Origin of the sequence: Jiella mangrovi (assembly GCF_017815135.1) — a bacterium.
Taxonomy (GTDB): domain Bacteria; phylum Pseudomonadota; class Alphaproteobacteria; order Rhizobiales; family Rhizobiaceae; genus Jiella; species Jiella mangrovi.
In genome coordinates this window covers 223,224-338,566 of record NZ_JAGJCF010000003.1, presented here as the reverse complement: position 1 = coordinate 338,566, position 115,343 = coordinate 223,224, and the positions used below count along the sequence as shown (strand labels likewise).

General features: G+C 64.9%; 96 protein-coding genes, 2 tRNA genes, 1 other RNA gene and 1 riboswitch (2 of these 100 cut by a window edge). Of the genes, 37 read left to right on the top strand and 62 right to left on the bottom strand.

The window, feature by feature from the left end; translation table 11 throughout:
* Window positions 1-1,868, bottom strand: the 5' portion of a protein-coding gene (alaS, locus tag J6595_RS06795) for an alanine--tRNA ligase (protein WP_209593691.1). The gene continues 796 nt to the left of window position 1, outside the view; the window shows 1,868 of its 2,664 coding nt (coding positions 1-1,868); its start codon is at window positions 1,866-1,868; the stop codon falls past the left edge of the window.
* A gap of 206 nt (window positions 1,869-2,074) precedes the next feature.
* Window positions 2,075-3,148 (bottom strand): recombinase RecA, encoded by a 1,074-nt coding sequence (recA, locus tag J6595_RS06790; RefSeq protein WP_209593690.1) that lies wholly within the window; start codon window positions 3,146-3,148, stop codon window positions 2,075-2,077.
* A gap of 153 nt (window positions 3,149-3,301) precedes the next feature.
* Here recA and J6595_RS06785 point away from each other — a divergent pair, with 153 nt between their 5' ends.
* A complete protein-coding gene (locus J6595_RS06785) occupies window positions 3,302-4,270 on the top strand; it encodes a PfkB family carbohydrate kinase (protein WP_209593689.1) in 969 nt (322 codons plus the stop codon).
* Window positions 4,267-5,187: a pseudouridine-5'-phosphate glycosidase gene (locus J6595_RS06780; RefSeq protein WP_209593688.1), complete on the top strand. Its 921-nt coding sequence runs from the start codon at window positions 4,267-4,269 to the stop codon at window positions 5,185-5,187. The genes J6595_RS06785 and J6595_RS06780 overlap by 4 nt, the downstream gene beginning before the upstream one ends.
* 185 nt (window positions 5,188-5,372) lie before the next feature.
* Here J6595_RS06780 and cckA read toward each other — a convergent pair whose 3' ends face one another.
* On the bottom strand, window positions 5,373-7,910 hold the full coding sequence (gene cckA, locus J6595_RS06775) for a cell cycle histidine kinase CckA (protein ID WP_209593687.1): 2,538 nt from the start codon (window positions 7,908-7,910) through the stop codon (window positions 5,373-5,375).
* Window positions 7,911-8,203: 293 nt separating this feature from the next.
* On the opposite strand from cckA, the gene J6595_RS06770 reads away from it, so the two are divergent.
* Window positions 8,204-10,069, top strand: coding sequence for a flagellar biosynthetic protein FliO (locus J6595_RS06770; RefSeq protein WP_209593686.1), 1,866 nt, complete (start codon window positions 8,204-8,206; stop codon window positions 10,067-10,069).
* A gap of 302 nt (window positions 10,070-10,371) precedes the next feature.
* On the opposite strand, the gene J6595_RS06765 is transcribed toward J6595_RS06770, so the two are convergent.
* From J6595_RS06765 to J6595_RS06710, 12 genes are all read right to left on the bottom strand, one after another.
* Window positions 10,372-11,679 carry a peptidoglycan DD-metalloendopeptidase family protein gene (locus J6595_RS06765; protein ID WP_245197662.1) on the bottom strand — a complete coding sequence of 436 codons (1,308 nt, stop codon included), beginning with the start codon at window positions 11,677-11,679 and terminating at the stop codon, window positions 10,372-10,374.
* Between the two features lie 161 nt (window positions 11,680-11,840).
* Window positions 11,841-12,491: a protein-L-isoaspartate(D-aspartate) O-methyltransferase gene (locus J6595_RS06760; protein WP_209593684.1), complete on the bottom strand. Its 651-nt coding sequence runs from the start codon at window positions 12,489-12,491 to the stop codon at window positions 11,841-11,843.
* A complete protein-coding gene (gene surE / locus J6595_RS06755) occupies window positions 12,488-13,243 on the bottom strand; it encodes a 5'/3'-nucleotidase SurE (protein WP_209593683.1) in 756 nt (251 codons plus the stop codon). The genes J6595_RS06760 and surE overlap by 4 nt, the downstream gene beginning before the upstream one ends.
* Before the next feature lie 3 nt (window positions 13,244-13,246).
* Window positions 13,247-14,524, bottom strand: coding sequence for a serine--tRNA ligase (gene serS, locus J6595_RS06750; protein WP_209593682.1), 1,278 nt, complete (start codon window positions 14,522-14,524; stop codon window positions 13,247-13,249).
* 47 nt (window positions 14,525-14,571) lie between these two features.
* Window positions 14,572-15,390: a twin-arginine translocase subunit TatC gene (tatC, locus tag J6595_RS06745; protein WP_209593681.1), complete on the bottom strand. Its 819-nt coding sequence runs from the start codon at window positions 15,388-15,390 to the stop codon at window positions 14,572-14,574.
* On the bottom strand, window positions 15,387-15,899 hold the full coding sequence (tatB, locus tag J6595_RS06740; RefSeq protein ID WP_342453110.1) for a Sec-independent protein translocase protein TatB: 513 nt from the start codon (window positions 15,897-15,899) through the stop codon (window positions 15,387-15,389). Before tatB ends, tatC begins: the two co-directional genes overlap by 4 nt.
* Before the next feature lie 119 nt (window positions 15,900-16,018).
* Window positions 16,019-16,252: a twin-arginine translocase TatA/TatE family subunit gene (locus tag J6595_RS06735; protein WP_209593680.1), complete on the bottom strand. Its 234-nt coding sequence runs from the start codon at window positions 16,250-16,252 to the stop codon at window positions 16,019-16,021.
* A gap of 43 nt (window positions 16,253-16,295) precedes the next feature.
* Window positions 16,296-17,420 carry an ABC transporter ATP-binding protein gene (locus J6595_RS06730; protein ID WP_209593679.1) on the bottom strand — a complete coding sequence of 375 codons (1,125 nt, stop codon included), beginning with the start codon at window positions 17,418-17,420 and terminating at the stop codon, window positions 16,296-16,298.
* Window positions 17,421-17,594: 174 nt separating this feature from the next.
* Window positions 17,595-18,617: a beta-N-acetylhexosaminidase gene (nagZ, locus tag J6595_RS06725; RefSeq protein WP_209593678.1), complete on the bottom strand. Its 1,023-nt coding sequence runs from the start codon at window positions 18,615-18,617 to the stop codon at window positions 17,595-17,597.
* A 140-nt stretch (window positions 18,618-18,757) separates the two neighbouring features.
* Window positions 18,758-21,109, bottom strand: coding sequence for an SPOR domain-containing protein (locus J6595_RS06720; protein ID WP_209593677.1), 2,352 nt, complete (start codon window positions 21,107-21,109; stop codon window positions 18,758-18,760).
* Between the two features lie 328 nt (window positions 21,110-21,437).
* Window positions 21,438-23,183: an arginine--tRNA ligase gene (gene argS, locus J6595_RS06715; RefSeq protein WP_209593676.1), complete on the bottom strand. Its 1,746-nt coding sequence runs from the start codon at window positions 23,181-23,183 to the stop codon at window positions 21,438-21,440.
* A gap of 171 nt (window positions 23,184-23,354) precedes the next feature.
* Window positions 23,355-24,584 (bottom strand): deoxyguanosinetriphosphate triphosphohydrolase, encoded by a 1,230-nt coding sequence (locus tag J6595_RS06710; protein ID WP_209593675.1) that lies wholly within the window; start codon window positions 24,582-24,584, stop codon window positions 23,355-23,357.
* A 116-nt stretch (window positions 24,585-24,700) separates the two neighbouring features.
* Here J6595_RS06710 and erpA point away from each other — a divergent pair, with 116 nt between their 5' ends.
* Window positions 24,701-25,042, top strand: coding sequence for an iron-sulfur cluster insertion protein ErpA (gene erpA, locus J6595_RS06705; protein WP_209593674.1), 342 nt, complete (start codon window positions 24,701-24,703; stop codon window positions 25,040-25,042).
* A gap of 10 nt (window positions 25,043-25,052) precedes the next feature.
* Window positions 25,053-25,835, top strand: a complete 783-nt coding sequence (gene xth / locus J6595_RS06700; RefSeq protein WP_209593673.1) for an exodeoxyribonuclease III — start codon at window positions 25,053-25,055, stop codon at window positions 25,833-25,835.
* Between the two features lie 66 nt (window positions 25,836-25,901).
* On the opposite strand, the gene J6595_RS06695 is transcribed toward xth, so the two are convergent.
* The 20 genes from J6595_RS06695 to J6595_RS06600 all read right to left on the bottom strand — a co-directional run bounded on the left by J6595_RS06695 (window position 25,902) and on the right by J6595_RS06600 (window position 47,968).
* Entirely contained in the window at window positions 25,902-26,741 is an 840-nt protein-coding gene (locus J6595_RS06695) for a tetratricopeptide repeat protein (protein ID WP_209593672.1), read from the bottom strand.
* On the bottom strand, window positions 26,728-28,452 hold the full coding sequence (ilvD, locus tag J6595_RS06690; protein ID WP_209593671.1) for a dihydroxy-acid dehydratase: 1,725 nt from the start codon (window positions 28,450-28,452) through the stop codon (window positions 26,728-26,730). Before ilvD ends, J6595_RS06695 begins: the two co-directional genes overlap by 14 nt.
* Window positions 28,453-28,788: 336 nt before the next feature.
* Complete coding sequence (locus J6595_RS06685) at window positions 28,789-30,072, bottom strand: outer membrane protein transport protein (RefSeq protein WP_209593670.1); 1,284 nt, start codon at window positions 30,070-30,072, stop codon at window positions 28,789-28,791.
* Between the two features lie 540 nt (window positions 30,073-30,612).
* Window positions 30,613-31,566, bottom strand: coding sequence for a UDP-N-acetylmuramate dehydrogenase (gene murB, locus J6595_RS06680; RefSeq protein ID WP_209593669.1), 954 nt, complete (start codon window positions 31,564-31,566; stop codon window positions 30,613-30,615).
* The gene (murC, locus tag J6595_RS06675) at window positions 31,563-32,981 is read right to left on the bottom strand and encodes a UDP-N-acetylmuramate--L-alanine ligase (RefSeq protein WP_209593668.1); all 1,419 of its coding nucleotides are present in this window, start codon (window positions 32,979-32,981) and stop codon (window positions 31,563-31,565) included. Before murC ends, murB begins: the two co-directional genes overlap by 4 nt.
* 4 nt (window positions 32,982-32,985) lie before the next feature.
* On the bottom strand, window positions 32,986-34,104 hold the full coding sequence (gene murG / locus J6595_RS06670; protein ID WP_209593667.1) for an undecaprenyldiphospho-muramoylpentapeptide beta-N-acetylglucosaminyltransferase: 1,119 nt from the start codon (window positions 34,102-34,104) through the stop codon (window positions 32,986-32,988).
* 395 nt (window positions 34,105-34,499) lie between these two features.
* Complete coding sequence (locus J6595_RS06665) at window positions 34,500-34,640, bottom strand: hypothetical protein (protein ID WP_209593666.1); 141 nt, start codon at window positions 34,638-34,640, stop codon at window positions 34,500-34,502.
* Entirely contained in the window at window positions 34,637-34,936 is a 300-nt protein-coding gene (locus J6595_RS06660; RefSeq protein WP_209593665.1) for a hypothetical protein, read from the bottom strand. The genes J6595_RS06665 and J6595_RS06660 overlap by 4 nt, the downstream gene beginning before the upstream one ends.
* A 3-nt stretch (window positions 34,937-34,939) precedes the next feature.
* The gene (gene ftsW / locus J6595_RS06655; RefSeq protein WP_209593664.1) at window positions 34,940-36,109 is read right to left on the bottom strand and encodes a putative lipid II flippase FtsW; all 1,170 of its coding nucleotides are present in this window, start codon (window positions 36,107-36,109) and stop codon (window positions 34,940-34,942) included.
* Window positions 36,106-37,506: a UDP-N-acetylmuramoyl-L-alanine--D-glutamate ligase gene (gene murD, locus J6595_RS06650; RefSeq protein WP_209593663.1), complete on the bottom strand. Its 1,401-nt coding sequence runs from the start codon at window positions 37,504-37,506 to the stop codon at window positions 36,106-36,108. The genes ftsW and murD overlap by 4 nt, the downstream gene beginning before the upstream one ends.
* 10 nt (window positions 37,507-37,516) lie before the next feature.
* Complete coding sequence (gene mraY / locus J6595_RS06645; RefSeq protein WP_209593662.1) at window positions 37,517-38,599, bottom strand: phospho-N-acetylmuramoyl-pentapeptide-transferase; 1,083 nt, start codon at window positions 38,597-38,599, stop codon at window positions 37,517-37,519.
* Complete coding sequence (locus tag J6595_RS06640) at window positions 38,596-40,077, bottom strand: UDP-N-acetylmuramoylalanyl-D-glutamyl-2,6-diaminopimelate--D-alanyl-D-alanine ligase (RefSeq protein WP_209593661.1); 1,482 nt, start codon at window positions 40,075-40,077, stop codon at window positions 38,596-38,598. Before J6595_RS06640 ends, mraY begins: the two co-directional genes overlap by 4 nt.
* Window positions 40,074-41,522, bottom strand: a complete 1,449-nt coding sequence (locus J6595_RS06635) for a UDP-N-acetylmuramoyl-L-alanyl-D-glutamate--2,6-diaminopimelate ligase (protein ID WP_209593660.1) — start codon at window positions 41,520-41,522, stop codon at window positions 40,074-40,076. The genes J6595_RS06640 and J6595_RS06635 overlap by 4 nt, the downstream gene beginning before the upstream one ends.
* A gap of 157 nt (window positions 41,523-41,679) precedes the next feature.
* The gene (locus tag J6595_RS06630) at window positions 41,680-43,431 is read right to left on the bottom strand and encodes a peptidoglycan D,D-transpeptidase FtsI family protein (RefSeq protein WP_209593659.1); all 1,752 of its coding nucleotides are present in this window, start codon (window positions 43,429-43,431) and stop codon (window positions 41,680-41,682) included.
* Complete coding sequence (gene ftsL / locus J6595_RS06625; RefSeq protein ID WP_209593658.1) at window positions 43,428-43,796, bottom strand: cell division protein FtsL; 369 nt, start codon at window positions 43,794-43,796, stop codon at window positions 43,428-43,430. Before ftsL ends, J6595_RS06630 begins: the two co-directional genes overlap by 4 nt.
* A gap of 4 nt (window positions 43,797-43,800) precedes the next feature.
* Complete coding sequence (gene rsmH / locus J6595_RS06620; RefSeq protein ID WP_209593657.1) at window positions 43,801-44,835, bottom strand: 16S rRNA (cytosine(1402)-N(4))-methyltransferase RsmH; 1,035 nt, start codon at window positions 44,833-44,835, stop codon at window positions 43,801-43,803.
* Entirely contained in the window at window positions 44,835-45,305 is a 471-nt protein-coding gene (gene mraZ / locus J6595_RS06615; RefSeq protein WP_209593656.1) for a division/cell wall cluster transcriptional repressor MraZ, read from the bottom strand. Before mraZ ends, rsmH begins: the two co-directional genes overlap by 1 nt.
* Window positions 45,306-45,970: 665 nt before the next feature.
* Window positions 45,971-46,414, bottom strand: an RNA gene (gene rnpB, locus J6595_RS06610) — RNase P RNA component class A.
* Between the two features lie 73 nt (window positions 46,415-46,487).
* Window positions 46,488-47,258, bottom strand: coding sequence for a peptidoglycan recognition protein family protein (locus tag J6595_RS06605; protein ID WP_245197661.1), 771 nt, complete (start codon window positions 47,256-47,258; stop codon window positions 46,488-46,490).
* Entirely contained in the window at window positions 47,255-47,968 is a 714-nt protein-coding gene (locus J6595_RS06600; RefSeq protein ID WP_209593655.1) for a J domain-containing protein, read from the bottom strand. The genes J6595_RS06605 and J6595_RS06600 overlap by 4 nt, the downstream gene beginning before the upstream one ends.
* Window positions 47,969-48,317: 349 nt before the next feature.
* Here J6595_RS06600 and J6595_RS06595 point away from each other — a divergent pair, with 349 nt between their 5' ends.
* From J6595_RS06595 to J6595_RS06570, 6 genes are all read left to right on the top strand, one after another.
* Window positions 48,318-49,130, top strand: a complete 813-nt coding sequence (locus J6595_RS06595) for a glycoside hydrolase family 25 protein (RefSeq protein ID WP_209593654.1) — start codon at window positions 48,318-48,320, stop codon at window positions 49,128-49,130.
* A 98-nt stretch (window positions 49,131-49,228) separates the two neighbouring features.
* Window positions 49,229-50,416, top strand: coding sequence for a lytic murein transglycosylase (locus J6595_RS06590; protein WP_209593653.1), 1,188 nt, complete (start codon window positions 49,229-49,231; stop codon window positions 50,414-50,416).
* Between the two features lie 826 nt (window positions 50,417-51,242).
* A complete protein-coding gene (locus J6595_RS06585; protein WP_209593652.1) occupies window positions 51,243-51,971 on the top strand; it encodes a helix-turn-helix transcriptional regulator in 729 nt (242 codons plus the stop codon).
* A gap of 490 nt (window positions 51,972-52,461) precedes the next feature.
* Window positions 52,462-53,166 (top strand): acyl-homoserine-lactone synthase, encoded by a 705-nt coding sequence (locus J6595_RS06580; RefSeq protein ID WP_209593651.1) that lies wholly within the window; start codon window positions 52,462-52,464, stop codon window positions 53,164-53,166.
* 48 nt (window positions 53,167-53,214) lie between these two features.
* Window positions 53,215-53,508 (top strand): hypothetical protein, encoded by a 294-nt coding sequence (locus J6595_RS06575; RefSeq protein ID WP_209593650.1) that lies wholly within the window; start codon window positions 53,215-53,217, stop codon window positions 53,506-53,508.
* A gap of 90 nt (window positions 53,509-53,598) precedes the next feature.
* Entirely contained in the window at window positions 53,599-53,889 is a 291-nt protein-coding gene (locus J6595_RS06570; protein WP_245197660.1) for a helix-turn-helix domain-containing protein, read from the top strand.
* A 128-nt stretch (window positions 53,890-54,017) separates the two neighbouring features.
* Here J6595_RS06570 and recJ read toward each other — a convergent pair whose 3' ends face one another.
* From recJ to J6595_RS06545, 5 genes are all read right to left on the bottom strand, one after another.
* Window positions 54,018-55,817 (bottom strand): single-stranded-DNA-specific exonuclease RecJ, encoded by a 1,800-nt coding sequence (gene recJ / locus J6595_RS06565; protein WP_209593648.1) that lies wholly within the window; start codon window positions 55,815-55,817, stop codon window positions 54,018-54,020.
* 97 nt (window positions 55,818-55,914) lie between these two features.
* On the bottom strand, window positions 55,915-56,910 hold the full coding sequence (gene glpX / locus J6595_RS06560) for a class II fructose-bisphosphatase (protein WP_209593834.1): 996 nt from the start codon (window positions 56,908-56,910) through the stop codon (window positions 55,915-55,917).
* Between the two features lie 488 nt (window positions 56,911-57,398).
* Window positions 57,399-58,700, bottom strand: coding sequence for a homoserine dehydrogenase (locus J6595_RS06555; RefSeq protein ID WP_209593647.1), 1,302 nt, complete (start codon window positions 58,698-58,700; stop codon window positions 57,399-57,401).
* 142 nt (window positions 58,701-58,842) lie between these two features.
* Window positions 58,843-60,060 carry an LL-diaminopimelate aminotransferase gene (locus J6595_RS06550; protein WP_209593646.1) on the bottom strand — a complete coding sequence of 406 codons (1,218 nt, stop codon included), beginning with the start codon at window positions 60,058-60,060 and terminating at the stop codon, window positions 58,843-58,845.
* A gap of 63 nt (window positions 60,061-60,123) precedes the next feature.
* Window positions 60,124-60,579: a hypothetical protein gene (locus tag J6595_RS06545; RefSeq protein ID WP_209593645.1), complete on the bottom strand. Its 456-nt coding sequence runs from the start codon at window positions 60,577-60,579 to the stop codon at window positions 60,124-60,126.
* Between the two features lie 224 nt (window positions 60,580-60,803).
* Here J6595_RS06545 and phaC point away from each other — a divergent pair, with 224 nt between their 5' ends.
* The 6 genes from phaC to J6595_RS06515 all read left to right on the top strand — a co-directional run bounded on the left by phaC (window position 60,804) and on the right by J6595_RS06515 (window position 67,732).
* The gene (phaC, locus tag J6595_RS06540; protein ID WP_209593644.1) at window positions 60,804-62,639 is read left to right on the top strand and encodes a class I poly(R)-hydroxyalkanoic acid synthase; all 1,836 of its coding nucleotides are present in this window, start codon (window positions 60,804-60,806) and stop codon (window positions 62,637-62,639) included.
* Window positions 62,640-62,831: 192 nt separating this feature from the next.
* Window positions 62,832-64,049, top strand: coding sequence for a cytochrome P450 (locus tag J6595_RS06535; protein WP_209593643.1), 1,218 nt, complete (start codon window positions 62,832-62,834; stop codon window positions 64,047-64,049).
* Between the two features lie 86 nt (window positions 64,050-64,135).
* Window positions 64,136-64,852 carry a DNA/RNA nuclease SfsA gene (gene sfsA, locus J6595_RS06530; protein WP_209593642.1) on the top strand — a complete coding sequence of 239 codons (717 nt, stop codon included), beginning with the start codon at window positions 64,136-64,138 and terminating at the stop codon, window positions 64,850-64,852.
* Window positions 64,849-65,700, top strand: a complete 852-nt coding sequence (gene map, locus J6595_RS06525; RefSeq protein ID WP_209593641.1) for a type I methionyl aminopeptidase — start codon at window positions 64,849-64,851, stop codon at window positions 65,698-65,700. The genes sfsA and map overlap by 4 nt, the downstream gene beginning before the upstream one ends.
* 9 nt (window positions 65,701-65,709) lie before the next feature.
* Window positions 65,710-66,510, top strand: coding sequence for a RadC family protein (radC, locus tag J6595_RS06520; RefSeq protein ID WP_209593640.1), 801 nt, complete (start codon window positions 65,710-65,712; stop codon window positions 66,508-66,510).
* Window positions 66,511-66,718: 208 nt separating this feature from the next.
* Entirely contained in the window at window positions 66,719-67,732 is a 1,014-nt protein-coding gene (locus J6595_RS06515) for an endonuclease/exonuclease/phosphatase family protein (RefSeq protein WP_209593639.1), read from the top strand.
* Window positions 67,733-67,765: 33 nt separating this feature from the next.
* On the opposite strand, the gene J6595_RS06510 is transcribed toward J6595_RS06515, so the two are convergent.
* The 3 genes from J6595_RS06510 to J6595_RS06500 all read right to left on the bottom strand — a co-directional run bounded on the left by J6595_RS06510 (window position 67,766) and on the right by J6595_RS06500 (window position 70,967).
* Complete coding sequence (locus J6595_RS06510) at window positions 67,766-68,047, bottom strand: usg protein (protein ID WP_209593638.1); 282 nt, start codon at window positions 68,045-68,047, stop codon at window positions 67,766-67,768.
* 264 nt (window positions 68,048-68,311) lie between these two features.
* On the bottom strand, window positions 68,312-69,847 hold the full coding sequence (locus tag J6595_RS06505) for a cryptochrome/photolyase family protein (protein ID WP_209593637.1): 1,536 nt from the start codon (window positions 69,845-69,847) through the stop codon (window positions 68,312-68,314).
* Window positions 69,848-70,058: 211 nt separating this feature from the next.
* On the bottom strand, window positions 70,059-70,967 hold the full coding sequence (locus tag J6595_RS06500) for a LysR family transcriptional regulator (protein WP_209593636.1): 909 nt from the start codon (window positions 70,965-70,967) through the stop codon (window positions 70,059-70,061).
* Window positions 70,968-71,076: 109 nt separating this feature from the next.
* Between J6595_RS06500 and J6595_RS06495 the strand changes: the two genes are divergently transcribed.
* Window positions 71,077-71,820, top strand: coding sequence for a L,D-transpeptidase (locus J6595_RS06495; RefSeq protein WP_209593635.1), 744 nt, complete (start codon window positions 71,077-71,079; stop codon window positions 71,818-71,820).
* 28 nt (window positions 71,821-71,848) lie between these two features.
* On the opposite strand, the gene J6595_RS06490 is transcribed toward J6595_RS06495, so the two are convergent.
* The 6 genes from J6595_RS06490 to J6595_RS06465 all read right to left on the bottom strand — a co-directional run bounded on the left by J6595_RS06490 (window position 71,849) and on the right by J6595_RS06465 (window position 76,760).
* Complete coding sequence (locus J6595_RS06490) at window positions 71,849-72,577, bottom strand: SDR family NAD(P)-dependent oxidoreductase (RefSeq protein WP_209593634.1); 729 nt, start codon at window positions 72,575-72,577, stop codon at window positions 71,849-71,851.
* A 241-nt stretch (window positions 72,578-72,818) separates the two neighbouring features.
* Window positions 72,819-72,895: transfer RNA gene (locus J6595_RS06485), tRNA-Met, on the bottom strand.
* Between the two features lie 307 nt (window positions 72,896-73,202).
* Window positions 73,203-73,745 carry an inorganic diphosphatase gene (gene ppa / locus J6595_RS06480; protein WP_209593633.1) on the bottom strand — a complete coding sequence of 181 codons (543 nt, stop codon included), beginning with the start codon at window positions 73,743-73,745 and terminating at the stop codon, window positions 73,203-73,205.
* 243 nt (window positions 73,746-73,988) lie between these two features.
* Window positions 73,989-74,065 (bottom strand) — tRNA-Pro (locus J6595_RS06475).
* 118 nt (window positions 74,066-74,183) lie between these two features.
* The gene (locus J6595_RS06470; RefSeq protein WP_209593632.1) at window positions 74,184-75,506 is read right to left on the bottom strand and encodes a UDP-glucose dehydrogenase family protein; all 1,323 of its coding nucleotides are present in this window, start codon (window positions 75,504-75,506) and stop codon (window positions 74,184-74,186) included.
* Window positions 75,507-75,680: 174 nt separating this feature from the next.
* Window positions 75,681-76,760 (bottom strand): 2'-deoxycytidine 5'-triphosphate deaminase, encoded by a 1,080-nt coding sequence (locus J6595_RS06465; RefSeq protein WP_209593833.1) that lies wholly within the window; start codon window positions 76,758-76,760, stop codon window positions 75,681-75,683.
* Between the two features lie 112 nt (window positions 76,761-76,872).
* A riboswitch (SAM riboswitch) is annotated at window positions 76,873-76,950 on the top strand.
* A 67-nt stretch (window positions 76,951-77,017) separates the two neighbouring features.
* Between J6595_RS06465 and J6595_RS06460 the strand changes: the two genes are divergently transcribed.
* Window positions 77,018-78,214, top strand: a complete 1,197-nt coding sequence (locus J6595_RS06460) for an O-succinylhomoserine sulfhydrylase (RefSeq protein ID WP_209593832.1) — start codon at window positions 77,018-77,020, stop codon at window positions 78,212-78,214.
* Window positions 78,215-78,626: 412 nt separating this feature from the next.
* Here the strand turns inward: J6595_RS06460 and J6595_RS06455 are convergent, their stop codons facing one another.
* Window positions 78,627-79,232: a CDP-alcohol phosphatidyltransferase family protein gene (locus tag J6595_RS06455; RefSeq protein ID WP_209593631.1), complete on the bottom strand. Its 606-nt coding sequence runs from the start codon at window positions 79,230-79,232 to the stop codon at window positions 78,627-78,629.
* A gap of 226 nt (window positions 79,233-79,458) precedes the next feature.
* Here J6595_RS06455 and apaG point away from each other — a divergent pair, with 226 nt between their 5' ends.
* The 4 genes from apaG to J6595_RS06435 all read left to right on the top strand — a co-directional run bounded on the left by apaG (window position 79,459) and on the right by J6595_RS06435 (window position 82,842).
* A complete protein-coding gene (apaG, locus tag J6595_RS06450; RefSeq protein WP_209593630.1) occupies window positions 79,459-79,851 on the top strand; it encodes a Co2+/Mg2+ efflux protein ApaG in 393 nt (130 codons plus the stop codon).
* A 120-nt stretch (window positions 79,852-79,971) separates the two neighbouring features.
* Window positions 79,972-80,766 (top strand): chorismate mutase, encoded by a 795-nt coding sequence (gene pheA / locus J6595_RS06445; RefSeq protein WP_209593629.1) that lies wholly within the window; start codon window positions 79,972-79,974, stop codon window positions 80,764-80,766.
* 37 nt (window positions 80,767-80,803) lie between these two features.
* Window positions 80,804-81,898 (top strand): histidinol-phosphate transaminase, encoded by a 1,095-nt coding sequence (gene hisC / locus J6595_RS06440; protein WP_209593628.1) that lies wholly within the window; start codon window positions 80,804-80,806, stop codon window positions 81,896-81,898.
* Window positions 81,898-82,842 (top strand): prephenate/arogenate dehydrogenase family protein, encoded by a 945-nt coding sequence (locus J6595_RS06435; RefSeq protein WP_209593627.1) that lies wholly within the window; start codon window positions 81,898-81,900, stop codon window positions 82,840-82,842. Before hisC ends, J6595_RS06435 begins: the two co-directional genes overlap by 1 nt.
* Window positions 82,843-82,905: 63 nt before the next feature.
* On the opposite strand, the gene J6595_RS06430 is transcribed toward J6595_RS06435, so the two are convergent.
* Window positions 82,906-83,487, bottom strand: coding sequence for a TetR/AcrR family transcriptional regulator (locus tag J6595_RS06430; protein WP_209593626.1), 582 nt, complete (start codon window positions 83,485-83,487; stop codon window positions 82,906-82,908).
* A gap of 213 nt (window positions 83,488-83,700) precedes the next feature.
* On the opposite strand from J6595_RS06430, the gene J6595_RS06425 reads away from it, so the two are divergent.
* The 5 genes from J6595_RS06425 (at window position 83,701) to J6595_RS06405 (ending at window position 90,220) form a co-directional block, all read left to right on the top strand.
* The gene (locus J6595_RS06425; protein ID WP_209593625.1) at window positions 83,701-84,198 is read left to right on the top strand and encodes a (2Fe-2S)-binding protein; all 498 of its coding nucleotides are present in this window, start codon (window positions 83,701-83,703) and stop codon (window positions 84,196-84,198) included.
* Entirely contained in the window at window positions 84,195-85,253 is a 1,059-nt protein-coding gene (locus J6595_RS06420; protein WP_209593624.1) for an FAD binding domain-containing protein, read from the top strand. Before J6595_RS06425 ends, J6595_RS06420 begins: the two co-directional genes overlap by 4 nt.
* Window positions 85,246-87,513 carry a xanthine dehydrogenase family protein molybdopterin-binding subunit gene (locus tag J6595_RS06415; protein WP_209593623.1) on the top strand — a complete coding sequence of 756 codons (2,268 nt, stop codon included), beginning with the start codon at window positions 85,246-85,248 and terminating at the stop codon, window positions 87,511-87,513. The genes J6595_RS06420 and J6595_RS06415 overlap by 8 nt, the downstream gene beginning before the upstream one ends.
* 215 nt (window positions 87,514-87,728) lie before the next feature.
* Window positions 87,729-89,246, top strand: a complete 1,518-nt coding sequence (locus J6595_RS06410) for an acyl--CoA ligase (RefSeq protein ID WP_209593622.1) — start codon at window positions 87,729-87,731, stop codon at window positions 89,244-89,246.
* Entirely contained in the window at window positions 89,243-90,220 is a 978-nt protein-coding gene (locus J6595_RS06405; RefSeq protein WP_209593621.1) for a 2-dehydropantoate 2-reductase, read from the top strand. Before J6595_RS06410 ends, J6595_RS06405 begins: the two co-directional genes overlap by 4 nt.
* A gap of 128 nt (window positions 90,221-90,348) precedes the next feature.
* Here the strand turns inward: J6595_RS06405 and J6595_RS06400 are convergent, their stop codons facing one another.
* Window positions 90,349-91,896: an NAD(P)H-hydrate dehydratase gene (locus tag J6595_RS06400; protein WP_245197658.1), complete on the bottom strand. Its 1,548-nt coding sequence runs from the start codon at window positions 91,894-91,896 to the stop codon at window positions 90,349-90,351.
* Window positions 91,897-91,949: 53 nt separating this feature from the next.
* Between J6595_RS06400 and J6595_RS06395 the strand changes: the two genes are divergently transcribed.
* The 6 genes from J6595_RS06395 (at window position 91,950) to J6595_RS06370 (ending at window position 99,753) form a co-directional block, all read left to right on the top strand.
* Window positions 91,950-92,189 carry a hypothetical protein gene (locus J6595_RS06395; RefSeq protein ID WP_209593620.1) on the top strand — a complete coding sequence of 80 codons (240 nt, stop codon included), beginning with the start codon at window positions 91,950-91,952 and terminating at the stop codon, window positions 92,187-92,189.
* The gene (locus J6595_RS06390; RefSeq protein WP_134759306.1) at window positions 92,146-92,484 is read left to right on the top strand and encodes a P-II family nitrogen regulator; all 339 of its coding nucleotides are present in this window, start codon (window positions 92,146-92,148) and stop codon (window positions 92,482-92,484) included. Before J6595_RS06395 ends, J6595_RS06390 begins: the two co-directional genes overlap by 44 nt.
* A 161-nt stretch (window positions 92,485-92,645) precedes the next feature.
* Entirely contained in the window at window positions 92,646-94,055 is a 1,410-nt protein-coding gene (gene glnA / locus J6595_RS06385) for a type I glutamate--ammonia ligase (protein WP_209593619.1), read from the top strand.
* 771 nt (window positions 94,056-94,826) lie between these two features.
* Window positions 94,827-96,731: a calcium-binding protein gene (locus tag J6595_RS06380; protein WP_209593618.1), complete on the top strand. Its 1,905-nt coding sequence runs from the start codon at window positions 94,827-94,829 to the stop codon at window positions 96,729-96,731.
* Between the two features lie 271 nt (window positions 96,732-97,002).
* Window positions 97,003-99,027, top strand: coding sequence for a DNA topoisomerase IV subunit B (parE, locus tag J6595_RS06375; protein WP_209593617.1), 2,025 nt, complete (start codon window positions 97,003-97,005; stop codon window positions 99,025-99,027).
* Between the two features lie 171 nt (window positions 99,028-99,198).
* Window positions 99,199-99,753, top strand: coding sequence for a hypothetical protein (locus J6595_RS06370; RefSeq protein ID WP_209593616.1), 555 nt, complete (start codon window positions 99,199-99,201; stop codon window positions 99,751-99,753).
* Window positions 99,754-99,833: 80 nt separating this feature from the next.
* Here J6595_RS06370 and J6595_RS06365 read toward each other — a convergent pair whose 3' ends face one another.
* Window positions 99,834-100,529 carry an alpha/beta fold hydrolase gene (locus J6595_RS06365; protein ID WP_209593615.1) on the bottom strand — a complete coding sequence of 232 codons (696 nt, stop codon included), beginning with the start codon at window positions 100,527-100,529 and terminating at the stop codon, window positions 99,834-99,836.
* 144 nt (window positions 100,530-100,673) lie between these two features.
* Between J6595_RS06365 and J6595_RS06360 the strand changes: the two genes are divergently transcribed.
* Entirely contained in the window at window positions 100,674-102,236 is a 1,563-nt protein-coding gene (locus tag J6595_RS06360) for a DEAD/DEAH box helicase (protein WP_209593614.1), read from the top strand.
* A gap of 195 nt (window positions 102,237-102,431) precedes the next feature.
* Here the strand turns inward: J6595_RS06360 and J6595_RS06355 are convergent, their stop codons facing one another.
* Window positions 102,432-103,316 (bottom strand): LysR substrate-binding domain-containing protein, encoded by an 885-nt coding sequence (locus tag J6595_RS06355; protein ID WP_209593613.1) that lies wholly within the window; start codon window positions 103,314-103,316, stop codon window positions 102,432-102,434.
* A gap of 114 nt (window positions 103,317-103,430) precedes the next feature.
* Here J6595_RS06355 and J6595_RS06350 point away from each other — a divergent pair, with 114 nt between their 5' ends.
* Both J6595_RS06350 and J6595_RS06345 read left to right on the top strand, forming a co-directional pair.
* Window positions 103,431-103,949, top strand: coding sequence for a phenolic acid decarboxylase (locus tag J6595_RS06350; RefSeq protein ID WP_209593612.1), 519 nt, complete (start codon window positions 103,431-103,433; stop codon window positions 103,947-103,949).
* 146 nt (window positions 103,950-104,095) lie between these two features.
* Window positions 104,096-105,055, top strand: coding sequence for an alpha/beta hydrolase (locus tag J6595_RS06345; protein ID WP_209593611.1), 960 nt, complete (start codon window positions 104,096-104,098; stop codon window positions 105,053-105,055).
* A 160-nt stretch (window positions 105,056-105,215) separates the two neighbouring features.
* Here the strand turns inward: J6595_RS06345 and hflX are convergent, their stop codons facing one another.
* The 8 genes from hflX to dusB all read right to left on the bottom strand — a co-directional run.
* Window positions 105,216-106,607, bottom strand: coding sequence for a GTPase HflX (gene hflX, locus J6595_RS06340; RefSeq protein ID WP_209593610.1), 1,392 nt, complete (start codon window positions 106,605-106,607; stop codon window positions 105,216-105,218).
* Window positions 106,608-106,856 carry an RNA chaperone Hfq gene (gene hfq / locus J6595_RS06335; RefSeq protein WP_083589440.1) on the bottom strand — a complete coding sequence of 83 codons (249 nt, stop codon included), beginning with the start codon at window positions 106,854-106,856 and terminating at the stop codon, window positions 106,608-106,610.
* 183 nt (window positions 106,857-107,039) lie between these two features.
* Complete coding sequence (gene trkA / locus J6595_RS06330) at window positions 107,040-108,416, bottom strand: Trk system potassium transporter TrkA (RefSeq protein WP_209593609.1); 1,377 nt, start codon at window positions 108,414-108,416, stop codon at window positions 107,040-107,042.
* Between the two features lie 55 nt (window positions 108,417-108,471).
* Window positions 108,472-109,836: a nitrogen assimilation response regulator NtrX gene (gene ntrX / locus J6595_RS06325; RefSeq protein WP_209593608.1), complete on the bottom strand. Its 1,365-nt coding sequence runs from the start codon at window positions 109,834-109,836 to the stop codon at window positions 108,472-108,474.
* A gap of 22 nt (window positions 109,837-109,858) precedes the next feature.
* Complete coding sequence (locus J6595_RS06320; protein ID WP_209593607.1) at window positions 109,859-112,072, bottom strand: sensor histidine kinase NtrY-like; 2,214 nt, start codon at window positions 112,070-112,072, stop codon at window positions 109,859-109,861.
* A gap of 80 nt (window positions 112,073-112,152) precedes the next feature.
* Window positions 112,153-113,598: a nitrogen regulation protein NR(I) gene (ntrC, locus tag J6595_RS06315; protein ID WP_209593606.1), complete on the bottom strand. Its 1,446-nt coding sequence runs from the start codon at window positions 113,596-113,598 to the stop codon at window positions 112,153-112,155.
* A gap of 12 nt (window positions 113,599-113,610) precedes the next feature.
* A complete protein-coding gene (locus J6595_RS06310; protein WP_209593605.1) occupies window positions 113,611-114,738 on the bottom strand; it encodes a two-component system sensor histidine kinase NtrB in 1,128 nt (375 codons plus the stop codon).
* 2 nt (window positions 114,739-114,740) lie between these two features.
* Window positions 114,741-115,343 carry the 3' portion of a tRNA dihydrouridine synthase DusB gene (gene dusB, locus J6595_RS06305; RefSeq protein WP_209593604.1) on the bottom strand. Its footprint extends 444 nt past the window's final position, so 603 of the gene's 1,047 nt are visible here — the last part of the coding sequence; the start codon falls outside the window, past its right edge; it ends in the stop codon at window positions 114,741-114,743.

The window sequence follows — 115,343 nt, the reverse complement described above, 5'->3', positions numbered from 1 at the left end:
TTCTGGATGATGATCGTGTTCGCCAGACGCTCCACCTCGGCAATCTCGTCCGCTTCGATGGGCTTGGGATGGGAAAAGTCGAAACGCAGCCGCTCCGGCGCGACCATCGAGCCCTTCTGCGCCACATGGCTGCCGAGCACCTCGCGCAGCGCCTCGTGCAGAAGATGCGTCGCCGAGTGATTGGCGCGGATATGCGAACGGCGGCCATGATCGACCTCGAGGTCGAGTGGCGTGCCGACCTTGATGGAACCCGTTTTGACGCGCGCGCGATGAACGAAGAGACCTTCGGCGAACTTGCGCGTATCCGTCACGGCGATCTCGACGCCCTCGCCGCGCATCACTCCGGTGTCGCCGAGCTGACCGCCCGATTCGCCGTAGAACGGCGTCTGATTGACGACGAGGGAGATCTCGTCACCCTCGACGGCTTCGCTCACCTCGGCGCCGTCCTTGACCAGCGCCACGACGGCGCCCTCGGCCCGCTCGGTGTCGTAGCCGAGGAATTCCGTCGCCCCGACCCGCTCGCGGATCGCAAACCAGATGTTTTCCGACGCCGCCTCACCCGAGCCGGCCCAGCTCGCCCGTGCCTCGGCCTTCTGTCGCTCCATCGCGGTGTTGAATGTGTTCAGATCGACCTCGATCCCGCGCTGACGCAAAGCATCCTGGGTGAGATCCAGCGGAAAACCGTAGGTGTCATAGAGCTTGAACGCGGTCTCGCCGGACAGTCGCTCGCCCGAGCCCATGCCCTCCGTCGCCTCCGAGAGCAGAGTGAGGCCTCTGTCGAGGGTCTGCAGGAAGCGCTTCTCCTCGAGCTTGAGCGTCTCGGAGATCAGCGCTTCGGCCCGGCCGAGTTCGGGATAGGCGCGGCCCATCTCCGCGACCAGCGTCGGGACCAGCTTGAACAGCACCGGCTCCTGAGCGCCCAGCATGCGCGCATGGCGCATGGCCCGGCGCATGATCCGGCGCAGCACATAGCCGCGCCCTTCGTTCGAGGGCAGCACACCGTCGGCAATGAGAAATGACGTCGCCCGCAGATGATCGGCGATCACCCTGTGGCTCGCGACCTTCTCGCCCGTGGCCTGCGAGCCGATCGCCTGCTCGACGGCGGCAATCAGCGTGCGGAACAGATCCGTCTCGTAGTTCGAATGGACCCCTTGCATGATCGCGGCCATGCGTTCGAGGCCCATGCCGGTATCGATCGAGGGGCGCGGCAGATCGAGGCGAGTCGCCCCATCGACCTGATCGAACTGCATGAAGACGAGGTTCCAGAACTCCAGAAACCGATCGCCATCCTCGTCGGCGCTCCCGGGAGGGCCGCCCGCGACACTTTCGCCCTGGTCGAAAAAGATTTCAGAACATGGCCCGCAAGGGCCGGTCTCGCCCATGGTCCAGAAATTGTCGAAGGTCGGGATGCGGATGATTCGATCGTCGGTGAGACCCGCGATCTTCTTCCACAAGGTCGCAGCGTCCTCGTCTTCCGAAAAAACGGTAACGAGCAGCCGCTCCCTGGGCAGACCGAATTCCTTGGTCGTCAGGTTCCAGGCGAGTTCGATCGCCCGTTCCTTGAAATAATCACCGAAGGAGAAATTCCCGAGCATCTCGAAGAAGGTGTGATGGCGCGCCGTATAGCCGACATTGTCGAGATCATTGTGCTTGCCGCCGGCGCGCACGACCTTCTGCGCGGTCGTCGCGCGGCTGTAGGGGCGCTTTTCAAGGCCGGTGAAGACGTTCTTGAACTGCACCATCCCCGCATTGGTGAACATCAAGGTCGGGTCGTTGCGCGGCACGAGCGGAGACGATGGAACCCGCTCGTGCCCGTTCTTCTCGAAATAATCGAGAAAAGCCGACCGGATTTCATTGACGCCACTCATGAGCGAGACCTTCGAGACATTGCGGAAAGAATGTGCCGGCCTGCCTCTTCTCTTTCAGAAGACCGGCGAACCGTCGCGCCTTTTACAAAGGCGAGCCGAGCCTGTCCATCGGCTGCGCGAACGCCGCGAAGCTCCGGTTCAAACGCTTAGTGCTGCAAGGATCTGATCCACGCCACAGCCGCATCGCGCCTCGAAGATCGACGCGATCAGTCGTCGGCACCATCATCTTCGCGGCCATCGTCGAGAAGCTGCTCGGCGAGCAGGCCGGCATTCTGGCGGATCGACGTTTCGATCTCGTCGGCGACAGCCGGATTGTCGCGCAGGAAATTCTTGGCGTTTTCCCGCCCCTGGCCGAGCCGCTGGCTGTTGTAGGAGAACCAGGCGCCGGATTTCTCCACGATGCCGGACTTGACGCCGAGATCGACCAGTTCGCCCATCTTCGAGACGCCCTCGCCATACATGATGTCGAACTCGACCTGCTTGAAAGGCGGCGCCATCTTGTTCTTGACGACCTTCACCTTGGTCTGATTGCCGGTCACCTCGTCGCGATCCTTGATCGAACCGATCCGGCGGATGTCGAGACGAACCGAGGCATAGAACTTCAGGGCGTTGCCGCCGGTGGTCGTTTCAGGCGAGCCGAACATCACGCCGATCTTCATGCGGATCTGGTTGATGAAGATGACCATGCATTTCGATCGCGAGATCGAACCGGTCAATTTGCGCAGGGCCTGACTCATCAGCCGCGCCTGCATGCCGGGCAGCGAGTCGCCCATCTCGCCCTCGATCTCGGCACGCGGCGTCAGCGCCGCCACCGAATCGACCACCAGCACGTCGATCGCGCCCGAGCGCACCAGCGTGTCGGTGATTTCGAGTGCCTGCTCGCCGGTATCAGGCTGAGAGATCAGGAGATTTTCGAGATCGACCCCGAGCTTGCGCGCATAGACCGGATCGAGCGCGTGTTCGGCATCGACGAAGGCGCAGATGCCGCCCTTTTTCTGAGCTTCGGCAATGGTGTGCAGGGCGAGCGTCGTCTTACCCGAGCTTTCGGGACCGAAAACCTCGATCACCCGGCCCTTCGGCAGACCGCCGATGCCAAGAGCGATATCGAGCCCCAGCGAGCCCGTCGAAACGGTTTCGACTTCAACGATTTTCTCGTTGGCGCCGAGCCGCATGATCGAGCCCTTGCCGAAGGCGCGTTCGATCTGCGACAGAGCCGCGTCGAGGGCCTTGTTCTTATCCAATGAATTATCCTCGACAAGACGGAGACTGTTTTGTGCCATGGTGAAAGGACCTTATTTCACGCGTCAATGAGGGGTGCAACATCCGAAATCCGCATCCACATGTACTCTTTTTGTTCTAAGCCTGCAAGCGCATGATCGCGTTTTGTTCCATATTTCGAATCGGATCCGAGCACCGAGATTGATGAACAAGTGATGAAAACCACCCCGAAGGCCTCGGCCACGGCCAAACTCTTGCTCGTCGGCGCTGCGCATATGGACCGCCGGGCGAAGGCGGCGAGCCCCTTCCATCCGAAGGCGTCGAACCCCGGCGTCCTCGTCGAGTCGCCCGGTGGCGCGCTGTTCAACGCCGCGACGGCCCTGCGCGCGCTCGGCTGTCATGTGGGTTTTCTCGGCGCCCGCGGCGGCGATGACGACGGCAGGCGAATCGCTTCTGCCATTGCAGACCTTGCGGTCGAGGATCTGAGCGTCACTTTTCTCGACCGGGCAACGTCGACCTATACGGCGATCATCGACGACCATGGCGAGCTCGTCGCCGGCATCGCCGACATGGCGCTCTACGATCGGCTTGGGCCGAAGCTCCTGCAGCGCCGCAGCGTGCGCGACGCCATGGCCAAGTCGGACGCGCTGATCATCGATGCCAATCTGCCTGGCGAGATGATCGTCGGCGCCGTGGAAGCCGCCAGCAAGCGGCCGGTCGCTGCGATCGGTGTCTCGCCCGCGAAGGTTCGCCGGCTGGTTCCGGTTCTGCCGAGGCTTGCGGCGGTGTTCCTGTCGCGCGCCGAGGCCGCCGCGCTGGCCGAAGTGACGGCCGCGACGAATCTGCGGCTGATCGCCAGCCTGATCGGTGAACAGGGCGTGCGCCGCGCGGTCATCAGCGACGGAGCGCTCGAGGCGGCAATCCTCGTCGGCAAGGATCTGATCTTCCAGCGGCCTCCCGCCGTCAGGCCTCTCGATGTGACCGGCGCCGGCGATACGCTGGCCGCCATCGCCTTCGCCGCCCATCTGCGCGGCGCGCCCTTCGTCGAATGTGCAAGACGCGGCATCGTCGCGGCATCGCTGCGCATATCCGACCCCGACTTTCCCCCGCGCGACCTTGCCGGCGACATCGATCGCCTGCTCCCGCAGCTTTCTGAGCCTCTGACGGACCCATCGAGACCATGACCACCCTTGATCGCCATCTCGCCTTTTCGCCCCGCATCCTTTCCGCACGAGCCGCCGGCAAACCACTCGTCGCGCTGGAATCGACCATCGTGACGCATGGCATGCCCTACCCCGACAATCTGGAGACGGCGCTGGCCGTCGAGGCATCGGTGCGAAAGAGCGGCGCGGAGCCCGCGACCATCGCGGTGATCGACGGTGTCGTTCGCGTGGGTCTCGACGAAAGCGAACTCACCGGCCTCGCCAAGGCCGAGGGCGTGATGAAGCTGTCGCGGGCAGACCTAGCCTATGCCGTCGCCTCGGGTTGCACGGGTTCGACCACCGTCGCGGCGACGATGATCGCGGCAAAAGCCGCCGGCATCGCGGTCTTCGCGACGGGCGGCATCGGCGGCGTCCACCGAGGCGGGGAGACGAGCCTCGACGTCTCCGCCGATCTGGAGGAACTCGCGCGGACCGATGTCATCGTCGTTTCGGCCGGGGCCAAGGCCATTCTGGATATCGGGCGGACGCTGGAATATCTGGAGACGAAGGGCGTGCCGGTCGCTGCCTACAGGAGCGACGATCTGCCGGCCTTCTGGTCTCGCGAATCGGGTTTTCCGGCCCCACTTCGGCTCGACAGCGCGGAGGCTGTCGCGAAGTTTCAACGAACCCGCGAGGCGCTGGGCATCGTCGGCGGCATGCTGATCGCCAATCCGCTCGCGAGCGAAGACGCCATTGCCCGCGAGACGGTCGAGGGGTGGATTGAACAGGCGCTGGAAGATGCGGCGCGAAAGGCCATTACCGGCAAGGCCGTGACGCCCTTCCTCCTTGGCCGGATCGTCGAACTGAGCGGTGGCCGCTCTCTTGAGGCGAACATCGCTCTCATCAAGGCGAATGCAAGACTGGCCGGTGAGATCGCCGTGGCGCTCGAAGCGGCCTGAGGGCCGATGCCTTTCGGTGAGAGCCGGTCCGGCGCTCACCGAAGAGACCATGCGCTTCGACGACGACGCTCGACAAAGCGATCGCGCGTTTCGGGTGAATTCACCTCTGCCCCAAAGGCTCCGGCGCACAAGCTGCGCGCCGGCCGTCTTGTCTGCCGGCCCGTTTCTGCCGGAATTGTGCCGGATCAGTCTTCGTTCAGCATGGTCTTGACCGCGACGGCCAGCTCCTTGAGCGAGAAGGGCTTGGCGAGGAAGCCGAATTTCTCGCCCTCCGGCATGTTCTTGGCGAAGGCCTCCTCCGCATAGCCGGAGACGAAAATGAACTTCAGATCCGGCCGCGTCTTGCGCATTTCGCGCAGCAATGTCGGCCCGTCCATTTCCGGCATGACGACGTCGGAGACGACGAGATCGATCTTGCCGTCGAGTTCCTCCAGAACCTCGAGGGCCTCGACCCCGGAGGCCGCCTCCTGCACGTCGTAGCCGCGCATCTTCAGCGCCCGGACGTTGCCGGCCCTGACATGATCCTCGTCCTCGACGAGAAGGATCGTCTCCGTCCCCGAAAGATCCATCTTGGCGCCGCTGACGACGGCCGCAGTGGAATCCGAGCTGACCCCAAGGGTCTCCGTCGGCACGAAACGCGGCAGGAAGATGCGGAACGTCGTCCCCTTGCCTTGCGTCGAATCAACGAAGATGTAGCCGTTGGACTGCTTGATGATGCCGTAGACCATCGACAGACCGAGCCCGGTGCCCTTGCCGATCTCCTTGGTCGTGAAGAACGGCTCGAATATCCGCTCGGCCACCTCCGCCGGCATGCCGGTACCGGTATCCGTCACCTCGACGAGGACATAGTCGCCGTCGGTGAGCTCGGAATAGCCGAACCCGCTTGCCTCGCTGGCCGGCACGTTGCGTGTGGTGATCGAGATCTTGCCGCCGCTCGGCATCGCGTCGCGGGCGTTCTGGACGAGATTGGTGATCACCTGCTCGAACTGGCCGATATCGGCCATCACCGGCCACAGATCGCGGGCGTGGTGGCGCTCCAGCGCCGCATGGTCGCCGCTGACCCGCTTGAGAAGCAGGTGCATGTCGGCAACGACGTCCGTCAGATTGAGCATTTTCGGCCGCATCGTCTGGCGGCGCGAATAGGCCAGCAGCTGGCGCACGAGCGAGGCGGCACGGTTGGCGCTCTGCTTGATCAGGAGCAGGTCCTGGAAGGAGGGGTCGCCGGTGCGGTGGTTGAGCAGCAGGAAATCGACCGAGGCGGTGATGATCGTCAGAACGTTGTTGAAGTCGTGGGCGATACCGCCGGCGAGATTGCCGATCGCCTGCATCCTCTGGCTCTGGGCGATCTGCTCCTCGAGCGCGCGCTGCTGGGTGATGTCCACCCCGTAGACGATCGCGCATTCATCGCTGTCGGCGCCGATCTTCGGAACGGCGCTGAGATAGAGCCGCACGGTGCGCGGGCCGTCACCGATCACCTCGGCATCGACGGGCAGGATGCCGGAGCGGCCGTCGCTCGCGTCAGACAGCGCCTTCCTGAACGCTTCGTGCCCCGATTCGCGAATGGCCATCTGGAAGCCGGTGGCCCCCTCCGCGGCCTCTGCGCCGAAGATCCGGCGGAAGACGGCGTTGAAACGCACGACGCGGCCGCCGGGATTGAGTGTGGCGATCGCCATGGGCGACGAGTTGAAGAACCGCGTGAACCGCGCTTCGGCAAGTTCGACCGGCGTCGCCGCCTCGTTGTCGCCGCTGCGATCGAGCACCAGCGTGCGAACCGTTCCCGGCGCAGCACTGTCGTCCTGAACCGGGCGGCGGAGCAGCCTGACCGGCAGGCTTTTGCCCGAGCCGGAAACGAGGTCGAGGTCATCGATGCTCTCGGCTTGCGCCTTCGAGCGCTCCACATAGACGGTCCGCGAGGCAGGAGCGAGGAATTCCAGGAACGAGCGCTCATAGGGTTTGACGTCGGACAGATCGAGGTCGAGCCACTCGGCGAGCGTCGCATTGAGATAGGCGATCCGGTGCTCGCCATCGGCGGCGAAGAAACCGGCGGGCGCCTTGTCGAGATAGTCGATCGCGTGCTGCAGGTCCTGAAACGAGCTTTCCTCATGCTTGCGGTCGGCGGTGATGTCGAGGATCTGCCAGGCCTGCATCTGGCCGCCGCGCGTGGCGAGAGGCCGCACCGAGACGCGGTACCAGCAGGGCGAATCCTTGTCCCTGCCCGACGGCGCGAGGCTGTGGGCGAGCCGGAATTCGCGCTGGCCCGAGCGCCCGTCGCGCGCGAGATTGGCGAGGTGATACACCGCTTCGGTCGCCTCGGCCTCGCGGGCGAGCATGCGTTCCAGGGTCCGCACCTCGCCGGCGCGCGCGGCGCCGGTCAGATCGCCATAGGCGCGATTGGCATAAACGACCTGCCCGCGCCGGTCGAGAATCAGCAAGCCGGTGCGCGCGCTGTCGAGATAGTCGCGCGCAATGCCGCCATCATTCGCCCGGCTCGAAAACCGCAGAACCCCCAGGGCGGCGGCAAAGATCGCTCCGATGCCGACGACCGAAAGAAAGCCGAACGTGGCGAGCAGCGCCATCTGACCGTAGCTGCGGCCGAACAAGGCGAGACTGGCGCCGGCGAGAATCAGGGCACCGCCGAGCAGCAGAAAGCGTCTCACGCCCGATGCGGCCGCCGTCCGGTCGATCAACGGTTTGTCAATCGTCCCCCGAGCCGCTCCGTTCATGACAATTCGCCTCTCTTTTGCTTGCGATTCGCTTCGATTGTGAAGGAAATCCCTACCGGAATCGAGCGCTTACGCCACCTTATTCGCCTCGGCCAGCTTGCCGCCCTAGAATCGGTAACATGCAATCCTTGTCCGAACTCACGGGTCCCTTAGCAGGGTGGTGAGCTGCGGGTAATTCTTCATTACGCCCTGGCCGACCGGGCTAAGGGCTTGCCGAGCTTGCGTTTATGCGGCACCGCTTTGTGAGAAAAGCGCCTGCCGAGCGGTTCCCTTGTAACGGAGTTTCCGAAACCATGCCGCAATGGATCGTCGATCTGTTCGGGGCGAGCCTCGCCCCCATTGTCTGGGTCGCATTCGTTGCGGCAATGGTCTGCCTTCTGGCAGTCGCGGTCATCCTGCTCGCCAAGCGACTGGTGGGCAGTGGCGCCGGCGTCGGGCCCAGGGCGAAGGCGCCGCGGCTTCAGGTGATCGACAGCGTGCGCGTCGACGACAAGAGAAAGCTGGTTCTTCTGCGCCGGGACGAGGTCGAGCATCTGGTTCTCGTCGGCGGCCAGACCGACATTCTCGTCGAGAGTTCGATCCTGCGGTTTCCCGCGACCAGACGACCGTCCACGGCGCCGGACGACGGGCGCGCCGATGTTCCGACCGTTTCGTCTTCGCCCAATCGCAGGGCGCAACAGGCACCGCAGGTGATGACCGCCGCACGGAACTGGGATGTGCGACCTGTCGCGGATGACGAGCCGGTTGAGCGTGAGCCGAAAGCCATGCCACGACCGGCCAACGAGGAGCGGCGCGAGCCAAGCTCTCCTACGGTCGCCCGCGGCGCGCCATCGCCCCGCGCCGAGCCTCGCCTGCCCGAACAATCAAAACTTCCGCCCGAGCCGGCAAATTCGGTCACACGGCGCATGGACCCGGCTCCCACGATCGAGCTTGCCGAAGACGAGGGGCGCGACCGGACTGCCCGAAGCGAGACCACGGCTGAGGCGAGGCAGGTGGCCGTGCCATCCGCCGATGCCGGCCGCAGAACCGGCGAGGCGCAGACGCTCAATCCCTCGACCCTCGCCTTCACGCGGGCAACACCGCGGCTGCCGCAAAGGACCGAACCGGAACTGGAGGCGCCGACCCCGGACGAGCGCCCGGCGAGCCCCCGTGCCCAGTCCGAGCCGGCGCCGCAAGCGCCCGTCCGGGCGCCAAATGCCGCGGCTTCGGGCAGTAACGGACAGAATGCGGGGTCACGGGCTTCCGCAGCATCGGTGGACGCACCCGTTGCACGGTCGAACCCGCCAGCAGATAGAGCCGGCCAGACGCAGAGCCTGTCGAAAGCAAGCGGCATGGATGCCGATTCCCGCGAAGAGCCGCGACCGCTCTCGGTGCGCAGTTTCGCCAGCGCCATCCAGGCCAGAAAATACGGCCGCGCCGACCGGCCAGACCCGGCCGTCGCGACGCCGGCAACACCGGTGCGGGAAAACCCGGCGACGGGCCGCTCGACTTCGCAGCCAGCGGCCCGCCGCGATGAGCCCGGCGCCGCCGTCGAGCAGAGCCTGGAAGACTTCCTGTCGGCCGAGCTGAACATGGAAATGCAGGAGGAGACGGCGCCCCCGCCCACAACCGCGAAGGCGCCTCCCCGTCCGGCCGCGGCCCCTGCGCCACAGAAGCCGTCCGGCGAAGCCGAGCGGAAACAGGGCGCCCCCAGCACCGATGGAAGGCAGGCCGAGAAGCCGGCATCGGACGCTGGACGCCCATCTTCCAGCGACGGCGCCGGTCGTGCGCAGGCGACAAATCGGCCGCCTGCTCCGGCGGCCAGAAATGGCGCGACACAAGCTGCGTCCAGGCCCGGAAAGCCGGCGGCTGCGCCGGCGCAGCCCCCAGTCCCGCCGCGCCAGCAGCCGCCTGCCGTCAATGCCAAGCCCGAACCTGAGAAAAAGCCCGCGCCGGAAAGGCAGCCGGCAACTCCTCCGGCAACGCCGGTTTCGCAGCAGGCCAGCGAACCCAAGGCGAATCCCGGAACAGCCCCTGCCCGCGCACCGGAAGCTGATGGACCGAGCCGGCAACCGGCCTTGTCCCCGGCGAACGACGTGGATCTCGAAGAAGAGATGAAACGGCTCCTCGGCGACATCGGCGCCGAGAAGGAGAAAGAGAAGGAAAAAGGCAAGGCATGATGCCTCGCGCCGAGGGACGTAACGCGGGCACCGGCAAGCCAATTTGGCCATACCTCTCGGTCGACACCGACTTATCAGCGGCCCCTTGAGGTCGCCGGGAGGGCAGTTTCCGCGTTCACGACTTTCTTCTGATCGCCCTTCCCTCAGACACTTCCGCAGGCAGCACCAAAAAAAACAGAACGGCCGCGAGAGGGCATCTCTCGCGGCCGTTTTCAGTCAGATCATCGCTTCCCGCGTCTCGTCAGCTGCAACGGGCTTCGCCGCGCCATCAGTCCGGCCAGGCTGCCCGCCGACGAGTGCGCCTACTGGAGATACTTCATCGGATCGACCGGGGTCGAATTCTTGCGAACCTCGAAATGCAGGACCGGAACGTCCGTGTCGCCGCTCATGCCGGACTGGGCGATGACCTCGCCGCGCCTCACGGTCTCGCCCTTCTTCACCTTCAGCGACTCGGCGTGGCCGTAAACGGTGATGAGACCGTTGTCGTGCTTGACCAGAACCGTGTTGCCGAATTCCTTCAGGCCGTCGCCGGCATAGATGACGACGCCGTTCTCGGCGGCCTTGACCGGCGTGCCGCGCGGCACCGAGATGTTGACGCCATCATTGCGGCGACCGTCGACCTTCTCGCCATAGCGGTTGACCACGCGGCCCTGCACGGGCCAGCGGAACTGGTCGATGCCGGTGGAATTCGGGGCGCGCGCTGCGCTGTCGCGCTCCGCTTCCCTGCTGACCGAACCGGTCTTGGTCGTATCGACGCTCGGAGCGGGCGCGGCGATCCGCCCGCCCCTCGCGGCAGCCTCGCTCTGCGTCTCGGCCGGGGCCGTGTCACGCGATGCAACGACGGTGGATGGCGCGGCGGTCTTTTCGGCCGGCTTGGGCTGCGCGGAGGCAACTTCGCTCTGGGTCCTGGCCGGGATCTTGCCGCCAGCCGGGATCATCAGCGTCTGGCCGAGCCGGATCGTGTCGGAATCCAGATTGTTGGCCTGCCGGATCGCATCGGCGGTGACGCCCGTCTTGCGAGCGATGCCGAGAAGCGTGTCCCCGGACGAGACGGTCACGGTGCCGGCAGCCGACCGGGATTGCGCCGGACGAGCGCCCGTCGTGCCGCGGCTATCGTTCATGGGCCGGGACCTGGGCGTCACAAGATTGGACGCCTGGGTCTGCAATGTGGTCGGCGGAGCGCCGCGCGTTGCGGGCAACTGCGTATTCGAAGCCACACCGCGAGGTGCCGGAGCCATCTGGTTCGTCTCGTCGTAGCGGGCCGGCGTCTGCCTGGTCATCGCAACGCTCGTTTCGCTTCGGACGGGCGCAGAACTGCTGCGATAGCTCGGCTCGGGCGGAGGCGGCAGCTGGCTGCGCTGCATGGTCTGGCCGGACGCCGGGTAGCCGGACTGGGGCGGGCTGGAGACATAGCCGCCTCCGGCCGGCGCGATCGCACCGGTCATCGTGCCGTCGACGGCACCGGGATAGGCCTGCGCGGTCGGCGCCTGCTGGACCGGTGGGGTCTGTGGAACCGCACCCGTGTAGAAGCCGTCGTCAAATCGAACGACATCACCACTGCAGCCGGCGAAAAGGCCAGCCACCGAGAGTGCGGCGACGGAGGCGAACATGCGTCGGCGTGAACGACTTAACACTGGTAAGCGCATCACAGTCCCTTTGAAGGCAGTGGATTCTTCATAGGTCATTGAAGCGTGTTAATCTTACCGCCCGGTTAAGTCTGCCGGTCGAAAGGCAAATTTTCCCGATCAGAGAGGCCCGAGAGGGCCAAGCGTCACAAGACGTCGGCCTTGCCGAAGGCGATCGCCTGATAGCGCACGGGGCCGAGATCCTCGCGTTCGAAGCGCGTTCCCACCTTGCGCAGCCGTACCAGCACCTGCTCGCCGTCCCCCGGGCCGATGGCACAGATCAGCGAGGCGTGCGGCGACAGTTGTTCGAGGAACTGCTTGGGCGGAGCCGGGAAGGCGCTGTGGACGATGATCCTGTGATAGGGACTGCCGCTGGCAAATCCCTCGCGGCCATCCTCGAAGATCGGCGTCACATTGCTGATGCCGAGCTCGCGGAACCGCTGCGACGCCCCCTTCAGCAAACGCCGATAGCGCTCGAAAGTGGTGACGTGGCCGACGATGCGGGCCATCAGCGCGGTGACATAGCCGCTGCCGGTGCCGATCTCGAGAATCCGCTGCTCCGGCTCGGGCTCGAGCGCTGCGACGAGGCGCACGGCGAAGAGAGCACCCGGCATCGTCTCGCCGCAGGCGATCGGCGCGCTGCGGTTCTCGTAGGGATCGTCGATGCCGGCCGGCAGAAAGAGCCGCCGCGGCACCGTCTCGACCGCCTTGAAGAGCGCCGGCGGCATCCGCGGTTCGCCCCGCAGCCGGACGAGGAACTCGGCGAGTTTCTCGCGGTCGGGATCGACGGCCGTCATCTCAACGCTTCGGCGAGCTTGCCACGCAGGGCCTCGGCGGTGAGGTCGATCTGTAGCGGGGTGACCGAGATCATGCCGGCATTGAGGGCGGCGATATCGGATTCGGCGACTTCCGGACCGGCCTGGCGGCCGAACTTGAGCCAGAAATACGGAAAGCCCCGGCCGTCCTGGCGCTCCTCGATGCCGAGCGAATAGTCGAGCTTGCCCTGTCGGGTCACGGCGACACCGTTGACGCCGCCGGCTTCGACCGCCGGGAAGTTGACGTTGAGGAGATGGCCGGGCGGCAGGTCGAAGGCAGCGAGCTGCTCGATCACGCGGGGCGCATGGGTCTCCGCCGTCTTCCACAGCGCCTCGCGGTCGGTGCCGGGCGAAAACGCCTGGCTGAGCGCGATCGACCGGATGCCGAGCATCATGCCTTCCATGGCGCCAGCCACCGTTCCCGAATAGCTGACGTCCTCGCAGATGTTCTGGCCGGCATTGATCCCGGACAGGACCAGATCCGGCAGCCCGTCCATGATCTTGCGCGCCGCCATGATGACGCAGTCCGTCGGCGTGCCGCGCACGGCGTAGCGCTTCTCGCCAAGCTTGCGCAGCCTGAGCGGCGAAGACAGCGTCAGCGAATGCGACAGACCGCTCTGGTCGGTCTCGGGCGCCACCGTCCAGACATCGTCGGACATGGCCTGGGCGACCCGCTCGAGCACGGCGAGGCCCTCGGCATTGATGCCGTCGTCATTGGTGATCAGAATGCGCATCGCTCAGGCCGCCGTGATGGTTTCGAGGCCGCCCATATAGGGCCGCAGCACCTCGGGCACCGTGATCGAACCGTCGGCGTTCTGATAGTTCTCCATCACCGCGATCAATGCGCGGCCGAGCGCGACGCCCGAACCGTTCAGCGTGTGAACGAAACGCTGGGCCTTTTCGCCGGCGACCTTGTAGCGGGCGTTCATCCGCCGGGCCTGAAAATCGCCGCAGACCGAGCAGCTGGAAATCTCGCGATAGGTTCCCTGCCCCGGCAGCCAGACCTCGATGTCGTAGGTCTTGCGCGCGCCAAAGCCCATGTCGCCGGTGCACAGCGTGACGACGCGGTAGGCGAGGCCGAGACGTTTCAGGACTTCCTCGGCGCAGGCGGTCATCCGCTCGTGTTCGGCGATGGACGAATCCGCGTCGGTGATCGAGACCAGCTCGACCTTGTAGAACTGGTGCTGGCGCAGCATGCCGCGCTGGTCGCGGCCTGCCGCCCCCGCCTCGGAGCGGAAGCACGGTGTCAGCGCCGTCACCCGGATCGGCAGCTCGGCGGCGTCCAGCGTGCGCTCGCGCACGAGATTGGTCAGCGGCACCTCGGCGGTCGGGATCATCCACCGGCCCTCGGTCGTCTGGAACAGATCCTCGGCAAATTTCGGCAGCTGGTTGGTGCCAAACAGCGCCTCGTCGCGGACGAGCAGCGGAACCGCGGTTTCCTCATAGCCATGTTCGCCGGTGTGCAGGTCGAGCATGAACTGGCCGAGCGCCCGTTCCAGCCGCGCCAGTGGGCCCTTGAGGATGGTGAAGCGGGCGCCGGAGATCTTCGCCGCCTGTTCGAACTCCATCATGCCGAGGGCTTCGCCGAGTTCGAAATGCTCCTTGGCGGAGTTCAGCCGCGGCCGCTCGCCGACCTTGCGGATCTCGACATTGTCGGCCTCGTCGGCGCCGGTCGGCACATCGTCGAGCGGCACGTTCGGGATGCGGGCGAGCACGTCCTGAAGATCGGCGTCGATGCGGCGCTCGGTCTCCTCGCCGTCCTGGATCTCGGCCTTGATCTTGCCGACTTCCTCGATCAGCGCCTCGGCCTGTTCGTTATCGCCGGAGCCCTTGGCCTTGCCGATCGCCTTCGAAGCGTCGTTGCGGCGGTTCTGGAGGTCCTGAAGGATCTTCAGGTGATCGCGCCGCCGTTCGTCGAGCTTGATGATGTCCATCGCAGCCGGCGGAGCGCCGCGCTTTTCGAGCGCTTCATCCAGCTTCGCCGGATTGTCCCTGATCCACTTGATATCGAGCATGTTTCCCTCGTCGTGGGCGGCGAGGGAGAAGGACCGGCACGCCCGGCTCAGGCCGGCGTCTCGGCCTCGCGTTCGGCGGTCTCTTCCGCCTTCTTCTTTTCGATCATCCGCGCCGCCAGAATGGAAATCTCGTAGAGAATGATCGTCGGCAGGGCAAGGCCGATCTGGGACAAGGGGTCGGGCGGCGTCAGGATCGCGGCCGCGACGAAGGCGAGCACGATCGCATATTTGCGCTTGCTGGCGAGACCCTTCGAGGATGTCAGGCCGGCCCGGACCAGAAGCGTCGCGACGACCGGCAGCTGAAAGACCAGTCCGAACGCGAAGATCAGGGTCATGATGAGCGAAAGATACTCCGACACCTTCGGCAGAAGTTCGATGCTCGCCTCACCGCCGGCGCCCGATTGCTGCATCGACAGGAAGAACCACATCACCATCGGCGTGAAGAAGTAGTAGACCAGCGCCGCGCCGAGAAAGAACAGGAGGGGCGTCGCCACGAGATAGGGCAGGAAAGCGCTGCGCTCGTTGCGATAAAGGCCCGGAGCCACGAACCGGTAGATCTGCGTCGCGATCACCGGGAAGGCGAGAAAGAACCCGCCAAAGGCCGCGATCTTCACCTGGGTGAAGAAGAACTCCTGCGGCGCGGTGTAGATGAGCCGCACCTGGTCGCCGTCCATGCCGGCCCAATAGGTCGCCGTCTGGTAGGGAACGACGAGGAAATTGAAGATCGGCTTGGCGAAATAAAAGCAGATCAGAAAGGCGATGAAAAAGCCGACGATCGACCAGATCAGCCGCTTTCTCAGTTCGATGAGGTGATCGATCAACGGCGCGGAGGACGATTCGATCTCGCTGTCGTCGCGTTTGCTCACGCCACGTCCCTCGCCTTGCCGGTCGTCTCGCGGTCAGCGTCTTTGCTGTCGGATTTCACGGATTTCGCGTCGGTTTCCGGCGATGGGCTCGCCTTTGCGCCGTCGCCGGCCTCCGCAACTCCCATCTCGGCGTGGCCGGTCTTGACCGGCTCGCCCTCGGGCTTCGGCGTATCCGACGGGCTCGGCACCCTTGGTTCGGGCGCTGCCGTGGCGCTGTTCAGCGACGAGCGGATATCGTCGCCGATCGCCTTCATCGGGTTCATGGCCTCGCGGATGGAACGGCGCGGGTCGAGCGAACGCACGTCGTCGATTCCCTTGCGCACGTCGTCGAGCTCGGCCTCCTTGAGGGCCTCGTCGAACTGCCTGCGAAAATCGCCGGCCATCCCGCGCAACTGCCGCGAGACGCGGCCGAAGGTGCGCAACATGCCCGGCAGATCCTTGGGGCCGACGACGACCACGAGGACCACCGCAATCACCAGAAGTTCGGACCAGCCGAGATCGAACAGCACAACTCAACTGCCTAGAAGCGTCGCGTCGCCCACAGCGTCACGACTTGGAGAAAACAAAGGCCGGCGCCTCAGGCGCCGACACAAACCGGCATGGACGCGATCGGGACGCGAGCGTCCGATCAGCCCACCGACTTTTCGGTGTTGACATCGCGGCTGACGACATCGCCCTCGCGGCTGTCGAGCGTGCGGCGCTCGGCGGGCTTTGCCTCCGTCTCGTCGTCGGACATGCCCTTCTTGAAGCTCTTGATGCCCTTGGCGACATCACCCATCAGCTCGGGGATCTTGCCACGACCGAAAAGGAGCAGCACAACGGCCAGAACGATGAGCCAGTGCCAAATGCTGAAGCTACCCATAACCTTACTCTCCCTCGAGCGTGTTGATCGCTGTCTATCGTAGCTAGCGATCCGCGGGTGTCTTTTCAAACACGATAACGTCCTGCGGATCAATCGAAACGACGACGTCCCGTTGATTTTCCGGCACGAGGCCGGCTCGCATCCTGGAGCGCAGCGGCATGTCGAGCCCTTCGACGGCGACCGTCATCAGATCGACGCCGCCGAGAAAACGCCGCGCGACGATGCGGCCGGAAACCCCGGCCTCGCGCTCGTTGAGCCTCAAGCCCGTGAGCCTGAGGGCGACCGTCACTTCGCTACCGTCCGATGATGGCGAATCCGCGACCGGGCCGAGCGCGGTGACGACGCGCCCTGCCCGCACCACGCCTTCGACGATGTTGAGTTCGGAAAAGAAGCCCGCGGCGAAAAGATTGACGGGCCGGCCATAGAGTTCGGCGGCCGTCCCGACCTGGACGAGCTCGCCATCCTTGATGAGAGCAATGCGATCGGCGAGCCGCATCGCCTCCTCCGCATCATGGGTGACAACGATCGCGGTCGCATGGGCCTCGCGCAGGATCTGCAGCGTGTCGGTGCGCACCACGTCCTTCAGGCGGCTGTCGAGGCCGGAGAAGGGCTCGTCCATCAGGAGAACCGACGGACGCGGCGTCAAAGCGCGCGCCAGTGCGATGCGTTGCTGCTCGCCGCCCGACAGCATGTGCGGGTAGTCCTGCGCGGCCTCTTGAAGGTTGACCCGCGCCAGCGCGGCCATCGCCTCCCGTTTGGCCGCCCCGCTGCCGAGCTGTTTCAGGCCGAAGCGCACATTGTCGAGGATGGTCATGTGCGGAAACAGCGCGAAGTCCTGGAACATCAGGCCGACGCCCCGCTTCTCCGGCGTGATGAACGTCCCCGGACCGGAGATCTCGCGTCCATTGAGGAGCAGCCGCCCCGCCGTCTGCCGTTCGATGCCGGCGGCGATCTTGAGCATCGTCGTCTTGCCCGAGCCGGAGGGCCCGAGAAGGCAGAGGATCTCGCCCGGCTGGGCGGCAAGGGTGATGCCTTTCAGGATCTCCGTCGAGCCGACGCGGTAATGAATGGTCTCAAAGGCGAGGCTCGCGGCGAAGCTGACACCGGCGCTGGTGCGCTCCCGTGCCGTCTCGCCGGCTCTCGCCGCTGATGAGGGTTCTGCGCGCACACTACGCCTGATGGCTTTGGCTATGCCGGATCGAGAAAAGACAAGCGCGATCCGCCACCGCTTCGAAACACAGGATGGTCAGCCACCGCCGGTACGGTTTCCTGGATGGCGACCAGCCCTCTCGCCCGGTTGCCTAGCCTCTCGCAGAGACCGGCGCAACTACCGGATCGCGCGTCAGCCGACTCGCGACATCAAGTCGGCATATTCGGACCGCAGCGTCTCGAGCGCCGCCGTCTCGGCGCCTTGCGCGATGACCGCCTCACATGCCTTCGCCCGGCGCTCGGCATCGCCGGAAAGCGGCTGCGCGGCGCTGGCGATCCGGCGCATCTCGTCCATGTCGCCATTGCAATGAAGGACGAGGTCGCAGCCGGCCATCAGCGCGGCCACCGAAAGATCGTAGAGATCGCCCGACAACGCCTTCATCGACATGTCGTCGCTCATCAGGAGCCCGTCGAAACCGATTTCCATGCGAATGACGGAATCGATGACGATCGGCGACAGCGTCGCGGGATGGACGGGATCGATGTCCGTATAAAGGATATGCGCCGTCATCGCGGCTGGAAGGGTTCTCAGTGCCCGGAACGGCGCAAAGTCCGATTTCGCGAGTTCCGCCCGGCTCGTGTCGACCCGTGGCAGGGCAAGGTGGCTGTCGGCGTTGCCGCGGCCGTGGCCCGGCACGTGCTTCATCACCGGCAGGACGCCGCCGGCCATCGCCCCGTCGGCGACCGCCCGGCCGAGCGTCGCCACCGTGTCGGGATTGGTGCCATAGGCCCGGTCGCCGATCACCGAATGGGCTCCGGCGACCGGAACGTCGAGACATGGCACGCAGTCGGCATTGATCCCGTAGGCCATGACGTCGGCAGCCAAAAGCCTGCCCTGCAGCCAGGCGGCGCGTTCGCCCGCCTTCGGATCGGCCGCAAAGAGAGCGCCGATCGCCGCCGGCGTCGGATAGGCGGGCGCGAGCGGCGGGCGCAAGCGGGCGATTCGTCCGCCCTCCTGGTCGATGAAGATCGGCGTCGTCTCCCGGCTGCCGACATCCTTCAGCGATGCGACGAGGTCGGCGAGCTGTCCCGGCGATTCGATGTTGCGGGCGAAGAGAATGAAGCCCCAGGGCCGCTCGCCCTCGAAGAAGCGGCGCTCTTCACCGGACAGCGTAAGGCCGGCGGGCGCGGCGATGAAGGCTTTCGAACCGGTCATCCTCGGTCTCGTCTCCAGGAATGGTGAGGAAGCGGCCGACGAATTCCCGTCGTCGGCCGCTTCGCGATGTCTCGATCGGAAGGAAGAAATATTTGCCAGGCGACCAATCGCGGCCGCACCGCAGAAACCGGCGCCTCCGGCTAGCGCGAGACGAAGCAGCTGCCGCCGGCTGATTTCAGGTCGCCGCACAGACGCCCGCCCTCCGTCTTGGAATCGACCGGAACGCGGACCCGGTAATAGGTGCCCTTGCCGGGAATGTCGGCCGACTGGATGACGACGTTGCGCCCCGCGATCACGCTGCTGTAGCGCTGGGTGAGGTTCCGCGAGGATGCCTCCGCCGCATCGCGAGACGGCTGTGACGAGATCTGGACGTAGTAGCCGTCATGGACCGGAGCGGAGGCCGGTGCAGACGCCGCCGTTGCAGGCTGCGCCTCGATGGCCGCCGTGCGGATCGGCTCGACATTTTCAGGTGCCGCCGCAGGCTGGGCAGAAGCGACAGGCTCGGCAGCGGCAACAGCCACGTCACGCGGCTCCGCGCCTTGGCTGTGGGAGGGCCTGATCGTCGGGACCGGAACGTTCGGCGCCGGAACACCTTGATCCGCCGAAGCGGCTTCGACCGGAGCTTGCGCGTCGCTGGAAGCCGTCTGCAGACCATCGGCGCTGGCAGCGTCCGCCGTTGTACCGATGTCCTGTGTCGTGGCGAGCGGCCGCGCCGACGCTTCGATCAACGGACCGCGATTCGACGTGTCGGCGCCGGCGTCGCTGCCGGCATCGCTGACGACGAGCGTGCCGTCGGAGCGGACCGAATAGGTCTTGGCGCGGCGCGGCGACAGCACGCCGATCGGCGACGCTTCGCTGTAGGCGTCGGCTTTCTGTGTCGAATCACCCTGTCGGTCGGCAGCATTGGCCGTACCGACGCCGAGTTCCACGCCCGGAAGATCGGACAGCGGCGGGTTTTCCGTCGGCAGGTCGATCGGGGCTTCTTCGGCACTCACCAGCGTCTTCTGTTCGGGGGTGACGATGGCGTCACCGCTCTCGACCCGGCTGTAGACCATCTTGTTCTGATTGGGGATCTGACGGCCACCGGGGTTTTCCGGCTTGACCTTCACCGGATCGGGATCGGCCCGCACGATCAGGACCGAGCCATCGCCGGCCGTCCCTTGCGTGCCGCCCATGAAGAAATACGCGCCACCGGCGGCAAGGGTCAGCGCGATTGCGCCAATCCCTGCCCCGATGAAGCTGCTGCGCCCGACGTGACCGCGGGCGACGACGGCAGCTGCCGGGCGCGATGCGCGCAGCTCGTCGTCCTCGTCGTCATGCCGCTGCGCCCTTGCATCGTCCTCCGCGCGACCCGCCACCTCGAAGGAGGCCGGCCAATCGGAACTGTCGAACGCCTCGTCCGAAGCCGCCTCGGCAAAGCCGGCGGGCGCGGTCGGCGCTGGCTGCTTGAGCGCGGCGAGCTCACTGGCGATGAGCTCGTCGAAATCGTCGAACACCTGCGCGCTGCTGTCGTCCTCGGCAACGACCGGCTTGCGATCGGGCGCGAAGGCCTCCGCGTGGTGGATAGCCGATTGCCGCGGATTGGCCGGCTCCGACAGGCCGAGCAGCGCCTTTTCGAACTGGTCGTCGAACGCAAAGGACGCGGCCGTGGCGGCGGCAGCAGCCGCCTTGCCCTCTTTGGCCGATGGATGCCGATGCTCCGCAGTAGAAGCGGCATCGTCCTTTTGCGGCTTCGGCGCTTCCGCCTTCGCGGCAACCGGTTGAGGCGCGGCCTTCACCGGGGCCTCCGGCTGTATGGCAGTTTGCTGCGGCTTGGGCGCCGTGGCCTGCGCTGTCGGCGCAGCCGGCTTTGCCTGCGGCTGAGCGGACTGGGCCGCCGGCGCTGCGGGCTTTGCCTGCCGAGCCGGAGCCTCGACCGAACCCTGCGCGGCGGGTTGCTGCGGCTTTGCCGGCTGGGCTGCCTGCGAGGCAGCCTGTGCCTGCGGCCGCACGGTCTGAGCTGGGGTTTGCGGTGCCTTCTGCGCTTGCGCGGCCGGCTTTACGGGCTGCTGCGGAGGCCTTTTGGCCTCGGCATTTGCCGGCGCAGCCGCATTCGGCTGTGGCTTTGCCCCCTGCGCAGCGGTCTGCTGGGCATTCTGGCCCTGCGGCGCCTGCGGCTGAGGCTTTGGCGCCTCGGCATTCGGCGACGGGACGGCGGCGTTGGCTTGAGGCCTCGGCGCCTGACCGGCGGGCCGCGCAGTGACGTGCTGCGGCTTTGCGGCCTCGGCTTTCACGGCCGGCTGAGGCTGGTTGTTCTGTGGGGGCTGCGGCGATGTGGGCTGGCGGTTCGTGGCAACGGCTGCGACCGCGCCGTTGCCGGCGGCCGCCGCATCCCCGGATTCGTCCGAAAGCTCGACGTCGAAATCCGCCGCCGCAAGGTCGAGAGCGTCGGCCAGCTCTTTCGTCAGCGCCGCACTCATCGCAGCATCGCCGAAGGCGTCGTCCTCAGCCATGGCCGCACCGGATCCGGCGTCGAGAGCCGGGGCGCCAGCGTCGTCTTTTGCCATGTTTGCAGAATTGGTGGGCGCAAGACCGGCCGCGCTTCGAAAAGCCTCGGCGGGATCTCGCCCTGTGGTTGACTGCGACTGTAGCGGCCCTTCGAGAATCCGGGCGAGTTCCTCGAACGGGTCGTCCAGCTCGGCCTCGAACGTTTGACCACCCTTTCGGGCGGAACCGTTATGGTCCCCCAGCGACATGATTATCCCCGCTCTTCCCCGCGTGAAGGCCCCATCCTCCACAGTTTCGATGGCTAGGCGAGGAAATTGGCCAAAGCGTGGTGACCTAGCGCATTTCTTCCGGCGCATCGGCGCCGATCAGATCGAGACCGACGAACAGGACGGTCGCGACCGCTTTGACGAGCCCAAGCCTCGCAATCGACAGTTCTGGCTGATCTTGGTTAACAAACCGTAAGTCGGGCAAGTCTTTGCCGCGATTGTACTGGCCGTGAAACGCTGCGGCGAGGTCGTTCAGATAAAAGGCCAGCCGGTGCGGCTCTTTGGCCTCGGCGGCCTGGCCGATCAGCCTTGGAAACTCCGCGAGCTTGCGAATGAGGCCGATCTCGCCAACATCGCCGAGCCCCTGCAGCGCAGCGACCCCGGTCTTGTCGTATTCGGGAATCGTCAGTCCCGCCTCGGCCGCCTGCCGGAAGATCGACGCCGCCCTCGCATAGGCATACTGGACATAAAAAACCGGATTGTCCTTCGACTGTTCCGTGACTTTCTTGAAGTCGAAGTCGAGCGGGGCATCGCTCTTGCGATAGAGCATCATAAAGCGCACCGGATCACGGCCGACCTCTTCGACGACTTCCGCCAGAGTGACGAAGTCGCCGGAGCGTTTCGACATCTTCACCGGCTCACCGTCGCGGTAGAGCTTGACGAGCTGGCACAACACGCAGTCCGCTTTCGCCGCGCCGCCCGAGATGGCCTTCGCCACCGCTTCCAGCCGCTTGACGTAACCGCCATGGTCGGCGCCGAGCACATAGACCATCTCGGAAAAGCCGCGCTCGTACTTGTCGCGGAAATAGGCGACGTCGGCGGCGAAATAGGTGTAGGCGCCGCTCGACTTGATCAGCGGCCGGTCCTGGTCGTCGCCGACTTCGGTCGAGCGCAGGAGGGTCTGCTCACGATCCTCCCAGTCCTCGACGACCTTGCCCTTCGGTGGCTCCAGCGTGCCCTGATAGACGAAGCCCTTGGCCCTCAGGTCGGCGATCGCCTCGGCGATCCGGCCGCCATCGGCGTCGTGCAGCGTCCGCTCGGAGAAGAACACCTCGTGCTCGACGCCCAGAAGCTTCAGATCGGCGCGGATCATCGCCATCATCGCTTCGACGGCCCGGTCGCGAACGATCGGCAGCCACTCCGTCTCGTCCCTGCCAAGGAGCGTGTCTGAGAACTCTTCGGCCAGCGCGGCGCCGACCGGCTTCAGATAATCGCCCGGATAAAGCCCCGCCGGGATCTCGCCGATCTCCTGGCCGAGCGCCTCGCGGTAGCGCAGATAGGCCGACCGGGCGAGAACGTTCACCTGCTCGCCGGCGTCGTTGATGTAATATTCGCGGGTGACGTCGTCGCCGGCGAAGGCCGCAAGCCGGGCGATCACGTCGCCGACCACGGCACCGCGCGTATGACCGACATGCATCGGCCCGGTCGGATTGGCGGAGACGTATTCGACGTTGATCTTGCGCCCGGTCGCAGCCCCGCGCCCGTAATTGCGGCCGGCATTCAGCAACTGTGCGAGATGATCGGTCCAGAAGGCCGGCCTCAGCGTCATGTTGATGAAGCCCGGCCCAGCGATCGACACCGTCTCGATGTCGGGATCCGCGCCAAGCGCAGCCACGATCCTTTCGGCGAGATCACGCGGCTTCATGGAAAAGCCCTTGGCCAGCACCATCGCGGCATTGGTCGCAAGATCGCCATGCGCGGCATCGCGCGGCGGCTCGACGGCCACGCGGGTGAAGTCGGCCTCTTTGCCTTCAGGAACAAGCGGTTGAACCGCTTTCTTCACCCGGTTTTCGAAATCGGCAAAGATATTCATCGATCAATCCTCGGTCGAACGGCCGGCTTGGCCACGGCATCAACGGGTCCGCCGCGTCCAGCATCACCGCCGCGTCCGGCAAGCGTTCCGGCAGCATTGCGAGCCAATCCTGTCGGCAAAATCCACGCGGATCGTCAGGCCCGGCAGCGCATGAATGACGAGCGACGGCGGCTATCGCAAATGCGGCACCGCGTCAAACAGGCGCTCATATTCGTTGATCGCATAGGTATCGGTCATTCCGGACAGATAATCCGCGATCCGCCGTATGAGCTGCTCCTCGCCGAGCCCGTCCACACCGCTGGCCCAGTCGCCCGGCATCAGGTCGGGGCGCTCGTGAAACCGATCGAACAGCGCCTCGACCATGCGCTCGGCCTCGCGCATTACGCTCATCACGCTTTCGCAGCGATAGACGCGCGCGAACAGGAAGCGCCTGGTCTGTCCGACGGCCGCTTCCATCTGCGGCGAGAAGCGCACGAGCTGGCGCCCGGCATTCCGAACATCGTCTGCGCTTTGCGGGCGCAGGTCCTCGAGCTCCTTCGCGGTGGTGGTGATCACGTCCTCGACGAGACGGGTGATATGCCGGCGCATGATCTCATGGATCGTTCGCGCCGGATCGAGCGCCGGGTATTTCGCGCGGACCTCGCGAAGAATGTCGCCGGCGAGATCGAGCTCCTCGATGTCGGCGAGTTCGATCAGCCCGGCCCGCAGACCATCGTCGAGATCGTGGGTGTTATAGGCAATGTCGTCGGAGATCGCCGCGGCCTGGGCCTCCAGATCGGCAAACCGGTCGAGGGCGAGCGGCATGACGGCGTTGAAGTCGAGGATGGGCCTCGCGACCGGGCGAAGCACCCCGTCATCGGCTGCGGCGTGGCGTCCAAGGATCGGCCCGTTGTGCTTGACGAGACCTTCCAGCGTCTCGAAAGACAGATTGAGCCCGTCGAAATCGGCGTATCGGCATTCCAGCGCCGTCACGATCCGCAGCGACTGGGCGTTATGATCGAAACCGCCGAACGCCGCCATCTTGCGGTCAAGCGCCCTTTCCCCGGCATGGCCGAAGGGCGTGTGCCCGAAATCATGCACGAGGGCGACGGCCTCGGTCAGATCCTCGTCGAGACGGAAGGCGCGGGCGAGTGCCCGGGCGATCTGCGAGACCTCGATCGTATGGGTCAGGCGCGTTCGGTAGTAGTCGCCCTCATAGGGCACGAACACCTGCGTCTTGTGCTTCAGCCGGCGAAAGGCGGCGGAATGGACGATCCGGTCGCGGTCGCGCTGAAAGGGCGTGCGGGTGGCGCTCGCGGGCTCGGCGACGAGGCGTCCGCGACTGAGCCGCGGATCCTCGGCGAAGCTGGCAAGGCCAGAGGGGCCGACGGCAATTTCCATCGAACGATGCGTCAAGACCATGGATCGACGCCTTCCTGCCCGAATTCGGCGATTGACCAGCCAGTCCCGCGTCCATACCTAAGAGACATGTTTCAAACAAGGAGCGACACGCGCCGCAACGCCGTGCCGACGATCAGATGAGCGAGACAGTTTCAAAGCCGGTCACCCTTTCGGACAGCGCGACCAGACGGATTTCCTCGATCCTGTCGAAGAGCGAGGGCAATCCGAGCCTTCGCATCTCGATCGAGGGCGGCGGCTGCTCGGGCTTCTCCTACAAATATGATCTCACCGAAACGCGCGAAGACGACGATCTCCTGATCGAACGGGACGGCGCGCGTGTTCTCGTCGATCCGGTCTCGCTCGCCTATCTCGATGGCTCGGTGATCGATTTCGTCGACGACCTGATGGGCCAGTCCTTCCAGATCCGCAATCCGAACGCCGTCGCGTCCTGCGGCTGCGGCACCAGCTTCTCGGTCTGACGGCGACGGCATGCTGATCGCCACCTGGAACATCAACGGCGTCAAGGCGCGCATCGATTCGCTCTGTGCCTGGCTCGAGGCCGCCTCCCCGGACATCGCCTGCCTGCAGGAGATCAAGAGCGTCGACGAGGGCTTTCCGCGCGCGCCGATCGAGGCGCTCGGCTATCACGTCGAGACATTCGGCCAAAAAGGCTTCAACGGCGTTGCACTCCTGTCGAAGCAGGCGCCGGCGGAGGTCCTGCGCGGCCTTCCGGGCGACGATACCGACGAGCAGTCGCGCTACATCGAGGGGCTGTGGAAGATCGACGGGCGGCGGCTGCGCGTCGCCTCGATCTACCTGCCGAACGGCAATCCCCTCGGCACCGAGAAATTTGACTACAAGCTCGCATGGATGGAGCGCCTGATCGCTCATGCCGGAACGCTTCTGGAAAACGAGGACGACCTCGTCCTCGCCGGAGACTACAACGTCATTCCGATGCCGATCGACGTCGCCAATCCCGAGGCATGGCTCGGCGACGCGCTCTTCCAGCCAGAGAGCCGCGCGGCTTTGCGCCGTCTCGTGAATCTCGGGCTGACGGACGCCGTTCGCGCATGCTCCGAGGCGCCGGAGACCTATACGTTCTGGGACTATCAGGCCGGCGCCTGGCAGAAGAACAACGGGATCCGCATCGATCACCTGCTGATCTCGCCCGAGGTTCAGGAGCGGATGGTGTCCGTCGGCATCGAAAAGCATGTTCGCGGCTGGGAAAAGCCGTCCGACCACGTGCCGGTGATGATCCAGCTCGCGGCCTGAAGGCGCCCTCCGGCGAACGCCCGTCCTATCGGCCGTTACCCATCCCGTGAGCCAGCGGCACGAGACTCAGTTCTTGGCGCTGACCACCGGGCCGGCGGGCGGCACCGACTGCTGATCGACATAAAGCTGCGCCTGACGCCGGACCTCTTCATTGGCGACGGAGAAGGTCTCTTCCTGCAGCGGCCGGATCCATTTCTGGTCGCTCGGCCCCGCCTGTTTCAGGGCAAGGGTCAGCATTGCGAGCCCGCGCGTCGGCTCGGGCCGCAGCTGGATCTTCTTGCCGTCGAACAGGAGATAGCCGAGCAGCGCCTTGGCGCCGACATGGCCCTTCTCGGCGGCGAGGTTGAGCCAGCGGGCGGCCTGCCTCGGATTGGCGCGTCCCCCGTCGCCGTCGAGCAGCATCCGGCCGAGTTCGAACTGTGCCTTCGCGTCGCCGAAGAACGAGGCGGCATGGAAGTAGAACTGCCGGGCCCGCGGCAGGTCGGCGATCACCGGGCTGTTGGGAATGCCGGACTTCAGATAGTCGGCGAGCGCGACGACGGCGCTCGCGACATAGGCGGCATTCGAATAGCTGCCGGTCTCGTCGTCCTGATCGCGAACGATCTGCTCGAAGATCTTGAACGCCTCGTAGTCGTTCTCCGGCACGCCGTCGCCCTCGGCATACATCTTGCCGAGTTTCCAGCGCGCGCCGGGATGCCCCTTGTCGGCCGCGTAGCGCAGGGCCTCGAAGGCCTCGAGCTTCTCGCCGCGCTGATAGGCCTTGAAGCCGAAGGAAAACAGCTCCAGCGGCCCGGCGTCAGGGTTCACCTGAGCGTCCGGATCGAGCGCGTAACTCGCCTTGCCGGCCGAAAGAAGCGCGGCAAGGGCGAGTGCAACAGAAAGAGTGGTGCGACTAGATATCCGCATAGCAATGCTTTTCCGCAGCGCCGCCCGGATGGGTGACCGCACCATGGCGCGCCGTGCCGACCTGCTGCGCGTATTTCCAGATCGCGCCGGAGGCGAAATCGGTCTCGCGCGGAGCCCAGCTTGCCGCCCGCTCCTTCAGTTCGTCATCGCTGAGCGCGACATCAAGAGTGCCCTCCACCGCGTCGATGGTGATGACATCGCCATCCCTGATCAGGCCGATCGGTCCGCCGACAGCGGCCTCCGGTCCGACATGACCGACACAGAAGCCGCGGGTGGCGCCGGAGAAGCGACCGTCGGTGATGAGAGCGACCTTGTCGCCCATGCCCTGGCCGTAGAGCGCGGCCGTCGTCGCCAGCATCTCACGCATGCCGGGGCCGCCCTTCGGGCCCTCATAGCGGATCACCAGGACTTCGCCCTCCTTGTAGGAGCGCTCGGAAACGGCCTTGAAGCACTCTTCCTCCGAATCGAAGCAGCGGGCCGGGCCGGAGAATTTCAGGTTCTTCATGCCCGCGACCTTCACGATCGCCCCGTCCGAAGCCAGATTGCCCTTCAGGCCGACGACGCCGCCGGTGACGGTGATCGGGTTGTTGGCCTCGCGCACCACGTCCTGATGCGGGTTCCAGGCGATCTTTTCCATGTTCTCGGCAACGGTGCGGCCGGTCACAGTCATGCAGTCGCCGTGAAGATAGCCGTGCTCGAGCATGGTCTTCATCAGAAGCGGTATGCCGCCGGCCTCGAACATGTCCTTGGCGACATATTTGCCGCCGGGCTTCAGGTCGGCGATGTAGGGCGTCTTCTTGAAGATCTCGGCAACGTCGAAGAGATCGAATTCGATGCCGCACTCATGGGCGATGGCCGGCAGATGCAGCGCGCCATTGGTCGAGCCGCCGGTCGCCGCGACGACGGCGGCAGCGTTTTCCAGCGCCTTGCGCGTGACGATGTCGCGCGGGCGAATGTTGCGGGCGAGCAGCTCCATGACGATCTCGCCAGAGGCGAAGCAGAACCGGTCGCGAATCTCGTAAGGCGCCGGCGCGCCGCAGGAATAGGGCAGCGCAAGGCCGATCGCCTCGGCGACGGTCGCCATGGTGTTGGCGGTGAACTGGGCGCCGCAGGAGCCGGCGGACGGGCACGCGACCTGCTCGATCTCGTCGAGATCGTCGTCGGACATGTCGCCGACCGAATGCTTGCCGACAGCTTCGAAGATGTCCTGAACGGTGACCTGCTGGCCGCGGAAATTCCCCGGCAGGATCGAACCGCCATAGATGAACACCGACGGCACGTTGAGGCGCACCATCGCCATCATCATGCCCGGCAGCGACTTGTCGCAGCCGGCAAGGCCGACCAGCGCGTCATAGGCGTGGCCGCGCATGGTCAGCTCGACCGAGTCGGCGATCAGATCGCGCGAGACCAGTGAGGCCTTCATGCCCTGATGGCCCATGGCGATGCCGTCGGTCACGGTGATGGTGCAGAATTCTCGGGGCGTACCGTTGGCCGAGGCGACGCCCTTCTTGACCACTTGGGCCTGGCGCATCAGCGAAATGTTGCACGGTGCCGCCTCGTTCCAGCAGGAGGCGACGCCGACCAGCGGCTGATGAATTTCGGCCTTCGAGAGCCCCATGGCGTAAAGGTAGGATCGATGCGGGGCGCGTGCCGGCCCTTCGGTCACATGGCGGCTGGGCAACCGCGACTTATCGATCGATTTGACGTCCATGGAGTCCCCCTCGTCTTGCAGCCGACCCCTCCGCCGAGAGTTCAGCCAAGGATCGGGGTGACGATGTTTTGTGGCGGCAACTGGGCGCCGATACCGTCGGCATGACTATAGCCGGTGCAAGCCTGCAATAGTGTTGCCTCGAAATCACACGGCGATTTTCGCAAGAAACCGACGGAACCATCTGCCACCAAACAAAAAAGACGCGCCGTGAAAGGCGCGTCCTTTGGATCAGGTGAAGCTGACGCGGGCGTTGCGGCTGCCGCGAGGCAGGCGCAGCGTACATTGAAAGGTCAGAGCGTCCTTTGTGCGCCCATTCGCACGCACGGCGCTCCGAGATCAGAAGGTCAGCCGCATCGTGGCGTTGATGCCGTAGACGAAGTCGTCGCCGACCGTGGCATCGTAGTAGCTGCCTTCCGAGACGGACTGGCTGCCGCCGGTCCAGTAGCCAAGGAGGCCGCCCAGGCGAATCTCGGCCATCTGGTTCGCCTTGAAAGCGACCCCGCCCGAGAGCGTGTAGAGGTCCGTATAGGTGGTTTCCGATCCGGTCGAGACACCCCGGTCGTATCCGACGGCGATGGCAGCCGAAATCTGATCGTTGAAGGCATGTCCGACACCGACCTGGGCGGTGTAGCCGTCACGCCAGTTATAGGGAGAGTAGGATGAGGAGGTGCCGAGGACCGAGCTGGAAATGGTGCTGACGGAAGCCTGGTTAGTCGACCAGTCGGTCCAGCGGAACGAGCCGAGCACGAGCCAGCCGGGTGCAACGCCGGTCTGCGCCTTGATCTCCAGCGACTGCGGGCTGATCGCTTCACTCAGATAGGAATCGACCGGGAGGACCGTGCCGGCAGGCAGGGTCGGCAAAAGCGACGAGAGGATCGTCACCGTGCCGTCACCGCTGACGTCGTCGTGCTTGACCTCGGACCGGTACATTGCCTGGACCCGCAAGGCATATTCTGGAATTTCGTAGGCAGCGCCGATGCGGAAACCCGGCTTGTAGTCACCGTCGCTCTCGACCTCGATACGGCTGGTCACCGCCGCGATCGGAACACCCGCCGCCGCATAGCGAGTAGCGAAGCTTGTTCCCTCGAATTGGAAGTCCTCGACGAAAACGCCACCGAGCAGGCTGTAACGGCCGGAATCGGCCGTATAGCTGAGGCGACAGGTCAGCCCCAACTCCTTTGAATCGAAGGAGATCTTCTGAGTCCGCGACACTGCTGTCGCTGAGGTGAAGTCGAGGCGGTCGGCGGCGGAAGTGCTCTGCGTCGAGCTTACCTGTTCGGGGAGCGCTCCTTCCGGCAGGCCTGAATAATCAGCGCTGGCGGCAAAGGGCTCAGTCGCCGTTCCGGCGCAGCCGACCATGTCGTTGCCGAGCGAGATCGAATAGCTCGGGATCACATAATCGCCGGTGTAGTAGCCGCCATCGACGCTATCGCCATCGACCGAGGTGAAACCGCGCTGCGGATCGACATAGGTAAGGCCGGCGCGCATGTTGACGGTGCCGGGCTCGAACAGAATGTCGGTATCGGCCGTGCCGCGCTGAAAGCCGCCGGCGAAGGCGCTGCTGCTGGCAAGCGTCGCGATGACCGCTGCGATCGAAATGCTTCTGTGACCCAAGACCATGAATTCCCCCCTTATTTCGACGCCGGGCCGCCACGGCTTGATGACGTCGATTGCGGGGAAAAGCTTAATCCAAAAATGACGATCTGAGGATGGGGCTAATTTGCGGACCTACTCTTGCAGAATGTCTGTAAAAGTTCAATATTTTATAATTTCACTTGTTTTTCCGAAATATTGTTTCGCTCAATATTGCCGCCTTTCCTTGAAAGATGCCCAAAGATCAACGGCAATCAGGCTGTCTTTCTCGCATCGTTGCGGCGCATTCGCGGCGGGCCGTGGCGAAAATGTGACAAATTTTGGCTCTTACGCATACGTCAATCGCGGTGGTGACAATATTCGGCCGCGACAGGTGAAATATTGCCTGTAAAGGGGACGGGATCACTTGCGCTGCGGCGACCTCACGCAACGGGCGGGAGTGCTACGCCGCCGATGTCGTTCAGATGCCGCAAAGGCCGGTGGCCGAGCGTCCCGGCTGCGGGCCGCCGAGCTTCAATGATGAGTGAGCGAGAGGTCGCAAGCGGCGCGGCTTTCTCTATCGCTGTTTCAACCGCGCTCACCCGCCGGCTCGACGACCCGATCCGCCTCGAATCGTCCGAGCCGTTTGATCTCCCAGTCGAGCAGGGTGCCTGAGTTCTCAAGGACACGCCTGCGAACCGTCTCGCCGAGGCTTTCCAGATCGAAGCCGCTGGCCTGTCCGGTGTTGATCATGAAATTACAGTGCATTTCGGACATCTGGGCGCCACCGACCGTCAGGCCCCGGCAACCGGCCTGATCGACCTCTTTCCAGGCGGAGCGACCGGGCGGGTTCTTGAAGGTCGAGCCACCGGTCTTCTCCCGGATCGGCTGCACGGTCTCGCGATGGGTCTGGACCTCGTCCATCTTCGCCCGAATTTCGTCCTGCGGCGCCGAATAGCCCTCGAAGATCGCAGAGGTGAAGATGAGGTCGGCGGGCGCCTGGCTGTGGCGATAGGAATAGCCCATCTCGGCATTGGAGAGGACATGCCGTTTGCCCTTGCGGTCGATCGCATGGACCTCGACGACGCGCTCGACGGTCTCGACGCCGTTGGCGCCGGCGTTCATCCTGAGGGCACCGCCGATCGCGCCTGGAATGCCGTGATAGAAGTGAAATCCGCCGATGCCGGCGTCATGCGCCGCCGCGGCAAGCCGCTTGTCGGGGATCGCGGCGCCCGCGAGGATCCTGGTGTCCGAAATCTGCTCCGCGCGCCCGAACCCCTTGGCCGACAAGCGAATCACCCCCCCCTCGATGCCGCCGTCGCGCACCAGGAGGTTTGAGCCGACGCCAATGGGAAGCACCGGGATGTCATCGGGAAGATTTTGAAGGAAGAGCGCCAGATCCGCCTCGTCCGCCGGCTGGAACAACAGATCGACCGGTCCGCCGACCTGGAACCAGGTCAGCTTGCGCATCTCCGCACCGGCGGTCAGACGTCCGCGAACGCCCGAAAGCCGGTCGCCGAGAGCATCGAGAAGCGAAGTCATCCCCGGCTCCCGGCGCCGAGCTTCTCGAGTTCCTTCGGCAGCGCGTAGGCCCAGCCGGTGATCGAACCCGCGCCGAGAAAGACGACCATGTCGTTCGGCTCGGTTAGATTCTGAACGAGGGGCGCGATCTCCTGTGGCCCGTCGATCAACCGCGCGTCGCGATGGCCCCCGAGCTTCAGGCGCTCGACCAGCATCTCCGAATTGACGAATTCGATCGGCTCTTCGCCCGCTGCATAGACCGGCGCGATGACGACCGTGTCCGCATCGTTGAAGCAGGCAGCGAAATCGGCGAACAGCGATTGCAGGCGCGAATAGCGATGCGGCTGGACGATGGCGATGACACGGCCCTGCGCCGAGGATCTCGCAGCCGCGAGAACCGCCTTGATCTCGACCGGATGGTGGCCGTAATCGTCATAGATCGCGACGTCGCCGACGATCCCGGTCAGGGTGAAACGGCGCTTGACGCCGCCGAAGGATGCAAGCCCGGCACGGATGGCGTCGGCCGGAATGCCGAGACGGTGTGCGACGGCGATCGCAGCCGTGGCGTTCGAGACGTTGTGGCGGCCCGGCATCGGCAGGACGAGATCGGTGATCTTCTCGCTGCTGCCCGTCACCCTGTCCCGCAAGGTCACGTCGAACAGCGACTTGCCGGGTTCGAAGCGCAGATTCTCGAAGCGCACGTCCGACTGCAGGTTTTCGCCATAGGTGATGACCCGCCGGTCCTCGATCTCGCCGACGAGGGTCTGAACCTCCGGATGGTCGAGGCACATCACCGCAAATCCGTAGAACGGCACGTTCTCCACGAAGGCCCGGAAGGCCGCGCGCACGGCCTCGAAGGTGCCGTAGTGATCGAGATGTTCGGGGTCGATATTGGTGACGACGGCAACGTCGGCCGGCAGCTTGAGGAAGGTGCCGTCGCTTTCGTCGGCCTCGACGACCATCCAGTCGCCCTCGCCCATGCGCGCATTGGTGCCATAGGCGTTGATGATACCGCCATTGACGACGGTCGGGTCCATGCCGCCGGCATCGAGAAGCGTCGCGACCATCGAGGTCGTGGTGGTCTTGCCGTGGGTGCCGCCGATGGCGATCGCCTGGCGAAAGCGCATGAGCTCGGCCAGCATCTCGGCCCGCCGCACGATCGGCAGAAGCCGCTCGCGGGCGGCCGACAGCTCGGGATTGCTGCGGCGGATCGCGGTCGAGACGACCACCACCTCGGCCTTGCCGAGATTCTCCGCCGCGTGGCCGACATGAACGGTGACGCCCTTTTCGCGCAGCCGCTGGACATTGGCGTTTTCGCTCTGGTCGGAGCCCTGCACCGTGTAGCCGAGATTGACCAGCACCTCGGCGATGCCGCTCATGCCGATGCCGCCGATCCCGATAAAATGCACCGGTCCGATATTCGGCGGCATTTTCATGGCGTTATTCTCCTACCTTCGATTGGCCCTGTTCTTCGACACCGGGCATAGAGACAACAAGGTCCGCGAGCAAGGCGGCCGCATTCGGCAGGCTCGTCGCCCGAGCCGCGGCAGCCATCGCGGCGGCGCGTTCAGGGCTGCCGGCAATGTCCGCGATCAGACCGGCAAGACGCCCCGGCGGGAGCTCCGACTGCTGAACGACGATCGCCGCACCTTCGGCCTGGAGCTTTGCGGCATTGGCCGCCTGGTCGTGGTCGAGGGCGTAAGGAAACGGCACGAGGATCGCCGGGCGGCCGATGACCGAGATCTCCGAGACCGTGGAGGCGCCGGAGCGACTGACGACGAGATGGGCGGTGCCGATACGCTCGGCCATGTCGGAAAAGAAGGGCGACACGTCGGCTGGAATACCGTGCTCGGTGTAGAACGCACGCACCCTGGCCTCGTCCTCGGCACGGGCCTGCTGCGTGACGGTCAAACGCCTGCGGAGGTCCTCCGGCAGCTGCTCGATCGCACGGGGGACCGCGTCCGAGAAGAAAGACGCGCCCTGGCTGCCGCCGAAGACGACGAGGCGGAAGGGCTCGTCCGGGCCAGCCGCCGCATAAGGCCGTTCAGCCGCCTTTAGAACGGCGGGGCGTACGGGATTGCCGGTGACGATGATCTTTGCGGCAATCGCCGGCTCGGCGCTCTCCTGCGCGATGCCCGCCGCGATCCTGTCGACGCGGCGCGCGAGAAACTTGTTGGCCCGCCCCATCACGGCGTTCTGCTCGTGCACGATCGTCGGCCGGCCGGCACGCGTCGCGGCCATCAGCGGCGGCACCGTCGGATAGCCGCCAAATCCGACGACGACGGCCGGCCTGAGCTTGCGGACCAGGGCGCCCGCCTCGCGGAAGCCGCGCCACAGCGTCCAGAGGGTTTTGAAGATCGCGATGGGGTTTTTCGACGCGAAGGTCGCCGACCGGACGTGATGCACCTCCTTCACCGGAAAGCGTTCGGCAAACCGCCCTGCCCGGTCGTCCGTCACGAGCTCGACGGTATAGCCGCGCGCGATCAGCTCGTGGGCAAGCGCTTCGGCCGGAAACAGATGGCCGCCCGTGCCGCCGGCGGCGAGAAGAATGGTGGTCATGAGAACTCATCGAGAGGGCGATCGGAAGGGCGTTGGTTTTCGTTACCGCAAAATGCGGCGAAATCGACAGTTCCAGATCCGTTTGCGGCAGATTCCAGCGCTCTATCCCCAGGCCGGTCCCCAGGAGCACTTCGAAAACCTCGCCTGCCTCGGCTCCCGAGATGCGTCAGCACCCATTTACGTGGCGCGCATACGCGCCTGTTCGATAACCTTCCGAGACTCTGAGTTGCCTCACAGACCTTCGGAAAGGCGCCGTTCGGCAGCGTGAAAGCCAGAACAAAGAACTCCAGGAGATTATCGGTCGATCTCCCTCATTCATCGCCGCCATCCGACGCACAGCCAGACTGAGTCAGAAGCAAAGCCCTGCCACGATCGCATTTGGGCGCCGGGCGGCCCTACTGCGAGCGTTGCCGAGCCTTCGCTCGTGCGTGCGCCTGTTCCGTGATCCGCCGGGAGTCACGCAAAACCAAAGCAGCAATCACGAAGGCGCCAATCGGCAGCATCGAAGCGAGTAAAATCGTCTCGACCACACTCATCGATCCAGTTCCTTGAGCGAGCTTTTCGCCACTTTATGTAGTCCGAAACTCGCGACAAAGCAAAGCGGAGCGAAAATCGTCGCGAAGACGTAGTTGCCGGAACTGAGGACGATCGACGTCGGAATAGTGAAACCCCCGACGATGAAAACGCCGATTGCAATCCCGTTCATATAGGTCGCCTGCAACTTGATCTGTTCGCGTTCGCCTTCGGTCTTGTCCTTTACGAGGAACGCGCCGCCGGTGCCTTCGCTCTGCGGACTACGCTCCCGAGCTTCGAGCCCATCTTCGTCCGCCACCCCTCAGGCCGCCCCGTGCAACACCCAGGTTCTGTGCACGAGCTGGTCGGTATAGGAGCGGTTCTCGGCGCGCTTGCGCGTGAGGGCGAGGATGAAGCCGGCCGACATGGCGATCGCCAGCATCGAGGAGCCGCCATAGGAGACGAAGGGCAGCGTCATGCCCTTGGCCGGCATCAGCTGCAGGTTCACGGCCATGTTGATGATCGACTGCAGGCCGAAGATGAAGACGAGCCCGCAGATCGACAGCCGCACGAACGGGTCGCGCTGCTTCAGGGCCGTCGACAGGCCGCGCAGGACGATGAAGGCAAAGAGCGCCGCCAGCACCATGCAGGCGATGATGCCGAACTCCTCGGCGAGGACCGAGAAGGCGAAGTCGGTGTGGCTGTCCGGCAAGAGCCGTTTCACGGTGCCCTCGCCCGGCCCCTTGCCGATCCAGCCGCCGTTGAGGATCGCCTCTCTGGCCCGGTCGGTCTGGAAGGTGTCGCCCTCGCCCGTCCAGAACCGGTCGATGCGGCTCGCCACGTGATCGAACATGAAATAGGCGCCGGCCGCACCGACGAGGCCGACACTGCCGAGCATGACGATCCACAGCCAGGACAGGCCCGCCATGAAGACGAGACCGCCCCAGGCGCCGGCGACCAGCATCGTCTGGCCGAGATCGGGCTGGGCGACGAGCAGCGCCGTGACGATCAGAAGCAGGATGAGGGCGTAGAGATTGCCCGGAACGTCCGCACGCTTGACCTTTTCGGCAAGCAGCCAGGCGCAGATGACGATGAAGCAGGGCTTCATGAACTCCGACGGCTGGATGTTCAGCGGGCCGAAGTCGATCCAGCGCCGGGCGCCCTTGATCTCGGTGCCGAAGAACAGCGCCGCGACCATCAGGACGATCGCCCCGATCAGGATGACGAAGGACGCCCGCCTGACGCCGCGGGGCGACAGCAGCGAGGTCCCGAGCATCACCAGAACGGAGGGAACGAGAAAGAGCGCGTGACGCTTGACGAAGTGAAACGGCTCGAGGCCGATGCGCTCGGCGACCGGCGGGCTGGCCGCGAAGGAGAGCATGAAGCCCGCAACGAGAAGAATAAGGAATGCGGCGAGCAGCCACTTGTCGAGGCTGCGCCACCAGTCGGCGATGATCGTGCTCGTCGCCTGCCTCGTCGTTGCGCTCATCATCGCGTCTCTCCGCGCCTTCCTTCGACGTCCGGCAGGGCGGCCACCGCTTCGCGGAAGGCATCACCCCGGACTTCGAAATTACGAAACTGGTCGAAGCTTGCGCAGGCCGGGGACAACAGAACGACTGCCTCCTCGCCGGCCGCTTTCGCGTCGGCCGCCGCATGTTCGACGGCGACATCCAGTGTGCCAGAAATTTCGTAAGGAATTCGTTCACCAAGAGTCGCGGCGAAGGCCGGCGCCGCCTCACCGATCAGATAAGCCTTCGCGATGCGCGGAAAATACGCCTTCAGGGGCGTGATACCGCCCTCCTTGGGAAGGCCGCCGGCAATCCAGTAGATACGCTTGAAGGCCGCGAGCGCCGGGGCCGCGGCATCGGCGTTGGTTGCCTTGGAATCGTTGACGAACAGAACGTTGCCGGCATGGCCGACCTCTTCCATGCGGTGGGCAAGCCCCGGAAAGCTCGTGAGCCCTCTTTCGATCGCCGCGTCGTCGATCCCGAGAAGCGTCAGCGCAGCGACGGCCGCGGCGGCGTTCTGGGCGTTGTGGCGGCCGCGCAGCGAACCGACCGTCGTCAGATCGAAACTCGCCTCCGCAAAGCGCGGCATGCGGCGATGGAGCGCCTTGCCATCGAAGCCGATGCCCCGCGCCGGCACGGCGGCCTGGGAGATCCGCGTCACGAGAGTGCCGTCCGATTCGAGACCGTCGGCGATCTGGCGGCAAGGCTCGGTATCGATGCCGATCACCGCCATTTCGGCGCCCGAGACGAGCCGCGCCTTGATCGCCGCGTAGTTTCCCATGCTTCCGTGCCGATCGAGATGGTCCGGCGACAGGTTGAGAAGCAGACCGACAGTCGGCTCGATCGTTGGCGCAAGGTCGATCTGGTAGGACGAGCACTCGACGACATAGTGGCGCTTTGCAGCCGGCGGATCGAGCGTCAGGACGGCGACGCCGATATTTCCACCGAGCTGGGTGTCCTTGCCCGCGACCTTCAGGCAATGGGCGATCAGGGCGGTGGTGGTCGACTTGCCGTTCGTCCCGGTGATCGCGACGAAGGGCGCCGTCGGCGCTTCGGCGCGGCGCTGCAGGGAGAACAGTTCGACGTCGCCGATCACCGGCACCTGATGAAGGCGGGCGAGATCGACCGTCCAGTGCGGCTTCGGGTGGGTCAGCGGCACGCCGGGCGACAGCACCAGCGCGGCGAAGCCCGGCCACTCGGCGGCCCTGAGATCGGCCGTCGCAATGCCGGCGGCGGCAGCTTTCTCGACGCTTGCGGGATTGTCGTCGAAGGCCGTGACCTCGGCCCCGCCGGCGACCAGCGCCTCGGCCGTCGCAAGGCCCGATCCGCCGAGACCGAACAGCGCGACTTTCTGGCCGGCAAGGCAGGTGACGGGTATCATCGCGTCTCGTTCATCTCAGTTTCAGGGTCGAAAGGCCGACAAAGGCAAGCATGAAGGCAATGATCCAGAAGCGTACCACCACCTGACTCTCGGTCCAGCCCAGCTTTTCGAAATGGTGATGGATCGGCGCCATCAGGAAGACCCGCTTGCCGGTCAGCTTGAAGGACGCGACCTGGATGATCACCGACATCGCCTCGATGACGAAGAGGCCGCCGATGATCGCCAGGACGATCTCGTGCTTGGTGGCCACCGCGATGGCGCCGGTCATGCCGCCAAGCGCGAGCGAGCCGGTATCGCCCATGAAGATCGCGGCGGGCGGTGCGTTGAACCACAGGAAGCCGAGACCGGCGCCGATCACGGCGCCGCAGAGCGGCGAGAGCTCGCCGGTTCCCGCCACATAGTGGATCTGCAGGTAGTTCGAGAAGTTCACATTGCCGGCGATATAGGCGATCAGGCCGAGGGCGGCGGCCGCGATCATGATCGGCACGATCGCAAGCCCGTCGAGCCCGTCAGTCAGATTGACCGCATTGGCGGAACCGACGACGACAAAGGCGCCGAAGGCGACGTAGAACCAGCCGAGATTGAGCAGGAATTCCTTGATGAACGGAAAGGCGAGCGAGGTCGCGAAAGTGCCTGTCCCGGCATAGACGATCGCCCCGACCGCAACGCCGGCGATGAGGAATTCCAGAGCCAGACGCGCCCGGCCCGAAAAGCCCAGATCGCTCTGCTTCGTCACCTTCAGATAGTCGTCGTAAAAGCCGATCGCGCCGAAGCCGACCGTGACGAGGAGAACCGTCCAGACGTATATGTTCTGAAGATCGGCCCACAACAGCGTCGATACGAGAACGCCGGACAGGATCATCAGCCCGCCCATGGTCGGCGTCCCGGCCTTCTTGAAATGGGTCTGCGGCCCGTCGGCGCGGATCGGCTGCCCGCGGCCCTGACGCAGCCGCAAGGCGGCGATGATCGCCGGCCCGAACAGGAAGACCACGATGAATCCGGTGATCATCGCCGCGCCGGTGCGGAAGGTGATGTAACGGAAAACGTTGAAGATCGGGACGGTGTCGGCGAAGGTGCCGAGATAAGCGATCATCGAGCCTCTCCCTCCTTCACCGCCGCAGCGCCGGTCTCGTCAGACGGGGCCTTTGCCTCCGGCTTGGCTTCGTGGCGTGACAGCAGCGTTGCGACCAAGGGTGAGAATCCGATGCTTTTCGAGGCCTTGACGAGAACGACGTCGCCGCCGCGCATGGTGTTTTCCAGATCGGCGAGAAGCGCTTCGTTGCTATCGTGCCAGCGGCAGGCAACGTCGCCGGCCAGCACCTCGTCGAGCGCCTTCATCTCCTCGCCGGCGAGGAACACGATATCGACCTTCGCCGCAAGCACATGCTCCTTCAGGCCGGCATGGAGCTCGCGAGAGAAAGCGCCGAGTTCCAGCATGTCGCCGAGAATGGCGATGCGCCGACCGCCGTCCCGTGTCTCGGCCCGCGCCAGGACGTCGAGGGCAGCCCCCATCGAGGCGGGATTGGCGTTGTAGCTGTCGTCGATAAGGGTGACGGCCGAGCCGTCCTTCAGCGTCATGCCGTGCCGGGCGCCCCTGCCCTTGACGGCCCGCCAGTCGGACAGGGCCGCAGCCACCTTCCCGACGTCGGCGCCGATCCGCTCGGCCGTGCCGAGCACCGCGAGAACGTTCTGCGCCATGTGCCGGCCCGGCATGGACAGACTGACATTGACCGCCTCGCCGGCGATCTCCGCATCGATCCTGGCACCCTCGCGGGTCGCCTCGAAGGCGATCAACCGGAAGTCGGCATTATCGGCCTCACCGAACCTTGCGATCTTCGAGACGCCGGCCTTACGCGCGTAATCCTCCAGGAGTCCGCATTTCGGATCGTCGGCGTTGACGATCACGGTTCCGTCCGCGACGACCCCTTCGAAGATCTCCGCCTTGGCCTCGGCGATCTCGTCGAGATCACGGAAATGGCCGAGATGGGCCGGGGCGATCAGCGTGACGATGGCGACGTGGGGACGAACGAGGGCGACGAGCGGGCGGATTTCGCCCGGGTGGTTCATGCCGATCTCGAAGACGGCATAGTTCGTTTCGGCCGGAAGCCTGGCGAGCGACAGGGGCACGCCCCAGTGATTGTTGAAGGACGCGGCGCTCGCATGGACGCTCCCGACGGCTGAAAGCCCGTGGCGCAGCGCCTCCTTGGTCGTGGTCTTGCCGACACTTCCCGTCACCGCGACGACCTTGGCCCTGGAGCGCGCGCGCGCCGCTTCAGCCAGCCGCGAGAGCGCCTTCAGAACGTCGTCGACGACGAGCATCGGCGCCTGGACGTGGCCAAGGGCGGGAAGCTTGTGTTCGGCGACGACCACGAGGCCGGCCTCGGCCCGCTGGGCCGTCGACAGGAAGTCGTGTCCGTCGAATTGTTCCCCCTTGATGGCGAAGAAGGCGTCGCCTGGCTCGAGGGTGCGTGTGTCGATGGAGATGCCTGTCACGCCCTGCGGCAGGCTGCCCATCGGGCGCGCCTGCATCGCGTCGAGAAGGACGCTCGTCTCCCAAAGCATTTCGTTCATTCGTGAAGCTCCGCGATCGCCGACCGCACTTCTTCGTGGTCGTTGAAGGGATGCACCACGTCGCCGATCTTCTGGCCGGTTTCGTGTCCCTTGCCGGCAATGATGACCGTGTCCCCAGCCTTTGCCGTGAAAATCGCCTCGCGAATCGCCTCGCGCCGGTCGCCGATCTCCCTGGCGCCCGGTGCCGCCGCCATGATCGCGGCGCGGATCGTCGCCGGATTCTCCGACCGCGGATTGTCGTCGGTGACGATCACCACGTCCGCAAGACGCGTTGCGATCTCGCCCATCATCGGGCGCTTGGCCCGGTCGCGGTCGCCGCCGCAGCCGACGACGATGATGATCTTGCCTGTGGTGAACGGCCGGACCGATTCGATGACGTTCTGCAAGGCGTCCGGCTTGTGGGCGTAGTCGACGAAGACCGGCACGCCGTGGGGCGTCGTTCCGGTCAGTTCCAGGCGGCCGCTGGCGCCCTCGAGGCTTTCCAGCGCGGCCAGGGCTGTCGCGACCGGAACGCCTGCCGCGATGGCGAGCCCGGCGGCAACGAGGGCGTTCGACATCTGAAAGCTGCCGGCGAGCGGCAGGACGACCCGGTGGATACGCCCCTCCGCCTCGACTTCCGCGACTTGCCGGCTGCGCTCGTGTTCGAGCCGCTTCAGCGTCAGAAAGCCGCCCTTGCGTCCGACGGTCAGAACCTGCGCCGAAACGCCTGTGGCGACCTCGATCGCCCGGCCGGACCAGGCGTCGTCGGCGTTGATCACGGCCGGCGCGCCCTTCGGCAACCGCATCGTGAAGAGCCGCATCTTGGCCGAGAAATAGCTTTCCGCATCCGGATGATAATCCAGATGGTCGTGGCCCAGATTGGTGAAGGCGGCCGCGCTCAGCCTGATTCCGTCGAGCCGGCGCTGATCGAGCCCGTGGCTCGATGCCTCGATCGCGGCGTGGGTGACACCGTCCTCGGCAAGCTGTGCCATCAGTTCGGCAAGCGCGATCGGATCGGGCGTCGTCAGCGTTCCGTCGATGACGCGCTTGGGCGATAAGACGCCGGTGGTGCCGATCGAAGCGCTCACATGACCGGACTTCTCAAAGATCTGGCGCACGAAGGTTGCGACCGAGGTCTTGCCTGCCGTCCCGGTCACGGCAACGACGTGCTCCGGCTGAGCCCCGTAGAAACGGGCCGCCATCACCGCGAGGGCATGGCGAGGATCGGTGCTGCGAACGACCGGCAGCGCGGAGGAAACCGTCGCCGCCTCGTCGCACAGGATCGAGACCGCCCCGCGCGACTGCGCATCGGCGACGAAGGCCGTGCCATCGGCCTTGGTGCCCGGCAGGGCCGCGAACAGCGCGCCCGGCTTCACTTGCCGCGAATCGGCCGTGATCGCGGCGATCTGAGGATCAGCGTCGCCTTCGACCGCGCCGAGGCCATCTGCCAGAAGGGAGAGCTGCATGAACCCCAGTCCTTGCTTCGTCTACGGTCGACGAAAGGCCGGCCGGTTCCGAGATCTTCTAGTGGAGCGAGGTCGACTTTTGAATGCCGTCGACGCAACCACACGGACCAAATTTCAAATTCCCGCCCTCTGCCCGCCGACGCGGCATCTGAACGATCTAGTACGAGACGAGCAGCGACTTTCCCGCATCGCCGAATTGCGGGTGCACGCCGAGGAAGGTCGCCGACCGCCGGATGATGTTGCCGGCCATGACGGCCGCGTTCATACCCGCCGTCGCGTAGTATTTGCCCTTTTCGGGCTTGGGTTCGTCGATGACCGTCAGGACGATGTAGCGGGGCTTGTTCATCGGGAACGCGGCCAGGAAGGCGTTGAACTTCTTGGTGTTGGAGTAGCGGCCATGGACGACCTTGTTGGCCGTACCGGTCTTGCCACCCACCAGATAGCCGGGGACGTCGGCATTGTTGCCGGAGCCGCGCTGATCGGCGACGTTGAGGCGGAAGAGATAGCGCATCTCGTCACTGGTCTTCTTCGAGACCACCGTCTTTGCCAGGGCGTCGGCCTGTTCGGGCGTGCGCGGCAGGAATGTCGGCGGGATCAGCCGGCCGCCATTCATCAGCGCCGCGGCGGCGACAGCCGTGTTCATCGGGGTCGTCGAGACGCCGTGGCCGAAGGAGATCGTGATCGAATTGATCAGCTTCCAGACCTTCGGCTGGGTCGGCGTCGCGACTTCGGGAAGCTCGGTCTTCCATTTGCTGAGCAGGCCGAGCTTGGTGAGGAAGGCCTGATGCCCCTCGATCCCGACACGCTCGGCTTCCTGCGCGGTACCGATGTTCGAGGAGTAGATGAAGATCTCGGGCACCGAGAGGACACGGCGCTTGCCGTGGAAATCGCTGATCGAAAAGCCGCCGATCCGGATCGGCTTCGAGGCGTCGAAGGAATCGGTCAGCTTCACCTTGCCCGAATCGAGCGCCATCGCCGTCGTGAAGGTCTTGAAGGTCGAGCCCATCTCATAAAGGCCCGCGGACATGCGGTTCAGCCGGTTCTTGTCGAGCGCCTGTGACGGCACGTTCGGATCGTAATCCGGCACGGAGGACATGGCGATGACCTCGCCGGTCTCGACGTCGAGGACGATGCCACCGGCAGCCAGGGATTGGTAGCGCTCCATGGCTTTCGTGATCTCGTCCTGGACGATGTGCTGGACGCGCAGATCCATGGAAAGCTTGACGGGCGTCAGATCGGCCTCGCTGGCAAGCCCCGTATGCTGCAACGCCCGGAAGCCCTGGTCATCGATCCACTTCTCCATCCCCGCCGTGCCCTGATTGTCGACATTGACGTGGCCGACGATGTAGGCGGCGGTGCTTCGACCGGGATAAAAGCGGCTCTTTTCGGACCTGAAGCCAATGCCGGGGATGCCGAGATCGAGAATCGCCTGCTTCTGGCCGGGCGTCAGCTCACGCCGCAGCCAGGTGAAGCCCTGCTTGCCCGAGAGGCGCTTGTAGAGCCACTTGGGATCGAGATCCGGCAGGACCGTCAGGAGAAGTTCGCTGGCCTCGTCGGGATCGATGATCCGGCGCGGCTCGGCGAAGAGCGAGAAGGTGGTGATGTCGGTGGCAAGAACCCGGCCATTGCGGTCGAGGATCTGCGGGCGCGCCGACATGCTCTGGTTGGCGCTGCGGAAATAGGTCGCCGTCTCGGCCGGCTCGACGCCCCATTCAACGAGGCGCGCACCGATGACGAGGTAGACGGCCGCGAATAGACCGATGGCCAGAGCAAAGCGGCCCGAATTTCGCGGCGTTTCGGCGCCGCCCCGGCGACGGCCGAAGCGATCGTATTTCGAAACGCCGGGCTCGGTGCCGGCAGCCGGCGCCGGACGCACGGTCCGCGTCAGGAAGGCCTTGAAACGCTTCATTGTCCAGCCACTCCCGTATTGTAGGCATAACGCCCGGCGGGAGAGACCGGGACAGGCACGGAGCCGGGCGCCGGAAGAGCGCTCGGCGCCGGCAGCTCGTCCGGCTGTACGATCTGGTCAGGCTGAATCGGCTTCAGCTCGAGTTCGGCCGAATAGACGTCGATCAGACGCTGCAGCCGCCCGGGCTGATCGAGCAGCGTCCAGTCGGCCTGAAGCAGCGAAATCGTCTCGCGCTCGAGGGAGATCTTGCGATCGACCTTGGCGATCGCCTCTTCGAGCAATTCCGCATCATGCTTGATCTTGTAGGTGTAGGCCGCCGCCCCGAGCATGACCAGGATCAGAAGGATGTTCAGCGTCTTCAGCATGGTCTCAGTCTCCCCTCTGCGGCAGGTCGGCAAGGCTTGGCAGGCCGGCAAAATCGAGCGCACCTGCCGCCTCGCGGGACGCTGCATCGGTTCTGACGCCAAGCCTGAGCTTGGCCGAGCGGGCACGTGGATTTCGCTCCGCCTCCGCCTCCGTCGCCGCGACCGCCTTGTTGCTGGCCGTGAAGGTCAGCAGCCGGGTGGCGGCATCCGGCAGATGCCGCGAACCCGACGGCTGCGACGAGCGATCCTTCAGGAAGCGCTTGACGATCCGGTCTTCCAGCGAATGGAAGGTCACGACGACGAGCCGGCCGCCGGGCCTGAGGATCCGTTCTGCGGCCACGAGCGCGCGGGCCAGCTCGCCGAGCTCGTCATTGACGTAGATTCTCAGCGCCTGAAAACTGCGGGTGGCGGGATCGATCTTGTCCTTGGGCGAGCGCCCGACGACCCGACCGATCACCTCGGCGAGGTCGAGCGTGCGCTCGAACGGCCGCTCGGCGCGCCGCGCCTCGATCGCCCGGGCGATGCGACCGGCCTGGCGCTCTTCGCCGTAAAAGCCGAGAACCCGGGCGAGATCGCCGGGCTTCAGCATGTTGACGACATCGGCCGCCGTCGGCCCGTTGCCGCCCATGCGCATGTCGAGCGGCCCGTCCTTCTGGAAGGAAAAGCCGCGCTCGGCCTGATCGATCTGCATGGAGGAGACGCCGATATCGAGCACGACGCCGTCGATGCCATTCGGATGGCGTGCCTGCACGATCTCGCCGAGATCGGAAAACCGCCCTTCGACAAGGACGAGGCGGCCGCCAGCTGCGTCGACGATCGGCTTTCCGGCCGCGATTGCGGTCGGATCGCGATCGATCGCGATCACCTCGGCGCCGGCATCCAGAAGCGCGCGCGTGTAGCCGCCGGCACCGAAGGTGCCATCCAAGATGACCTGGCCAGTGGCCGGCGCGACCGCGCCGACCACTTCTGGCAGTAGCACCGGAACATGACGGACTGGTCCGCCAACGCAGGGATCCTCGGTCCCTTTGTCGCCCGCCATTATTCCGGTGTTTCGACGGGAGCCGCGGCCCCACGAAGACTTGGTAGGCGCTCCCTGAGCTTCTCCCGCAGCGCACCGCGGAAGGCCTCGAAGCGCTCGGGAGCCCAAAGCTGGAATGAATTCTTCACGCCGACGAAGGTGACGCGGTCCGTGATCCCAGTGTGGGACCGAATGAAATCGGTCATCAGGATACGCCCCTCCGAGTCGGTCTTGAGATAGGCGCCGTCGCCATAGGCGTAGATCGCCAGCTCCTGGTAGAGATCGCTGAACGGATCGACGGCCTCCATCCGCTTCTCGTAATGCTCCATCAATTCCGGTCCGCCAACGTCGATCGCCGGCTGCGACAATGAGCGCATTGCGAAGAGTTCGCGAATGCCGCGGTTGTGGATCACCTGACGGAACGAGGACGGAATCGAAACCCGGCCCTTGGCGTCGACATTGTGGACATAGCTCGAAAGAAACCGGTCCATCGACGCCTACTCGATCCGCTCTGCCACATATCGAAGCCTTCGCATCGATCATCCCGCCTCCCCCGACCCTCAGGTCGAAGCCACGCGAACAGACCCCGACCGTAGCTTGCGACGAAGCCAAGACCGCCTCTTCCGCCACCTGGAAGCACGCAATGCACTGTTTGATTTTGGGCCCGAACCGGCCCTCTCGATGATGCATTTGGGATAACATGGGCATCCATGGGCGTCAATGGGAACACGCCTGCGGCAAGGCTTCCGAGAGCTGGTTCACACCTTACAGCGACGCCGTTAACGGCTTACTAACGCTAATAAATTACCTGGAGGTGATGGAATGATCTTTTTTACTTATAGTAGCAAGTGCAAGGAAAATTGGCCGGCGAGCAGGCCTCAGGCAAGGTTCACAGTGCCAGCCCGACAGTGCCGCAAATTTTTGGCTTTGAAGTTGCGTTGCGGCTAACAAGTCTCGGCCGCTCAGGGAGTGCCGGGCGGCTTCGTTCTCGTCGCAGACGAAGGCAGGTCCGTCCGCCCCACGTGACGAAAGAGCCGACGCTCGGACTGTCTGCAAAGACAGAGCGTTTTCGCTTGGCGGCGCGATGCCACGGGGGCGCCTGCGCATGTCCTTTCCAAACGTGGTGAGCTCGGGCGAACGGGTCTTTTTGGAAAAGAGTGTCAGCCGGCCTGTAAGCCGGGTTCTGTAAGCGGCAGAGCCGCCTGGCGACCATTCCTCTGGGACGGCCCTTGCGGACCGCCTCTAGCAACCTACCCGGACGACTGACCCGGAGAGAGGCCGGCGGTGGGACGAAATCCCACGCCACGTCGTCCCTATTCGGTCTTGCTCCCGGTGGGGTTTACCTTGCCGGCCCTGTTGCCAGCACCGCGGTGGGCTCTTACCCCACCCTTTCACCCTTACCCCGCCGACGGCCCGGCTCTTTCTGTCGAGGCTCTAGCCCGGCAGAGCCGGACTGTAGGCGGGGCGGTTTGCTTTCTGTGGCACTTTCCCTGGGGTCGCCCCCGCCGGACGTTATCCGGCACCGTCTCTCCGTGGAGCCCGGACTTTCCTCCCCCGCCGTCTTTCGACACATGACGGGAGCGGCCGCCCGGCCGGCTGACGGCGCTTCACTCGGCCAACCAGCCCTCCGTGTCAATCATCACGAGGCGCCTCGAGGAGAGAAAGCGCCAAAATCAGGCGAGCAATACGTCATCGCGCGCGACGAGCGCGGCGCTGAGCGCCCTCAGCGTCTCGACCGTCGAGACGTCGGCGACGCCATCAACGCGCAAAGGACGAAAATGGCGCTGGAAGGCGATGGTCGCGCACCGCGTCGGCGGGTCGAACCGGCCCGTTGGCAGAACGTCGTAGCCATAGGCGGCGAGGCGCTTCTGCCAGGACAGAACCGCCGGGCCTTCGTCGTCCTGCGAAAGCGTCTCGCCGTCGCAGATCGCCGCCGGAGGGACGAAATGGCCGACCCCCTCGCGATGCAGCCGCGCCCAGGGAAACTTCTCTCCGGGGTCCTGCTTGCGCGCCGGCGCGACGTCGGAATGTCCGAGCACGCGCTCGGGCGGGATCGTGTGCCGGGCGAGAATGTCGGCCGACAGCCTGATCACCGCTTCGAGCTGCGTCTCGCAGAAATCCGGCAGGCCGCCAGCATGGCCGGGATTGACGATCTCGATGCCGATGGAAAGCGAGTTGATGTCGGAAACGCCCTGCCAGCTGCCCTGCCCCGCATGCCAGGCGCGGTGCGCCTCCCGCACCATCTGGACGACGCGGCCGTCCTCATGGACGACATAGTGGCAGGAAACCTCGCTTGCCGGATCGGCCAGCCAGCGCACGGCACCCTCGCCGCTGCCCATGCCGGTATAGTGCAGGATCAGCATGGTCGGCCCGCCGGCAAAGCGGCGCTCGTTGAAATTGCCGGAGGGCCGAAGCTCGCCGACGAGCGCGCTGTCAGGGCTCAAGCCGCGTGCCTCTTGGCGATCTTGGAATAGGCGTCGTTGATCGCCTTCATCCGCTCCGAGGCGATGAACATGAACTCGTCGGGAACGCCGCGCGACGCCAACCGGTCGGGGTGGTTTTCCTTGACCAGCGAGAGATACTGCGTGCGGGCCTCGGCCGGCGTTGCGTCGGCATCGAGACCCAGCACGGCGAAGGGATTGTCGGGACCGGCGATGTGGCGCTCGCGCAGCCGCGTGAAAGCTTCCTCGTCGAGCCCGAAGATCGTCGCGATCTCCTCGAGATAGGCGAGCTCGCGCTCATGCACGAGCCCGTCGGCCTTGGCGATGTGGAAAAGCGCGTCGAGGACGTCGCCGAGAAGCTGGCAGTTGCCGTTCTCGTCCTCGCAGAGCGCCCGCAGCCGCGCCGCATAGACCTCGAAGCCCGCCACGTCCTCCTTGGCGATGTCGTAGAGCCGGAAGACGTTCTTCATCTCGTCGGGCGGAATTTCGAGAATCTGACGAAAGGCAGAGATCTCGGCGGCCGAGACCACGCCGTCGGCCTTGGCCATCTTGGCCGAAAGCGCGATGATCGCGACGGAGAAGGCCACCTTGCGCCGCGTCTCGCGGTCACCGGCAAAAAGGGACCTGACGGCTTCCAGAATGGCGCCGAGCGTCGCCCGGCCGCTGGCGGGGACCTGCTGCAGGAGGGCACTCAAGCTCGAGAAGATCGCCATCGGTACGCACCGGTCCGCTTCGCGTCCTTCGCCCGATGTCCGCCGTGGGGGTCCTCTCCCGCTCACGCACCGCGCTCGAACGCCGACTTTGAGCCTTTCAGGCTTCCTCGAAGCGGTGAAAGGGCGCTGCGGCACTATCGACGATGGCGTGCCGCGACGCAAACGAGCTTTTGCTATCGCGCCTCCGCAAGGCCCGGTCAAGTTGCCCGTGTGAGGTTCCGCCGGGCCAGGCCATCCGTCGACTGCGCACGACTGCGCTGGATTCTCGCGGCTTTTTCCGCAATTGCGCCAAGCTTTTCGTCACACAAGAACCCGTGATGGGTCGGCAGATCGGGGAGGATCACCAGCGATGCATGGTCGAAATGTCCAGCGGACGGGGACGGTCGAGACACAAACCGCAAGGCGCGCATCGCGGCGCGCATTCCTCGCCGGACTTGCGGCGACGGCCACCCTCGCCGGCTGCCGCTCGACGGCGATCAGCGTCGAGGATCTCGGCCTCTCCGACTTCGCGGCAACGGCTGCGCATCAATATCCGATCCATGGCATCGACGTCGCCAAATATCAGGGTGACATCGACTGGGCGGCGGCACGCGACGGCGGGGTCGCCTTCGCCTGGCTGAAGGCGACCGAGGGCGGCGACCGCGTCGACGATCGTTTCGACGACAACTGGCGCGGCGCCGGGGCCGCCCGCATCCCGCGGGGCGGCTATCATTTCTGGTATCACTGCCGGCCCGGCCACGAGCAGGCCGAATGGTTCATTCGCAACGTCCCGAAAGAGCGGGGCGCGCTGCCGCCGGTGATCGACGTCGAGTGGACGCCGTTTTCGCCGACCTGCACGATTCGTCCGCCCCGCGACGAGATCATCCGCGAAGTCGGCGCGATGTCGAACATGCTCGAGCGCCATTATGGCCAGCGCCCAATCCTCTACATTCCGATCGACGTCCACCGTGAGCGCCTGGTCGGCGCCTTTCCCGATCACGAATTCTGGCTGCGCGCCGTCGCCGACCATCCCGACAATGTCTACGAGAACCGCAAGTTTCGCTTCTGGCAGTATACCGCCACAGGAAGGGTTCCGGGCGTCAAGGGCGACGTCGATCGCAATGCTTTCGCCGGCACGCGGGATGACTGGATCAAGTGGTTGAGAGCACATCTGGCGAAATAACTTCTTCAATCCGCCATCTAGACGCGGTATCGGCGCGACATGAAACCGTCTTGTGGCAATGTGCTGCCACCCATCCGAGCGTCCGGAGTGCCTGCCCGATGACAGTTCTGCCCCGCCTTGCCGCCACCCTCGCCCTTCTCGCCGCAGGGACCACCGGCGCGACCGCCCAGCAATGCGGCGGCGACTTTCAGAGCTTTCTGGAAGGTGTCCGGCAGCAGGCTCTCGCCGAGGGAATTTCCAAGACCGCGGTCGATGCGGCCGTGGCCGACATGCGGATCAACCCGAAGGTTCTCGCGGCCGACCGTGCCCAGGGCGTCTTCGCCCAGGACTGGCGGCAGTTCGCCACCCGCATGGTCAGCGGCTACCGGCTGAAATTCGGCCGGCAGAACATGCAGAAATATGCCGACGTCTTCCGCGACGTGGAAGCGAAGACCGGCGTCCCAGCCGCGGTGATCAGCAGCTTCTGGGGCCTCGAGACCGACTACGGCGCCGTGCTCGGCGACTTCGAGACGCTGCCTGCGCTGGCGACACTCGCCCATGACTGCCGGCGGCCGGAGCTCTTCCGCCCGCATCTGATGGCGGCGATCGAAATCGTCGACAAGGGCTATCTGACACCCGCCGAAATGCGCGGCGCCTGGGCCGGCGAGATCGGCCAGACCCAGCTTCTGCCGGAAGAATACGTCAAGTTCGGTACCGACGAAGACGGCAATGGCCGCGTCGATCTGCGCAAGGACGCGCCGGACGTCCTGATGACCACCGGCAAATACATCGCCTCGCTCGGCTGGCGGCGTGGCGAACCATGGCTCGAGGCCGTCAATGTCCCGGCCGATTTTCCCTGGGACCGCGCAGCGCTCGTCAACAAGGAGCCGCGGTCGAGCTTCGCGTCGCTCGGCGTCACCAAGGCGGACGGCTCGGCTCTGGAATCGGACGATCTGCCCGCCGCGCTGATCATGCCCATGGGCCGCAAGGGACCGGCATTTCTGACCTTTCCGAATTTCGACATCTATCTCGCCTGGAACAAGTCGCTCGTCTATTCGCTGACCGCCGCCTATTTCGCGACACGGCTCGACGGCGCCGAGCCGATCGACATGGGAAACCCCGAGCCCGGCCTTTCGGTGGATCAGACCAAGGCGCTTCAGCAAAGGCTGGTCGATCGAGGCTATGACGTCGGAGGTATCGACGGCATCATCGGCGAGAACACGCGTGCTGCCGTCCGCCAGGAACAGCTGCGGCTTGGCCTACCCGCCGATGGCTGGCCGACGGCGAACCTGCTCTCGGCGATGTAGCGTAGATCGCTTCCGACGCCTCCGGCGATCCGTCAAAGGCGCCCATGCCGCCCTTTGCCGGATCCAGCGACCGGTCCTGGCGAACAAGGCCTGCCTCGGTCCGCTCGGCGCTCTTCTCCGTGCGCCGTCTCTGCGAAACCGAAACGGAGCGTCCTGCCGGATCGTCTATCAGGGCGAAAGCAGCCCACTCGCCTGCCCAGACCAGAGCGGGGACCAGCCAGAAGCCGGCAGCAATCGCTCGGCCGGTTCATGCCCGGCATAGACCAGGCCATCTAAAGGGCCTTGCGTCCATCCGGACGACCAAGGAACGCTCCGCTCCATCCCTGAGAAGGAAGCATTCCTGCGCATCCGCGCCCACAGGCCCGTCACCGCGGCGAGATCCGCCTGCCCGCCCCGACGACTCCCGCTTTCGTGCCAGCGACGAAGACGGCTGACGCAATGATAAATCACAGCAACCCGCGCTTTGCGCATCGGGGACGGCCGCAGAGCACATGAAATGATTCCGCCTCTGCGCGTGCTCACTGCGCATTTTGCTATCTACTTAGGTAGCTGAATATATTATGCGACAACATTTTGGACCGTACGAACCGTAAGGGAATGAACACGTCAGCCCCAATGTCCGGGCCTTGAATGAAACGCAATACCATCCCTACCGCAATCGCAACACGCTGAAAAACCGCCATTAGCTTTATCGCAATGCGAAACGAAGTGGAGCAATACTTCTCCCGCCTGCGCTCATTTGCGGCGTAACAGCGCAAAGTGCCGTTGACGAAAGGCAAAATTCATAGTTGTCTTGCCCGGAAAAAATAGAGCACCGCAGGATGCTATGGGCCAATCCACCTCGGACGCTATGTTCAGGTTCATCGATTGCATACAACATCTGGAAGACCAACAGGCCATCGCGACTGAGTTGTTGCGAACCGCCGGGGCTTTCGGATTCACGGGCTTTGGCGTTTGCGGAATTCCGAAACCCGGAGAATCGATCGAGCCCTATCTGATCTTGCCGGGATGCGATCCCGAATGGCTCGCGCGCTATCTCGAGAAAGGCTACATCCATTGGGATCCGGTGATCGGCAACGTGCGCAGGACCGATACCCCATTCACCTGGGATGAAGCCTGTCGCGGCAAACTCGACCCGAATGCGCAACGCGTCATGGACGAGGCAAGCGAGTTTGGAATGCGCGACGGTCTGATGGTCCCGATTCACACGCTGGAGGGTCTGTCTGCTTTCGTGACCTTCACCGGCGAGCGCATCGAGCTGTCCGAACGCGATCGTGGCGCCCTGCACATGATCGCCATCTACGCCCATAGCAGGATCAAACAGCTCCTGGTCAATCACGCCGAGGACTTGGAGGCGAGCGTGCCGTTTTCCCTTCGTGAGCGCGAATGCGTGCTCTGGTGCGCCGCCGGCAAGACCAACTGGGAGATCGGTCGCATTACCGGGCTGGCGGAAAAGACCGTCGAAGCCTATCTGCGCAATGCCAGCTCCAAAGTCGGCGCGATCAACCGTGCGCAACTGGTCGCAGAAAGCCTGCGACAGAAACGGATTCACTGAGCCTGGTCACGCAATTGTGACAAGGCCTTCGACCAAGCAATCTCGACTTTCGCGGAGAGTGCGTGGCCAGCATCGGCCTCCGGGTCAAGATCGACACCATCGTGGGACCGGCGGCGAGCTCGCCGAGCAGATCGAAAACCAACACGGCAACTTGAAACTTTGCGATGCGCGACCGAAAGCGTTCGACCCGCTTCGGTTGCCGAAGTCGAAGTGGAGCGACCACCTCCAACCCGCTCGGTCGGATTTGTATAAAAGGCTTACAATAAAATAAACGGCGCTGTTACGGTGGGGTGCGGTCGGGATACGGCAATACTATCGGCCTATTTCCAACCGATGGCTTCGACATTAACGTTAGCCTGCCCACGATATTTAGACGCATTGACTCCGTTCAGATGATGGAGGTGGGCACCCGTCAATACCGGGAGATTCCCAGATAGGAATTCCGCGCCCCTCGCCGCAAAAACAGCGTGCAGGGGAAGGAGAACCGGCAATGATGACGATGATCACGGCCGCCAATATCGCCCGCCATGGACCAACCATGGAGGATGTCTGGTCATTTCGGCATCGTCAGTTCGTCGATCGGTTCCGATGGAACAACCTGCGCAAGTCCGACGGACGTGAGATCGACGAGTTCGATACAGAATGCGCGATCCATCTTCCACTGCTCCTGGGCGGCAGTGTCGTTGGCTATACGCGGTTCCTGCGGACGGACCGGCCGCATCTTCTTTCGGAAAACTATCCCGAACTGATGGGCGGCGCGCTGTGGCCGCGCGGCGACGACATCGTCGAGTGGACGCGTTGCGTCGCAGAGCCGGGGGCGGCGGACGCCGAGGGGATCAGCGCGATCAGCCTGGTCTATACCGGCGTTGCGGAAGCGTTCCTGGCGCTTGGGCTGCGTGGCGTGATCATGCGCACGCACCCCAAATTCGTCTCGCGCCTGATCGAGGCGGGCTGGAACGTGCGGCCGCTGAACGTCCCGTGCAGTCTGGAAGGCAAGCCGCTGGCGGTGATCTTCGCTGCAGCCACCGCCGAGACAGTGCGCATCAGCCAATCCATGTGCCGGCGGACGAAGCCGGTACTCGCCATCGAAACGGATATTCCTCACCCGACACAACCCGAGGCTTCAATCCGGATCGTTTCGCATGCGACATATGCGCGCATGTCCGGTCCGAAATTGCCGCCATGGCGAGCGTGAGTCGACACTGAAACTGGGAAGCGAATAGTGATGATATGCGAGAACAGCATGCGGTTGTCACCGGACCGAGAAGCCGCGCATTTTCTTATCTCAAGCCTGTCGGCAGTGCGCGGATTGTCCCCCGCGGCGGCCTGCGCGCTGGAGGCTGCAATCGTCGAGTGCGACAGCCGGCTGGTGATCCCGCAGCGTGCTCTGCCGGAGGACGCCATAAACCGAAATGCCGTCCTGCATACTTTGATTTACGCAATTCCTGAGTTAGAGCAGGACCGTCCAGAAGCTGCCGCTGCGGTGACTTTGGCTGTCACGATTCTGCTTCAGCAGCCGGAGCGGCAAAACCAGTAAGATAGTCGAACTATGCGTAATTCAAAAGCAGCATCCGATATAGACAGACAGATCGCCGCCCGCATCAGGCTCGCACGCCTCGAGACAGGCATGTCGCAAGAGAAACTGGCCGAAGCGCTGGGTATCACCTTCCAGCAGGTCCAGAAATACGAGAAGGGTCTGAACCGCATCTCCGCCGGCCGCTTGCGGGAAATTTCCGATACTTTGGGTCGCGAAGTAACCTGGTTCTTCGAGGAAATGCCGACATTCGAGGCGTACCCAACGCTTTCGAAAGCCGATCTTCGCATTCTGCGAAACCTCAAGGCGCTTTCTCCGGAAACTCGCCGTGCGCTCGACGCGCTTCTCGTTTCGCTGGCCCCGGCGGTCGAAACGGCTGAATGAGGCCAGATGCACGTTGTCATCGGGGCCTTCCCGTGAGGCGCCTCGGCATGAGCCGTGCAACACAGTGCAGTACGCGAAGTTGGACGGGCTTCGCCACTTTTCCTTCGAGGCTTCACGGCTTCGACAGATCACCCGAAGTTTGCGAGCGCAGCATCGTGAATTCGGAAGCTCACTTCCTGCTCGCCGCGAAAATGATCGGCGGAAGCACTCCCAGCGACATGCAGAGGCCTGCCTTGCCCGGCGTGGAGAAGGTCTCCCAGCTCGCTTCCTGCAGCCTTGAAGGCGATCGCGCGCATCTTGACGCCATCTTCGCCCATGAGCCGCACAGCAACATGCCCATTGCCGACGATACGAGCATCGACGATCCGGTGACGGGCCACTGCCAGAACCGGCGGTTCGTGTCCCGCCCCGAACGGCCCGGCCTTTTCGAGCATCTCGCACAATTGAACGCTGAGGCCCGCCGCGCTGATCGTCCCATCGATCTTCAACACATCCGAATTGCGCAGCTCCGCGACGTCCGTGCCGGCTGAGGCTTCCAGATGCGCCCGCAAATCGCCGAGCCGTTCCCGTCTGACGGTCAGCCCCGCGGCCATGGCGTGGCCACCGCCCTTCTCGACGATAGCCAGATCCACCGCCGCGCGCACGATGCGGCCGAGATCGACGCCGATCACGGACCGACCGGATCCCGCCCCCTTGCCTGATGCGTCGAAAGCGATGGCGAAAGCCGGCCGGCGATAGCGCTCCTTGAGGCGAGAAGCGATCAGACCGACGATGCCGGGATGCCAGTCCGCCGAAGCGGCGACGAGGACCGGCGGCCCCTCGCCGTTTCCGATCTCGGCCGCCATCTCGGCGTCCGCCTCGGCCAGCATCCGCGCCTCCATCGCCTGCCGCTCCTGATTGAGAGCGTCGAGCTGCGCGGCGATTGCGTCCGCCGCCGCAGCATCGTCGAGGCAGAGGAGCCGGCTGCCGAGGGCGGCATCACCGATCCGGCCGCCGGCATTGATCCTCGGGCCGAGCAGGAAACCCAGATGGCCGGAACGCACCGGCCCTGACAGGCGCGCGATGCGGCAAAGCGCCCGGATCCCCGGATTGTCCTGGCGCCGCATCACCGCGAGACCCTGCACGACAAGGGCGCGGTTGAGCCCCTTGAGCGGCACGACGTCGCAAACCGTCGCCAGGGCCACCAGATCCAGCATCCCCATCAGATCGAGGGGCCGGTCCGGCAAAAGAGCGCGCGCGCGCAGAACCCGCTGCGTCGCGACGAGCGCCATGAAGACGACGCCGGCTGCCGCCAGGTAGCCGAGCCCGGAGAGGTCGTCCTGGCGGTTCGGGTTGACCAGCGCCGTCACGCGCGGGATTTCGACGCCCGCCTGGTGATGGTCCAGCACGACGATGTCGAGGCCGAGTTTACAGGCATGATCGAAAGGATCGAAACTCGCGGTGCCGCAGTCCACCGTGACGAGCAGCGTCGCCCCGCCCGCGGCAAGGCTCTCGATGGCCTCTCGATTGGGGCCGTAGCCCTCCGTGATGCGATCGGGGATGTGGATGACAGGATCGAGGCCGCAACCAGCCAGGAAACGCCAAAGCAGCGCCGAGGAGGCTGCGCCATCGACGTCGTAATCCCCGAAGATCGCCACACGCTCGCGCCGCGCGACGGCATCGGCGAGCCGCGAGGCCGCGACATCCATGTCGGTCATCACCGAAGGATCGGGCATCTCGTTTCGCAGCTTCGGCTCGAGAAAGCGTGAGGCGTCATCCGCCTCGACCCCGCGGGCCGCAAGCACGCGGGCGACGATGTCCGGCAGGCCGAGCTTTTGCGCCATGGCGAGCGCCTGCGCCTCGCTGCGCGCGTCGAGAGCGGTGCCCCAGCGCCGCCCCGTCGCGGACTTCTCGACGCCCAGAAATGTCTTGCTCGAAGATGGTGGCATGTCGTCTCGTCAAGCTGGCGAAGGCGGCACGGTCCTTGCGCGGCTTTTGTGGCAATTTCCTCCAGCCTGCAGCGCGGACCGCAAACCGGCCGCGAGCTCAGCCGCCGTCCTGCGATGTGCCATCGGCGAGATCGCTCACATGGTGGTGGGCCCGCACCTCGCGGATGGTGCGTGAGAACGAGCGCATCAGGAGCGTGTGGGTGGTCACCCGGTCGCGATAGAAGCGCACGCCGTCGAGCAGGTTGCCGTCGGTGACGCCGGTGGCCGCGAAAATGACGTTGCCCGAGGCCATCTCCTCGGCGGTGTAGATCTTGTCCGGGTCGCCGACCCCCATGCGCTCGGCCCTGACGCGCTTGTCGATGGTGTTGAGCTGCAACCGGCCCTGCATCTGACCGCCCGTACAGCGCAGCGCTGCCGCCGCGAGGACGCCCTCGGGAGCGCCGCCGATGCCCATATAGATGTCGATACCGGTCTCTTCGGGATCGGTCGTGTGGATCACGCCCGCCACGTCGCCGTCGCCGATCAGCCGGATCGCAGCGCCGGCCTCGCGCACCGCTGCGATCAGCGCGGCATGACGGGGCCTGTCGAGAATGCAGGCGGTCAGATCGGCGACCTTCACGGATTTTGCGTCGGCGAGGGCCTGAAGATTTTCGCGGGGCGAACGCGACAGGTCGACGACGCCCTTCGGATAGCCGGGGCCGACCGCGATCTTTTCCATATAGACGTCGGGCGCATTGAGCAGGCTGCCGCGCTCGGCCATCGCGACGACCGCCAGCGAATTGGGAAGGTTCTTTGCACAGACCGTCGTGCCCTCGAGGGGATCGAGCGCGATGTCGACGGCAAGGCCGCCCTTACCGACCTTTTCGCCGATATAGAGCATCGGGGCCTCGTCGCGCTCGCCCTCACCGATGACGACCGTGCCCTCGACATCGATCTGGTTCAGCGCCTGTCGCATCGCATCGACCGCCGCCTGATCGGCCGCCTTCTCATCCCCCCGGCCGCGCAGGCGCGCAGCAGCGATCGCCGCCTGCTCCGTGACACGGGCTAGTTCGAGAGAGAGGACGCGGTTCAGATTGTCGCTGATGTCGGCCATGGTCCCGGTCACCGTGATTTGCTCTTTGTCTGGCCCAATTCGTCTGGCCCGGTCTCGGGCAGAGCGCTCCGTGCTGTAGCAGAGATCGCCGCCAATTGCCTTCGATCGTCCGTTGCCTGGCGAAATTTCGACGTTTCCATGCCAACGGGCGCGAGCCACCCATCAGACCATCATAGTCGAAACTTCGCCTAAAATCCTGATTTTGCGAGCGGATCGCGGATCTCGGCGCCGGCCTCGACGCAATCCCGATGACGGGCCGTTCTGCGACCATCGCCCCCGGGCCGTAACGCCAGGAACTTGCGAGCCTCCTGCCCCGCGGCGCCAGGATCGGCCGCCGATATGCGCCAATCGCATGTCACGCCGATGTCAGGACCGCCCGGTCCGATCGCTCCGCGATGCGACGGCTGCGACGCGCGAGGCGGCAAACGCGCGATAGGCGGAGCGGGGTCACAGTCGGCAGCCAGCGCCCGGCGGCAGCCGACAGCCGGTCACTCGAGATCTTCGATCCGAATCATCTGCGGCTCGCCGGACAGATACCCGTCGCGCGAAAGCGCTTCGAGGGCGCTTCTGATCGCCGCTTCGGTCGTCTCATGGGTGACCAGCACCACCGGTGCCGTCCCCTCGCCCTTGTGGTCCGCCTTGCGCTGGACGATGGATTCCAGCGAAATGCTGTTTTCGGCCATCCGGTTGGCGATCGAGGCGAATGCCCCGACGCGGTCGTAGACCGCCAGGCGAATGTAGTAGCCGCCCTCATGGGCGCGCATTCTCGCCCGCTGATAGGGCTGCAGCCGCGACGGCGGCAGACCGAGCGTCGGCGGCACGAAGCCGCCGGCAACGTCCATGACGTCCGACAGGACGGCAGACGCCGTCGCGGCCCCGCCGGCCCCGGGCCCCGCCAGCAGGATCGACCCGAGAAGATCGGAGTCGATTGCCACGGCATTGGTCACACCGTCGACCTGGGCGAGCGACGAGCGCGCCGGGATCATCGCCGGATGGACGCGCTGCTCGATGCCGCTGTCGGTGCGGACCGCAACGGCAAGCAGCTTGATCCGGTAGCCGAGTTCTTGGGCGGCCGTGATGTCGTCGATCGAGATCTTCGATATCCCTTCGATGAAGATGCTCTCGAGCGAGATCTCCGTTCCGAAGGCAAGCGAAGTGAGGATCGCCAGCTTGTGGGCGGCGTCGTAGCCGCCGATGTCGAAGGTCGGATCAGCTTCGGCATAGCCGAGGGCCTGAGCGTCGCGCAGACAGGCGTCGAAGCCGATTCCCTCTTTCTCCATACGTGTCAGTATGTAGTTGCACGTGCCATTGAGGATGCCGTAGACGCGGCTGACGTCGTTGCCCGAAAGCGCCTCCCGCATGGTCTTGATGACCGGGATGCCACCGGCGACGGCCGCCTCGAACAGCAGCTCGGTTCCGTTTTCGGTGGCAAGCTTTGCAAGTGCGACGCCATGATGGGCAAGCAGAGCCTTGTTGGCGGTGACGACCGGAATACCGCGCTTCAGGGCCGCCTCGACCGCTTGAAGAGGGATCCCCTCGGAGCCGCCGATCAGTTCGACGAAAGCGTCGATTTTAGCTTCCCGCGCCAGCGCCACCGGATCATCGAACCACTGCATGCCATGCGTGTCGAAGCCCCGGTTGCGGCTGCGGTCACGGGCGGAGATGGCGGTGATCCTGAGGTCGCGACCAACCCGCTCGGCCAGAACGTCGGCCTTGCGCTCGATCAGCTGCGCGACATTCGCGCCGACAGTGCCAAGCCCGGCAATGCCCAGCCGCAATTCGGTTTTCATGACATATCCGTCTCAAGGCATGGTGCGGGGACCGGACAAGGCCAGCCCGACGACATCATGCGGCAATAGCATTTTCAGTGGCCGGAAAGGTGGCCCAGCAGGACCGTTTCCGACCGACCCGTCGAGCCCTCGGCGCAGCGCTTCAGGACTGCGCCCGCAGGGAAACGACGTTCTGCCCCGCTTCGCCGCCGGACGCAAGGAAGCGGCGGATGTTGCGTGCGGCCTGACGGATCCGGTGCTCGTTTTCGACGAGGGCGATGCGCACATGATCGTCGCCATGCTCGCCAAAGCCGATCCCCGGCGCGACGGCGACCTGCGCCTCTTCGATGAGGAGCTTGGAGAATTCGAGCGAGCCGAGATGGCGATAGGCCGGCGGGATCGGCGCCCAAGCGAACATGGTCGAAGCCGGCGGCGGCACGTCCCAGCCGGCGCGGCCGAAGGAATCGACCAGAACGTCGCGGCGCTTGCGATAGATCGCCCGCACCTCGTCGATCGCCGCCTCGCCGCCGTTGAGGGCTGCCGTCGCCGCGACCTGAATCGGCGTGAAGGCGCCGTAGTCGAGATAGGACTTGACCCTGGCGAGCGCCGCGATCAGCCGCTCGTTGCCGACGGCAAAGCCGATGCGCCAGCCCGGCATGGAGAAGGTCTTCGACATGGAGGTGAACTCGACCGCGACGTCCATCGCCCCCTCGACCTCAAGGATCGAAGGCGGCGGCGCGTCGTCGAAATAGATCTCGGCATAGGCGAGATCGGACAGGACGACGATCTCGTTCTTGCGGGCGAAATCGACGATCTCGCGATAAAAATCGAGATCGGCGACATAGGCCGTCGGATTGGACGGATAGTTCAGGATGATCGCGATCGGCTTGGGGATCGAGTGGCGCACCGCACGGTCGATCGCGGCGAAGAAGTCGCGATCGGGCTTGGCGGGGATCGCGCGAATCGTGCCACCGGCCATCAGGAAGCCGAAGGCGTGGATCGGATAGGTCGGGTTGGGGCACAGCACCACGTCGCCCGGCGCGGTGATCGCCTGGGCCATGTTGGCGAAGCCCTCCTTCGAGCCGAGCGTCGCCACGATCTGCCTGGCCGGATCGAGCGTCACCCCGAATCGACGCTTGTAATAGGCCGCCTGGGCACGCCTCAGCCCGGCGATGCCCTTCGACGCCGAATAGCGGTGCGTGCGCTGGTCCTGGATGACCTCGCACATCTTGTCGACGACGAATTGCGGCGTCGGCAGATCGGGATTGCCCATGCCGAGATCGATGATGTCGGCACCGCCGGCCCGCGCGGCCGCCTTCAGGCGGTTGACTTCCTCGAAGACGTAAGGCGGCAGACGCCGGACTTTGTGAAATTCTTCCATCGTTTCTCGTCCTCCGGCGCCATGCCGGGAAATCATTCTTGTAACGACGCTCGAGCCCGCGAATTACTGGCTGGACTGGATCTCGCGCAGCACGTCGTCGGGCGATCGGCTCGGCTTGGCCTGGGTGCCGACGCGCACGGCGTTGCCGCTCGGTTTCTGCGCGAGCGCGGTATCGACCTCCTCGGCCTGCCGGCGCTTCACCCGCTGCATGCGGGCAATCTCGGCGTCGTAGCTGCGCGTCGACAGCGTGCCCTTGCGACGGCTGGCAATGGCCGCGGCGCGCCGCTCCTGTGCCGTGACCGTCGCGTCGTCGACTTGGCGCGCAGCGCTGTTGGGATAGGCGCCGAGCAGCGGATAGCCGTCCGGCCCCAGTCGCTGCCCGGAGCGACCGTCGGGCGCGACGCGCTGATAGGCGACGGCTTGCGGCGAAACCGCCTCGTCATAGGCCGACTGGCAGCCCGACACGAGGCCTGCCATCGCAACTGCCGCCATCACCCGAGGCGCGATCAAACCGATCATCCCGCTCTTGCCTTCCCAACGACCGGCCATCTGCGCTCCGGCCGCTTCAATTCCGCGATCGCTGTGTCATATCCCACAGATAGTGCAATTACAAAGAAGACAGCGTTCGTTTCATGTCGCCGTTGCAATAAAAGCGCTTGGAACCGAACCTGCACTCGTTCAGCAACGAGCCGCGCCGCAGAACGTGGCCGAGACAGCCGGAAATCCAGGGAGGACGAACGACCATGGCCACCAAAGCGAAAAAGCCGGAAAACTGCGCGAACGAGGCAGGCGCGGAGGACTTCGTGGTCAAGGATCCGGAGGCTTTCGGCCTCAACATGGCGCGCATGCTGGAGCAGATCGGCAAGGCCGCAGCCGCCTGGGTCGGCCCGCGAGAGAAGGGTGAGGTCGTCGAAAGCAGTCCGATGCAGATGTCGGAGGTCATCCAGACTCTGTCCAAGGTCTCCGAATACTGGATGACAGACCCGGCGCGGGCGATGGAGGCGCAGACCAACCTCTTCGCCAGCTATATGACCGTCTGGAACAACTCGATCCGCAAGCTTGCGGGCGACGTGCCGGAAACGCCGATCAACGCTCCGAATGGCGACAAACGCTTTGCCGGCGACGGCTGGAACCAGCACCTGTTCTTCGACTTCATCAAGGAGACCTATCTCCTCACCACCCGCTGGGCCGACGATCTCGTGGAGCGCGCCGACGGGCTCGATCCGCACACACGCCAGAAGGCCGCCTTTTACGTCCGCCAGATCTCCAACGCTCTGGCGCCCTCCAACTTCGTCATGACCAATCCGGAGCTGTACCGCGAGACGGTCGCCTCCAACGGCGCCAATCTCGTCAAGGGCATGAAGATGTTCGCCGAGGACATGTCGGCCGGCAACGGCAATCTGAAGCTGCGCCAGTCGGACTATTCGAAATACGAGGTCGGCCGCGACATGGCGGTGTCGCCCGGCAAGGTCGTCGCCGAAAACGAGCTGTGCCAGATCATCCAGTACGCACCGACGACCGAGACGGTGTTCAAGCGCCCGCTGATGATCGTGCCGCCCTGGATCAACAAGTTCTACATTCTCGACCTCAACCCGGAAAAATCCTTCATCGGCTGGGCGGTGGAACAGGGGCTGACGGTCTTCGTCGTGTCCTGGGTCAACCCCGACGAGCGCCATGCCGACAAGGACTGGCACGCCTATATCGAGGAGGGCATCCGCTTCGGCCTCGACACGGTCGAACAGGCGACGGGCGAGAAGGAAGTGAACGCCGTCGGCTACTGCGTCGGCGGCACGCTGCTCGGCGCCTCGCTGGCCTATTTCAAGGCCGGCGGCGACGAGCGCATCACCTCCACCACCTTCCTCACCACCCAGATCGATTTCACCCATGCCGGCGATTTGAAGGTCTTCGTCGACGAGACCCAGCTGAAGACGCTGGAGAAATCGATGGAGCAGAAGGGCTATCTGGAGGGTTCGCAGATGGCGACGGCCTTCAACCTGCTACGCTCCGGCGATCTCATCTGGCCCTATTTCGTCAACAACTATCTGCGCGGCAAGGAACCCCTGCCCTTTGACCTTCTCTACTGGAACGCCGATTCGACGCGGATGCCGAAGGCCAACCACCTGTTCTATCTGCGGAACTGCTACCATGAGAACCGGCTGTCGCGCGGCAAGATGGAGATCGGCGGCGTCCGGCTCGACCTCTCCAGGGTCACCATGCCGATCTACAATCTCGCCACCAAGGACGACCACATCGCCCCGGCCCGCTCGGTCTACCGGGGTTGCGGCGCCTTCGGCTCGAAGGTCGACTTCGTCTTGACCGGCTCCGGACACATCGCCGGCGTCGTCAACCCGCCGGCCAAGAACAAGTACCAGTTCTGGACCGGGCCAGCGCCGAAGGATACCGGCTCGTATGAAGACTGGCTGCTGGCAGCGAAGGAAACGCCCGGTTCGTGGTGGGGCCACTGGCTGGAATGGCTGACGCCGCTGTCGGGCGACCAGGTCAAGGCGAGAAAGCCCGGCGGCCGCAAGCTGAAGCCCATCGAGGACGCGCCGGGGCGCTACGTGAAGATCAAGGCGTAAGCGCCGGACTGCCCGGAAACGACAGGATCATGCCGCCTGCGATTGCCCGGCGGCGGCGTCCGCTCGCGCGCTGAACCAGCCCGCTGTCATTCCCACACCACCGACATTCGCGGTGATCGAGATCACTGCACGACGACCCCGAACTGCCGCAAGCGATAGGCCATCGCAACCATCCGTTACAGGATCAGACTCATGGCCACGCAACTCGACCCCGCCCGCAATGCCCCGTTGCGGGTAAACCCTATCGCCCTGATGAGGGAGCCACACTCGTATCTGGCGCATCTTCGCGCCGATCATGCGATCGTCGAGCTCGGCGACAGCTACGTCCTGGCGCTGCGGGCGCAAGACGTGCTCGCCCTGCTCGCCGATCCGCGCACCGAGCAGATCGATGGCCCGGCCTATGCGCAGCTCCACAAGGTTCCGGCCGGGGCCGTGTCGCGCTTCCTCACGGAGATCTTCGTCTTCGGCAACGGCGCGTCGCACAGGGCCAAACGCAGCCTCTTCGCCCGAGCCTTCTCGTCCAAGACCATGCGGGACAAGACGGACGACATCCGCGCCGTGGCCGACAGGATCGTCGCGGAGTTGCCGCGGGGCGAGACCTTCGACTTCGTCGAGGCGATGGCGGCGCGCCTGCCGTCCGAGATGATCGCAAGCATTCTCGGGCTGCCACTGAGCGACGCGACCTATTTCGCCAAGCTGGTCGCAGACCTCGCCCTGGCGATCTCCCCGGTCTACCCCCACGCCGCTCACCCGGTGATCGAAGCGGCGGCATCGGAGCTTTCCGCCTATGTCAGCGACGAACTGCGCAATCGATTGCACTCTCCGGCAGGAGATCTGCTGTCGACGGTTGTCAAGGATTGGGCGGCAAATCCGCTGATCACCTTCGACAGCCTCGTCCAGCAGGTCATCGCCCTGGTGATCGGCGGCACGGATACGACGCGGGCAGGCTTTGCCATGCTGGTGTCCCTGCTTCTGCAGCATCCCCGGCAGTGGCGGGCGGTAGGGGAAGACGCCTCGCTCATTCCAGGCGCGGTGAACGAGGCGTTGCGCTACGAACCCCCGGTCGGCACGATCACGCGCCTGACCGTCGCTCCGCTCGAAATCGACGGCGTCTTGCTGCCGTCCGGCACCGTCATCAAGCTGAGCACACTGTCGGCCCTTCGCGATCCGATGCTCTACGCCGAGCCCGACAGGTTCGACATCCACCGCACGGACCATCCACGCATCCATCCGGTCTTCGGCAGCGGGCCCCATCGATGCATCGGCGAGATGCTGGCAAGGCTGGAAATCCGGGAGGGTCTTGCAGCGCTCGCCGAAAACGCGCCGCAGATCGCTCTGGTGGAAGCAGCGACGATGTCTGGCTTCGGCGGCATCAGGCAAATCTCGCCGATGAAGGTTCGGATCGACTGAGGCCGTCTGATGCCCGCACTGGCCTTCCTGTTCGCGGGCCGCTCCTCGGAATTGACCGGCGGGGGCCGAGAGGCTACCCGCCGGCCATGCTGTTTCCCTCCCCGCTGATCCCCGGCCGCCTGATCCAGCGCTACAAGCGCTTCCTCGCCGACGTCGTCATCGACGGCGAGGACGAGCCGGTTACCGTCCATTGCCCCGATCCTGGGGCGATGATCGGGCTGAAGGCGCCGGGCTCGCGCGTCTGGCTGTCGCGCTCGGCCAATCTGAAACGCAAGCTTCCGCTGACGCTGGAGATCGTCGAGGCGGACGGCACGCTCGTCGGCATCAACACCTCGCTTCCCAACCGCATTGCCGAGGAGGCGATCGCCGCCGGGCTCGTGCCTGCCTTGGCGGACCTCGGACCGGCCCGCCGCGAAGTGCGCTATCAGGCGAATTCGCGCGTCGATCTTCTTTATCAGGAGGCAGCCGGCAGGCCGGTCTATGTCGAGGTGAAGAACGTCCACCTCATGCGCACTCCCGGCCTTGCCGAATTCCCCGATTGCGTGACGACCAGAGGCGCCAGGCACCTCCTCGATCTCGCCGCCGAAACCCGGGCCGGCAACCGGGCCGTGATGCTCTATGTCGTCCAGCGATCCGACTGCGACCGGCTGGCCTTTGCCGCCGATCTCGATCCCGCCTATGCGGCCGGCTTTGCCGAGGCGCGGCGACGAGGGGTTGAAGCCTACGCCGTTCGGTGCGACATCAGCCTGAACGGGATCACTCCTGTGACACCCCTTCCGATCGTCGAAACGAAGCTGCCATGACAACCTATCTCGAGGCCGAGGCGAACCCGATCCGCAACACCGGCGCCATCAGGATCTATGGTCCCGACGCGTTCGAGGGCATGCGCCGGGCCTGCCAGCTCACGGCCCGCTGCCTCGACGGTCTGGCCGAACTCGTCTTTCCCGGCGCCCTCACCCAGACGCTGGACGATTTCGTCTATGATTTCGCCATGGCGAACGGCGCCGTTCCGGCGACGCTGAACTATCGCGGCTATACGAAAAGCGTTTGCACCTCGATCAATCACGTCGTCTGCCACGGCGTGCCGAACGACAAGCCGCTGAAGGAAGGCGACATCGTCAATATCGACGTCACCCTGATCGTCGACGGCTGGCACGGCGATTCCTCGCGCATGTATCCGGTCGGCAAGCTGAAGCGCGCCGCCGAGCGGCTTTGCGAGGTGACCTACCGCTCGCTTCTCCTCGGCATCGACGCCGTGAAGCCCGGCGGCCATATCGGCGATATCGGCCATGCGATCCAGACCTATGCCGAGGGTGAACGCTGCTCGGTGGTTCGCGACTTCTGCGGCCACGGCGTCGGCAAGCTCTTCCATGACGCGCCGAACATCCTGCATTACGGCCGCCGCGGCGAAGGCCCGGAGATGAAACCCGGCATGATCTTCACCATCGAGCCGATGATCAATCTCGGCCGCCCGCATGTGAAGATCCTCAATGACGGCTGGACCGCCGTGACGCGGGACCGCACGCTCTCGGCCCAATACGAGCACACGCTGGGCGTGACCGAGGACGGCTGCGAGGTCTTCACCTATTCGCCCGGCGGGCTCGACACGCCCGGCATCGATTTCAAGCGCGATCCGGCGACGGCCGAATAGGCAGGGGCGATGGCGTCTTCCGGCGGAAACGACGACGACGCAGCGCCCGAGGCACGACGCAGCGGCCTGTTCGGGCTCGAAGAGCGGCCGGAGCGCGTGCCCCGCAAGGCCGACACCAAACCCGGCGAGGCAAGCGCCCCGCGTCATCACGACGGCCACCGCGACCGGCTGCGCGAGCGCTTCGCCAATGCCGGCGCCGACGCCCTCGCCGATTACGAACTGCTCGAACTCATCCTATTCCGCACCATCCCGCGCCGGGACGTCAAACCGATCGCCAAGGCGCTGATTGCCCGCTTCGGCTCGCTTTCCGAGGTGCTCGGCGCGCCGCATCGGCGGCTGACGGAAGTGCCCGGCGTCAAGCATGCCGTCGCGCTCGACATCGCCATCGTCGCGGCGATCAACCGGCGGGCGATGCGCTCGGCCGTGAGGCAACGCGAAGTGCTGTCATCCTGGGCGGCGGTGATCGACTACTGCACGGCGCAGATGGCCCACGAGGCCCGCGAGCAGTTCCGCATCCTCTTCCTCGACAAGAAGAACGCCCTCATCGCCGACGAGGTGCAGGGAACCGGCACCGTCGACCACACGCCGGTCTATCCGCGCGAGGTGGTGCGCCGGGCGCTGGAGCTGAACGCGACCGCGATCATCCTCGTCCATAATCACCCCTCCGGCGACCCGACGCCGTCACGCGCCGACATCGAGATGACCAAGACGATCATCGAGACGGCGAAGTCCCTGGGGATCTCGGTTCACGATCACATCATCATCGGCAAGAACGGCCATGCCAGCCTGAAGGGGCTACGGCTGATCTGACTTTCGGGGGTTCCAATCCGGTCCGTCGCGCATCGTTCCCGTAGCCGGCGAGGCTGTCGCGCGGCATCCGCGATAGTTGAAGACCTGCGAAAAGCTGCCCTCCCCAGCGTGCAACCGCCAAAAAGCATCACCTGAAATTGTATTAAACTCGTCATGCTTGAGTGCGACGCTGCTGCGGTGAGCACGGGTTTGCAGAGGCGAGATCGCAATGGCCAAGACCTTCAGCATCGCCACCTTCAATCTGCGAAATCTCAACGAGCCCGGTCTCGAAATGTATGGCCGCGCTGGTTGGAGCCAGGACGAATACGATCGCAAAATCGTGTTCACTGCCCGGATGCTGCAGACACTTCCCGCCGATGTCTGGGGTTTTCAGGAGCTTTGGCATGCCGAGACGCTATCGAAGGTCCTCGAAGGTGCCGGACTCCACACGGAGTATGTTGCCGTGGCGCCGGAGGGCCACGACGGCGGCATGATCATGTGCGCAGCGGCGCTTCGCCGCTCAATGCTCGTCGGCGAGCCGGAATGGATCAGGGATTTTCCGGACGAAATGATTCTGAAGAGCGGCGGCGACGATCCGCAGACCGAAAGCATCGCAGTTTCGCTCCGGTCCTATTCGCGCCCGGTGCTTCGTTTCCGCTTTCAGCCGGACGAGCGGGCCGACCCGATCCATGTCTTCGTCTGTCATTTCAAGTCCAAGGGACCAACCTGGATCTCGCGCGAGGAATGGTATGATCGCCAGCTGCACAAGCCTCATCAGGAAGCGATCGGCGCTGCGATATCCACAATACGGCGTACCGCCGAGTCGGCAGCACTGCGGGTTCACCTGACCAAGCTGATGAAAGACACGGACGAACCGGTGATCGTCATCGGCGACATCAACGACGGAACGCTTTCCAACACCATGAACATTCTGACCGGCCAGCCCAACTATCTGATGGGCGAGAGCACGGGCGGCAGCGACGTCGATCTCTATACCGGCCAGACACTGCAGGACTACCGCTCGACCCGCGACGTCTACTACACCCATATCCACCAGAACAATTTCGAGTCCCTCGACCAGATCCTCGTCAGCCAGGAGCTCTACGACAACAGTCGCAAGCGGGTCTGGGCCTTCAAGAAGCTCGACATTGCCAACGATCATCTTCACTACGATCCCGACCATGAGGCGGGAACCAGCGATCACGGCATCGTCCGCGCGACGTTCAAACTCGATCCAGCCTGAGGCTCTACGCTGCCGGGAACGACATCCAGTTGTTCAGTGCAGCTCACCGCCATCCCTCACGAGCCGAATCTCCTTGGGCGCGATCAGGCCCCGATGCATGACCCGGACGGAGTGGATCATCGCCTCGATCTCCCGTTCCCAATGGTCGAGGAAGCGCTTCAGCCGCGGATAGTCCGGCGCCATATCTTCGAACTGCCAGAAGAACGTCTGCAGCAATGTCGGGTGATCGGGCATCCGGTAAAGAACTTCCGCCGACGTGAGGCTATGCCCCTCAAGCATCCGGAGGAACGAAGCGTCGACAGGTCTTGCAGTCATCGGCACACCTCTTCGTCGAGCGGCGGCCGGCAAAGGACCGACGCTTGGAATGTGTCGATCCTACTGGTCCCATAAGACATGGGGCAAGTGGATCGACATCATCGATGCTGCGCCTCGTCGGTTAACGGAACCTTAACCGGCAGTCGCGCAACAAGGCCGGTTTGCCGAGTTAAGGCGCTTTGCATGGGGGCTGGCAAGCGACCAATCGCCGCATTTGAAGGCAGACGCAGCTTTCGCACAACAAAAGTGCATGTCGGCTGACAATCAGTAATCCCCGCTCGCCACCAGCCCGTCGAGAAATTCGGCCGCCTCCTTGCGGATCGTCTCGACCTTGCCGGCGTCCATGCGCTCGAGCGTCGCATAGGTGCGGTTCATCCGAGGATTGCCCTTCAGCCGATCCTCGTTGCGGGCGACGAAGTCCCAATAGAGGAGGTTGAACGGACAGGCGCCCTCGCCGGTCTTCACCTTCGGCGAATAGCGGCAATTGCCGCAATAGTCGGACATCTTGTCGATGTAGTTCGCCGAGGCCGCATAGGGCTTTGAGGCGAAGAGACCGCCGTCGGCATAAAGGATCATGCCGACGACATTCGGCATTTCCACCCATTCATAGGCGTCGTGATAGACGGTCAGATACCATTCCTGCACCTCGCGCGGGTCGAAGCCGCAGAGAAGGCAGAAGTTGCCAAGCACCATCAGCCGCTGGATGTGATGGTTGTAGGCGCTCGCCTCGACCTCGCGGATGCATTGATGAAGACAGTTCAGCTCGGTCTCGCCGGTCCAGAAGAAGTCCGGAAGCTTGCGCTGGGCGAGAAGCTTGTTCGAGCGCTCATAACCCGGCATCTCCCGCCAGTAGACGCCGCGCACAAATTCCCGCCAGCCGATGATCTGGCGGATGAAGCCCTCCACCGCATTGATCGGCGCGTCGCCCGCGCGCCAGGCCGCCTCGGCGCGATCGCACGCTTCGCGCGGATCGATCAGCCCGCAATTGATCAGGCCGGAGAGATGGGAGTGGAAAAGGAGCGGCGCGCCCTCACGCATCGCGTCCTGATAGGTGCCGAATTTCGGCAGCGCCTCGTCGACGAACCAGTTGAGGTAATGCAGCGCCTGGCGACGCGAGACCGGATAGTCGAAGTCGTCGAGCTTGCCGAAGTGATTGCCAAACCGTCCGGCGACGAGATCGAGCACCTCCTGCGTGATCTCGTCGACGGAATAGGTCGGCCGTTCCGGCGGCGTGATCCCCTGTTTCAGCGGCTCGCGATTGGAATGGTCGAAATTCCACTTGCCTTCGACCGGCCCGTCTCCCTCCATGAGATAGCCCGTCTCCTTGCGCATCTCGCGATAGAAGAACTCCATGCGCAGTTCCTTCAGCCCCTCGGCCCATGCCTCGAAGCGCTCATGGCTGCAGACGAAGCGATCGTCGGGCCGGATCTCGACGGGCACGTCCAGCTCCTCGCGCCAGTCTTCCATCATCTGCAGGACCCGCCACTCGCCGGGCTCGGTGACGACGACAGCGTCCGGCGAGTGGCGCGCCACCGCCCGTTTCAGCTCGCCTGAAAACGAACCGGTGTTGTCACCATCGTCGAGCGTGACATAATCGACTGTCACGCCGCGATCGCGCAGATCTTCCGCGAAATGGCGCATCGCGGCGAACAGAAAGGCGATCTTGCGCTTGTGATGGCGCACATAACGGGTCTCGTCGGCGACCTCGCACATCAGGACGACGTCGCCCTCTTCGAGGTCCTTCAGCGAGGAAAGCTCCCGGCTGAGCTGATCGCCAAGCACGAACCGAAGTGTCGCCATCCGATCAGACTGGCGTGGAGCGGGTCTTCCAGACCCGAAGGGTGCTGAAGGCAACGACGTCGATCTTTGAGCAGCGCATGGGGCTCCCGTCTCCGATCAGCTTGAGGCCGGACGCCGGTGTCCGCCATCTATCAAGAGATCTGTGTCAGCGAGGACCGTCCGACAGGGCGAGCGACGGCGTGGCGGGTGCGACCGATCGCAGCCCTTCGGGTCACCGGCAGACGATACCCTCCACCGATTTCACCTCCTCGACGAGACGGTCGGCGAAGGCGCGCACCACCGGGCGCATGAAGCGCACCGAGGGATAGGCGAGCATCATTTCCGCCGATTTCACCTCATATGCCGGGAGGATGCGCCGCAACCGGCCATCCTTCAACGCCTCGCCGGCAAAGAGAGCCTGGATCGGACCGCAGGCATGCCCCGTGAGCAATGTGTTGAGGATGACATTTGCATCATTGGTATGAAGGAACGGGCGAACCGGGATCTGATGCTGTTCATTGCCCTTCGTCAGCGTCAGGGACCGTCCCGGCGAAAGCACCTGAGCGGTGGTCACCAGCGGAACGGCGCCGAGCTTCAAAGGATCGTCGATCCCTCCGACACGCTCGAGAAAGTCCGGGCTCGCCGCGAGAATGCGCTCGACGAAGCCCAGCCGGCGGATGACGACGTCCTGGCTCTCCGGCCGTGAATAGCGGATTGCCATGTCGAAATTGTCGTAGACGAGATCGATCGCGCGGTTCTCGAGCACGAGCTCGATGCGCACCTCGGGATGATCGCGCTGGAAGTCCATCACGATCGGATGGATGACCTTGCCGCCGACGCAGGTCTGGGCATGGATGCGCAGCTTGCCTTCGATCGCGCCGCCCTCGATCCGAATGCCTTCCATTGCCGCGTCGATCGCCGCCAGCCCGGAGCGCGTCGCCTCATAGAGCGTCTCGCCGGCAGACGTCGCGCGAACATGGCGCGGCGAGCGCTCGAGAAGCCGTGCCTGCACGTGTCGTTCGAGATTGGCGAGATGCTTGGAAATTGCGGGTTGGCTGATGCCGAGATCGGCAGCCGCACCAGTCATGGAACCGCGCTCGATCGTCCGCGCAAAGGCGCGCAAGGCAGCCGTGACGTCCATCATCATTCCAAACAGCTATGAATATCATATCATCATTGCCGTTGCTCATATCTCAGCCGGATGATGTTCTCAAGCCGCGATTCGACGGACAGCCACAACGAGGCGCTTCATGACAACCACCCCCATTTCCCTGTCGCGGCGATCCTTTCTCGTCGCATGCGGCGCCGCCGGCCTCGCCGGCTGTTCGACTGCTGGCCGCAATCCCGCCCTAGAGCCTGAGCCCATGGCCGATGTCGCAGCAGCCGAGCCACTCGCTTCGTCTCGTCGAACCGCGGAACTCGACACGCGCTACGGCGCGCTGAATGACGGTGGCCACGAGCTGCCTGCCGTCCCCTACTGGAAGATGGACCGGAAATACTATCGTCAGCGCGTTGCCGATCCCACAGGAGAGTCCCCGGGTACGGTGGTCGTCGATACGCCGAACCGGTTCCTCTATCTCGTCGAGAACGACGGCATGGCGATGCGCTACGGGGTCGGCATCGGACGGGCGGGTTTCGAATGGGGCGGCGAAGGCGCGATCCACTGGCGACAGCACTGGCCACGCTGGAAGGTTCCTGCCGAGATGATCGCGCGCAAACCGTCGCTTGAAGTCTATTCCGTCGAAAACGGCGGCATGGCTCCCGGCGTGACCAATCCGCTGGGTGCCCGCGCGCTCTACATCTTCAAGAACGGCAAGGACACGCTCTACCGCCTGCACGGGACGCCCGAGTGGTGGACGATCGGCGGCGCCAATTCCTCGGGCTGTGTTCGCCTGGTCAATCAGGACGTGATCGACCTTTACGAGCGCGTCCCCTATCATGCCCGGATCGTCGTTCATCAGGCACCGATGAACGACCGTGTCGCGGGGCTGTGAGCCAGAACCAATGCGCCGGCTCGCCCGCCTAGCTCCGCATGACCCGGATCGCCGATCGGCCACCATCGACGCCGATCACCTGACCGGTGATCCACGAGCCGGACTCGGTGAGGAGGAGTTCGGCCATGGCGGCGATGTCGTCGGGTTTGCCGAGACGCGGCACCGCGTGCATCCTGGCGATGGCCTCCGCCATCTTTTCGTTGCCGGCCACCGTCTGGCCGAGCGGCGTGTCGACGAGCGAGGGGGCGATCGCGTTGACCCGGATCTTCGGCGCATATTCGGTGGCGAGCGTGCGCGTCAGGCCGACGACGGCGCCCTTGGCCATGGCGATCGAGGCGTGGGCGGCAAAGCCCTGCTCGACGGCGACCGTCGAGAAGAACAAGGCGCTGGCGCCGTCTTCCGCCTTCAGCAACGCCGGCAGCGCCGCCTGGAAGGCGAGAGCGGCACCGAGGGAATTCAGCCTGAAGTCGGTGAGGAAGTCCTCCGCGTTCGCCTTTTGAAACGGCTTCAGATTGATCGAACCAACGGCATAGACGAAGCCGTCGAGGCGATCGGGCATGTCGCGCGCCGCATCGGCGATCGCGTTCGGCTCCATCACGTCGCACAAGATCGTGTCGGCTGAAAGCTCGTCGGCCAATTTGCCGAGTTCGTCGCGATTGCGTCCACAAAGGACGATCTCGTGCCCCGCTTTCGTCAGTCGCCGTGCGATCGCCTGCCCGACGCCGCCATTGCCTCCGAAGATCAGATGCCGACCCATGCCTGTCCCTTCGCTGTTTTCGCAGCCGTGACGCGGCCGCTCATCGAGAGCGAACTTCAGGGCGTTGGAAGGGTTGCAACTTGCGCTCGGGCTGCGGCGAATTGTCAGCCCGGCTTTGCTTGCGACCCGCGCGAGGGACCCGGCGAATGGCGCCTGTGCAGCCGCAGTGTCGCCGGGCGCCTATCAGGCATTTCAACAGAAAACGCCCTCCCGAGCTTATGCTCGAAAGGGCGTCTTGTCTTGGTTGCGGGGAGAGGATTTGAACCTCTGACCTTCAGGTTATGAGCCTGACGAGCTACCGGGCTGCTCCACCCCGCGTCAGCAACGGTGCGTCTCTGCGCCGCCGGTGACCGCTATGTATGCGACAGCTGGATGAATGAAAAGGGGGTCTGGCCATTCAGCGGGAGTTTTTTGCAGAAATCGGCAAAAGCCCCTGAAATGGCTGGATAATATCAGCTTGCGCATTTCGGGCCGAGGATCGTTCCAGCTCGAATTGGCGACAGATGGCGATCGAATTTCGCCCTGGCGAGGCACTCGGCCGGGAATCGGTCCCGCGATCACCACCGACAGGGCGCCGCAGCGGCCGGGCCGTTCTCGAACGAGCGGCCCGGCCGAATCGCTGGGCTCAGGCCTTGGCCTTCTCGGCATCGGCCCGGGCGACCGCCTCGATGATCAGCTTGCGCGCCATGTCACTGCCGCCCCAATCGCCGATCTTCACCCACTTGCCGGGTTCGAGATCCTTGTAGTGCTCGAAGAAGTGCTCGATCTGCCTGAGCGTGATCTCCGGCATGTCCGAGGGCTCGAACACCTTGGCATAGCGCTGGGTGAGCTCGGGCGACGGCACGGCGATGATCTTCTCGTCCTGGCCCTTGTTGTCCTCCATGACCAGGACGCCGATCGGCCGGCAATTGATCACGCAGCCCGGAAACAGCGGCCGGGTGTTGCAGACGAGAACGTCGATCGGATCGCCGTCGTCGGAAAGCGTATGCGGCACGAAGCCGTAGTTCCCGGGATAGGTCATCGGCGTATAGAGAAACCGGTCGACGACGAGGCAGCCTGCGTCCTTGTCCATCTCGTATTTGATCGGATGGCCGCCGACGGGCACCTCGATGATGACGTTGATGTCTTCCGGGGGATTGATGCCGCGCTGGATGGCGTCGATACGCATGAGAGCTCCTTGCAACTGGATCGACCCGGCCGCTGACGCTGTTCTCGCGGCTTTCGGGTCCGATTGAGACGCCGATGAGCCCAGACCGCGCAGGTGGCCGCTGGCAGGCTGCTTACCGGCTGGACGCTGGCGTTGCAATGTTTTCGCATCGACGCCGAAGCAACGGCCTTGATCGGCCGAAGGCCGCAAAGACGACGCGGACCGCCGGAGCGAAGATCAGCTTCGTACGCAAAAATATGGAAATGGTCGGAGCGAGAGGATTCGAACCTCCGACCCCCTGGACCCCATCCAGGTGCGCTACCAGACTGCGCTACGCTCCGCCGAGAGACTGCCTATCCAAACGGGGCAGCCGACGCAAGATGTTTCCGCGCCCTGCCGGGACGCTTTATCCGAAAGGGGCGGGCGACGTCGCGTGAAATCGCCCTGCCCTGCTGGCGTTCAGGCGCTGGCGCGCATCAGCGGCGAGCCGATCCGCTCGATATCCCAGCGCGGCACCCAGGACGCGGTGATGTCGACGATCCGCCGCATGTCGAAAATGTAGCGACGATCGACCAGCGCCTCGACCGAGGCGAAGTCGAAGGTCCTGAACGCCGCCCATTCCGTGGCGACGAGAACCGCGCTGACACCCTTACAGGCCTCGGCGATCGTCTCGCACTGGCTGTAGCCGCGATGATCGACGGCAAGCCTTGCCACCGGATCGAAGCTCTGCACGTCGGCGCCCTCTTCGAGAAGGGCGTGGACGAGATCGACCGCCGGGCTGTCGCGCACGTCGTCGGTATCGGCCTTGAAGGCGAGGCCCAGGACAGCAACGCGCTTGCCCGAAAGCTTGTCGCCCATCGCCGCTTCGATCCGCTTGAGGATGTGGAACCGGCGCGAATCATTGATGCGGATGACCGTCTCGACGATCTGCTGCTGCACGCCGTGACGCCGGCCGATCGTCGCCAGAGCGAGCGTGTCCTTGGGAAAGCAGGAACCGCCATAGCCCGGGCCGGCCTTGAGGAATTGCGGACCGATGCGGCTGTCGAGGCCGATGCCCCTTGCGACCTGATCGATGTCGCCGCCCACCGTCTCGACGAGATCGGAGATCTCGTTGATGAAGGTGACCTTGGTGGCGAGGAAGGCGTTGGCGGCGTATTTGATCGTCTCGCTGGTCGAGGTGTCGGTCACGATCATCGGCACGCCGCGATCCTCGAAGGCGGCGTAACTGTCGCGCACCTTCTGCCGCGCGGCCTCGCTGGTGCCGCCGATGACGATCCGCTCGGGATTGAAGAAATCCTTCAGCGCCGTTCCCTCGCGCAGGAACTCCGGGTTTGAAACGATCTCGAGGCCCTTGCCCGGATGATTGCGGTCGAGCCGAGCCTGAAGGCCGGCACAGGTGCCGATCGGCACCGTGGACTTGACGACGATGACGGCCTCGGCAGGTGCGATCTCGGCAATGCCGGCGACGGCGGAATCGAGATAGTCCAGCCGGGCATTGCCCGTCCGCTCGCTGGTGGGCGTGCCGACCGCGACGTAGAACAGTCCGCAGTCCCTGGCCTCGCCGATGTCGGTGGTGAAGACGATATTGCCGCGGGCGATCACCTCGCGCAGGGCGTCCTCGAGCCCGTCCTCGAAAATCGGCGGGATGCCTTTCTTCAGCATCGCGACCTTGCTCGCATCGAGATCGACGCAGGTGACCTTCAGGCCCAGTTTCGCAAGTCCGACGGCTTGAATCAGTCCGACATAGCCGACCCCGACCACACAGATGGTTTGTGCCTGCACTTTTGTGATCCTAAACGTTTTACCCCCCGGCGGAGGCGTTATGCCTTTTCGCTTGTCAGTCAAGCAGAGTTTGCCGGCGGTCCTGTGTTGCATGGCAAGCGCGGCAATCGTGCAACCCCGCCTCACGGAGAGGTTGTCGGACCGCCGGGCTCGCAGGAGAAGAAGGCGGAAAACTCACACGAAATGCTTCGAGAGTTTCAGCCCCTGAGCCTGATAGTTCGAGGCGAGGTCCGTTCCGTAAAGCCGTTCCGGCTCGGCCGCCATCTTTTCGTAGACGAGGCGCCCGACGATCTGGCCGTCTTCCAGAATGAACGGAACGTCGTGGCTGCGCACTTCCAGCACCGCCCGGCTGCCCGCGCCCCCGGCAGCCGAATGACCGAAGCCGGGATCGAAGAAGCCGGCATAATGCACGCGAAATTCGCCCACAAGCGGGTCGAAGGGCGTCATTTCCGCCGCGTGGTCCGGCGGCACGTGCACCGCTTCCTTGGAGACGAGGATGTAGAATTCGTCCGGATCGAGAACGAGCTCGCCGGTGCCGCGCCGCGATATCGGCTCCCAGTACTCGGCCAGCGGATAGGCGGCGCGCCGGTCGACGTCGACGAGCCCTGTGTGGCGTTTGCCGCGATAGCCGACGAGGCTTCCGGGCTCGCCGGAAAGATCGATCGAAAGGGCGATGCCGGCATCGGAGATGTTGGCGTTGTCGCCGGAGGTGAGACGCGACCGCTCATGCAGCGCGGCGAGTTCGGCCGCAGATAACGTCGGCTCGCCGCAGCGAAAGCGGATCTGCGACAGGCGCGAGCCCTCGCGCACCAGGATCGGAAAGGTTCGCGGCGAAATTTCCAGATAGAGCGGGCCGTGATAGCCGGCCGGCACCTTGTCGAATTCCTGGGCGTTGTCGGCGAGGACCCTTGTGAAGATGTCGAGCCGGCCGGTGGAGGATTTCGGATTGGCCGTCGCCCTGACGTGATCGGGCAATGCCAGCCCTTCGAGCAGCGGCACGACATAGACGCAGCCGGTCTCAAGGACAGCGCCCCCTTCGAGACTGAACTCGTGCAGGGCAAACCGCCTCAGCTTGTCGTCGACCGAATGGGAACCGCCGGGCAGAAAGCTCGCGCGCACCCGGTAGGCGACGGGGCCGAGCCTCAGATCCAGCGAGGCCGGCTGGATCTGATCACCGTCGCGCTCGCGCGTCGCCGACAGGGCGCCAGCCTCGAACAGCCTCGCGATTTCCCGATCCGGCAGGATCCCCTGCATTGCAGCGCTCACCGTCGAGCCGTCCTTCTCATCATCGTCACTGCCCGGCACGGTGCGCGCGGGGCATCCCAAGTTTTCGCGGATTGACGCCTAACCCCATCGGAGCTATTTGCAAACCCATCGTGGTGATTTGGCCGGCCGGCTTGCAGCCACGTTAAACAACTCGCTAAAGGGCCGATTCCGAAGACGGGACCATGTTTTCGAACCGGCGTTGCGCGATCGCAAGGGCCGGTTTTTTGCTGTTCGGAGACCAGACGATGCTGAAGCGCACCCATGACAAGAAGCCCCTCAAGCCCGCGACCCTGATGGTCCATGGCGGCACGATGCGCTCCGGCTTCGGCGAAATGTCCGAGGCGATGTTCCTGACCCAGGGCTTCGTCTACGAGACCGCCGAGGCGGCCGAGGCCCGCTTCAAGGGCGAGGAGCCGGGCTTCATCTATTCGCGCTACGCCAATCCGACGACCCGCATGTTCGAGGAGCGGATGATGGCGCTGGAAGGCGCCGAGGACGCCCGCGGCACGGCGTCTGGCATGGCCGCCGTCGCTTCCGCCATCCAGTGCCAGCTGAAGGCCGGCGACCATATCGTCGCGGCGCGCGCTCTCTTCGGCTCCTGCCGCTACGTGGTGGAAACGGTGATGGCGCGCTGCGGCGTCGACTGCACGCTGATCGACGGCCGCGACCTCGACCAGTGGCAACAAGCGGTCCGTCCGAACACCAAGGTGTTCTTCATGGAGACGCCGACCAATCCGACGCTGGAGGTGATCGACATCGCCGCCGTCGCCGAGATCGCCCATGCGGCCGGCGCGACGCTCGTCGTCGACAACGTCTTCGCGACACCGATCCACCAGAAGCCGCTGGAACTGGGCGCCGACGTCGTCGTCTATTCGGCGACGAAGCACATCGACGGCCAGGGCCGCTGCCTCGGCGGCATCATCCTCTCGTCGAAGGACTGGATCGACGAGAACCTCCACGATTTCTACCGCCACACCGGCCCGGCGCTATCGCCCTTCAACGCCTGGACGCTGCTGAAGGGGCTGGAAACCCTGCCGCTGCGCGTCGCCCAGCAGACAGCCTCGGCCGCGACGCTCGCCGATCGTCTGGCCGAGCGGCCGGAGATTTCCCGCGTGCTCTATCCGCACCGCGAGGACCATCCGGACCATGCCATCGCCAAGCGCCAGATGGCGGCGGGCTCGACGCTGATCGCTTTCGACGTCGCCGCTGGCAAGGAGGCGGCCTTCCGCTTTCTCAATGCCTTGGAGATCATCCTGATTTCCAACAATCTCGGCGATGCCAAGAGCATCATCACCCATCCGGCGACGACGACCCACAAGAACCTGTCCCCGGAAGCGCGCGCCGAACTCGGCATCAATGACGGGCTGATCCGCCTGTCGCTCGGGCTCGAGGATGTCGAGGATCTGTGGGACGACATCGAGGCCGCGCTGTCGGCGGTCTGAGGGCCGCGGTCTTTCTGCGAATGACGGTCAAATCTGCTCGATGCGGCAGCCCGGGTGATTCAGCAGCTCGCTTCTCTGCGCCTCCCATCCTGACGTCGGAGTGAGGGCGGGCGGGCGACATCAGGCGATGCGCCAAGCGCCCCTCGCCCTTCGAGGCCGCCTTTGGCGGCACCTCAGGATGAGGGGCTATGGTGGCGTCGCGCGGCTCGGCTTTGCCTCATTCCAGCAGTTGCTTGAATCGCATACGCTTTTTCCGGCTGACCCGCCTGCCCTAACGCGGCAGAACCGAGCGTCCTCATCCTGAGGTGCCGCCGCAGGCGGCCTCGAAAGGCGAGGACGCGGGGCGCAATCGGGAGAAAGACTGCGACCGCAGAAAGGCTTCGACGGGACGCACTCGTCATTCTGCGCCCCCTCACCCGAAGGTCCTAACCGCCAGCCAGACCCGCGCCGCAAACGTCCACGCCGTCATGGCTGCAAAGCCATAGGCGATCACCGGAAACCAGGCGGGAAACAGGCAGAACAGGCAGAACGCGATGATCGTCTCGCTGGCCTCGGCGAGGCCCGTCGTGAAAAAGAATGCCTTGCGGCCCCTGACGTCGGTGGTGATCCGCCGCTTCTCGGCAAGGATCGCATAGGCGAGAAAACTCGCGCCATTGGCATAGAATGTCAGCAGGAGGACCGCCGCGGGAACGGCATTGCTGGCCGGATCCAGAACCGCGAAGGCGAGCGGGATCGCGCCGTAGAAGACGAAGTCGAAGACGATGTCGAGATAGCCGCCGAGATCGGTCGGCTGTGTCTTCTTGGCGATCGCGCCGTCGAGGCCATCGCACAGCCGCGACGCTAAAAGAAGAAAAAGCCCCAAGAGAACGGCGCCAGAAGCGATCGCGACGGCGCCGAGGAGACCGATGCCAAGACCGGCGACGGTGACGGTATTTGCGCCAACACCCCACGCGACGAAGCGCGCCGCCAGACGCTCGACGGGCGGGTCGATCCGCCGTCTCAATATGGAATCGAACACCTCAGATGAGCCCTTTGAGAACGAAACAGCGGCCGTTCTTCAGCCTATCATTGCCGGACAACCCGCGCGAACATCCCTCCCACCGGACCCGCGAACAGTTGCAAACGCCTGCCATCGGATCATATGCGGATTTGCCGCGCAGGAATTCCGAAAGGTGAGTCCGCGTTTGAATTGCGCTATAGCCGTGGAACGTGACTGTCATCTTGTCTGAAAGGCCATGTCTCCGATGTACCAGGCGACGACCCGCCAAATCGTCGTGACCGTGAAGCCGGCTTATCTGGAGGACCAGTCCGACCCGAGCGAGCGGCACTGGGTCTGGGCCTATCAGGTCGAGATCGAGAACTGCGGCGAAGTCGCCGTGCAGATCGAGTCGCGCTACTGGCAGATCACCGATGCGACCGGTCATGTGGAGGAAGTGCGCGGCCCGGGTGTCGTCGGCGAACAGCCGGTGATCCTTCCGGGCGACAGCTTCACCTACACGTCCGGATGCCCGCTCCCGACGCCGTCCGGCATCATGCGCGGCACCTATCAGCTTCGCGCCGACGACGGCGAGGCCTTCGAGATCGAGATCCCGGCCTTCTCGCTGGATCTGCCGACGCAGGACCGCGTTCTCAACTGAGATATCCATCACGACCTGACGCGCCGCTCCTCTCCGGTTTGTTGGCGTCGTCCTGCCGGCGACGTTTTGCCAATGGCGCGTTCAGGGTCTAGAAGCGGCGCGCAACGAACGGAGGGGGCAATGGAAGAGCCTCAAAAGGCCGATCCCTCGAGGCTGGGGGAACTGAGAGCAAAGATCGACGCGATCGACGAGTCGGTCCATCGTCTCTTGATGCAACGGGCCGTGGTGATCGACGAGCTGATCGCGGTTAAGGGCACTGCCAAAAGCGGCGCTGCCTTTCGCCCGGGCCGCGAGGCCGACATGATGCGCCGGCTCGCCGAGCGCCATTCGGGCCATCTGCCGCTCACCGCCATCGAGCATCTCTGGCGCGAGATCATCTCGACCTTCACCGCCCTGCAGGCGCCTTTTGACGTCTTCGCCTGCGGCGAGCCGGTCTCGGCCATCGACACCGCCCGGTTTTATTTCGGCTTCACGGTCCCGCTGACGCTTCTCGATTCGCCGGCCGCCGTCCTCAGTGCAGTTCAGGAAGGCGGCGATGACCGGCTCGGCGTCGTCGGGCTCACCGGTGACGACGGTGCCTGGTGGGACGAGCTGACCAGCGCGCATGTCGTGGCGCGTCTGCCCTTCTTCGACATGGCCGGCCGGCCGGCGGCCTCGCCGAGCCTCGTCATCGCGCCGCCACTCGCGGACCCCGTGCCGCCCGAAATCGGATGCTACGCCGTCCAGGGTCTCGGGGAGACTGACGATCTCGGCGAAGGGATTGCCATCTTGGCCTTGGCCAGGTCGCGATCCGGGACCAGCGCTCTCGTTGCCTCGCGTCTTTCCGGCGAAGACCTCGCCATTCGCCTCGGCTCTCACCTCGACATCCGTCCCGTTGGCGGTTATGCGGCTCCTTTGGCGTTCCCAGCTCCCTGAGAGCCAGCGAAGCGCTTCTCAATCAGGGTTTGCGACGATGAAACCGGTTCCCAAGAACGGCGTGCTCGACATCGAGATCTACGTCCCCGGCAAGAGCCGGGCGCCGGAGGGAATCAAGCTGCACAAGCTCTCCTCCAACGAGACGCCGCTCGGCCCCCCGCCGTCGGCCGTCGAGGCGGCGCGCCAGGCAATCGGTGACCTCGCGCTCTATCCGGACGGCCAGGCGAGCCAGCTGAAAGCCGCGATCGCCGAGGTCCACGGCCTCAACACGAAGAACATCATCTGCGGCAACGGCTCGGACGAGCTGCTCGGCCTTCTCTGCCAGTGCTATCTGGCGCCCGGCGACGAGGCGATCCACACCGAGCACGGCTTCCTCGTCTACGCGATCCAGATCAAGGCCGCAGGCGCAACGCCCATCGTGGCTCCCGAGAAGAACGCGACCGCCGATGTCGACGCCATTCTGGAGCGCGTGACCGAGAAGACCAAGCTGGTCTTCCTGGCAAACCCCAACAACCCGACCGGCACCTACCTGCCGTTCGACGAGGTTCGCCGGCTGCAGGCCGGCCTGCCGGGCCATGTCGTCCTCGTTCTCGACGCGGCCTATGCCGAATATGTCCGGCGCAACGACTATGGCGCGGGCATCGAACTCGTCTCCTCGGCCGACAACGTCGTGATGACGCGGACCTTCTCGAAGATCTACGGTCTCGCCGGGCTGCGCATTGGCTGGCTCTACGGGCCGGAGGCGATCGTTTCGACTCTCGACCGGGTGCGCGGACCGTTCAATCTCAACGCGGCGGCCATTGCGGCCGGCACGGCGGCGATCCGCGACCGTGCCTTCATCGAGGAAGCGGCAAGCTTCAACGCCCATTGGCTGGAATGGACCACCCGCGAAATCGAGTCGCTGGGCCTGACGGTGACGCCGAGCGTCGGCAATTTCATCCTGATCCATTTCCCCGACGAGGACGGCAAGGGCGCGGCCGAGGCCGACGTCCATCTCTCGGCACGCGGCTATATCCTGCGCCGCGTCGCCGGATACGGCTTCCCCAATGCCCTGAGAATGTCGATCGGCAGCGAAGAGGCCAATCGCGGCGTCGTCGCCGCGCTCGCCGAATTTCTGAAGAGCCCTTCCTGATGAGCGAACCTCTCTTCGAGCGCCTGGCGCTGATCGGCATCGGCCTGATCGGTTCGTCGCTCGCCCTCAATGCCAGGACGAACGGCCTCGCACGCCACATCGCTATCGCCACGAGGCGCAAGGAGACGCTGGACAAGGCCGAGGAACTCGGGCTCGGCGACAGCTATCATCTGGAAGCGAGCGAAGCCGTCGCGGACGCCGATTTCGTCATCCTGTGCGTTCCAGTCGGCAGTTGCGGAGCGATCACACGCGAGATCGCACCGCATCTCAAAGCCGGCGCGATCGTCTCCGACGTCGGCTCGGTCAAGGGCGCGGTGATCGCGCAGATGGCGCCGCATCTGCCGAGTTCGGTGCATTTCGTGCCGGCGCATCCGCTGGCCGGCACCGAGCAGTCCGGCCCGCAGGCCGGCTTCCTCGAACTCTTCACCAACCGCTGGTCGATCCTGACGCCCCCCGAGGGCACAGATCCAGCTGCGGTCACCAGGGTCGAAGCCTTCTGGCAGGGCTGCGGCTCGAATGTCGAGACGATGACCGCCGAGCATCACGACCTGGTGCTGGCAATCGTCTCCCACGTGCCGCATCTCATCGCCTACAACATCGTCGGCACGGCCGCCGATCTCGAGACGGTGACCCAGTCGGAGGTGGTGAAGTTCTCGGCGTCGGGCTTCCGCGACTTCACCCGCATCGCGGCCTCGGATCCGACCATGTGGCGCGACGTCTTCCTGACCAACCGCGACGCGGTGCTGGAGATGCTCGCCCGCTTCTCGGAGGATCTGGCAACGTTGCAGCGGGCGATCCGGTGGGGCGACGGCGATACGCTGTTCGACCTCTTCACCCGCACACGGGCAATCCGGCGCAACGTCATCGAGGCCGGCCAGGACACGGCCAAGCCGAATTTCGGCCGCGAGCCGGCCAGCGGCGAGCGGGCCGGCACCAAGGGCTGAGCAGGCCGCGCGAAGTCGCAGCAAACGTGGTTTGCACGATGGCCGGCGAGAGACCTGCGGGCCTCAGTCGCCCGCGCGCAGCCCGTCAACGAACACGTCGATCAGCCGGATGACGGCCGGCTCCCAGCGCTCCTCGCGGCGCGCGAGGCACATCCCGATGACGGTCTGGAGAATGTCGTCGGCGGAGATGTCGTCGCGCAACCGTCCGCTTGCGACGGCCGGCCCGTGCAGCCGTTCGATGGCGGTCGACAAACTCGCGAGCGAGAAGCAGGCGATCTCGGACGAGCCGTCGATGGCGACGGCGAGCGCCGCGATCATCCCCTTTTTCGTCGCCACCATCCCGACCATGCCGTGCAGGAACGAACGCAGCGCCGCGACGGGATCCTCGGCACCTTCCAGCTCCTCGGAAAGCTTCGCGAGCTGCTCGATCTCGCGTCGATAGACCGCCTCGAACAAGGCTTCGCGCGTCGGGAAATGCCGATAGAGCGTGCCGATGCCGACGCCGGCCCTGCGGGCCACGGCCTCCAGCGTCCCGCCGCCGCCCGTCTCGCGAAACACCACCGCGGCCGCGGCGATCAGCTTCTCACGGTTTCGTAAGGAGTCGGCGCGCGGTCGGCGCATTGCCGTCGTCAATTCGCGTTCCATCTCGGAATTTATAATCCTTCCACACTTGAAAGCGGAGGGTCCCTCCGTATAATAGGCACGGACAGGCTCTCCCGTCGACCGCAGACCGTCTTTCGAAACCGGCTGGAGCGACAAGTCAAATCGCCGGACACCCGCCCGGCGGCGCCCCGCGATCCAGCGCCACGGCGGCGCGAACGCCTGTCCCGACATTTTCATTCCTCGAAAGGTAACCCGATGAACCTTTCTCTCACACTCACCATCAATGGCGAGACACGCGAAATCGTTCTCGACGATCCCCGCGTCACCTTGCTCGACCTTCTGCGCGAGCGGCTCGGCCTGACCGGCGCCAAGAAAGGCTGCGATCGCGGCCAGTGCGGAGCCTGCACCATCCTCGTCGATGGCCAGCGCATCAATTCGTGCCTGGCGCTGGCGATCAGCTACCACGGCTCGTCGATCACAACTGTCGAGGGGCTCGCCCAGGGCGGGACGCTGCATCCGGTCCAGCAGGCCTTCATCGATCACGACGGCTTCCAGTGCGGCTTCTGCACGCCGGGCCAGGTGATGAGCGCCGTCGGCCTGATCGCCGAAGGCCAGACCGGCGACGATCCCGAGCGCGTGCGCGAAGCCATGAGCGGCAATATCTGCCGCTGCGGCGCCTACATGGGCATCACCGAGGCCGTCATCGAGGCGCGCGGCAAGATGTCCGAAACCAAACCGGAGAAAGCGGCATGAACCTTTTCGAGTACATCCGCCCGACCTCGGTTGCCGAGGCGATCGCAGCGGCTGGCGAACCCGGCTCGGCCTATCTCGGCGCCGGCACCAATCTCCTCGACCTGATGAAGGGTGGCGTCACCAGCCCGAACCGGCTGATCGACCTCACCCACCTGCCCGATCTCGGCAAGATCGAACAGCTCCCCGACGGCTCGATGCGCATCGGCGCACTCGTGAAAAATGCCGCCCTCGCCCACGACACGGCCTTCTCGAAGGCCTATCCGGCGGTCGCCGAGGCTCTGCTTTCGGGCGCGTCGGCACAGTTGCGCAATGCCGCCACGGTCGGCGGCAATCTGATGCAGCGGACCCGCTGCGCCTATTTCGCCGACCCTGCCAGCGCCTGCAACAAGCGCGAACCGGGCTCGGGCTGCGATGCGATCGGCGGCGAGAACCGGCATCACGCCATTCTCGGCTGGAGCGAAAGCTGCATCGCAACCCATCCCTCTGATTTCTGCGTCGCGCTGACAGCGCTTGACGCGACGATCGAGATCGAAGGCGCTGGCGGCCGGCGGGAGGTTCCGATCACGGACTTCTATCTCCTGCCCGGGGACACGCCGCATGAGGAGACCGTGCTGGAAGCCGGCGAGATCATCGTCGCGATCAAGCTTCCGGCAAACGCTGCCGGCTTTGCGGGACATCAGCGCTATCTGAAGGTTCGCGAGCGCACATCCTATGCCTTCGCCCTCGTCTCGGCGGCGGCGGCTCTCGAAATCGAGAACGGCACGATCACCGAGGCCCGGCTGGCGCTCGGCGGCGTCGCCATGAAGCCCTGGCGGTCGGCGGCGGCGGAAGCCGCGCTCGCCGGCCTTTCGCCGACCCGCGAGGCCTTCGAGAAGGCCGCCGAAGCGGCTTTTGCCGATGCCCGCCCCTCCGGCGAGAACGCCTACAAGATCGAGCTCGGCAAGCGCGTCGTCGCGCGCGCACTCGCCATGGCGGCCGCCGGAACGCCGGAGCGCATGCCGGCTCTGCCCGCTTCTCCCTTCGCCTCCGACACGGGAGCCATCGCTCATGTCTGATACAATCTCCCTGCCGGGCGGCAATGCCCGCTTCGGCTCCAACAGCGGCCAGCCGATGACCCGCCGCGACGGCGTCCTCAAGGTCACCGGCGCCGCCACCTTCGCGGCCGACAATCATCCCGACGGCATGCTCTATGCCGTCACCGCCAATGCCACGATCTCCCGCGGCAGGGTCACCTCCCTCAACGTCGAGGCGGCCAAGGCCCATCCCGGCGTCGTCGAGGTGATCACGCCAGCCAACCGGCCGCCTTTGGCGATCACCCCGGAGGCAAAGCCCTACCCCTTCGCCTTCAACATCGAGGTGCTGCAGGACGACACCGTGCGATATGCCGGCCAGGAAATCGCCATGGTCGTCGCCGAAACGCTCGAGGCCGCGACCGAGGGCGCGCGTCTCCTCGCGCCGACCTATGAAGCCGAGACGGCCCGAGTGGGCTTCGACGACGTCGACAGCTTCGATCCGGACGCCGTCGGCGTCGGCGCTCCGCCGGTCGCCGAGAAGGGCGACATCGACGCCGGGCTGGCGAAGGCCGTCAATCGGATCTCCGCCAGCTATGAGACCCCCGCGCAATATCACAACGCCATGGAACCTCACGCCATGGTGGCCCAGTGGGACGGCGACCGGGTAACGCTCGACACGCCGAACCAGGCACTCGTGATGTCGACGGGCGCCTTCGGGGCATGGTTCGGCATCCCGCCCGAGAACGTCACGATCCGCAGTCCGTTCCTCGGGGGCGGCTTCGGCTCCAAGGCGATCGTCTTCGGTGGCCAGGTGCTGACGGTGCTCGCAGCGAAGATGCTCGGCCGTCCGGTCAAATATGCGCTGAGACGCGACCAGATGTACGGCCCGGTCGGCCATCGCGGCGCCACGCGTCAGGCTTTCAGGATGGGGATGGACGCCGAGGGCAAGTTGACGGCGCTTGAACATCTGACGACGTCGACGACCTCGACCTTCGAGGACTTCATCGAGCCCGCCTCGAACGCCTCCCACGATCTCTACGCATCGCCCGCCCTTTCCTCGCGCCACAAGGCGGCGCGGCTCGATATCGGCACGCCGGGTCCGATGCGCGCGCCCGGCGAGGCCTCCGGTTCGGCCGCTCTCGAATCGGCGATCGACGAGGCGGCGCTCGCCGCCGGCCTCGATCCGCTGGAGTTCCGCCTCAGGAACTACGCCGAGACGGCGCCGATGTCTGATAAGCCCTACTCGGCCAAGGCCCTTCGCGAGTGCTATGCGCAGGGCGCCGAAAAATTCGGCTGGTCGAAACGGCCGATGCAGCCGCGGCAGATGAAAGACGATGCCGGCCGCCTTGTCGGTTGGGGCATGGGCACGGCGCTGTTCCCGGCGCCGATGTTCCAGGCAAAGGCCAAGGCGACGCTGCGCGCCGACGGCTCGGCGCTCGTCGAGACTGCTGGTGCCGACATGGGCCAGGGCGCCTGGACGGCGCTGCATCAGATCGCGGCGGACGGGCTCGGCCTCGACATCGCGCAGGTCGAGTTCCATTCCGGTCATTCGGGCCTGCCGGATGGCGGCATCGCCGGCGGCTCCGGCCATACGGCGACCGCCGGCAGCGCTCTGCATGCCGCCGGCAAGGACGCCATCGCCAAGCTCACCGAGCTTGCGGTCAACGACGAGGCCTCGCCGCTCTTTGGCGCCGGCAATATCGGCGTGACGGCGCGGGACGGACGGCTCCACCGCGCCGACGATCCGAGCCGGTCGGAGAGCTACGGCGAGATTCTGGCGAGAGCCGGCGTGTCGGAGCTCGGCGGCGAAGGTCAGGGCGCGCGCGATCCCTCGAGCGCCGAGGAATACGCGATGTTCTCCCACGGCGCGGTCTTTGCCGAGGTGAAGGTCGATCCGGAACTGTGCCAGATCCGCGTCAGCCGCCTCGTCGGTGCCTTCGCGGCCGGCCGCATCATCAATCCGCGCCTTGCGGCGAGCCAGCTCTATGGCGGGATGATCTGGGGCATCGGCTTTGCGCTGCTCGAGGAAGCCGTTCACGACAGACGCTCGGGCCGGATCATGAACGCCAATCTCGCCGAATACCACGTGCCGGTGAATGCCGACGTGCCGCCGATGGACGTGATCCTGGTCGACGAGGACGACCGCTACGTCAACGCTCTCGGCATCAAGGGCGTCGGCGAGATCGGCATTACCGGAACCGTCGGGGCGATCGCCAATGCCATCTGGCATGCGACGGGCGTCAGGGTACGGAAATTCCCGATCGGCATCGAGGCGCTCTTGGCCGAGACCTCAGCCCACTGACGCGACGAGGTCGCCGGTCGCCCGGTGACATGACAGACGAGCGAAGCCGCCAGGGCATGGGCCTTGGCGGCTTTGTCGTCCCGGCTTGAAGCAAGGGCGGTCCGACCCGGTCATCCGGGCCTGCGCGATTTTTCGCTTAGCGAGCGGGTGATTTCCGCCTATGTCACCCTTGGACCGTTCATGGTGGTGGACGCGGATCAAGGGAGAAGGACATCATGCTGGCTGTGCTCGACGCGGGCAAACCGGAAGATCCGGCGATCGGAGCGACGGACCGGGCGGCCCTGACATATCGAGGGCTCTCCGATATCGCCGAAGCGACGGTCGCGCAGCTCAACAAGCTCGGCATCGGCATCGGCGACCGGGTCGCGATCGTCCTGCCGAACGGACCGGAAATGGCTGCCGCTTTCGTCGCGATCGCAGCCGGCGCGAGCGCCGCCCCGCTCAATCCGGCCTACCGGGCCGAGGAGCTGGAATTCTATCTGTCCGATCTGAGGGCCAAGGCCCTCGTCGTCGACACCGCCGGTCACGAGGCGGCCGAGGAGGTCGCCGCGAAGCTGAACATTCCGATCCTCACCCTTTCCGTCGAAGCGGGCGGGCCTGCTGGCGCCTTCACCCTTTCCGGCGAAACGATCGGCGAGACCGCTCGCCCCGGAATGTCGGCAGACGAGGACGAGGCCCTCGTCCTCCACACCTCCGGCACCACCTCGCGCCCCAAGATCGTGCCCCTGAGCCTCGGCAATCTGAAGGCCTCGGCGCGGCACATTCGCGGATCGCTCGAGCTGAAAGCCGCCGACCGCTGCCTCAACATCATGCCGCTCTTCCACATTCACGGGCTGATCGCGGCCGTTCTGTCTTCGCTCTCGGCGGGGGCCGAGGTGATCTGCACCCCCGGCTTCAACGCCCTCAAGATCTTCCAGTGGATGGATGAAGCCGCCCCCACCTGGTACACGGCCGTTCCGACCATGCATCAGGCGATCCTGTCGCGCGCGCCGCGCAATCCCGACGCCGTAGCGCGGCTGCGGCTGCGCTTCATCCGCTCCTCCTCCTCTTCCTTGCCGCCTCAGGTGATGGCGGAGCTAGAAAAGACCTTCGACTGCCCGGTGATCGAGGCCTATGGCATGACGGAGGCCTCCCACCAGATGACGTCGAACCAGCTGCCGCCGGGCGCCAGGAAGCCCGGCAGCGTCGGGCCGGCGGCCGGCCCGGAAGTGGCGATCCTTTCGGCAGACGGCCGCCCGCTCCCGGCCGGCGAGATCGGCGAGGTCTCGATCCGCGGGCCGAACGTCACCGCCGGCTACGAGAACAACGAGGCGGCGAACGCCGAGGCCTTCGCCCATGGCTGGTTCCACACCGGCGATCAGGGGCGGCTCGACGAGGACGGCTTCCTGTTCCTGACCGGCCGCCTCAAGGAGATCATCAATCGCGGCGGCGAGAAGATTTCGCCCCGCGAGGTCGACGAGGTTCTGATGGACCATCCGGCCGTGCAGCAGGTGGTCTGTTTCGCCATGCCCCATGAGAAGCTCGGCGAGGACGTTGCGGCGGCCGTCGTCTTGCGTGACGGGGCCACCGCCACCGAACGCGAGATCCGCGATTTTGCGGCAACGCGGCTCGCCGACTTCAAGGTGCCCCGCAAGATCCTCTTCCTCGATGAGATCCCGAAGGGCGCGACCGGCAAGCTGCAGCGGATCGGCCTCGCCGAAAAGCTCGGCCTCGGCGCGGGGCCGGCGAAATGAAGGTCGCGATCTTCGGCGCGGGCGCGATCGGCGGCCTGATCGGCGCGCGGCTCGCTGAGCGCACTGATGCCGAAATCGGCCTCGTTGCGCGCGGCCCGCACCTCAAGGCTATGCAGGAGAACGGGCTGACGGTCAGAGCCGAGGACGGCGAAACGACCGTCAAAGTCCGCGCCTGCGAAGACCCGGCAGAGCTCGGGCCGCAGGATTACGTGATCATCGCGCTGAAGGCCCATTCGGTGCCCGCGATCCTGCCGTCGCTGCAGCCACTGCTGGGCCCGCACACCGCCGTCGTCACGGCACAGAACGGCCTGCCCTGGTGGTATTTTCACAGGATCGGCGGTGAGCATGAAGGCCGGCGCATCGAGGCCGTCGATCCGGGCGGGGCGATCTGGGAGGCGATCGGGCCCGAACGGGCCATCGGCTGCGTCGTCCACCCGGCGGCCGACATCGAGGCTCCCGGCATCATCCGTCACATCGAGGGCGAGCGGCTGCCGCTCGGTGAGCCGTCCGGCGAGAAGAGCGAACGGGCGCTGGGCCTGTCGAAGCTTCTGGTCGAGGCCGGATTTCGCGCTCCCGTGCGACCGCAGATAAGGTCCGAAATCTGGGTGAAGCTTTGGGGCAACCTCTCCTTCAACCCGATTTCGGCGCTGACCGGCGCCACACTCGCCGGCATCTGCGCCGATGACGGTGCCCGTTCGGTCGCCCGCGACATGATGCTGGAGGCCGAAGCCATCGCTAAGGCGCTCGGCATCACCTTCCCCATCGACGTCTACAAGCGCATCGCGGGCGCTGCCGCCGTCGGCGAACACAAGACGTCGATGCTGCAGGATCTGGAACTCGGTCGGCCTCTGGAGATCGACGCGCTGGTCACCTCGGTTCAGGAAATGGGCCGACTGACGGGCATCGCGACGCCGACGATCGATATGGTGCTCGGCCTTCTGCGCCTCAGGGCAGCGACGCCTCTCGGCGGCTGAGCCCGGAGCATTTTTCCAGCGAAAGCCGGTTCGGCTTTCACGCGCGGACGATGCGGCAGGGCACAGCGATAAGGGTTTCCGGTGAACGCGTGTTCGCCGGAAACGCTCTACGCCGGTATGCCGGCCTTTCAGAACGCGATCAGATCGGCCAAAACCTTCGGCACCATCGCGGGAAGATCCTCCGCAATCAGTCCCGGGCCGAAAGCCTCGGCCGCCTTTCCATGCATCCAGACAGCGGCGCAGGCCGCCTCGAAGGTCGGCGTATTCTGGGCGAGCTGCGCGGCGACGAGGCCGGCGAGAACGTCGCCCGAACCGGCGGTCGCAAGCCATGCCGTGCCGGTGGCGTTGATCGCGGCCCGCCCGTCCGGCGCGGCGATCACCGTGTCGCGGCCCTTCAGGATGACGACGGCGTTCGAGCGGGCGGCGGCCTTGCGGGCCCGATCGGCTTTTCCAAGCTCTGCCTCGGCAAGGTCGGGAAACAGCCGCTTGAACTCGCCGGCATGGGGCGTGAGAACGAGCGCGGGGCCATCGTCCTCCCGCCCGTTCCCTGCCGCCACGGCTGCATCGAAAAGCGCGTCTGGCATGTCCTGAAACGCCGTGATGCCGTCGGCATCCAGCACCAGCCGACGCCCGGCCGACAGGACGGCCTCGGCATAGGCCCGGGCGCCCTCGCCGGCCCCGAAACCCGGCCCCAGGACGAAGGCGTTCATCCGCCCGTCCTCGAGCAGAGTTTCGAGTTCGGCGGCGTTTTCGCATCGCTTCAGCATCACCGCCGTCAGATGGGCGGCGTTGACGAGGATCGCGCTGGCCGGCGAAAACACCGTCGCCAGCCCTGCCCCGCCCCGCAGCGCCGCCATCGCCGCCATTCGCGCCGCGCCCGTCTGCGAGGCCGGGCCCGAGAAGACGACGGCATGGCCGCGATCGTATTTGTGGCCGGCCTGCGTCGGCAGCATCAGGCGGTGGCGCCAGAGCGCCGGCCGGTTTTCAAAGCTTGTGGGAGCGATCTCGGCGAGGACGTCCGCCTCGATACCGATGTCGGCGATGGCGACCCGGCCGCAACGGGACCGGCCGGGCTCCAGCAGATGCCCGGGCTTCCTGCGGAAGAACGACACCGTCGCCTCGGCCTCGATCGCCGCTCCAAGCACGGCGCCGCTCGTCCCGGAAATGCCGCTCGGCAGATCGATGGCGAGCACCGGAACCGCGCTGGCGTTGAGCTGATCGACCAGATCGACGACTTTCCCTTCCAGCGCCCGCGACAGGCCGGCCCCGAACAGCCCATCTACCACCAGATCGAACTCCTGCGGCTGAAAATCCGCAAGCGGGGCGGCCTGCCCTCCATAGGCCTTGGCCGCGATCGCGGCGTCGCCGGTCAGCTCCTGCGACGGAACCAGATGAAACAGCCGGACGTCACGGCCATGCCGCTCGAGGATCGCGGCCGCGGCATAGGCGTCGCCGCCATTGTTGCCCGGTCCGGCAAGGAGGGCGATCCGTGCCGCGTCACCGAAACCGGTCTCGACCGCATCGGCCACGGCCTTCGCCGCACGCTCCATCAGGACGATGCCGGGCGTCCCGGCGGCGATCGTCAGGCGGTCGGCCTCGCCCATTTCGGTCGGCGTGAGCAGCGCGGCATCCATTGCACTTTTTTGCGCCAGCATCGTTGCGCTTTTCTTGCTCATTTTGCGTATTCCCTGTTCATTCCAGCCAGCCGCCTTATCTCGAAAGGCGGTCGATGACCGCAGCGTTGCAAGAACGGTGGAAAATGCCGCTCTTCGGCAACGCCGATGGCTTCGCCTCCATTGCCCCGGACGGGATTCAAGCTATTTCCGGTAAGGCTTCGTCGTCAGGCTGTTGGCACGACACCTGCATCGTCAATGCCGGCGGGCAAGAGGCTCGGTCGAAGATGAAAACCACGAAAAGGGCAGTCGATGAAAAAGGTCGAGGCAATCATCAAGCCGTTCAAGCTGGATGAGGTGAAGGAGGCGCTGCAGGAAGTCGGCCTCCAGGGCATCACCGTGACCGAGGCCAAGGGATTTGGTCGCCAGAAGGGCCACACCGAACTTTACCGCGGCGCCGAATATGTCGTCGACTTCCTCCCCAAGGTGAAGGTCGAGATCGTTCTTTCCGACGAAACGGTCGAGGCGGCGGTCGAGGCCATCCGCAAGGCGGCCCAGACCGGACGCATCGGCGACGGCAAGATTTTCGTGTCGCCGATCGAGGAAGCTATCCGCATTCGCACCGGCGAATCGGGCACCGACGCGATCTGATCGCATCACGAGCCGCGATCGCGGGTAGGAAATGACGCACAGGCCCCTATAAAGGCGGCGAACCGGGACGGATCGTCGGGCAGACTGAAAAAAGCTCGCAGCGATCCACCGGGGACCCGGTAGGCAACACGCAACGGGCAGATGAAACGGGAAGGAACGCCATGACGAGCGCCAACGAGATTATGAAGCAGATCAAGGACAACGACATCAAGTTCGTCGACCTGCGCTTCACCGATCCCAAGGGCAAGATGCAGCATGTCACGATGGACGCCTCCATCGTCGACGAAGACATGTTTTCGGAAGGCTCGATGTTCGACGGATCGTCGATCCAGGGCTGGAAGGCCATCAACGAATCCGACATGGTGCTGATGCCGGATCCCGAAACCGCCCATATGGATCCGTTCTTCGCCCAGGCGACGATGGCGATCACCTGCGACATCCTCGATCCGATTTCCGGCGAGGGCTACAACCGCGATCCCCGCTCGACGGCGCGGAAGGCCGAGGCCTATCTCTCCCAGTCCGGCATCGGCGATACCTGCTTCTTCGGTCCGGAAGCCGAGTTCTTCGTCTTCGACGACGTGCGCTACAAGACCGATCCCTACAACACCGGCTTCAAGCTCGATTCGACCGAGCTGCCGTCGAACGACGACACCGAATACGAGACCGGCAATCTCGGCCATCGTCCGCGCACCAAGGGCGGCTACTTCCCCGTCCCGCCGATCGATTCCTGCCAGGACATGCGTTCGGAAATGCTGACCGTAATGGCCGAAATGGGCGTCGAGGTCGAAAAGCACCATCACGAGGTGGCGGCGGCCCAGCACGAGCTCGGCATCAAGTTCGACACGCTGACCCGCAACGCCGACAAGATGCAGATCTACAAATACGTCATCCACCAGGTGGCGAACGCCTACGGCAAGACGGCGACCTTCATGCCGAAGCCGGTCTTCGGCGACAACGGCTCGGGCATGCACGTCCACCAGTCGATCTGGAAGGGCGACAAGCCGGCCTTCGCCGGCAATGAATATGCCGGCCTGTCGGAGAGCGCGCTGTTCTACATCGGCGGCATCATCAAGCACGCGAAAGCGATCAACGCCTTCACCAATCCCTCGACCAACTCCTTCAAGCGGCTGGTGCCGGGCTACGAGGCGCCGGTGCTGCTCGCCTATTCGGCCCGCAACCGCTCGGCCTCCTGCCGCATTCCCTTCGGCCAATCGCCGAAGTCGAAGCGCATCGAGGTCCGCTTCCCGGATCCGACGGCGAACCCCTATCTCGCCTTTTCGGCCATGCTGATGGCCGGCCTCGACGGCATCAAGAACAAGATCCATCCGGGCGCCGCCATGGACAAGGATCTCTACGACTTGCCGGCCGAGGAGCTGAAGGAAATCCCGACGGTCTGCCGCAGCCTGCGCGAAGCCATGGAAAGCCTCGATGCCGACCGCGACTTCCTGAAAGCCGGCGGCGTCTTCGACGACGATCAGATCGACGCCTTCATCGACCTGAAGATGGCCGAGGTGCTGCGCTACGAGATGACGCCGCATCCGGTCGAGTTCGAGATGTACTATTCGGTCTGAGACCGGCCGCAAGCCTCGCCGGTCAGGCCCGCCGCATAAGGGCGGATCGGGAATTGGTCGCGCCACGAATGAAAGGCCCCGGCAGACATGCCGGGGCCTTTTTGTTTGCCATGCCGAGGGTCGGCGATCGATGACGAGCAAGGCTCGAAGCGCCCGATGGCCTCGGGTTCGCGGAGCCGCCAAGCCAACGCTCTCACATGGCGCCAACGGCAACGCTGACAGACGGGGCGCGGTTCAACGTCCCTTGTGAAGCGAACCCGGTGCCTGCCTCCTTCGAAAGCGGCGCTCTCGATCGCCGGAGCGGCGCCGGTCTCATCTCAGTCACGACGATCCCTTCCACGGGGAAGCCGCGGCCCTCTCGACCTCATCGCAGCCAATCCACTGTTACGTGGCGCGCAAAAGAATTTCTGGAACATTTCTTCGTTGTTTCATTCAACATAGACTTTCAATCGAATTGATTGATCACGCGCAATATCAAGAATCTGTTACCATTCTCATAGATTCATTTCATATTGACGCTGAAATTTACGCAGCGTAATCCTTGATCACCTTGCGCCAGTCGACGCCCACCTGACGTCGATGAACGGAGTGGCGGCTCGTCACAAGAGAGTTTCGCCAAGCGGCGCTTCGGTGCCGACAATCAAGGTGCAAGGCTGTGCTCCGTCCTTGAGGGGGCGGAGTTCCATCATGTCGCGGCCGCGTCTCGATCGGGCTGCAGCCAGGATTATCAAGCCATCCATCCCAAACGCTCCTAATTGAAGGACTACGACAATGGCAGATACACTCGTCTCCTCGGACTCCAGCACTGCCCGAACCCTCTCTGCGGGTGACGACCTTCTGGTGACGCAGGATGCGACGCTGACGACCTTCGATCCGTCAGCGCCGATCACGACCACCGGCGGCGCCAACCAGATCACGATTCTCGGCGGCCTCGTCGGCTTCAGCGGGCAGGATGCCCTTTCGACGACGGGCGGCGTCACCTTCCTTCAGTTCAATGTCGGCAGCCTCGGCAATGTCGTCAGCACCAATGGTGGCGGCCTCGACATCGACAACATCACCACCCTGTTCGAATTCAACAATGCCGGCTCGGTCCAGGCCGACTTCGACGCAATCAACATGTCGAGCGCCAATGGCAGCGCCGCCACGGCTGAAATCATCAATACCGGAACCATGACGGCCTCCGCCGACGCGGTGGATCTGAACAACGCGGGGACCGTCTATATAACGAACGGTCACGGCGCCACGATTGGCAGCTCGAATGAGTCGGCGCTTGAGATCAACGCGCAACGTTTCGAACTGACCAATGCCGGCTCGATCCAGGCCCGCAGCACGGCGGTGGACGTGCGGCCCAACACCGCGGTGACCACCGCCGTTCCCGTCGACATCTTCAATTCCGGCTCGATCCAGTCCTCGGTGTCGAACGGCATCTTCGTTTCAAACGGCAACGGAACGACGATCGACAACAGTGGGCTGATCGCCGGAGAAGGCAGCGGCATCTACCTCTCGTCGGGGCTCAGCGTCGCTTCGATCACGAATACGGGCACGATCTCCGGCAGCACGAGCAACGGCATCTACGCGTTCAACGCGTCGGCCAACATCAACAATTCCGGCACCATCTCGTCGGCTGATACATTCGCGATTTATCTCAACGAAAGCACGTCCGACGCGCTGGAATATACCATCACCAATACCGGAACGATCTCGTCCAACGAAAACTTCGACGCGATCCTGGTTTCCGGCAACACCGCCGCGGCGATCAACAATCTGGGCCTGATCGGCGGCGGGATCACGCTGGACGAAGGCAGCGACACGGTCAGGAACAGCGGCGTCATCGGCCGCGCCATCGAACTCGGCGATGGCAACGACAGCTACATCGCCTCGGGCAGCGGTGACGTCCTCGGCCGCGTGGCCGGCGAAGGCGGCACCGATCTCCTCATCGGCGCCTCCGCCGCCGACACCTTCAACGGCGGCGACGGCAACGACACGCTTCTCGGCGAAGGCGGCAACGACATTCTCGTCGGCGAGGCCGGCACCGACACGATCGAGGGCGGCGACGGCGAGGACGAGATCTTCGGCGGTGACGACAACGACACCCTTTCGGGCGGAGACGGCGACGACATCATCTTCGGCCAGAGCGGCCTCGACACCATCAATGGCGGCGCGGGCGCCGACATCATCTCGGGTGGCGACAATGCCGACGTCATCAAGGGCGGCAGCGGCGGCGATGTCATCGAGGGCGATGCCGCCAACGACGTCATCTTCGGCGATGCCGGCGACGACGAACTCTTCGGCGGCAACGGCGCCGACGTCATCCTCGGCGGGTCTGGCGACGACCTGATCGACGGCGGCCTCGGCCGCGACGTCATGCGCGGCGGCAGCGGCACCGATACGTTCGACTTCAATTCGACCGCCGATAGTCCGAATGGCGGCTCGCCCGACATCATCACCGATTTCGAGGCGGGGATCGACCTTTTCGATCTGACCGATGTCGCGCCCGACCTCTCCTTTGTCGGCACGTCCGCCTTCTCCGGCGGCGGCAGCCAGGAGGTGCGGATCTTCGAAATCGCCGCCCAGAACCGCACGCTGGTCTTCGTCGACAGCGACGGCAATGGCGGCGCCGACATGCAGATCGTCGTCAATACGCTCGGGCTCAGCGCCGACGACTTCCTGCTGTGACAAGCGGGGCGGCACAACGCCACCCCTGCCCCTTCACCACAGGGCCGGCCGCATCGCGATGATGCGGCCGGCCTTTCAGCATGTCGGGGCGAAAAATTCGGGATCACCCGTCCGGGCACCGTGTTATCCGTGGAAAACGGGCAAAGCTTGCGCTGAAACGCGCGTTGCGGCAAAACCGCGGCTTGAAGAACATTTCGTGAAAGTATAGCACTAGGGCCGTGATCGCGGCGCCGCGTGAGACCCCTTCGAACGCACGAGGAACCTTCAGCCGATGAGCGACGACCTGTTTTCGGGCAACGCCGCGCGTCAGCCACGGGCGGCCAAGCCCGCCTCGCCGACCCGAAAGCCACCCCAGGAGTTCGTCCCCGGCGCGGATTACACCGCCGCCGACATCGAGGTTCTGGAAGGGCTGGAGCCGGTTCGCCGCCGGCCCGGCATGTATATCGGCGGCACCGACGAGAAGGCCGTTCATCACCTCTTCGCCGAGGTCATCGACAATTCGATGGACGAGGCGACGGCCGGCCACGCGAACTTCATCGAGGTCCAGCTGGAAGCCGACGGCACATTGGCCGTCAGCGACAACGGCCGCGGCATTCCGATCGACCCGCATCCCAAATACAAGGACCGCTCGGCGCTCGAAGTCATCATGACGACGCTGCATGCCGGCGGCAAGTTCGATTCCAAGGTGTACGAGACCTCCGGCGGCCTCCATGGCGTCGGCGTCTCCGTCGTGAACGCTTTGTCGGAGCATCTGGAAGTCGAGGTCGCCCGCAACCGCAAACTCTACCGCCAGACCTATGCGCGGGGAATTGCGACCTCGAAGCTCGAAGAGGTCGGCGACATTCAGAACCGGCGCGGCACGAGAGTGCGCTTCCGGCCCGATCCGGAGATCTTCGGTGCCAATTGCCGGTTCCGCCCCGAGCGGCTGATGGCGATGGCGCGCTCCAAAGCCTATCTCTTCGGCGGCGTCGAGATCCGCTGGTCCTGCGACCCGTCGCTGCTGGCCGCCGATTCCGGCGTGCCGGCCCGCGAGACGTTCCACTTTCCCGGCGGCCTCAAGGACTATCTCGACGTCACCCTCGGCTCCGAGAGCCGGGTGACCTCGCAGATCTTCGCCGGCCGCACCGAGAAGCTGACCGGCCACGGCGCTGTCGAATGGGCGGTCTCCTGGACGGCCGAGGACGGCTTCGTTCGCTCCTACTGCAACACCATCCCGACGCCGGAGGGCGGAACTCACGAATCCGGCCTGCGCTCGGTCCTGCTGCGTGGCTTGAAGGCCTTCGCCGAAGTCTCTGGAAACAAACGCGCTTCGATCATCACCGGCGACGACATCATGCAGACCGCATCGGCCATGCTGTCGGTGTTCATCCGTGAGCCGGAATTCGTCGGCCAGACCAAGGATCGCCTCGCCACCGCCGAGGCCCAGCGCATCGTCGAGCAGTCGATGCGCGACAGTTTCGACATCTGGCTCGCCTCCTCGCCCCAGGATGCCGCGCGCCTGATCGACTGGGTCGTCGACCGCGCCGACGAGCGGCTGCGCCGGCGTGCGGAAAAGGAGGTCAGCCGCAAGTCGGCGACGCGCAAGTTGCGACTTCCCGGCAAGCTCGCCGACTGTTCGCAGACCGGCGCATCCGGCGCCGAGATCTTCATCGTCGAAGGCGATTCGGCTGGCGGCTCCGCCAAGCAGGCGCGCGATCGCAGGGTCCAGGCGATCCTGCCGCTCAGGGGCAAGATCCTCAATGTCGCGAGCGCCGGCCGCGACAAGCTCGGGGCCAACCAGCAGCTCGCCGACCTCACACTGGCGCTCGGATGCGGCACGCGGTCGAAATACCGGCAGGAGGATCTGCGTTACGAGCGGATCATCATCATGACCGACGCCGACGTCGACGGGGCGCATATCGCCTCGCTCCTGATCACCTTCTTCTACCGCGAGATGCCCGAGCTGATCCGGGGCGGCCACCTCTTCCTCGCCGTGCCGCCGCTCTACAAGCTTTCCAGCGGCGGCAAGACGTTTTACGCGCGCGACGACAAGCATCGCGAGGAAATCGTCGCCCGGGAGTTCAAGGGCCGCAAGGTCGAGGTCGGCCGGTTCAAGGGTCTCGGCGAAATGATGCCCGGGCAGCTCAAGGAAACGACGATGGATCCGAAGAAGCGCACGCTGCTGCGTGTCGTCGTCGATGAGACGCCGGAGGCCGGAACATCCGGCGCCGTCGACGCGCTGATGGGCAACAAGCCGGAATCGCGCTTCCGCTTCATTCAGGAACGCGCGGCCTTCGTCTCCGACCTCGACATCTGACGCGGCAGCCGTATCTGGACCTCGAGCCCTTGCTCCCGAGTTTGAGAAGAGATGTTCAAGAGGCTGCGGATCGTCCGGACGGACCCAAGCGGCTTCGAGCTTGCCCCGGCGCATCGCGACAAGCGGAGCCCACCCCAACAACGACGGCCGAGCCGCGCAAAGGTAAAAACGATGTCGAGCCCTTCCCGTTCTCAAATCGCCGGCATTCTGGCGGCATCCCTGCTTTTCGCAGCTCCCGCAAGCGCGCAGGACGGGGCCGAGCCCCCCGCGGCGCAGCCTGCCGCGCCGCAGCAGGCCCCGGCGGCAGCCGGCACCGACGCCGCGGCTCCATCGTCGAGCGAGTTCGCCTCCGCCATCGAGAGCCTTTCACCCATGGTGCAGGACGTCCAGGTGGTCGGCCCCTGGTCGGATGGTGACGCCCAGGGCGTCTGGCGAACGGTGATGGTGCAGCCCGCCGGGAACGATGCCCAGACGTATTTCTTCATCCAGCAGCTCGAAGCCTCGGGCGAAGGCGCGCTGGCCGTGCGCTCGTCGGCGGAAATCCCGGAAATCGGCAAGATGGATGGCCAGGTCGTGGGCTACCGGGCCGACGACCCGAGCGACACCGAGCCGAACAGCCTGACGCTCTTCTTCGAGGTCGTCCCGAGCGACGGGGAAATCAGCGAGACCTACGAGCTGCATTACGTGCCGGGCCAGCCATATGTCTTCGGCCCGGCCTCCAACTGAGCGGCTGTGCGGATCGAATTGTTCGGCAGTCCGGCAAATGCGCGACGCTGGTCGCACTCTGCCAAGGGGACGTCTCGCAGCTAGATCGTCCGGGCGAGCAGCGCGGCGATCGCGGCAGTCGTCGCGTCAGGCGCTTCGACCGGGACCATGTGGCCGATGCCCTCGATCGTGACGAGCTCGCCCCCCGGTATCGCGGCGGCCATCTCCTCTGACCGTTCCGCCGGGATGATCTCGTCGTCGGAGCCGGTGACGACGACTGTCGGGGTTGCGATCCGCTGCAGCTCCGGCCGCTGATCCCGCCGCCCGATGATGGCCGCCTGCTGCCTTGCGAAGGTCTCGACGCCGCAGGCGATGGACATGTCGAGGTTAAGCCGTTTCAGCGCCGGGCTCGCCGTCGGCGGCGAGAACAGCTTCGGTTCGAGGAGCCGCGCGGCGGCCTCGATGCCCTGCGCGCGTGCCATGGCGACGAGCCGATGACGGATCGCCGTCTGCTCCTGCGTGTCCGGCCACGCCGAGGTGGCGATCAACGCCAGGCCCCGAACGCGCTCGGGCGCGAGCCGCACGACTTCCAGCGCGACATAGCCGCCCATCGAGTGGCCGCAAAGAACAAATCGGCTCGGCGCCTCGGCGAGAATTCGCCGGGCCATGGCTTCGATCGTATCGTCAAGTCGGGTTTCGGCAACGAGGACTTGGTCGCTCAGTGCATCGATCTGCGGGCGATAGACCTCGCCGGTCGATAACAGCCCCGGAACCATGACGATCTGCGAATTTTCCATGACACCACCTTCAAAAGCTTGCGAAACGGGCCCATATCACGGGAAACGGTTGACTCAGACGACCGGTCACCCTATCGCCCCATACAAGATGGGCTCACAAAGGCGCCGATGCGCCGTCATCTCCATTTGAAGAGACACGCCAGCTTGACACTTTTTTCCGAACTCGGTCTCAGCGCCAAGGTGCTGGCGGCTGTGGAAGCCACCGGATACACCGAACCGACGCCAATCCAGGAACAGGCCATTCCGCATGCGCTTGAGCGGCGCGACGTGCTTGGAATCGCCCAGACCGGAACGGGCAAGACGGCCTCCTTCGTGCTGCCGATGCTGACACTTCTGGAAAAGGGCCGGGCCCGGGCGCGCATGCCGCGCACGCTGATCATCGAGCCGACGCGCGAACTCGCCGCTCAGGTCGAGGAATCCTTCGCCCGTTACGGCAAGGACCAGAAGCTCAACGTCGCGCTTCTGATCGGCGGCATGTCCTTCGACGAACAGGACAAGAAGATTGATCGCGGCGCCGACGTGCTGATCGCCACGCCGGGGCGCCTGCTCGACCATTTCGAACGCGGCAAGCTGCTTTTGACCGGTGTCGAGGTTCTCGTCATCGACGAGGCCGACCGGATGCTCGACATGGGCTTCATTCCGGACATCGAGCGGATCTGCAAGCTCCTGCCCTTCACTCGGCAGACGCTGTTCTTCTCGGCGACGATGCCGCCGGAAATCACCCGGCTGACCGAGCAGTTCCTGCAGAACCCGGTTCGCGTCGAGGTCGCCAAACAGGCGTCGGCCGCCCTCACCGTCACCCAGCGGCTCGTCGCCACGGGCGGCAAGGAGTGGGACAAGCGCGAGACGCTTCGCACCATCCTCAAGGAAGAGGACGAGCTGACCAACGCGATCATCTTCTGCAATCGCAAGCGTGACGTCTCCACCCTTTTCCGTTCTCTGGAAAAGCATGGCTTTTCTGCCGGTGCCCTTCATGGCGACATGGACCAGCGCTCGCGCATGGCCATGCTGCAGGGATTCCGCGACAACAAGATCACCCTGCTCGTCGCATCCGACGTCGCAGCGCGTGGTCTCGATATTCCCAAGGTCAGCCACGTCTTCAATTTCGACGTGCCGATCCATGCCGAGGACTATGTCCATCGCATCGGCCGCACCGGCCGCGCCGGGCGCTCGGGCAAGGCGTTCACGCTGGTGACGAAGTCCGACAAGAAGTATCTCGATTCGATCGAGAAGATGCTCGGCGCTTCGATCGAGTGGCAGGGCACGACGGTCGCCGACCTGCCGGCCGACACCGAAGAGGACGATCGTCCGAAGCGGCGCGGAGCGCGCAAGGCGGCGGGCGACAAGCCCGAGCGCCGACCGAGGCGTTCCAAGAGCCAGCCGCGGCCCGAGGCGGAAGCTACGGCCGAGCCGGTTGCCGACGCCGCCGTCATGGAGCGCGCCGAGGCCGGCGAGCTTGACGTCCCCGTGGAGGCGATCGCCGAGCGGCCGGTCGCCAGCGAGGCCGGCGCGCGGGCGGCAAGCCAGAGCGCGTCTGCGCCGAGCTACGCCCGTAGCAGCGGCACGAGCCGCGGCCGGAGCAAGCGCGGGTCGGAAGGATCGAGCGGCAATTCCCGCCAGCGCGGCGGCAACGACGACGGCGGCAAGCAGCCGGTCGGCTTCGGCGACGATATCCCCGCCTTCATGCTGATCGAAACCGGCACCTGACGGCCCGAGGCGCGGACTAGGACGTCCCCGCCTCTCTGACTGCTTCCCACCGTCATGACATTGCGGCCACGGCGATACCGGCGTGCCACGTGACGGCGCCGTCGCAAATCGCCCGGTCGCCTCGGTCTTCGAACAGGCATATCCTGCCTGGGAGTGCCTTTTCTCGAGAAGGCTTCGGCAAATCCGTCCGTCGCCTCAGCCCTCCCCCCGCGTCTTCAAGAACACCTTCAGAAACGAATTCAGGGTCCGCGAGGAATTGGCGGGGTGCCAGGCGAGCGAGAGCGCGATCGTCGGCGCATCCGGCGGAAGCGCGACGGCAACGACGTTGCGCGGAAACAGCTTGACCGCATGTTCCGGCACGATGGCGAGACAGCCAAGGCTTGCGACCAGTGACAGCGCCATTGCGAGGTTTCCGGACGACGAGACCGTCGGCACCGTAACCTGCCTCGGCTCCAGATAGCCGGCGATGGCCTCCGCCAGGACCGGCGCCTGGTCCGACGTGACCTCGACCATCGGCTCTGTGGCGAATTCCTCCGGTGACACCATCTGGCGGCCAGCAAGGGCATGGTCCGCGCGCATCGCAAGGATCAGGCGCTCGCTTCGCAGCGTGCGCAGGTTCAGGCCACTTGCCTGCTGCGAGGGCCGCACGAAACCCAGATCGATTTCGCGATCGATGATCTTCTGGATCACCTCCGGCGAGGACAGGTTTCGCAGCACGATGTCGGTGTCGCCGATCTCTCGCAGGGCGGTGATGACACGGTCGAGCTCCTCGGCCTCCATCCCCTGAACGAAACCCAGAACCAGCGTCCGGGCCTTCGTGCGCGCAAATTCGCGGGTCCTGACCGTGGCATTCGTCACATGGTCGAGAATGGACCGTGCCTCTTCCAGGAAGATCGCGCCCGCTCCCGTCAACTCGACACGGCGGCTGGTCCGTTCGAACAGACGAACACCGAGATCTTCTTCCAGATCGCGGATCTGCCGGCTCAAGGAAGGCTGGGCCGTATGCAGCCGTTCGGCCGCGCGGGAAAAGCTCGCCGCCTCGGCGACGGCGACGAAATAGCGCAAATGCCGCAGCTCCATTGTCGTCGATCCATGCCTTTGAAGCATCAATTCAGCCGTCGAATGACTTGGCCATGAGCCTTGCGTCTATCCTATATCAGTTTCGAAAATGATGATATTTCACAGGAGTTTGTCATGTCAGATCCATTCGAGTCCACCAAGCCGGAACAACTCGCCGGTTTCGTCGGCAAGCACCTCATCTATACATACGACAATGGGTGGCAATATGAGCTATACGTCAAGAACCCCTGGACTATCGACTACCGGATCCATTCCGGCATGGTCGGCGGGCGCTGGGTTCGCGACCAGAAGGCCCATATCGTGCGCCTCAGCGACGACGTCGTTAAAATCTCCTGGGACGAGCCGACCGGCACGACCGTCTCCGTCGCGGTGAACTTTGCCGAGCGGCGCATTCACGGGGTGATCTTCTTCCCGCGCTGGATCGCCGAGGAGCCGAAGAAGACCGTCTGCTTCCAGAACGACCATCTCGATTTGATGCGGAGCTATCGCGATGCGGGGCCAACCTATCCCAAGCTGGTCATCGACGAATTCGCCACCGTGACCTTCGTCGAGACCTGCGCCGAAAACGACGAGACGGTCGTCTCATGCGGCCCGGAAGAGCTTCCTGCCGGTTACGCCGCACGCCGCAACTAGGGCGTGATCCTCACAATGCGGGAACCGCATTCCCGTTGAGATCTTGCGCTAGCAACGAGATCGGGCGGCCTTGCGATCGAAGGCGATCGCGAAGGCCGCTCGCACCGGCCTGCCGAGACTTCATCCGGCCATCAAGGAGAAACGCAATGCAACTCGATCCCCATGTTCTGGCCCATCTGAAGGCGATGCAGGAAAACGGCGCTCCCGACATGAGCAAGATGTCGGTCGAGGAATGCCGCGCCGCCTATCGCCAGCAGAGTGAGCTTTTCGGTGGGCCCGTGCGTGAGATGGCCCGCGTCGTGAACACCGCGGCAAAGGGTCCGCGCGGCGAAGTTCCGCTGCGGGTTTACCGCCCAGAGGGCACGCCGGAGAAGGAGGCGCCGGCGCTCGTCTACGTCCATGGTGGCGGCTGGGTGATCGGCGACCTCGATTCCCACGACAAGGTCTGCCGGCAGATCGCCGCGCGGGCCGGCTGTGTCGTCGTGTCGGTCGATTACGCCCTTGCGCCGGAACATCCGGCGCCCGCAGGCGCGGACGATGTCCGCACCGCCGTCTCCTGGATTTTTGAAAATGCCGGCGCCCTCGGCCTCGACCGCCAGCGGATCGGCGTCGGCGGCGACAGTGCCGGCGGCGGCCTTGCCGCCGTCGCCGCCATTCACTGCCGCAACGAAAGCCTGCCGCTGGCCTGCCAGGTGCTGATCTATCCCGGCCTCGACAACCGCGAAACGGCCTGGGCCTATCCCTCGCGGATCGAGAACGCGCAAACGCCGCCGCTCGATCGACCGATGATGGACTACTTCATGGCCAAGGTGCTGCCGGACAAGGCGATTGCGGGCGACTGGCGGATCTCGCCGATCACCGTCACGGACAGTGCCGGCCTTGCGCCCGCACTGATCATCTCCGGCAGCTGCGACGCGCTTCACGACGAGAACAACCTTTATGCCGCGCGGCTCGACCACGCCGGCGTGCCTGTCGTGAAGCGGAATTTTCCTGGAATGATCCACGGCTTCATAGAGTTGGCCGGCGTCCTGCCGGCCACGATCGAGGCGCTGGACCTCGTCGCGACGTTTCTGCGCGAGCGGCTGGCGATCAGCCCCGCCGGGTAACGCACGGTCCCGAACGGCCGGAACCGGGTTTGGCGAAAGATCCTGCCACGGCTCGAAGATCGGGGCAGGACGATGGATCGAGACGGACGAGCGGCGCCCATCTGGTCATGCGTCACACGTCTTGCGCCCTGATCGCCGGCGGCGGACGGTGCCGCCGGCATCAGCCCGCGATGGTGATCCCGTCCGATGTCGCGCCGAGGCGGCGCAGCTCGGTCCGGGCCTGCGCCGTCATCTCGGCCTTGAGATGCACGACGCCGTCTTCCCCGTCCTCGCGCTCCAGCACCGTTGCATTGTCGTAGAGCCAGGGCAGGACGCTCATGCCCTCCGGCGCCACGTCGAGGGTGACGCCGGTGAGGTTGCCGGCGATCCGGCGCTCGACGTCGGCGAGCAGCGCGCCGGTTCCCTCGCCCGTGACGGCGGAAACGAGATAGGCGGCGTTCGGCTCCGCCAGCGAAGCCTGCGCCGCGCCCATCAGGCTCCGCGCATCCTCGTCGAGCCGGTCGATCTTGTTCCAGACTTCGACGACATGGCCGGTGTCCTCGGTATCGACGTCGAGATCGCGCAGGATCTGGCGAACGTCCTCGGCCTGGGCAAGCGTGTCGGGGTCGGAGACGTCGCGGACGTGCAGGATGAGATCGGCTTCCAGAACCTCTTCCAGCGTCGCCCGGAAGGCGGCGACGAGATGGGTCGGCAGGTCCGAGACGAAGCCGACCGTGTCGGAAAACAGGATCTCCGTTCCATGCGGCAGGATGGTCTTGCGCAAGGTCGGGTCGAGGGTCGCGAAGAGGAGATCGCGGGCCATGACGTCGGCGCCGGTCAGGAGGTTGAACAGCGTCGACTTGCCGGCGTTCGTATAGCCGACGAGAGCGACGATCGGATGCGGACGTTTGCGGCGCTTTTCGCGATGCAGCTGGCGGGTGCGGCGGACCTGGTCGAGCTCTTTTTCGAGCCGCTTGATTTTCTCCTGCAACTGTCGGCGATCGGCCTCGATCTGCGTTTCGCCTGGGCCGCCCATGAAGCCGGCGCCGCCGCGCTGGCGTTCCAGATGGGTCCAGGAGCGAACGAGCCGGCCGCGCTGATAGTTCAGATGAGCCAGCTCGACCTGCAGCCGGCCCTCCTTGGTGCGCGCCCTGCGGCCGAAGATCTCGAGGATCAGGCCTGTCCGGTCGAGCACCTTGGTGTCGAGCTCTTTTTCGAGATTGCGCTGCTGCACCGGCGTCAGCGGATGATCGACGATGACGAGGCCGACGGCCTCTGCCGCCACGAGCCCCTTCAGCTCTTCGACCTTGCCGCTGCCGATCAGCGTCGCCGGCTGAGGCTTCTGGCCGGAGACGATCTGGGCGGCGACGATGTCGAGATCGATCGCTGCTGCAAGGCCGACAGCCTCATCCAGCCGCGCCTCGTCGCTGCGGCGGACCGCCTCGGAGCCAGTTACGCCGCGGCTGTCGGCGTCGCTGCGCTGTTTGAAGACCGGCACGAACACGGCCGCCCGCGTCGGCACCTTCCGGTGCTCGATCGGTCCGCGCGGCGCTTTGTCTGAAAATTCCGCCAATCAGGCCTTCCCGCTCTCGTCGACGCCTTCATACATCTGCACGGGCTGCGAGGGCATGATCGTCGAAATCGCGTGCTTGTAGACGAGCTGCGAATGGCCGTCGCGACGCAGAAGGACGCAGAAATTGTCGAACGACGTGACGACGCCGGTGAGTTTTACACCGTTGACCAGAAAAATCGTCAACGAAATCTTTTGCTTGCGAACCGTGTTGAGAAACAGGTCCTGAAGGTGCTGGGTCCGCTCTGGCATGCAGAGATATCCTTTTTGATTTGTGCTGCAGCCTTGATTGCTCGTAGTCGCGGCCGGTCTCTTGCGGACGCTTTCTCATTGATACCGCAGGTGCGAATGACTTCGAAGCCCCATCCGTTGCGAATCACGACGCAATTTTCTGGCGAAGCGCGAGTTTGACATGCGCGCTGTAAAAATCACCGGTCAAAAGAACTCCAGCGACACCCGGAACATCTGCTCGACATGACGTACGGCGGCCGCCGCCGCGAAGATGACGACCCTGTCCTTGGCCCGGATCTTCGTCTGGCCGCTCGGTTTGACATAGGCGCCGTTCCGGTAAATCGCCCCGATCCTCAGATTGTCGGGAAGATCGAGGTCGCGCAGCGGCTCGCCGACCAGCGGCGAGGTCTCGAGCGCCTCGGCCTCGATCACCTCCGCAACGCCGTTCTGGATCGAATGCACCGCCCGGATGCGCCCGCGCCGGACATGCTGGAGAACGCGCGAGATCGTCACCGAGCGGGGATTGATGAAGGCGTCGATACCCAGCGTCCGGGTGAAGCCCTGATAGTCGGCATTGTTGAGCAGCGCCAGATTGCCCTTGCAGCCCAGCCGCTTGGCCATGACGCTCGACAGGATGTTGACCTTGTCGTCGTTGGTCAGAGCGACGAGGAGATCGCTCGAGCCGATGTCCGCTTCCTTGAGGATCGACTGGTCGAGGCCGTTGCCATGCAGGACGATCGTCCGCTTCAGCCCGTCGGCGATCGTCACGGCGCGGTCGTGATTGTCCTCGATGACGCGGATCTTGGCCCCGATGCTGCGCGTCTCGATCTGCTGGGCGACGAAGTAGCCGATATTGCCGCCACCGACGATGACGATGCGGCCAGCCTCCGGTTCCTCGTGGCCAAACAGGCCGAGGGCGCGGCGCACATGGCCCTTTTCGGCCACCACATAGGCGACGTCGCCCGGCACCATGTGGTCGGTCGATGAGGGAATGAACAGCCGGTCGCCGCGCCAGATGCCGACGACGGTGGCGTTGAGATCGGGGAAGAGGTCGGTCAGCTGGTCGAGCGGCGTGTTGACGACCGGGCAGTCCTCCGAACATTCGATCGCCACCATGGCGATGTTGTCGTCGGCAAAGCGCACCGCGTCCATCGCCCCGGGCAGGGCAATGCGCCGCAGCACCATCTCGCCCACCTCGACCTCCGGCGAGATGATCACGTCGATCGGCAGATTGTCGGTCGAGAAGAGGTCCTGCCAATGCGGCCGCAGATAGCTCTGGGAGCGGATGCGGGCGATCTTGGTCGGCACGTTGAAGAGAGAATGCGCGACCTGGCAGGCGATCATGTTGACCTCGTCGTGCAACGTCACGGCGATGATCATGTCGGCCTGTTCGGCGCCCGCCTCGGCCAGAACGTCCGGCTGCGAGCCGTGGCCGACGAAGCCTCTGGCATCGAGATTGTCGCGAATCGCCTGGACGAGCGTGCGCGAGGTGTCGATCACCGACACGTCGTTACGCTCGGAGGCCAGCCTCTCGGCAATGCCGTAGCCCACCTGCCCCGCGCCGCAGATCACCACCTTCATTCTGGCCGCTCCATCGCCATGAGTTCCAGGGGCGCACCCTTAAAGGAAAGGCAGCTCAAATGCCGAGAGATTTCAGCTTGCGGTGCAGCGCCGAGCGTTCCATGCCGACGAATTCTGCCGTGCGCGAGATGTTGCCGCCGAAGCGGTTGATCTGGGCGACGAGATACTCCTTCTCGAACACCTCGCGCGCATCGCGCAAAGGCAGAGCGAGGATCTGGCCATTGGCCTGGCTCGGCGTCCTCGGCAGCATGTCGCCGACCTCGTTGGGCAGCATGTCGGCGGTGATCGGATGGTCGGCGTCGGTGTCGCGGGACAGGATCATCAGCCGCTCGACGTTGTTGCGCAGCTGGCGCACATTGCCCGGCCATTCGCTGGCCTGAAGAACGGCCATCGCCTCGTCGCTGATTCGCTTCGTCTTGATGCCGGTCTGCTCGCTGATCTGATTCATGAAGGCCTCGATCAGCATCGGCACGTCCTGGCGTCGATCGGCGAGAGGCGGGACCTGGATCGGCACCACGGCGAGGCGATGATAGAGATCCTCGCGGAACAGGCCCTCGGCGATCAAGGAATCGAGGTTCTGCGAGGTCGAGGAAATGATCCGCACGTCGACCTTCACCCGTTTCGAGCCGCCGACGCGCTCGAAGGTCTGCTCGGTGAGAACCCGCAGGATGCGGTTCTGCGTCTCGCGCGGCATGTCGGCGACCTCGTCGAGGTAGAGGACGCCGCGATGGGCCTCCTCCAGAGCGCCGATCTTGCGCTCCGTGCCCGGCGGCGTCTCGTTGCCGAAGAGTTCGAGCTCCATGCGGTCGGGCGTGATCGCCGCGGCATTGAGCGCGACGAACGGGCCGGAGGCGCGCGGCGAGGCCGCGTGGATCGCCCGCGCCACCATCTCCTTGCCCGATCCCGAAGCGCCGAGGATCATCACCCGGCTGTTGGTCGGCGACACCCGCTCGATGACGCTGCGCAGCTGGTTCATCGGCTGCGACTTGCCGATGAGCTCGGCGAAATCGGTGGAACGGCGCTTGAGCTCGAGAACCTCGCGCTTGAGCTTCGAGGTCTCCAGCGCCCGCTCGGCGATCAGCACCAGCCGGTCGGCCTTGAAGGGCTTCTCGATGTAATCATAGGCGCCGCGCCGGATCGCCGAGACCGCGGTCTCGATGTTGCCGTGGCCGGAAATCATCACCACCGGCACCTCCGGGTGCTGGGCCTTGATGGCATCGAGCAGGTCGAGCCCGTCGAGCCGGCTGCCCTGCAGCCAGATGTCGAGAAACACCAGCCGCGGCACCCGGTCGGTGATGGCCTGCAGGGCCGCGTCCGAATTGCCGGCGGTTCGGGTCTCGTGCCCCTCGTCCTCCAGAAGCCCCGCGACGAGTTCGCGAATGTCGGCTTCGTCATCGACGATCAGAATATCCGATGCCATGGCTCACCACTCCTTCTTTTTCTCAGTCTTTCAGTGCGCTCGCGTCGTGCGGAGCAGGGCCTGCCGGCAGCACGATCCGCACCAGCGCGCCGTGCGGCTGATCGGGTGCATCTTCGAGTGAAATCGTGCCGCCATGGTCTTCGATGATCTTGCGAACGATCGCGAGGCCGAGGCCGGTCCCCTTCTCGCGCGTCGTCATGTAGGGCTCGAGCAGCCGATCGCGATTCTCCTTGGGAAAACCACGACCGTTGTCGACGATGTCGATCCGGTACACGTCACCTTCGGCCGTCGCCCGGATGACGATCCGCCCCTCGATGTCTTCGCAGGCTTCCAGCGCTTCCACGGCGTTCTTGACCAGATTGCCGAACGCCTGGGACAAAAGCCTTATATCGTATGAGCCGAGCATCGGCGTGTCGGGAATCTGCGCCGTGAACGCGATCCCGTGATCGCCCATCTCGCGCATGAACACCGCCTCGCGCAGCGCGTCGCGAAGATCCATCCGCTCCATTGTGGGCTTCGGCATGCGGGCGAAGGTGGAAAATTCGTCGACCATGCGGCCGATGTCCGAGACCTGCCGGATGATGGTTTCGACGCAGCGGTCGAAGACCTCGCGGTCGTCTTCGACGCGCTTGCCGTAGCGCCGGCGGATGCGCTCGGCCGACAGCTGGATCGGCGTCAGCGGGTTCTTGATCTCGTGGGCGATGCGCCTTGCGACGTCGGCCCAGGCGGATGTGCGCTGAGCATCGACGAGATCGGTGATGTCGTCGATCGTCACCACCGACGAATGATCGCCGTCGCTATCCTCGGACGAGGTGATGCGGATCGCAAGCGTGCGCTCGCGTTCGCGGATCCGAAGCTTGACCTCTTCGAGATGCTCCGCACGCCGCGAGGCTCCGACGGACTTGTGGATCTGCCCGATCTCGGGAAATGCGACCTCGAGCTTCTTGCCGGTAACGCCGTCGGCCTCGACGCCGAGTATGCGTTCGGCGGAGGGGTTCAGCATGGAGATCGTGCCGTCGCGCTCGATGCCCATGACGCCGACGGTCACGCCCGACAGCACCGCCTCGATGAAACGGCGGCGTTCGTCGATCACGTCCTTGGCGTTGACCAGCTCCGAGCGCTGGCTTCTCAGCTGCAGGATCATGTTGTTGAAGGTGTTGGAAAGCGATCCGACGTCGCCATCCGACACGCGGACGGGCACCGACACAGAGAGATTGCCCTCCGACACCTCGTCCGCCGCGCCGATGAGCAGCCTGATCGGCCGGACCAGCCGATCGGCGACGCCGATTCCGGTCCAGATCGCCGACAGAAGGACGATGAGCGTGATGCCGAGATAAAGCAGCGCGAAAGCCAGCTGCAGGCCAAACCGGTTGTCGGACAGGCTCGAATATTCCGCCGAGCGCTCCTCCATTTCGCGCAGCGCCTTGATCACGTCGGGATCGACGGCGCGCACGGTGTAGAGATAGGCATTGGCGATCTGCCGGAGGCGAATGATCGAGCCGACGAGATTGGTCACCCCCGGCGGGATGAAGACAAGATTGCCCGCCGCCGCCTGTTGCAGAGCGTCCGCCGGCGGCACCGGCAGCGGCTTCTTCTCATCGACATCGGCTTTCAGGATGGGCTTGCCGTCGAGACGCAGGATCTGGGCGCCGAGCAGCGCCCGGCCCCGCGCCTGCTCGGTCATCAGATCCTGAAATCCGCCCCGGTCAAGATCGAAAAGCTGGCGCTGCTGATCGAGATCATAGGCCATCGACAGCGTCGTGCCCTGCAGGTTGCGGGCGTTCTCGTTCACATAGGCCTTCGCGACACTGATCGAGGATTCGACGATCGCGCGGGTGCGCATGCCGAACCAGCGGTCGAGACCGAGATCGAGGGTGACGCTGGCGACGATGGCGACGAGGAGCGCCGGCAGCGCGGCGACGATCGAGAACAGGACGACGATGCGCACATGCAGGCGTGAAGCCGCCCTGCCCTGACGCCGCGCCCTCAGCATGCGCAGCACCTCGCGGCCGATCAGGACGCAGAGAAGCAGGACGAATCCACCGTTCACCACCGTGGCGATGGTGACGATCGTATCGGTCGGCTCGATCGGCGTGAGGCCCATCAGGACGACGAAGGAGATCGCGCCGGTAATCAGCGCTCCCGCCACGGCGAGAAGACCGGGGAACAGAAGGAAGCGGCGTCGCTCCATCAGGAACGGCACTTCGGAATCGGTATGGATCGGGTGTGTCGTCATGTTTTACGGACAATTCGAGTTCCGTTGCCACTGAGCAACGGAATGTGTCCAAACTGCAACGAAACTCCGAAAAAAGCGAGTCAGCGGATCGAACGAACCACTGAAATATCGAGATCGCGGATCTTCTTGCGCAACGTATTGCGGTTGACGCCGAGGAGATCGGCGGCCTTGACCTGATTGCCCCGCGTCGCCGCAAGCGCTGCCGCGATCAGCGGATATTCCACTTCCCGCAGGATACGACCATGCAGGCCCGGCGGCGGCAGATCGTCGCCGAAGGACGAAAAATATTCGCTGAGATAGCGTTCCACCGCAGCACTGAGATCAATGGGTTTGCTGCCGTCCGTCTCGATTCCCGGGCTTTTGATCGGGTCGCTGGTAAGCTCGTGCTCGAGGATCTCCGCGGAGATCTCGTCCTGCGGATAGAGCGCCGCCAAACGGCGGATGAGGTTTTCCAGTTCGCGGACATTGCCCGGCCAGGCATAGCGCCGCATGACGTCGAGCGCGCCCTGACTGAGCGTCTTGCGGGGCAGCCCTTCCTTCTCGGCGGATGCGAAAAAATGCCGCGCCAGATCGGGCAGGTCCTCGATGCGCTCACGCATCGGCGGCAGGCGCAGCGGCACGACATTCAGCCGATAGAACAGATCCTCGCGGAAAAGACCCCGGGAAATCAGCTGGCGCAGGTCCTTGTTGGTCGCGGCGACGATGCGCACGTCCGTCGCGATCGGCGTCCGGCCGCCGACGATGGTGTATTCGCCCTGTTGCAGGACGCGCAGGAGGCGGGTCTGCGCCTCCATCGGCATGTCGCCGATCTCGTCGAGGAAGAGCGTGCCGCCTTCGGCCTGTTCGAAGCGGCCGCTGGTGCGCGCCTGGGCGCCGGTAAAGGCGCCCTTCTCATGGCCGAAGAGTTCCGATTCGATCAGATCGCGAGGGATCGCGGCCATGTTGATGGCGACGAACGGGCCTTTGCGCCGGCGGCCGTAATCGTGCAGCGCCCGTGCGACGAGCTCCTTGCCCGTGCCGGATTCGCCGGTGATCGTCACCGTCAGGTCGGTCTGCATCATCCGCGCCAGCGCGCGATAGATGTCCTGCATGGCCGGCGAGCGGCCGACCAGCGGCATCGATTCCTGCAGGTCGTCCTGAGCGCCGGCACGCGGACCGGGCTTGGGTTCGGACAGGGCGCGGCGCACGATCGAGACGAGCTCGGTCAGGTCGAAGGGCTTCGGGATATAGTCGTAGGCGCCCCTCTCCGACGCCTTGATCGCCGTCATGAAGGTGTTCTGCGCGCTCATCACCACGACCGGCAGTTCGGGCCGCGAATTCTTGATTTTCGGCAGGGTGTCGAAGGCGTTGCCGTCGGGCATCAGGACGTCGGTGATGACGAGGTCGCCCTCGCCGGCCGAAATCCAGCGCCAAAGCGTCGCGATGTTCGAGGTGACCCGCACTTCGAAGCCGGCACGCATGAGTGCCTGTGAGACGACCGTCCGGATCGCGGCGTCGTCGTCGGCTACGATGATCTGCATTGCCATTCGGTATCAGCCCTATTCGTCGGTCTCGCCGGGCACGGAAAGCTCGCGCCAGGCCGGCATCAGAATGCGAAAAACGGTATGGCCCGGCTGCGACTCGCATTCGATGACGCCGCCATGATCGCCGACGATCTTGGCGACGAGCGCGAGGCCGAGGCCGGAGCCGCTCGGCTTGGTGGTGACGAAGGGATCGAAGATGTGCTCGCGAATGTCGTCCGGCACGCCATCGCCATTGTCCTCGACGGCAAATTCCAGGGGCAGCGTCACCCGGTCCCGCGTCCCGGGGACGGAAAGCCTGACGCCCGGCTTGTAGGCGGTGGTCAGCCGGATCTCGGCGCCCTCTTTCCCACGCACCGCCTCGGCGGCGTTCTTGACGAGATTGAGGAACACCTGGACGAGCTGGTCACGATTGGCGAAGACCGGCGGCAGCGACGGATCGTAGAGTTCGACGATCTTCATGTCCCGCGCGAAACCGTTCCGGCTCAGGGTCTTCACGTGTTCGAGCACGGAATGGATGTTGACCGCCGAGCGCTCGATCGGCCGCTGGTCGGAAAACACCTCCATCCGGTCGACGAGTTTGACGATCCGGTCGCTCTCTTCCTGGATCAGCCGCGTCAGCCCGCGGTCCTCGTCGCTGGCGGAGGTCGCCAGAAGCTGCGCCGCGCCCTTGATGCCCGAAAGCGGATTGCGGATCTCGTGGGCGAGCATCGCGGCAAGCCCGGTGACGGTGCGGGCCGCCGAGCGGTGCGTCAGCTGGCGGTCCATCTTCTCGGCAATGGAGCGCTGCTGGATCATCACGACGACGAGCTCCGGCGCCTCGTTCATCGACGAGACGTAGAGATCGACCAGCCGCTCGCCTCCGAGCCGCGGCGAAGAGATGTCGACGCGATATTCGCTGATCCGCGCCTGCTGCTCGCGCGCCTGCTCGATCAGGAAGAACAGCGGGCTGTCGCCGGGGACGAAATCCTGCAGCGTCTTTCGGGCGAGATAGGCCGAGCCTGCCGAAAAGAACTGCTCGGCATCGGAATTGGCAAAGCAGAACCGCCCCGCCTCATCGACGACGATGACGGGATGGGGCAACGCGTTGAGAACCTGGGCAGCCGAGGCACAGACCGGCGTCTCGTCTTCGGATGAAGCTGCCATCGTCACGCCGCCTCCGCTTTGACTTCAGTCGCCGCCAGCTCGACATCGGCGAGCGTCGTGCCGGCAAACAGACGAACCAGCCGCCGCCTCACGTCGTCCTGATTGGTTGCGGTCATGACCGCCTTTCTTTCACAGGAAGGAACCGGTGCGCCCGTCGCCGCAAAGCGGTCGAGGTACCAGCCCAGATGTTTGCGGGAATGGCGAATGCCCGTCGCCGATCCGTAATGGGACAGCATCGCCTCGTAATGCTCGACGACGAAATCGGACAAGTCGATCCGCGCGAGATCGGACAGGCCGATCGCCCGTGCCATCAGCCCGGGAAGCCAGGGACGACCGTAGCATCCGCGCCCCACCATCACCGCGTCGGCGCCGCTCGACCGCAGCATCTCCTGCAGGCGGTCATCAGAGGAGAGGTCGCCATTGGCGACGAGCGGAAGCCTCACCTGACGGCGGACGGCCGCGATGGCCCGCCAGTCGGCGACGCCGTCGTAAAATTCCATCCGGGTCCGGCCATGGACCGTGATCATCCTGACGCCCGCGTCCTCGGCGCGCGATGCAAGCCAGGGGGCATTCATGGTCGAGCGATCCCAGCCGAGCCGCATCTT

Coding starts and splice junctions, on each gene's coding strand:
- recA (WP_209593690.1), bottom strand. CDS start 3,148: ATGGCACAAAACAGTCTCCGTCTTGTCGAGGATAATTCATTGGATAAG.
- J6595_RS06785 (WP_209593689.1), top strand. CDS start 3,302: ATGAAAACCACCCCGAAGGCCTCGGCCACGGCCAAACTCTTGCTCGTC.
- J6595_RS06780 (WP_209593688.1), top strand. CDS start 4,267: ATGACCACCCTTGATCGCCATCTCGCCTTTTCGCCCCGCATCCTTTCC.
- cckA (WP_209593687.1), bottom strand. CDS start 7,910: ATGAACGGAGCGGCTCGGGGGACGATTGACAAACCGTTGATCGACCGG.
- J6595_RS06770 (WP_209593686.1), top strand. CDS start 8,204: ATGCCGCAATGGATCGTCGATCTGTTCGGGGCGAGCCTCGCCCCCATT.
- J6595_RS06765 (WP_245197662.1), bottom strand. CDS start 11,679: ATGTTCGCCTCCGTCGCCGCACTCTCGGTGGCTGGCCTTTTCGCCGGC.
- J6595_RS06760 (WP_209593684.1), bottom strand. CDS start 12,491: ATGACGGCCGTCGATCCCGACCGCGAGAAACTCGCCGAGTTCCTCGTC.
- surE (WP_209593683.1), bottom strand. CDS start 13,243: ATGCGCATTCTGATCACCAATGACGACGGCATCAATGCCGAGGGCCTC.
- serS (WP_209593682.1), bottom strand. CDS start 14,524: ATGCTCGATATCAAGTGGATCAGGGACAATCCGGCGAAGCTGGATGAA.
- J6595_RS06735 (WP_209593680.1), bottom strand. CDS start 16,252: ATGGGTAGCTTCAGCATTTGGCACTGGCTCATCGTTCTGGCCGTTGTG.
- nagZ (WP_209593678.1), bottom strand. CDS start 18,617: ATGACCGGTTCGAAAGCCTTCATCGCCGCGCCCGCCGGCCTTACGCTG.
- J6595_RS06720 (WP_209593677.1), bottom strand. CDS start 21,109: ATGGCTGAGGACGACGCCTTCGGCGATGCTGCGATGAGTGCGGCGCTG.
- argS (WP_209593676.1), bottom strand. CDS start 23,183: ATGAATATCTTTGCCGATTTCGAAAACCGGGTGAAGAAAGCGGTTCAA.
- J6595_RS06710 (WP_209593675.1), bottom strand. CDS start 24,584: ATGGTCTTGACGCATCGTTCGATGGAAATTGCCGTCGGCCCCTCTGGC.
- erpA (WP_209593674.1), top strand. CDS start 24,701: ATGAGCGAGACAGTTTCAAAGCCGGTCACCCTTTCGGACAGCGCGACC.
- xth (WP_209593673.1), top strand. CDS start 25,053: ATGCTGATCGCCACCTGGAACATCAACGGCGTCAAGGCGCGCATCGAT.
- J6595_RS06695 (WP_209593672.1), bottom strand. CDS start 26,741: ATGCGGATATCTAGTCGCACCACTCTTTCTGTTGCACTCGCCCTTGCC.
- ilvD (WP_209593671.1), bottom strand. CDS start 28,452: ATGGACGTCAAATCGATCGATAAGTCGCGGTTGCCCAGCCGCCATGTG.
- J6595_RS06685 (WP_209593670.1), bottom strand. CDS start 30,072: ATGGTCTTGGGTCACAGAAGCATTTCGATCGCAGCGGTCATCGCGACG.
- murB (WP_209593669.1), bottom strand. CDS start 31,566: ATGACTTCGCTTCTCGATGCTCTCGGCGACCGGCTTTCGGGCGTTCGC.
- murC (WP_209593668.1), bottom strand. CDS start 32,981: ATGAAAATGCCGCCGAATATCGGACCGGTGCATTTTATCGGGATCGGC.
- murG (WP_209593667.1), bottom strand. CDS start 34,104: ATGACCACCATTCTTCTCGCCGCCGGCGGCACGGGCGGCCATCTGTTT.
- J6595_RS06665 (WP_209593666.1), bottom strand. CDS start 34,640: ATGAGTGTGGTCGAGACGATTTTACTCGCTTCGATGCTGCCGATTGGC.
- ftsW (WP_209593664.1), bottom strand. CDS start 36,109: ATGATGAGCGCAACGACGAGGCAGGCGACGAGCACGATCATCGCCGAC.
- murD (WP_209593663.1), bottom strand. CDS start 37,506: ATGATACCCGTCACCTGCCTTGCCGGCCAGAAAGTCGCGCTGTTCGGT.
- mraY (WP_209593662.1), bottom strand. CDS start 38,599: ATGATCGCTTATCTCGGCACCTTCGCCGACACCGTCCCGATCTTCAAC.
- J6595_RS06640 (WP_209593661.1), bottom strand. CDS start 40,077: ATGAACGAAATGCTTTGGGAGACGAGCGTCCTTCTCGACGCGATGCAG.
- J6595_RS06635 (WP_209593660.1), bottom strand. CDS start 41,522: ATGCAGCTCTCCCTTCTGGCAGATGGCCTCGGCGCGGTCGAAGGCGAC.
- J6595_RS06630 (WP_209593659.1), bottom strand. CDS start 43,431: ATGAAGCGTTTCAAGGCCTTCCTGACGCGGACCGTGCGTCCGGCGCCG.
- ftsL (WP_209593658.1), bottom strand. CDS start 43,796: ATGCTGAAGACGCTGAACATCCTTCTGATCCTGGTCATGCTCGGGGCG.
- rsmH (WP_209593657.1), bottom strand. CDS start 44,835: ATGGCGGGCGACAAAGGGACCGAGGATCCCTGCGTTGGCGGACCAGTC.
- mraZ (WP_209593656.1), bottom strand. CDS start 45,305: ATGGACCGGTTTCTTTCGAGCTATGTCCACAATGTCGACGCCAAGGGC.
- J6595_RS06600 (WP_209593655.1), bottom strand. CDS start 47,968: ATGGCGATCTTCTCGAGCTTGAGTGCCCTCCTGCAGCAGGTCCCCGCC.
- J6595_RS06595 (WP_209593654.1), top strand. CDS start 48,318: ATGCATGGTCGAAATGTCCAGCGGACGGGGACGGTCGAGACACAAACC.
- J6595_RS06590 (WP_209593653.1), top strand. CDS start 49,229: ATGACAGTTCTGCCCCGCCTTGCCGCCACCCTCGCCCTTCTCGCCGCA.
- J6595_RS06585 (WP_209593652.1), top strand. CDS start 51,243: ATGGGCCAATCCACCTCGGACGCTATGTTCAGGTTCATCGATTGCATA.
- J6595_RS06580 (WP_209593651.1), top strand. CDS start 52,462: ATGATGACGATGATCACGGCCGCCAATATCGCCCGCCATGGACCAACC.
- J6595_RS06575 (WP_209593650.1), top strand. CDS start 53,215: ATGCGGTTGTCACCGGACCGAGAAGCCGCGCATTTTCTTATCTCAAGC.
- J6595_RS06570 (WP_245197660.1), top strand. CDS start 53,599: ATGTCGCAAGAGAAACTGGCCGAAGCGCTGGGTATCACCTTCCAGCAG.
- recJ (WP_209593648.1), bottom strand. CDS start 55,817: ATGCCACCATCTTCGAGCAAGACATTTCTGGGCGTCGAGAAGTCCGCG.
- glpX (WP_209593834.1), bottom strand. CDS start 56,910: ATGGCCGACATCAGCGACAATCTGAACCGCGTCCTCTCTCTCGAACTA.
- J6595_RS06555 (WP_209593647.1), bottom strand. CDS start 58,700: ATGAAAACCGAATTGCGGCTGGGCATTGCCGGGCTTGGCACTGTCGGC.
- J6595_RS06550 (WP_209593646.1), bottom strand. CDS start 60,060: ATGGAAGAATTTCACAAAGTCCGGCGTCTGCCGCCTTACGTCTTCGAG.
- J6595_RS06545 (WP_209593645.1), bottom strand. CDS start 60,579: ATGATCGGTTTGATCGCGCCTCGGGTGATGGCGGCAGTTGCGATGGCA.
- phaC (WP_209593644.1), top strand. CDS start 60,804: ATGGCCACCAAAGCGAAAAAGCCGGAAAACTGCGCGAACGAGGCAGGC.
- J6595_RS06535 (WP_209593643.1), top strand. CDS start 62,832: ATGGCCACGCAACTCGACCCCGCCCGCAATGCCCCGTTGCGGGTAAAC.
- sfsA (WP_209593642.1), top strand. CDS start 64,136: ATGCTGTTTCCCTCCCCGCTGATCCCCGGCCGCCTGATCCAGCGCTAC.
- map (WP_209593641.1), top strand. CDS start 64,849: ATGACAACCTATCTCGAGGCCGAGGCGAACCCGATCCGCAACACCGGC.
- radC (WP_209593640.1), top strand. CDS start 65,710: ATGGCGTCTTCCGGCGGAAACGACGACGACGCAGCGCCCGAGGCACGA.
- J6595_RS06515 (WP_209593639.1), top strand. CDS start 66,719: ATGGCCAAGACCTTCAGCATCGCCACCTTCAATCTGCGAAATCTCAAC.
- J6595_RS06510 (WP_209593638.1), bottom strand. CDS start 68,047: ATGACTGCAAGACCTGTCGACGCTTCGTTCCTCCGGATGCTTGAGGGG.
- J6595_RS06505 (WP_209593637.1), bottom strand. CDS start 69,847: ATGGCGACACTTCGGTTCGTGCTTGGCGATCAGCTCAGCCGGGAGCTT.
- J6595_RS06500 (WP_209593636.1), bottom strand. CDS start 70,967: ATGGACGTCACGGCTGCCTTGCGCGCCTTTGCGCGGACGATCGAGCGC.
- J6595_RS06495 (WP_209593635.1), top strand. CDS start 71,077: ATGACAACCACCCCCATTTCCCTGTCGCGGCGATCCTTTCTCGTCGCA.
- J6595_RS06490 (WP_209593634.1), bottom strand. CDS start 72,577: ATGGGTCGGCATCTGATCTTCGGAGGCAATGGCGGCGTCGGGCAGGCG.
- ppa (WP_209593633.1), bottom strand. CDS start 73,745: ATGCGTATCGACGCCATCCAGCGCGGCATCAATCCCCCGGAAGACATC.
- J6595_RS06465 (WP_209593833.1), bottom strand. CDS start 76,760: ATGCAGGGGATCCTGCCGGATCGGGAAATCGCGAGGCTGTTCGAGGCT.
- J6595_RS06460 (WP_209593832.1), top strand. CDS start 77,018: ATGCTGAAGCGCACCCATGACAAGAAGCCCCTCAAGCCCGCGACCCTG.
- apaG (WP_209593630.1), top strand. CDS start 79,459: ATGTACCAGGCGACGACCCGCCAAATCGTCGTGACCGTGAAGCCGGCT.
- pheA (WP_209593629.1), top strand. CDS start 79,972: ATGGAAGAGCCTCAAAAGGCCGATCCCTCGAGGCTGGGGGAACTGAGA.
- hisC (WP_209593628.1), top strand. CDS start 80,804: ATGAAACCGGTTCCCAAGAACGGCGTGCTCGACATCGAGATCTACGTC.
- J6595_RS06435 (WP_209593627.1), top strand. CDS start 81,898: ATGAGCGAACCTCTCTTCGAGCGCCTGGCGCTGATCGGCATCGGCCTG.
- J6595_RS06430 (WP_209593626.1), bottom strand. CDS start 83,487: ATGGAACGCGAATTGACGACGGCAATGCGCCGACCGCGCGCCGACTCC.
- J6595_RS06425 (WP_209593625.1), top strand. CDS start 83,701: ATGAACCTTTCTCTCACACTCACCATCAATGGCGAGACACGCGAAATC.
- J6595_RS06420 (WP_209593624.1), top strand. CDS start 84,195: ATGAACCTTTTCGAGTACATCCGCCCGACCTCGGTTGCCGAGGCGATC.
- J6595_RS06415 (WP_209593623.1), top strand. CDS start 85,246: ATGTCTGATACAATCTCCCTGCCGGGCGGCAATGCCCGCTTCGGCTCC.
- J6595_RS06410 (WP_209593622.1), top strand. CDS start 87,729: ATGCTGGCTGTGCTCGACGCGGGCAAACCGGAAGATCCGGCGATCGGA.
- J6595_RS06405 (WP_209593621.1), top strand. CDS start 89,243: ATGAAGGTCGCGATCTTCGGCGCGGGCGCGATCGGCGGCCTGATCGGC.
- J6595_RS06400 (WP_245197658.1), bottom strand. CDS start 91,896: ATGAGCAAGAAAAGCGCAACGATGCTGGCGCAAAAAAGTGCAATGGAT.
- J6595_RS06395 (WP_209593620.1), top strand. CDS start 91,950: ATGACCGCAGCGTTGCAAGAACGGTGGAAAATGCCGCTCTTCGGCAAC.
- J6595_RS06390 (WP_134759306.1), top strand. CDS start 92,146: ATGAAAAAGGTCGAGGCAATCATCAAGCCGTTCAAGCTGGATGAGGTG.
- glnA (WP_209593619.1), top strand. CDS start 92,646: ATGACGAGCGCCAACGAGATTATGAAGCAGATCAAGGACAACGACATC.
- J6595_RS06380 (WP_209593618.1), top strand. CDS start 94,827: ATGGCAGATACACTCGTCTCCTCGGACTCCAGCACTGCCCGAACCCTC.
- parE (WP_209593617.1), top strand. CDS start 97,003: ATGAGCGACGACCTGTTTTCGGGCAACGCCGCGCGTCAGCCACGGGCG.
- J6595_RS06370 (WP_209593616.1), top strand. CDS start 99,199: ATGTCGAGCCCTTCCCGTTCTCAAATCGCCGGCATTCTGGCGGCATCC.
- J6595_RS06365 (WP_209593615.1), bottom strand. CDS start 100,529: ATGGAAAATTCGCAGATCGTCATGGTTCCGGGGCTGTTATCGACCGGC.
- J6595_RS06355 (WP_209593613.1), bottom strand. CDS start 103,316: ATGGAGCTGCGGCATTTGCGCTATTTCGTCGCCGTCGCCGAGGCGGCG.
- J6595_RS06350 (WP_209593612.1), top strand. CDS start 103,431: ATGTCAGATCCATTCGAGTCCACCAAGCCGGAACAACTCGCCGGTTTC.
- J6595_RS06345 (WP_209593611.1), top strand. CDS start 104,096: ATGCAACTCGATCCCCATGTTCTGGCCCATCTGAAGGCGATGCAGGAA.
- hfq (WP_083589440.1), bottom strand. CDS start 106,856: ATGCCAGAGCGGACCCAGCACCTTCAGGACCTGTTTCTCAACACGGTT.
- trkA (WP_209593609.1), bottom strand. CDS start 108,416: ATGAAGGTGGTGATCTGCGGCGCGGGGCAGGTGGGCTACGGCATTGCC.
- ntrX (WP_209593608.1), bottom strand. CDS start 109,836: ATGGCATCGGATATTCTGATCGTCGATGACGAAGCCGACATTCGCGAA.
- J6595_RS06320 (WP_209593607.1), bottom strand. CDS start 112,072: ATGACGACACACCCGATCCATACCGATTCCGAAGTGCCGTTCCTGATG.
- ntrC (WP_209593606.1), bottom strand. CDS start 113,598: ATGGCAATGCAGATCATCGTAGCCGACGACGACGCCGCGATCCGGACG.
- J6595_RS06310 (WP_209593605.1), bottom strand. CDS start 114,738: ATGGCAGCTTCATCCGAAGACGAGACGCCGGTCTGTGCCTCGGCTGCC.